Source organism: Pandoraea captiosa, from assembly GCF_902459775.1.
Lineage (GTDB): Bacteria > Pseudomonadota > Gammaproteobacteria > Burkholderiales > Burkholderiaceae > Pandoraea > Pandoraea captiosa.
This window is the reverse complement of sequence record NZ_CABPSQ010000001.1, coordinates 461,374-576,716: the sequence shown is the minus strand read 5'-3', so window position 1 is coordinate 576,716 and position 115,343 is coordinate 461,374. Positions and strand designations below refer to the sequence as shown.

Genomic DNA, 115,343 nt, shown 5'->3' with positions numbered 1-115,343 from the left:
AACGACAACCCGCTGACGCTCAGCCCCGTTGCCGCGTTGGCGGGCGGCAGGGCCGACGCCAGCAATGCACCGGGCCTGAGCCAGTTCGCCAGACAGGCACCGAGCGTCAACGAGATGAAGCCCGCCGCAAGGAACCAGCACAACGTACGCAGTCCGATGCGCCCCGCGGCGCGCACGTCGCCGATCTTCGTCACACCGATGACCAGCGTACAAAATACGAGCGGCGCGATGATCATCTTGATCAGGCGCAGAAACAACTCGGCAAGCAGAGAAAAATAGCGTCCGACACGCGCGGCATCATCCGCAGACAGCCAGACGTGACACGCATAGCCAACAACGATTCCGAGCACCATCCCGATCAGGATGCGTGCGGTCAGGGGAAGCTTCATAGACAACTCCGGGGATGTCGACGCGTCGAGACGATTTACGACGCGGTGAGGCGCGAGTACGCGAGATGGGCGACGGCGGCGTCCTGCAATGCAATGCCGACCGCCTTATAGATCACGATATCTGTGGCTGTCGCAGGCCTGCGCTCGTCCGAGGCAATGACGCAGGACAGATCGATGAGTGTCGATGGCGAGAGCCACGTCTGCGACGGGAGCAACAGGTCACCGGTCTCGCGCGGCGTCTGGCCGGTCCAGTCGACGACGATGCGCGACGCGCGCTGCAATGTCGAATCGTCCATTTCGCGTTGATCGGGACGTGTGGCGCCAATGCTCGCCACGAACGCGCCTTCACGCAGCCATTCGCCACGAATGACCGGTGCGCACGCGCGCGTGGCGAGTATCACGATGTCCGACGCTGCGGCTAGCGGCGCGTCGACGAGGATCGCCGTCAGTCCGAATTCGTGCGCCAGATCCTCAGCCAGCCGTTGCGCGCTGACGTCGTCGTGACTGTGAATTCGCACTTCGCGAAGGCTTGGGCGGTTTCCGAAGGCCATGGCATGGGCTCGGGCCTGAATGCCGCTGCCGAACAGACCCAGCGTACGGCTGTCGTCGCGGGCCAGGCATGACGCGGCAATTTGCGTCGTTGCCGCGGTCCGGAACCCGGTAATGGTGTCGCCTTCCAGCAGCGCGATCAGTTCACCGTCGTCAAGCGAGAACAGTGCGATGTAGAAGCGAAAGCGGCCATCGATCGTCGTATAGAGTTTGCTCGCCGCAATGCGGTGCGAACCGAGTATCGCGCTCATGGCGCTGAATTTGACGTCGTCGAGACCGATGCGGGCGCGTGGCTGGACCGCAGCGCTGCCGGCGGCCATCTCCAGATAGGCGCCGCGTATCGCGTCGGCGGCGGACGCCACATCGAGGACACCGCCCACTTGCGCGTTGTCAAATGTCTTCATGCCAGCGACTCCAGCAGAGTGAATTCGACGGCACCGCTGATCCAACAACCGGCACTCCTGTCGACGGGATCGCGCAGGGCGACGCGAATGCACGACGGTCTCCCCATCGCGAAGCCCTGGTACACCCGCAGGTTGGCATCGCCGCCGGTGAGCAAGCCGTAGTGGATGGCACCGTACAGCGTGGCGGCAGCGGCAATCCCCGTCGCGGCGTCTTCGGGATATCCCGAGGCGCGCGGGAATTGGCGCGCGTGCAGTTCGAGCGGTTTGGCGCGCTCGACGGCGAACGGGTAGAGCCCCGTCGAGTCGAGGGCGTCGCACAGCGGCGCGACGCCCGTGAGTCTCGGGGCAAGCGCATCGAGCACATCGACCGACCTGAGCGGGATCAGTGTCTTCGTGCGACTCGTACGGGCGTTGGCGATGCCCATTGGCGCAAGGTCGTCGTGCGAGATGCACAAGACCTCGCAGATGGAATCGATCAACGACGGATCATTGATCGGTTCCACGATACCTCGGGGTTGTCCGACGTCGATGCGTTTGGTCTCATCGTCAAAGCGCACGTCGACAATGCCGCTCAATGTCTCGACAGTGGCTTTGGGTGTGGTCCACCGGCCAGCCTGACGCAGCAACCACATTGCGCCGAGCGTGGCGTGACCACACATTTCCATTTCGTGGGCCGGTACGAAGAAGCGTAAGCGGAAGGCGTGGCGAGGGTCTGCGGCGCGGCAGACAAAGGCGCTCTCGTGCCCGTAGCGCGCGGCGATCGCTTTCATCTCGTCGGCTGACATGTGATCGGCGTCGAGCACGACAGGCGCGGGATTTCCGCCATTGGAGCCAGCGGAGAATACGTTGACGAATCGCAGATCCGGTGCGGCGTCGGTGCGGCGGGTGGGGTCAGCGATATCGGTGGTACCGGTGGGATCGTAAGGATTGGGTGGCACTTTGAGACTCTCGTGATGGCAGGTGGCGCAAGCATGACGAGGCGGAAAAAGACCGTCGCCGCTTATCGGGCCATGGAAGGCGTCTGATCGGGCCAAATGCCGGACGGCCCCGACCGTGCGCGCCGGGCAACGATAACTAGTTTCCCGGAGATCATGGTCGGCACTGGCGTCGAGCCGGCGTGTGTTGGCCAGATGGCCGGGGGACTTTGCAATGCGTTTGCTGAGGCTATACTGAGTGCTTGAATGTGATGCCGTCGGGCGACGCCCGTGCCGCATCGACAGTTTTCGTCATTGCTGCAATTCTTCGTCGCAGGCCTCAAACGGCCGAGGAAGCGTAACGTGAAGTCCTATCCGACCGCTCAGCGTCATCTATGCGGCGATCGAATCGCCGACGTGCGGCACGTGTCGGTTGGCGAGTACCGTACGCAGCCGCATATGCATGATGACGAGTACATGTTTCTGCTGCCGAGAACCGGGCAACTGGTGCTCAACGTCGAAACGAATGTCTTGCCCGTACGGGTCGCCCCCAAGTCCTTCGTCGTGGTACCGCCGCAGCGCGTGCATGACACGCGCGGCTATCGCGCAGGTCAGGCCCATGTGGCGGTCTATGTGGCGAGCGACTTTGTCGCGTTCTGCGAGCGAAAGGCCCAGCGTAGGCTTTCCTGTTCGCGTGTCACGCTCTGGTCCGCGCCGATGCTTCTTCTGGATGCCGTGCGGGTCGCCACGACGAATGCCGATGCCTCCGGCCCTGCCCTTTCTTCTGAGCTGTCGACCTTTCGCGCGGATCTCAGCGCCCGCATGCTCGCGGCGACCTGCATTGAAGCGGGGTTGACGTCGGCACCGTTGAGCGCTGATCGCATGGCGGCGAATGCGGAGATCGTTCGCGACATTCGTGCGTTTTTGGACGCGACGCTCGACCAGCCAGTCCCGCTGGATCGCATCGCTTACGAATTTGGGTTGTCGCGCCGGACGTTGACGCGAATTTTCCGCGACTTCACGGGGGAAACCGTGGTGGATTATCAATCGCGTCGCCGAGTCGAGAGGGCTGTGTCGCTGCTTAACGCGCCGGGCATGACGGTGCTTGGCGTGGCCGCCGCGGTGGGGCTCGAATCGCCATCGTATCTGGCGCGGCTTTTCAGGAAATACGGATATGCGCCACCGAAAGCGTTCAAAAGCGCTGGCTCGCAGACGGATTGAGCTTGCGTAAACGCTGATCGGCGTCGGGGGGCGTTGGTGGCGTGGGTGGCGTGGGTGGCGTGGGTGGCGGCGTCTCGCGATTGCGCGTTATGAGCGCAGCGCCGCGGTGGGTCTCGCCGACCTGGAGTTTCATGCGGCGCTGGTCCTGACGCTATCTAACCGTGAAGTTAGAGAGCGCTCTTGCCGCCTGCAATTCCGGCTTTTGCGGATTGCAGAGGAATAGCGCAATTGGTTCGGTTAGGGCCCACCCCTCCACCGACCTGAGCCATCTCCGCCGCGCTCAACTCAGCGAGCTTGCCTTTTTCAACGTCCATGTTCTCACCCTGCTTCGCGGGCTGAAGGTCCTTTTCCATTCTCACTCCTACTGGTCTATCGGCTTGCCGCGCAAAATGCACGGCGCCGCTGCCGACTTAGTGCCGAGTCAGCGCCGGCACAATGGACTTTCGGCCATTGCACGCCCGAGCATAGTGACGAAATGAAAGCTGCGCATTGGACTTTAGTCCTATATGAGCCAGGCATCTGAGGTGGCTTGCTTCCGAGAGCAGCGCCATGCGGATAAGAAGGTTTGACGATGCGAATCAAGGTCCAAGGCCAAGAACTGACTGCCGGGGTTGTTGTGGTCGAAAGGCCGAGCGACACCGGCATCACTTGCGGCGCGGTGCAGTTCATCTGTTGTTCGTGCGACGAATTGCACCATTCCGCTGAATTAATCGATGCCATTTTCGGGGCCAAGTTGGCGCCCCGATGGGGCCGACGCATCGATTTTTGGTTTGAAGAGAGGTGAATTTTTGCGCCTCGGACGAACAATCGGAGTTCACGCAAAGACCCCCGCCAAGCCTTAAAGACAGGCCGTTCTCGAGATATTGCGGGAAGAAGTAAGACCTACAGAACCGATGCCAAAACGGAAAGTTGGTGCGAGGAAGGGGACTCGAACCCCTACACCCTTTCGGGCGTCAGGACCTAAACCTGGTGCGTCTACCAATTTCGCCATCCTCGCAGCCCGTGGGCGTCGTTGTCCTTGTAGGTACGACATCCCGGCATCGGGTCGACGGCGTGCTTGCGTCCTGTCGGACATGAAAAAGGGCGACTTGTCGCCGCCCCGCTGCACGCGTCAAAGCAGGCGCGTATTCTACATGAACCACTATTGCGCGGCAATCTCCCCCAGACGCGAGTCGCCGCATCCGCCCTACCCGCCCGCCAATGCTAGAATTCGCCCCAATTCATGGCATCTGCCCCACTGCGCTTCCGCGCTGCGCCTGACGGGCATCTGACCAAAACGATACCCATTCGCATGCAACCCCACGAGACCGCCGACAGCACCCCCGGTTCCCCCGCCAACCCCGCCCAGGCCAACGAATACTGCCGCCAGAAAGCTGGCCCGCCCGGCTCCGCGCTCTATTACGCCCTGCTTCAACTACCGCCGTCCAAACGCGACGACGCCTACGCCGTTCACGCCTTCTGCCAGGAAATCGCCGATATTCATGCGGCCGTCCACGATCCCGGTGTCGCACACGCCAAGCTCGACTGGTGGCGCCAGGAACTCGCGCGACTGTTCGACGGGAACCCCGCACACCCCGTCACACGCGCACTCGCCCCCGTCGTCAAGCGTACCGGCCTGTCGCGCGACGCGTTCGAGGCCGTCATGCACGGCGCCGAGATGGATCTCTCGCAAATGCGTTACCTCGATTTCGCAGGACTCACGCACTATTGCGACGCCTCCGGCGGCGCCCCCGCCGAACTCGCCTCACACGTCTACGGCTTCGACGACCCGCAAACCCCCGCCCTCGCCCGCGCTCTGGGCCACGCCATCACGCTCGGCCGACGTGTGACCGACGCCGGCGTCGACGCGCGCGCAGGCTATGTCTACTTTCCCATCGACGAACTGCAACGCTTCGGCGTCACCGCCGCCGACATCCAGAACGGCAAATACTCGCCCGCCTTCGTCGATCTGATGAAATTTCAGCACGCCCGCGCCCAACAGGCGATTGCCGCGGCAGCCGCCGCCATCCCGAAAAAGGATCGCCGCAAACAACGTCCGCTGCTCGCCCTCGCCTCGCTACAACAGGCCCTGATGGACGAAGTCGCCGCCAGCGACTATCAAGTGCTCCACCAGCGGATCGACCTCACGCCCCTGCGAAAATTCTGGAAAGCTTGGCGCGCGCGATGACGCCCGCCTGACGTGTCAGACCCCGTGCCCGACGCGTCATGCTTCGCGGCTTACGCCTCATGCCTCACGTATTCGGCATTGGGCGTCGGGGTATCACGCCTAGCGCCTCAGGCACCAGACACCAGACATCAGGTGGCGGGTGTCTGGTGTCGGGTGTCGGGTGTCACGCATCACGCATCACGCATCACGCATCACGCATCACGCGACCGAAGCCTCACGCTGCCCAAGGTTCCCGCTCAAACGCGCAAGACATCCAACGGCTTGAACGCGCCGCCAAGCACCGGCTGTGGATTCAACCCCCACCAGCGTTGCAGCACCGTGGCGTAGACGTCGCGAAAATCGACGGCGAACGGTAAGTTGCCGTTGCCGTCGAGACGGTCCAGTCTGGGCGCTTCACCGTACAAACCGCCACGCACGCGTCCGCCGGCGATAAAGTGGGGCGCCACCGTGCCGTGGTCCGTGCCGTTACTCTGGTTCTCGCGTGGACGGCGCCCAAACTCCGCATAGGTGACGATCATCGTCGATTGCCACCGATTCAACTCGGTCAGCCCCGCACGCAACGCCATCATCCCCTGCGACAACTGACGTAGCAGATTCGCCTGCTGCCCAGGCTGATTCTGATGTGTGTCGAACCCGTTCAACGTCAGACGCAACACCGCCACGCCACGCCCCGGCTGCGGCACGCCCGTCGGCGAATCCGCCGCGGCCACCACCTGCAACGCAGTCTTGACCACATTGCCAAACGCGCCCTGCGGCATCGGCGTACGCAGGACGTATTGCCCCTGCCTCGGACGCAACCCGTCGGCCGCCTTCACGATGTCGTTCTCAACACGCAACACATGCGCCAATGCAGGGTTGCTCACCTGCGACACATTCGCCGATGCCAGATTCGCATCGCGCAAGAACTGCGCCGGATTCGTCAACGTCACCGCGCGTGCGCCACCGCTCAAGGGGCCGAGTTCGGCGCTGCCGACGATCACGCCGTCCGCATCGAAACCGGGCGGCACCGCCTGCTCGGCAAACGCCCGCGACAGCCAACCGTCGCGCAAATACTCGTCCGAACGCGACGCCGTATTCCATATCTCGATTGAACGGAAGTGCGACAGATTGGGCTGCGGATATCCGACGCCCTGCACGATCGCCAACTCCTTCGCCTGCCACATCGGCAACAGCGCACGCATCTCCGGGTGCAAGCCGCTGTGCTCATCCAGTTGCATCACCTGCTCACGCTTGACGCCGATCGTCGGGCGCAAACTCGCGTACATCGGGTCAGCAAACGGAATGACGGTGTTCAGCCCGTCGTTGCCGCCCTTGAGCTCGATGAGGATCAGCAAATTACCGTAATTCCCCCCCGAGTCCGGCAGTATCCCGGACAAATCTCTCGCTACGGCGAACGCCGGCGCCGGGGTCAGCCACGCTGCACCCAGACCACCCGCAAACGTCAAAAAATCCCGACGACACATCTTGCGCATCACACACCTCGCATCGCCGCCCCTGCACTGTCGTGCTCCCTGGGCGCGCCTCAAAACACACGCATACGTCCTGCCGCTTCCGCCCGCGACGTCAGCGAGCTTCGAAGTCCTTTCCCGTGCGAACCGTGAGGCCAGTCGTCGCCCTCTAAGGTTCTGACGTAGACCCCGGCAGACGGTCCGCCGGAAACGATATCGCGTCCCGAACCGACCGGAGCGAGACGCGCCGTCACACCGTGCTTACATCACTTCAACTGATACGCCGGGTCCATCAGCAACGCCTGCAAAAACGCGGCACCGTTCACGCCGGACGCCTGCGGTGCGGCCGGTGCAAGCGGCAAAACCGCCCGCTGCAACGCCTCACGTGCAGCGCCGTCCGGCACGTCGACCGGCCCCAACGCGTAAGACCCCAGCCAGCGAGACAGGTCGAAACGCACCCCTGCCACCGTTCGCGGCATCGGCTGCGCCACACCGAGCGCCGTGCGCTGCACGCCGCCGTACGTCTGCCTCGAAGACATCGATGACATCGAGGAAGGACCGCCCGCATTGGCGCCCTCCGTCGCGCGGAACATCCGCTCGACGAACTGTTTGCGCGCGAGCAGCGTGGTGCTGTCGATCCAGGCGTCGCCGCCGGGCCACCCTTTAACGTTCGGCGGACGAAACAGGTCTTGCCCCAACACACGCATTTGCTGCGCCAACAGCTGGGGATCGTCATAGCCGATGTCGAACTCTCGTACGGTGTCCGTGACGAACTCGGACGGCGATTTGACCAGCGTGCCGCGCACGCGCATGTCCCAGAACGTCGGCGTAAGCAGCAAGGCGCGCATCGCCACGCGTATGTCGTAACCACTGGCGCGGAACGCATTCGCAACGCGCTCGAGCTGGACCGTGTCCGGCACGGGCGACACGAACTCCCGCCACAACTTGCCGACAACGAACGTCGCCGTCTCCGGACGCGCCAGCAAGATATCGAGTACCTGATCGCCATCGAAGTCCCCGGTGCGACCCAGTACGGTTTTCTCACCCGTATCGTGGACATTGGGATGCCAGACGTAAGTCATGGTCGTGCGATCGATGCTCCAACCGGTATAGGCGCGCGCCGCCTCGCGCACATCCTGCTCGGTGTAATGCCCTTCGCCGAGCGTGAACAGTTCCATGACTTCTCGCGCGAAATTCTCGTTCGGCCGCCCCTTGCGATTCCCGTCGCCATCCAGGTAGATGAGCATTGCGGGATCTTTCGACACCTCATGGAGCATCGCGCCGAAGTTGCCCAGCGCATTCGCGCGCAACAAGACGTTCTGCCGATAAAGTACGGTCGGTTCGCGCACCTTGTCGTCGCTCGACACGAAGTGGTTGTGCCAGAACATGGTCATGCGCTCGGTGAGCGGCGAGGGGGTCGTCGCCATTTCCTGTGCCCACCAAGCGCTCAGCGATGCCGCCATGCGATTGCGGCGCTCGTTGAGCGCGCGACGCTCATCGGCCGTCATGTTTTTGACAGCAGGTCCGAAGAGCGGCGGGTCGTGAGCCCAGGCCGGCGCCGGTGTCACAGCCGTGCGCCGCGCCTGCGCCAACAGTCGGTCAACGGCTTGTGCTCGCGTGAGACCGACGAACGGCGCCAACTCGCGTGCGTCCGGTGCATAGCCGGTTCGCGTGAGGAGATAGCGAGCGTCGTCCCGGGTCAGTTCGCGCGCGGACGGATCGACAGCGGGTTGCGCGGCCCTTGCCGATGGAGTCCGCGTCGCATGGGATGCCCGATAGCCGTTCGGATGACGGGATTCCGACGCATCCACCATCGGCGTGCCCAGCGCCCCGATCAATGCCAGGCAAACGAGCCCGTGAACCATCCGGACCGGACGCACGACACGCAGCATTGGCGGAGCGGCCAAACGCAAGGCGCAAAAAAAGCCAGCGTCGGCAGAGGCTGGCGGATGTCGTTTCGGCTTCATGGCACGCTCGCGTCAAAGTAGCGTCACTGGCGTTTTCGGAAGAAGCGTCTGAGGGCATTCCCGTGGCGAAGGGAAGGCGCACGTCGTGTCAGTGACTATATAGTTCACGCACGGCGTCCTGAATGTGTTGACGCAGCAAGCGCCTATCGTCGGCAGACATATGGCCATTGGGACGGCGCCCAGGCGGTGGGTTAGGCAATTCGTCGCTACGACGATCGGCCTGGGGATCGTTCGGTGATGCTTTCTTGGTGGGATTGCGCGGCGAGGGGGCGGCGGGGGCAGCATTCTGCATTCGGGGCGCGCTGGCGTCCTGCGACTGCGTGCTGAAATGCGCCACGGGACGGGCATAGGTCACGCCCAGGTGTCCCCAGAGCATGATTCCCCCGAACAGTAGCGTAAACTCAGCAGCCCATCTCATCTTGTGCGTATGTCCTTCATGCCATGCGGCTGTTTTTGCCCTGGCAGGGGTGCAAGTGTACCCACTGCCTATGGTCAGCGCACAAGCCGTAGGGTAAATTGTGTAACCCTTTGTAACCCGCTTTGGCGGCCTCCTCAGTTCGCAACATTTCGGGCTAAGATACACGGCATGGAAAACAAAAACTCTCCCAAAATTCTGGTTGTCGACGACGATCCGCGCCTGCGCGACCTGCTGCGTCGTTACCTCGGGGAACAGGGTTTCAATGTCTTTGTGGCCGAAAACGCCACGGCCATGAACAAGCTTTGGGTGCGCGAGCGCTTCGATCTGCTCGTGCTTGACCTGATGCTCCCCGGTGAGGACGGTCTCTCGATTTGCCGCCGTCTGCGTGGCGCGAACGACCGTACGCCGATCATCATGTTAACGGCCAAAGGCGAGGATGTCGACCGTATCGTCGGACTCGAGATGGGCGCCGACGACTACTTGCCGAAACCGTTCAACCCGCGAGAGCTCGTCGCCCGCATTCACGCTGTGCTGCGTCGTCAGGCGCCCCCCGAGCTTCCCGGTGCGCCCAGCGAAACGATGGAGACGTTCGAGTTCGGCGATTTCGCCCTGAACCTCGCCACGCGCACGCTCACGAAGAACGGTCAGGAAATCGCGCTCACGACCGGCGAGTTCTCCGTGCTGAAAGTCTTCGCGCGTCACCCGCGCCAGCCGCTCTCGCGCGAAAAGCTCATGGAGCTCGCACGCGGTCGCGAATACGAAGTCTTCGACCGAAGCCTCGACGTGCAAATCTCACGTTTGCGAAAGCTCATCGAACCGGACCCGGGCAGCCCCCGTTTCATTCAGACGGTGTGGGGCCTCGGTTATGTTTTCATCCCGGATGGCGGCGCGTGACAGGCGGTCATGACGTTTTGACCGATAAAACGACGCCGGTCGCGATCCGTTCGCGCACCGGTGTTGTGTCTTGTCTCAGGCGGCACCGCATGTCGTTCACCGTGGCTCACCTGCGCCTGCACTTGTGCTCGCACCGCTGCGTGCCGCAAGCCTTCCGTCACGCACACGCCACGTATTAGACGGAGCCACCCATGCATCCGATACGGATGGTACGCGGGCTCTTTGGCGGTCTGTTCTGGCGTACCTTCTTCCTCATTGCACTGCTCATCGGCGTCAGCCTCGCGGCCTGGTACCAGAGCTTCCGTGTGATCGAACGCGAACCCCGCGCGCAACGCGTCGCGCAGCAGCTCGTGTCCATCGTCAAACTCACCCGCACTGCCCTGCTCTATTCGGAGCCGGACCTGCGGCGCGCCCTGCTCCAGGATCTGGAGAGCAACGAAGGCATTCGCGTCTACCCGCGCGAGCCGGCAGATGCGGTCGAGAAGCAACGCGGCGGCGTGGTGCAGGATCTGATCGTGCGCGATGTTCAGCGACGCCTCGGCACGGACACCGTCATCGCCGCATCGGTCAATGACATTCCGGCCATGTGGATCAGTTTCAAGATCGATGAAGACGACTACTGGGTCGCGATCGAACAAGATCGCATCGACACGGCGACCGGTCTCCAGCTGTTCAGTTGGGGCACGTTTGCCCTGGCGCTCTCGCTCATCGGCGCGGCCTTCATCACGGCCCTCGTGAACCGTCCCTTCGCACGACTGGCGCACGCAGCACGCGCGATCGGCGAGGGTCAGCGTCCCGATCCGCTGCCGGAGCGCGGCATGGGCGAGGCGGCCGAGGCCAACCGCAGCTTCAATCAGATGGTGGAGGAGCTCGACCGGCTCGAAGCCGACCGCGCCCTGATGCTCGCCGGCATCTCGCACGATCTGCGCACGCCGCTGGCGCGACTGCGGCTCGAGACGGAGATGAGCCCGTCGGACGAATCGGTCAAGCGCGACATGATCAGCGACATCGAACAGATGGACGAGATTATCGGCCGCTTCCTCGACTATGCCCGCCCGGCCTCGCGCACGACGCAATCCGTCGACCTGTCGGACATCGCACGCGATACGGCGGCCAACTTCGAGGGACGCGACGATCTGAACCTCAGCGTCGATCTGGCCGACTCGGCACCCGTGCTCGCCGAGCGAACGGACCTCAAGCGCCTGCTCACGAACCTGATCGAGAACGCACGCAAGTACGGGCGCGACGCACAATCCGATATCGCCAACGTCCACATCTCGACCCGCGTGCTGGGCGAGCGCGTCGAAATGCGCGTGCGCGACACCGGCCCCGGCATTCCCGAGGAACAACTGCACCTCGTCTTCCGTCCCTTCTACCGTGTGGACACCGCGCGCACGAAAGCAGACGGCACCGGCCTCGGCATGGCGATCGTTCAACGCATTGCATCGCGCTACAAGGGGCATGCCTCGCTGCGCAACGTTCGCCCGGGTTCCGGCCTTGAAATCATCGTGTCATTTCCGCTTGCTAAATAAGTGTTTGATGTGATCTCGCGAAAATTTGGCTATGCTCAAGGCTTGGCCACACGCCACACTGCAAAATCCTATCGACGGGATTTGTTTTAACTATCCCCCGCATAAAATAAAGCTATTGCTATCGGAACTTCGATAGCGTATACTGCTTTGGTTGACCGGGATCGCGTGAGCCCGGTCAGTTGCCAGTCACGATGTCCTTTGCGATGTCGCGACATAAACCGCACTAAATTTAGGAGTAATCGATGAAGACTGTCGGCGATAAACTCGAAGCGTTCTCGGTCCAAGCGGCCAAGCCTGGTTTCAACAACCACGAAGAAAACGGCGTGTCGGCTTTCGAAACGATCACGGAAGCTTCGTTCCCGGGCAAGTGGAAGATCATTTACTTCTACCCGAAGGACTTCACCTTCGTGTGCCCGACCGAAATCGTGGAATTCGGCAAGCTGGCCAACGACTTCGCAGATCGTGACGCAGTGCTGCTCGGCGGCTCGGGCGACAACGAATTCGTGAAGCTGGCATGGCGCCGTGAGCACAAGGATCTGAACAAGCTGAACCACTACTCGTTCGGCGACACGACCGGTGCCCTGATCGACCAGCTCGGCGTGCGTGACAAGGAAGCCGGCGTGGCCCTGCGTGCAACGTTCATCGTTGACCCGGACAACGTCATCCAGCACGTTTCGGTGAACAACCTGAACGTCGGCCGTAACCCGGAAGAAGTCCTGCGTATTCTGGACGGCCTGCAAACGGACGAACTCTGCCCGTGCAACCGCGCGGTTGGCGGTGCAACGCTGTAAGCGTCGTCTCGAAGCCCGCGAAAGCGGGCTTTTTCAGCCCAAAGCAATAGGAGAAATTTATGGAATTCCTCACCGCGATTAAGGCACAGATCCCTGACTACGCCAAGGACATCCGTCTGAACCTCGACGGCACCATTGCCCGCTCCTCGCTGGAAGGCAACGACGCCGTCGGCGTGGCCCTCGCCGCTGCGTTCGCCGCCAAGTCCCAGCCGATCGTCAAGGCGATCCGCGAGGCCGGCGTGCTTGCCCCGGAAGAACTCGAAGGCGCGTTGACCGCCGCCGCGCTCATGGGCATGAACAACACCTGGTATCCGTATCTCGAGATGGCCGATAACGCCGAGCTCAAGAACGAGAAGGCGCAACTTCGCATGAACGGTTACGCCACGCGTGGCGGTGTCGATCAGCGTCGCTTCGAAATGTACGCGCTGGCCGCGTCCATCGTGGGCAAGTGCCACTTCTGCGTGAAGTCGCACGCTGCGCTGCTCGCAGAAGAGCACAAGATGAGCACCGCGCAATTGCGTGACGTCGGCCGTATCGCCGCTGTCATCAACGCTGCGGCTCAGGTGCTCGCTGCCGAGGCGTAATTCGGACTCAGCGGGGCCACGTGCCCGACGGCCGCGACAACGCGCGCCGTCACAACGAAAAAAACGGCGCCACCGGAATCGTCCGGTGGCGCCGTTTTTTCGTACTTGCATGGATCGTATCGATGCGTGAACGGGAGCGGCTTGCGCCCCCTCGCCCGTCAGCGGCCGATCAGCAACGCGGCCGCTTGCGCTTCGATACCTTCCTGACGGCCAAGATAGCCGAGCTTCTCGTTCGTTTTCGCCTTCACGTTGACCTGCCCGACCGTGACCCCCAGTGCATCGGCAATCGACTGTGTCATGGCGGCAATGTGCGGCGCCAGCTTCGGTGCCTGCGCGATCACCGTGCAGTCGACGTTCACGATCTCATACCCCTGCTCGCGCACGCGGCGCATGGCTTCCTTGAGCAAAACGACGCTGTTCGCGCCCTTGAACGTCGGATCCGTGTCCGGAAAGTGACGGCCGATGTCGCCGAGCGCCGCAGCGCCAAGTACCGCATCGGTAATAGCGTGAAGCAACACGTCGGCGTCCGAGTGGCCGAGCAGCCCGCGCTCGAACGGAATCGTCACGCCGCCCATCACGAGCGGGCGACCCGGCACGAGCGCGTGGACATCGTAGCCCTGCCCGATGCGAAGCTTGGCCAACGAAGCCAGAGATACTGGCGAGACAGCTTGTTCAGTCATTTATGTAGAGTCGTGAAATGCGGAATTACGATGCGTCGGTCCCGTCGGGCGCAAGCGCCTGACGCGAGACGCTCAGGCGGGCTTTGCCGTGCCGAGGAACGCCTCGGCCAGCGCGAAATCTTCGGGGTACGTCACCTTGAAATTGCGCAGGCTACCGCGCACGAGCTTCGGTGCGTGCCCCATGCGCTCGATGGCGCTGGCTTCGTCCGTGACTTCGGCGCCTGCCGCCAGGGCATCTTCCAGTGCGCGACGCAGCATGCCGAGGCGGAACATCTGGGGCGTTTGCGCCTGCCAGAGTCCGTCACGCGACTCGGTGGCGCCAACGCTTGCCAATCCGTCCTTCTCGGCCGGGGGTGTCTCGCGCTTGAGCGTGTCGGCCACGGGCAACGCCAGAATACCGCCGACGGGATCGTTGCGCAGTGCACCGACGAGCGTGCGAATGAGTTCGGGGGTAATGCCGGGGCGCGCGGCGTCATGCACGAGCACCCAGTCGCTGTCCTGCGCGCCGAACTCGGCGAGCGCCTGAAGACCGCCCAGCACCGAAGCGTGGCGCGAGGCGCCGCCGCAGCGACGTACGGCAAAGCGCAGGGTGCCGAAGCGGCGTCCGTCGAAGTGATTGTCGTCCGGCGCGAGGACCAGCAAGGTCTGCGCAAATTCGGAGCAAGCATCGAACGCGGCGAGCGCATGGGCAAGCATGGGAAGGCCGCCAACGCTTCGATATTGCTTGGGCACTGCGGCCCCGGCGCGTACACCGGCCCCGGCGCACGGGATCACGGCAAAAAGTCGGTCGCTCACGATAAAACGCAGGTAAGGAGAAAGCAGGGATTTTATAATAGACACTGACTGTCACGGGGCCCCATGCGAATGGAGCCCCGTGCTTTGCCATTTCTGCAACGCTTTTCCTATGCCCTCCGCCAACGCCTTATCCCGTAGTACCGTGCCTGTGCCGCTCGTGAAAGCGGGACAGCGTTACGCTTTTGCCGGCTCGCACGCATCAAGCGACGCCCTGCTCATCGCCCGCTACTTCGAGGAAAATCGCGAGCGCGTGCCGCTGCTCGCCGTCGTGTGCGCGCAGGCCACCGACGCGCTGCGTCTGCAGCAGGAACTCAAGTGGTGCGCGCCCGAATTGCGTGTGCGTTTGCTCCCCGACTGGGAAACGCTCCCTTACGACACCTTCTCGCCGCACCAGGATCTGGTCTCCGAGCGTCTCGCCACGCTGCACGATCTCGGCGAGAAACGATGCGACATCGTGCTGGTGCCCGCTACCACCGCGCTCTATCGCATGGCGCCGGCGAGCTTCATGGCGGCCTATACGTTTTTCTTCACGCAAGGAGAACGGCTCGACGAAGCGCGTCTGAAGTCGCAATTGACGCTCGCCGGCTACGAGCATGTCAGTCAGGTGATGCGCCCGGGCGAGTATTGCGTGCGCGGCGGGCTGATCGACCTCTACCCGATGGGCTCGGCCCTGCCCTATCGCCTGGATCTGTTCGATGACACGATCGACAGCATTCGCGCGTTCGACCCCGATACCCAGCGCAGTCTGTATCCGGTCAAGGAAGTGCGTCTGCTGCCGGGCCGCGAATTCCCGTTCGACGAACCTGCCCGCACGGCCTTCCGCGGTCGCTGGCGCGAAGTCTTCGAAGGCGATCCGAGCCGGAGTCCGATCTATAAGGACATTGGCAGCGGCGTGCCCTCGGCGGGCATCGAGTATTACCTGCCCCTGTTCTTCGAAGAGACCGCCACGCTCTTCCACTACTTGCCCGCAGACGCGCAACTCGTGTTCGTCGGCGATCTCGACGCGGCTATCGGGCGCTTCTGGAACGACACGCGCCAGCGATACAACTTCCTCTCGCACGATCGGGAGCGCCCGGTGTTGCCGCCGGAGCAACTGTTCCTGCTCGATCAGGATTTCTTCACGCTCGCCAAACCGTTCGCGCGTCTGACGCTGCCCACGCCGGGGGACGGCAGTTGGGCGATTGCCCTGCCGCCGCTCGCGATCAACCGTCGTGCCGACGATCCGCTCGCCGCGCTGCGCGCGTATCTGGCCCGCACGCCCGCCCGAGTCCTGCTGTGTGCCGACTCGGCGGGCCGTCGCGAGACGCTGCTGCAACTGCTGCACGACAATGATCTGCGGCCCGCGAGCGTCGAATCGCTGGAAGATTTCCTGACGTCCGACAAGCGCTTTTGCATCGGCGTCGCCCCGCTGGCGGCAGGGTTCCTGCTGCCGACGGAAGACCTCGCGTTCGTTACCGAGAACGAGCTGTACGAAGGCCTGGCGCGTCGCGCGGGCAAGCGTCGCCAGGAACAGGCGACCTCCGTCGACTCGATGGTGCGCGATCTCGCCGAACTGAAGATCGGCGACCCGGTCGTGCACAGCCAGCATGGGATCGGCCGTTATCACGGGCTCGTCAGCATGGATCTGGGCGAAGGCGAAACCGAATTCCTGCACCTCGAATATTCGGGCGACAGCAAGCTGTATGTGCCGGTCTCGCAATTGCATCTGATCTCGCGCTACAGCGGCTCGGACCCCGACTCCGCACCGCTGCACTCGCTGGGCTCCGGCCAGTGGGAGAAGGCCAAACGCAAGGCCGCACAGCAGATTCGCGACACGGCCGCCGAGTTGCTCAATCTTTATGCGCGCCGCGCTGCACGATCGGGCTACGCGTTCGAGCTCTCGCCGCGCGACTACGAGAAGTTCGCAGACAGCTTCGGTTTCGAGGAAACGCCGGACCAGGCCGCTGCCATCGCCGCGGTCATGAGCGATATGACGAGCGGCCGCCCCATGGACCGTCTGGTCTGTGGCGACGTCGGTTTCGGCAAGACGGAAGTGGCGTTGCGCGCCGCCTTCATCGCCGTGCTCGACGGCAAGCAGGTCGCCATTCTCGCGCCGACGACCCTGCTCGCCGAGCAGCACGCACAGACCTTCTCCGACCGTTTTGCCGACTGGCCCGTGCGCATTGCCGAACTCTCGCGCTTCAAGACCGCCAAGGAAGTGAACGCGAGCGTCAAGGCCATCAACGAAGGTCAGGTCGACATTGTGATCGGCACGCACAAGCTGCTCTCGAACGACATCCAGTTCCAGCGGCTCGGCCTCGTGATCATCGATGAAGAACATCGCTTCGGTGTGCGTCAGAAAGAGGCGCTCAAGGCGCTGCGCGCCGAAGTCGACATGCTCACGCTCACCGCCACGCCGATTCCGCGCACGCTGGGCATGGCGCTCGAAGGCCTGCGCGACTTCTCCGTCATTGCCACCGCACCGCAGAAGCGTCTGGCCATCAAGACGTTCGTACGCCGCGAGGAAGACGGCGTGATCCGCGAAGCGATGCTGCGCGAGCTCAAGCGCGGCGGGCAGGTGTACTTCCTGCACAACGAAGTCGAGACGATCGAGAACCGCAAGGCGCAGCTCGAAGCGCTCGTGCCGGAAGCGCGCATCGTGGTCGCGCACGGTCAGATGCACGAACGCGACCTAGAGCGCGTAATGCGCGACTTCGTCACCCAGCGCGCGAACGTGCTGCTGTGTACGACCATCATCGAGACGGGGATCGACGTGCCGACGGCCAACACGATCCTGATGCATCGCGCGGACAAGTTCGGTCTTGCCCAGTTGCACCAGTTGCGCGGACGCGTAGGCCGCTCGCACCACCAGGCCTATGCCTATCTGCTGGTGCACGATCCGAAATCGCTCACCAAGCAGGCGCAGCGACGCCTCGAAGCCATTCAGCAAATGGAAGAACTGGGCGCCGGCTTCTACCTGGCGATGCACGATCTGGAAATTCGCGGTGCCGGTGAAGTGCTGGGCGACAAGCAATCGGGCGAGATCCACGAAATCGGCTTCCAGCTCTACACGGACATGCTGGCCGATGCCGTGAGCGCGCTCAAAGCCGGTCGGGAACCCGACCTCACCGCGCCGCTGGCCGCGACGACGGAAATCAATCTGCACGTCCCTGCGATCCTGCCGAGCGATTACTGCGGTGACGTGCAGGAGCGTCTCTCGCTATATAAACGTCTGGCCAACGGCACACACACGGACGCCATCGACACGATTCAGGAAGAACTCGTGGACCGCTTCGGCAAATTGCCGCAGCAAGCTCAAGCGCTCATCGAGACGCACCGCCTGCGGCTGCTGGCCAAACCGCTGGGTATCATCAAGATCGACGCCAGCGAAGACGCCGTGGCGTTGCAGTTCGAGCCGACACCCGCCGTCGACCCGATGCGCATCATCGAACTCGTGCAGAAGCATCGCCATATCAAGCTCGCCGGGCAGGACAAACTGCGCATCGAAGCCAAGCACGCGCAACTGACCGATCGCGTGCGCGCCATCAAGGAGACGTTGCGCGCCCTGGGGTCGCCCGGCGCGAAGGCTGCCTGAACGGTCCACGAAAACGAAACCGGCATAAAGTCGTGTGCAGCGCAGCAATTGACGCCCATTCCCTTTCGCGCACGTCCGGGCAAACCCGCGCCCGGCGTGCCTTTTCCCGTGAGGCAAGAATGGTTGTTCACACAACCTTTTACCTCTAAATTATTTTTGAGTAACATTTCCCAGTAGCAATACGTAATAGACGTATGACTGGAAGATTCCCGGAGATTCGAATGACAAGCGCTTCCCAAGCTATCGCCCCGCAGGCCAACCACGAGGCCGAGCCGGCATCGCTCGACTGGATCAAGAAGCTGGTCAGCATCGACACCACGAGCCGTGAATCGAATCTCGGCCTGATCGAGACCGTACGCGACAGCCTCAAAGCGGCAGGTGTGGCGCCATGGCTGTCGTATGACGCCACCCAGCGCAAGGCCAATCTGTTCGTGACCCTGCCTGCGGCCGACGGCAACACGCAAGGTGGCATCGTCCTCTCGGGTCACACCGATGTCGTGCCCGTCGACGGCCAGCCGTGGGACACCGATCCGTTCAAGCCGGTCGTTCGCGACGGCAACCTGTATGGCCGCGGCACCTGCGACATGAAGGGCTTCATCGGCTCGGTCATGACGATGCTGCCGGCAATGCGCGACGCCAAGCTCAAGACGCCGTTCCATTTCGCGTTTTCGTATGACGAAGAAATCGGCTGCGTTGGCGCGCCCGTCATGCTCGCCGAACTGCGTGAGCGCGGCATCCGTCCGGACGGCTGCATCGTGGGCGAGCCGACGAGCATGCGCGTGATCGTGGCTCACAAGGGCATCAACGCCTACCAGTGCTGCGTGCGCGGCCATGCGGCGCACTCCTCGCTCACGCCCAAGGGCTCGAACGCGATCGAATACGCCGCACGCCTGATCTGCTATATCCGCGATCTGGCCGATCACTTCAAGCAAAACGGCCCGTTCGACGAGTTGTTCGACGTGCCGTTCACCACCGCGCAGACGGGCACGATCTCGGGCGGCATCGCCCTGAACACCATTCCGGCGCTGTGCGAATTCGTCTTCGAATATCGCAACCTGCCGGGCGTGGATGCCGAAGGCATCTTCCAGCGCATTCAGGAATATGCCGTGAACGAGCTGGTGCCGAAGATGCAGAAGGAGCACCCGAACGCCGGTATCGAGTTCAAGAAGATCGCCGCCGCCCCGGCGCTGGATGCCTCCGAGCAGGACGCCATCACCCAGCTCGTGCGCGCGTTGACCAAGGACACCGACAAGCGCAAGGTCGCCTACGGCACCGAAGCCGGTCAGTTCCAACTGGCTGGCGTGCCGTCGATCGTGTGCGGTCCGGGCAATATCGAACAGGCCCACAAACCCAACGAGTTCGTGTCGCTCGAACAGATCGCGCAGTGCGAGTCGTTCCTGCACAAACTGATTCGCAGCAACACCGTCGGCGCCTGATCGTGTCGTGCGGCCGGGAGCGTTCTGGGACGCCTCGGGTCGCGCGAACATTCACGTCTCACCGGGCCGTATTCCGCTTGCCGGATGCGGCCCGTTGCCTTGGCAGGTTCGAGCACGACGCAGTACCAGACGCCCACGACAAGGGCGCACAGGACATTCATCCGCAAGATAACAAGCACGTACGCCAGACAGGTTTTGGAGATCTCGCCCATGAGCGCAAGCGCAGCCCCCAACGCGACGGCCCCGGCCGCCCGCACTTCCCCGCACGCCTGGCGTGTGATCGTATCGGCCTCGATCGGTAACGCACTCGAGTGGTTCGATCTGGTCGTCTACGGCTTTTTCGCCGTGACCATCGCCAAACTGTTTTTCCCGACCGGCAACGATACGGTCTCGCTGCTGCTGACCCTCGGCACCTTCGGGGTGTCGTTCTTCATGCGCCCGCTGGGCGCCATCGTGATCGGCGCCTACGCCGACCGTGCAGGCCGCAAGGCTGCCCTCACCCTTTCGATTCTGCTGATGATGGTCGGCACGCTGCTCATCGCGGTCATGCCGACGTACTCGGCGATCGGCGTGCTCGCCCCGGTGGGCATCGTGATCGCCCGCATGGTGCAAGGTTTCTCGGCCGGTGGTGAATTCGGCAGTGCTACGGCATTCCTCGCCGAACATGCACCGCAACGTCGCGGCTTCTTCTCCAGCTGGCAGGTGGCTTCACAGGGTCTGACGACGCTGCTTGCCGCAGGATTCGGCGCGTTGCTCACGGGCAATCTCTCGCCCGAAGCCATGGCCTCCTGGGGCTGGCGTGTGCCGTTCTTTTTCGGCCTGCTGATCGGTCCGGTGGCGTACTACATTCGCCGTCGTCTGGATGAGACACCCGAATTCCTGGACATCGAGCCGACGCAGAGCCCGCTGCGCGATACGTTCGCCAGCCAGAAGGAGCGTCTGCTGCTCGCCATCGGCGTGGTCGTCATGGCAACCGTGGCCACGTATCTCGTGCTCTACATGCCGACGTATGCCGTCAAGCAACTCGGCCTGCCGTCCTCCGCCGCATTCTCCGCCGTGCTGCTCACGGGCGTGGTGCAACTGATCGTCGCCCCCATCGTCGGCCACTGGTCGGACACGCACGGTCGCATTAAGCCGATGCTCGCGGCTGCCGTGGCGCTGCTGGTGCTCGTCTACCCGATGTTCCGCTTCCTCGACGCGAACCCGACGTTCAGCTCGCTGATGGTGTTCCAGATCGTGCTGGGCCTGCTGATGACGACGTACTTCGGCGCCCTGCCCGCGCTGCTGACCGAACTGTTCCCGGTGCAGGTGCGCACCACGGGCCTCTCGCTCGGCTACAACATTGCGGCGACCGTGTTCGGCGGCTTCGCACCGTTTATCATCACGTGGCTGATCGGCGCGACGGGCAACAAGCTCGCCCCGAGCTTCTACCTGATCTTCGCGGCGATCATCAGCATCACCGCCCTGCTGCGCAGCCGCAAGCTGGGCATGCGCTAAGTCTGGCGACAAGGGGGGTGGCGCGCCATGCGCCCGCTGCGCCCCCTCGCGCATCATTACGCGCCTCATTATTTTCGGAGACATAGTCCAAGTGACGCCATCGACCCCCGACCTGCACGCCGAGACCATTGACGGCCAACCCGTTCCGACGAAGGAAGCCATTGCCGCGTTGCATGAGACGCTCAAGCCGTACGCGCGCAAGACGCCGGTGTTCACGCGCAACGACTTCCCGACGCTCGGCAACACCGAAGTAACCTTCAAGTATGAGTTGTTGCAGGCATCGGGCACGTTCAAGGCACGCGGCGCCTTCTCAAATTTGCTGTCGCTGAACGACGCGCAACGCAAAGCCGGCGTGACGTGCGTGTCGGCCGGCAATCACGCCGTCGCCGTCGCCTACGCGGCCCAGGCGATGGGTGTCGGCGCGAAGACCGTCATGCTCAAGACCGCCAGCCCGGCGCGCTCGTCGCTGTGTCGCGAGTACGGCGCGGACCTGATTCTGGCGGAAAACGTGCATGAAGCGTTCGATATCGTCAAACGCGTGGAACAGGAGGAAGGTCGCTACTTCGTGCATCCGTTCAATGGGTATCGCACGATTCTGGGCACGGCCACGCTCGGCTACGAATGGATCACGCAGGCGCCTGATCTGGACGCCGTGATCGTGCCGATCGGCGGCGGCGGTCTGATCGCCGGTGTCGCCACGGCCATCAAGCTGTTTGCGCCGCAAGTCAGGGTGTATGGCGTCGAGCCCGCCGGCGCCGACGCCATGGCGCAAAGCTTCGCGCAAGGGGGACCGGTCAAGATGGGCCCGATGACGGGCATCGCCGACAGTCTGATGGCGCCGCACACCGAGTTGTACGGCTACACGCTGTGCCGACGTCATATCGACGAGTTGGTCACCGTCACCGACGATCAGATGCGCGCGGGCATGCTCACCCTCTTCCGTCAGTTGAAGCTTGCGGTCGAGCCGGCCTGCGCGGCCGCCACGGCAGCGCTCATGGGCCCGCTGCGCGAGAAGCTCATGGGCAAGCGAGTGGGCGTATTGCTGTGCGGGACGAACACCGACACGGCCACGTTCAATCGTCACATCGAGGCCGCGCTCGCTGCCGAGGCGAACGGCTGACGCCTGCCGCCCGCGGCGCACATGGCGCATAGCGACAACACTTGCTGACGCGACCCGACGGTCGCGTCTTCGTTTGGCGACGCGCTACAGACGCACACACACGCGAGCGCCTTCGCACGACACGCTCACAAGGATCCCGTATGTCCGCACCCTCGTCTTCCGTTCTCCTGCTCGACGCGGCCCAGATCGCGGCCCTGATGCCCGTGGCCGACGCGATACCGGTCGTGTCCGACATGTTCGGCGCGCTTGCCCGCGAGCAGATTCACCTTCCGCTGCGTCAGATCGTTCGTCCGCCGGAAGCGCTCGGTGCAAAGGGACTGCTGGGCATGATGCCGGCTTTTCTCGCCAACGCGATGGACGGCAAGCCGGTCTATGGCGCGAAGGTCGGCACGTTCTTCCCCGGCAACAGTGCGCTAGGCAAAGACCCGCATCAGGGATGCGTGCTGCTGATGAGCGGGGAGACCGGCGAACTGCTTGCCGTCATGAACGCCGCGGAGATTACCGGCATTCGTACCGCCGCCGTCACCGGGTTGGCAACGCGCCTGCTCGCGCGGGACGACGCCTCGCGCCTGGCGCTCGTCGGCGCGGGCCATCAGGCCCATTGGCACCTCGCCGCGCTGGCCGCGGCGCGTGAGTTGCAGCATGTGCGCATTGCCAGCCGGTCCCTCGCCACGGCACAGGCGTTTGTCGACAAGGAACAGCCGCATTACCCCTTCCCACTGGAAGCGGTCGCAAGCGTCGAGGCTGCCGTGCGCGATGCCGACATCGTGACGACGGTCACGAACACGACGGACCCGATCCTCAAGGCGGAGTGGATCGCACCGGGCACGCATGTGAATCTGATCGGCAGCAGCACGCCGCGCCACCGTGAGGCGGACACGATGCTCATGGCGCGCGCGCAATTGTTCGTGGACCGCCGGGAATCGACGGTCAACGAATCGGGCGACTACCTTGCTGCTGCGGCAGAAGGCCGTATCGGCCCGGAAGATCTGCTGGCGGAACTCGGCGAACTGGTCATTCAGTCGCACCCGGGGCGCACCGGTACGGAAGCCGTCACGCTGTTCAAATCGCTCGGCATGGGCGCGCAGGACGTCGCGCTCGCTGCCGCGCTGTATCAGCGCGCCAACGCGACCGGTGCAGGGGCGCGCGCGAGTATCTGAGCCGTTGCGGCACGTCGCCATCGAAAGATGTCCGAATCGGTCCGATTCTGGTCGTCCGGTGTGCTGTCGGACGCAAGCTCCGGTACGTAAGATGACACCATCGTCACTGACTTCACGGAGCCGCTCTCATGTCACAGAACTCGTCGCAAGCCCAAACCTCCCGCACCGCCCTGCTCGTCATCGATGCTCAGGAGTCGTTCCGCCAACGTCCGTATTGGCGCGAGGACGATCTGGCCGTGTACTTTGACCGTCAGCAGGCGCTCATCGACGGGGCCGTAGCGCGCGGCGTGCCCGTGGTGCAAGTCTTTCACATCGACGCCGGTGTCTTTTCGCGCGACTCCGGCTTCGTTCGTCCTTTCGAAGAACTGCACATCTCGGCGGACTTCGTCGTGGACAAGACCAAGCACAGTGCGCTGGCCGGCTCGACCCTCGGCGCATGGCTCGTCGAACACGGGATCACGCGTCTGATCGTCTCCGGCGTTCGCACCGAGCAGTGCTGCGAGACGACGACGCGCGCCGCCTCCGATGCCGGTTACCAGGTCGATTTCGTGACGGAAGCGACGCTCACGTTTCCCATGCGCCATCCGCGCACCGGACGCGAGTTCTCGAGCGCCGAGTTGAAGGAGCGCACGGAGACGGTGCTCGTCGACCGCTTCGCCCGAATCGTGACGGTTGAGGAGGCGCTCGCCTCGGTGTAACGTGTCGTCAGCCGCGACGATCCGTCTTCGCCCAAGCGCGTGACGAATATGTCCGGATATGTCCGGATCTGCCGACCCACACCATAGCGACACTTGCGATGCCACGTCTTCAACCGGTCTATCTGCTGGTCATGCCGAATACGCTGCTACTCGATGTGGCTGCGCCGGCCGAAGCCCTGCGCATCGCAAACCATCAGCAGGACGGCGTGCGGTTCGTGCTGCGCTATGTCGGCACGCAGCCCTCGGTCGCCACCTCGATCGGCCTGCGCCTCTCGCCACTCGACGTACTGCCCGACACGGTGCCGGACGACGCCTGGCTGGTTGTGTCCGGCACCGTGTCGCAACCATTGCCGATGCAGCCATCGGCCGCGACCGAGCCGTCGACCGATGCGCAGGGCGATGACCGGGAGGCCATCGCAGACGCCGACGAACGCGCCATCGCGTGGCTGCGTCGCGTCGTGCGCCCGACGCAACAACTGGCATGCATCTGCACCGGTGCCCTACTCGCCGCACGTGCGGGGTTGCTCGACACGCTGGCGTGCACCACCCATCACGGCAGTTGCGACGAGCTTCGTGCGCTCGCGCCCGGTGCGCGCGTGGCGGACAACCGGCTCTACGTGCGCGACGGCAACGTCTGGACGAGTGCCGGCGTGACCACCGGACTCGACCTGATGCTCACGCTCATCGCCAACGCCACCAGCGCGCTGTGCGCGGCAGCGGTCGCCCGACAGATGGTGGTCTACGCCCGCCGCGCCGGCGCGGACCCGCAGTTATCCCCCTGGGTCGAAGGCCGCAATCATCTGCACCCCGCCCTGCACCGGGTGCAGGATGCCATCGCCTCGGACCCGGCCCATGACTGGACGCTCGCCGCGATGGCGGAGATCGCCTGCACCAGCGAGCGTCACGTGACACGACTGTTTCGCGAACACGCCGGCGTCGCGCCAGTCGACTACCTGCATCGGCTGCGCATTGCGCTCGCACGCGAAATGCTCGGCAACAGTCAGCTCGATCTCGAACACATTGCGCAACGCGCCGGATTCGGGTCGAGCCGCCATCTGCGGCGTGTCTGGCACAAGTTCGACGCGTTGCCGCCGAGCCGATCGAGGCGCGCATCCGTGTAACTTCCCTAACTTCCCTATCGCGCCAGCCCTCGCCGCAGGCGCGCTCGGGTCCCGACGTCGCGCCGCTTATTCACGGTTCGGATGCCAGCCCGGTTGCGGTATGTCATGCCAGTCCGGCACGACGAGCACATACGCCTTCGGGTGATCGCCATAGGCAAGCACGCCGGGGGAGCGTTGGCACCGCATTCCCGCTTCGACCAACGTCGCGCAATCGTCGAAATCCCAGTACTTGATGCAGCGGTTGCCGCCGTGCCGCGTGTACGCCGCCCGCCAATCGGACTCGCCCGCCACATAACCGAGCGACGATACGCCATGCCCATGTCCCAGCACGCGCGATGCAAACATGTCGACGACGACCGGATGCCGTTCGGGCGAGACCGTGTTCACGTCGTCGACATGCCGTATCACCAGATTGCCGGGCGCCGCGCCGGCGAACATGCCGGTCAGTGCAAACGACAGGCGAGGTTTGCGTTGCCATGGCGCGTCCCACGCCGCGATCAGCCGATACCGGATACCGGTGACGTTGTGCGTCTGCAAGATCGTGAGCATTTCGGACGTCACCTCTTCGCCGATGAACGCCGTGTCCTGCGGGTCCGCCTCGAAATTCCCCTGGATCGCCCGATTGACACGCGCATTGTCTTTCAACGACTGAAGCAGCGCCGTGTTCGCGAACGCAGGCGTCTGTTGCGAAGGTGCGGGCTTTCCGGACAATAGGCCTGGCGTGTTTTCGTCGACCCAGACGCGCACCAACGTCTTGTCGCGCAGCCGGAAGCCGTTGTCGAAGATCAGACGTGAATCGTCGTCGCGCGCCAGTTCGACGCGCAAGTACTGCATGTTCCAGGGGTCGTCCAGCGTCGAATTGAGCGAAAGCCAACCTGCCGCCACGCCATTGCCGAGCGTCGTCAGTTCGCCATAGATTCGGGGTGACACCGAGCTGCGCTGTGCGCTCATCACCAGGACCTGATAGCCCGGTGGAATCGTTGCGATGGAGAAGCGGTTGACGATCTCCACGAGCGACACCCCCATCTGTATCGGGCCGAAACGTCCCCCCTTGTAACCGATGCGCTGACGCACCATCGACTGCATGACGCCGAAGTCGCCGAAATCCTGATAGGCGCCGAATCGTCGCAGCGCGCCGCCGAACGCCGGGATCGTCAAGCCGGACCTGACGAGGCTGGCAATGTCGCCATGCGTCACGTGCGACATGAATCGAAATCTGGCGTAGCTGCACCAGCGTTCGGCAATGGATCTGGCCTGCTCGGGGGGCGATTGCCCGACCGTGAATTCGAAGTTGTCGCGCGCATATTCCTGCAACGTCGCGCCCAGATAATGCGCGAACATGAGCGACGGCCTGTCCCCGTTACCACCCGCATCTTGTCGAATATTTGCGGTCACCGCCGCCACTGCCTGGCTGCCGCCGGCACCCAGCACGTCGCGCAGGTCCCGCATCATTTCCAGCTCGGTCTCGCCGCGTAACGCGCGGGCGGCGCGCCCGAGGAGATACATCAGGTCATCCGCTTCACGATCCGGTCGCTCGCACCGAAGCACGCCCGCTTTGCGGCGTGAACCGGTCAGGCACGTCACCTCGTCTGCGATCCAGTCGCGCAGGTCGTTCTCGAGCGCGACTCGCCAGTCGCCCCTGAATCGGCGAGACTTGAAGAGTTGAATCGACGGATCGACCGGCAGCACCTTACCCGTGAGCAGAGCGCCGAGATCATTGGCATCCCCCTGATGCAAGTGGCCGAGAAGGAAACGACGCATCGCTTTGAGCTCGGGGGCTTTGGGTGTCTTGGGCCAATGCAGGACTTGTCCGGTGCGCAGCGACACGACGACCGTGTTCAGATCGTCCGTGAGCGCGACGACACCGGCGAGCGTGACGCCATAGGTTTCGACCGCGCGCGGATCGATCTTTCCCGCCAGCCGGGACGCCAGCAGCATGCCCGATGCGTCGTCGAGCCGGCGCATATGCCAAAGCCACAGACCGGTCTCGAGCGTTGCAATCGTGTCGTGAAGCGCCGTGCGGAACGCCGGTCTGTCCCAGAGGGTCTCGATCACTCTGCCGGGCTGGCGAATGCCCGAGGTGGTGGGCGTAGAAGTGGCGAACGTCCGGGTGGCGAGCGTTGAGGTGATGTCCGTCGTCGACCCGACGGACGCCGGCGTGGTTGTCGTGGACTCAGGTGCTGGGGCGGATGTCCGCATGAGGGTCGGCGTTTGCGTGGCAGCATCCGTGCCGTTGGCTTTTGACAGCGCGGGCGCGCCGCCGAGCAGCGCAGCCGCCATCGGGCCGCCTGACGGCGGGTCATCAAGTGCCGACGGAGAATCGCCCCATCGCAACCATCGCCACCGTAAAGTCACCGCCTGCCAGTCGCGTTCGGCCTGCGTGCGGGCGTCGTACCACGTGTTCGCCTGTGCCTCGTTGGGCAACGCGTCGACACGCACGTCCGATACGCCTGCGCCAGCACCGTCGGGCACGCTCCCCAATCCCCGCAACTGGGGAAGCAACAGCGTTTCGGGAAGCGCCGGGATCAGTTCTCGCACCGATGCCTCGACGAATATCTCGAACTCCACGTCTTCGCACACGACGATCCCGTCCTGCCTGAACTCGAACAGGTTCGCGTGGTCCCCCACGAAATCGAGCAGTTCATACCCTTCGGTACCGAGCAATACGATCTCCGGTTCGATACTTCGGCCAACGACGGCACCACGCCCGCAGGTCACACCTGCAAAGAACATCCCGGACTTGACGGTGCGCCCGCGCGCGCCGGATCCCGCACGTACGCGATGGACAAAGGCAATGACGTAGCCGGGGGGAAGATGCGTCAGTTCATCCAGCGTCTGCACGCCCACCTTCGCCTGCCCGAGGAATGCCTTCACATCGCGCTTCACATCCCGCTCCACAACGCCCTCCACATCGTTTTTCGCGTCGTCGCGCCCCCCTTGCCGCGTGGGTGTGCCCGCAGCGATGTCCTCCTGTCTCAATCGCGCGATCGTGCGCCACGGCGCCTCCTTCGTCGCGTTGGCCGACGATAACGCCGTGAGGCCTCGCGCTTTTTCGGAGAACACGAGCCGAACGAGCATATGGGTCGGCGTCGCGCCGATCAAAGGGCGAACGTTCTTGAGCAACTGGCCTGCCGCAACGACGCCTCCACTCAAGAGCGCCCGCAGTATTTTCTTCAACGGCTCTCCACCTCCCCCGACCTGATTCACCAGCATGACGGCCGCCATCTGCTTGATGCCGTCGTGCATGCGCCGCAGTTCGCGCAACGTGGCAGTCGTCTCGCTTCGCGACAGCGCGGAGATCTGCCCGATCGCCAGCGCGGTCGCACCGACCCTGAAGAACGCGCCCGTATCCAGTATCGACAGCGGGAAAGCGCCTGCGAGTATCGGGAACATCACCATCGCCCCCTGTAGCATGGACACGGTCAGTTGATGCCAGTCGCGGGTACCGCGCACATCGGCGGTCACGATCTGCACGTCCAGGTTGTTTCGCATTGTCTTGAGCTCGGCGTCCCACAACGCGGGACAGATACGATCGTCGGAACGAAACGCCAGCTCGGGACGATAGGGTTTGCCAAGACTGCCGGCGTTCGCATACGACATCAGCGATTTGGCAGGACGCATACCGTGGACGCCGCCCGTCGACTTGCCATCGTCAGCCCTGTGCGTCGGCGCGAAGCGAAACTGCACGCTGTTCCACCGAAACAGTCCCTTGACCCTAAGCACGCTTCGAATCGGCAGGTGATCCAGCACGAATTCCCGGAACGCCGGCGTGACCTCCTCGTGCCGGTTCCATTGCCGCCAGGTGCCTCGCTTGATCGAAATCACCAACGCCCTGTCGAGCGCCGGATCGCGCAACGCGACCAGTCCGGCGACGACCTCGCCCCTGTAGGTCACCAGTTCCAGGCGAAGTCCCTGAATGCGCTCGAGCGTGTTGCGCGTCGGGTTCGACGCGCCGGAAGCGTCTCCCGCCGACAGTGTCACGCCCGCGGCCAGGGCGTCCAGGACGGCTTTCGACACACTGGTTCTGACGTAGGTGGAAAACGCAATGCCCGCCTGGCGGTTTCGTCCCAATGCGTCGATGCTCTGCACATCGTGCGCAAGCAACGCCTGACGAAACCTGTCGTCGTTCACGACCTGCAAGAATGGTTGGACCGCTTCGTCTGCGGTGCGAACACTCGCGACGGCCGTCGACCCGCCGAGCCTCAGCGATTCATGAAGATAGTGGTGACCCAGGGCGACCTGCCACAACGGAAATGTCGCCTTCAACTGAATGCCCGTGCCGAATCCATGCGCCTGATACAGATGCCCGACCTCCCGGTACGTCACGTTGACCGGCGCATTCCATGACACCACACTTGTCGGGCCGCCGTGCGCGAGCACGTAATCGTGAAACACGCGCATGACCGTGTCGATGCTGTAGTCTTTCGCACGCGTGCTGAGCTCGGCAAAACTGCCCTCGTCGATTTGCCATCCCATCCAGGCATGCAACGTCAGTAACTGTTCGAGGCTCAATTTGTCGCGCAAGTCGACAGGGCCGACCGGTGCGCCCCCCGCCGGGCCGGCGAGTCGATGGCTGGCATTGACGGGCGCCTGCGTGGATGTAAGCGACGAGGCGAGCCGCATCGCTTCAACTGAATCGACTGGATTGACTGAAGTGACCGAATGCGCTGCAACGCCGGATGGCCCGGCTCCCGTTTCGCGGCGCCAGTAGGCCAGTCCCATCGAGGTCAATGTCACCAGTCCTGCTGACGGGATGACGTTGCGGCGCCGCCCCCGCAGATAGGCGCCCAACGACCATGCGGCCGTCTGCAGTCCGGCATCGCACAATACGTCTTTCAACGCAACGCTCGATGGCGACGGTGCAGGTGCAGGCGCTACTCCGCTCGTTGGCCGCGCACCAGGCACACCGCCCGGGGCGTTGGCGTGACGCAGGCCACGTTTGACGTCAGCCGATGCCGTACCCGCGTCATGCCGCGATTGCGTCAGCCGGCGCGGTGAGTGCATCGGCATCTGCGCATGCCACGCGCGTGCGTATCGAATGTATCGAATCGCATGGGCTTCGCGCACTTCGCCTGCCCCACCCCACGGCGCCAGCATGCCGTACTGGTCGGCCAGCGTGAGCAGCGGCTCCAGAATTTGCGCGATCCGATGTTGCGCCAACGGCCGCCGCGCGCGCGCGATGTCCTCGGCGACCCGCTCGACATCGGTTACGCCCCATTGGGCGATCACCCGCTCATGGGCCGACTGCGGGCGGGCATGGTTTGGCGCATAAGGCCGTGCATGAGGTCGTGCATAAGGTCGTACATAAGGTCGTACAAAAGGTCGTGCATATGGCGGTGCATAAGTCGATGCATACGACAATGCGTCCCTCAAGGCGTAACGCAGCGACCCGACGACGTGGAAAATGTTGAGCCGACACTCTGCCCCATCGAGTCGCGCCATCACCTGTCGAATCTGCGACGGGCACAGCTCCGGCAGCATTAGCGTCAGCGCCTGAGCGTATCGTGCTCGCGCTTCGCCGTCCGGCGCGCAACGTCTGAGCGACGCCACGCCGAAGGACAACGCGGCGGCCTCGAACACCGCGCCTGCGACCGCGCCCATCAACGGCGATATGGCCGCACCTGCGTATGCCAACCCGCCGCCCGTTGCGAGCAGCGCGCAAGTTCGCGAGAGCGCACCCTCCCAGGCGGGCGCGCTGCACAGCCCGGGCGCCCCGCCGTTCGTTTGCTCGTGCATTTGCTTGCGCATTTGGTCGCGAATTTGGTCACGAATTTGGTCGCCCATCGAGTCGTGCCCCGATCGCTGCTGCTGACCGTCGGCCGTGACCCGTGCCCATGCGCGCTGCGCCGCCTCGGGACATCGAAGTACCAATGCGGGCAACAGCGCCTGCATATGCTCGACTTCCCGGTCGGTAATGCACGCGGGGTCGCAGTGCTTCAACGCGGCGAACATGGCGTGATAAAACCCGCCGAATGGCGCCTCGTCCGAGGCCCAGCACGGGCTGCCCCCGATTTGGACGCCGAAACGTGCCTGCGCGCAGCACAGCGACAACGCGCTGTCGTGCGACTTGCCGGGCAGCGGGTAGCCAGCCCGCGACAGCAGACGCGCGACGAGTTCACCTGTTGGCGTGTCGAGCACGTCGAACGTGTCAGTGCCGTCGGCGCTATCGGCGCTCCCGGACTGCACGCCCACCTCCAGCATGTCCAGCACCACGCTCGCCGCCGTCGGTCCCCAGCGTATCGGGAGATTGAGCAGACAATAGACCGCTTGCGCCGCGTGCGGCAGACCCGAAGCGGCCGACATCGTGGCAGCCTGCGCGGTCCAGTCGTCATACGCGCAGGCGGCCAAATCGGCCGGGTTCAGCGCCGGTTGCGATTCGTTGGTCAAAGGCGTAGTGCGCATACCCTGCACTTCGATTGGCATGTCGGCTCCGGCAAATCTACGAGTTGCGAGTTGCGAAGATGTCGGTCATCCGCCCGGTTCAGCTAATTCGGCAGACGTGGCGGACGCGGCTCCCGTGTCGGCTCCCGTGTCGGCTCCCGCGTCGGCAGCGTGTCGACAGTCCTGTTCGCTACCGCGCGGATCGCCACGTCGGCGCGCACAGCAGCACGCCGTTTGGCCTGAAATCGCCCGCCAGCCCTCCGGGGACGACAATGAAGTCCTCGGCGGCAAGCAGCGCGTCATCGGCAGTACTGAAGTCGAAGTACTTCACACACCGGCCGTTGGCATGGCGTCGATAGACCTGCTGCCAATCGTGTTCGCTGGCGATACAGACGTCTTGCGCCAACGTCGCAGCATCTCCCAGCACCTGCCGCGCAAACAGGTCGGTCACTGCCCGGCCGACGTTGCCTGACGTGATCCATGCCACAGGCGCCTCGCCCACCAGGGCGAATGACACAGACGGCCGGAACTGATCCGGTGCGGACCACGCCACGATGACGCGGTAGTTCACCTCGGTCACACCGTGGTTCCCGAGCTTCTCGGCGACAGTCGCGAGCAGACTTCGCAGCGCACCGTCCAGCCGCCATGGCGCTGCACCGGTTCGCTGAAGCCGCAACGCCGTGACGTTCGGATGCGCCAGCAATTGGTCGGCGAAAGCGTTGGCATCGAGGGCGCCATTCCGTAGCACCGGAGCCAGAGGTTCAGCAAAGAGGCCGGGGGCGTCGCTTTGCACCCAAAGCCGCACGATCGCCCCGTCGCGTTGCCAGACCGTGTCGTTCACGGGTCCGACAATGCCCGCGCCGCCCTGCGTCAAGTCGGCTACGGTCAGGGCAAAGCGAGGCTCCGCCAGTGTGCCGACGTTGCTCGCCACGGCAAATCGCCCGTTCCCCAGACTCAGCATGTCGTCGCAGTCGTTCGATTCCGGCGATCCCTGCGATCCCGGCGCACTCTCCAAGTCGGTGCCGACGAAGACGCGGTAGCCCCGCGGGACGTTCCGGAGGCCATCGACGCCGCGAAGCGCGAGCAATTGCGGCGCGCCGCGCTGACGCGGATTGAACCAGCGGTCCCCCGGTAACTGACGCCAGACCGCGGAGATCGCCGCGCCGAATTTCCCGTCTTGCAAACCCACGCCCGCACCGAGCATCGCGCCGGCGAAGTCTGCATTGCCCATCCCGGATTCCACGAGGTTCGCAATGTCGTCATGCACACGCGCAATCACGCGGCACCGGTTCACCTGTTCGACGAAACCGGCAACGAAGGCGACGATGTCTTGTTTCTCGGTGGCGTCGGTGGCGTCGGCGTCCGGGTCAGCGGACATGGTCGTGAAGATATCCCCGGAGAATTCGCGAATTGCGGTGCCGATGTTACGGGCGAGCGCAAGGCTCGGGGCGTTCTGTGCGCCACCTGCCGGGTCGTTAAGGTAGACGACATCCTGCGATAACGGTGTGCCGGTGGTCGGTGCACCGGAGATCGCCGCGATCAGCGCGCTGGCATTCGCCGCCGACATTGCCGTGGCTGCACGGCGTGCCAGTGTGGCGACACCGGCGTCAAGGGAGCTGCCATCCTGTATCGAACGGATCACGAGGTCCCGCAGGTCGTCGATCATGCGCACGACGGGGTCGCCAGGCGACGCCTCTTCGAGCGTCACGGCGGCTGCGTTCCTGCCGCGAAGGTCAATGTCCCGCGCATGACGAGCGACGAACGCAAGGACTCGCGCATGGGTGTCGCCCTCATTGGGCGTCCCGTTGCGCCCCTCGTTGGCCGCTTCATTGCCCCCCTCAGCGGCACATTCATAGGCACACTCTACGGCCCCCATCGACAGAGAGACAGCCTGACCGTTCGTCAATGAAAGCAGCACCCCGCCCATGGCGTTACACACTCCCAGAGCGCCCGGCAGCCGCGTGCCATTCACCAGAACCGAACGCAGAGCGTCATGTCCCTTCAATGCGCCCAGCATCAGGTCCCGATGCGGCGGCAACATGTGTGCAAGGTGCCAGAGCAACAGGCCGCGTCGCACGCTCACGATATCTTCCGTGAGCGCCGCCCGGAAGTCGGGGGTGCGCCAGAGCGCGGCGACCGTCGCGGCGGATGTCGCTGCATGGCCGATGCCGCCACGAGCCATTGGTGAGTTCGATGCCACGGTCGGCCGTGCAGCGCCGGGATATGCGAAGGACGTCGCATTGGGCGACAGCCCCGCCATATCGACATCCATGGTGACCCGGCCCTCGCGCGCATTCCACATGTCCACGAACGTCTCCCATGCATCGTGTGCGCGTTTGCCTCTTGCAATCGGTATCGGGTGGCGGCCGCGCGGCGACACCATCGGCACCGCCGATGTCGGAATCACGACCTCCGGCTTCCCTCGCTTCATCGACGGCGGCGCATGCGGGGCCGGAGGAACATAAGGACCATGCGAAACATGCCGAGTATGCGTAACGTACGAGTCACGCTCCGTCGTCGGTCCGTAAGCACCCAATGGCGTTGGCAGCGGGTTCGGCGCGTGAGGCGGGGGTGGCAGATGCGGCGCGCGGGTCGAGGGTGGCGTGGGGAGAACGTTGGTTGACGGTGGCAGGTAAGGCGCGTGCGGTGGCGGCGCCTTGAAGTGTCCGTTGGCGCCCGACGGCGTCGGGGGTTCGTGGCGCTCTGCACCGTCATGCTTTGCGTGAGGTGCAGGAGGAACGTACATTCTTCGCGGCGCGGGCGTCATGCGCTTCGTCGTCGTTGTCACCGCGCCCCTGCGCGTCGACGACGTCCCCGCCGCGGAGGCAGGCGTTGTGAAGGGCTTAGGGAGCACAGTAGGGGGCACAGTAGGGGGCACAGATGCATGTGGCGTGGTGGACTCCGCCGTCACGCTGCTTGACGCCTCGGGCATGGGTGTCGGCGTAGGTTCGGCACGATCGCTGGCGGTGTGCGACACGAGGTGTCGGGCCTCCGGCATCCGGTCGGAGAGCGCTTCGACATACATCAAGCCGGTGATGGGTCCCCATTGGAAGCCGCCGTCGGAAAACGTCATGCCACGCGAGTCGATCTGCTCGATGCCGTCCGTCGGAAAAAATGTTCTGTCGTGCGCCGTAGCAAGCGTGTCGTTCACGCCCATGCCCAGCAACTTGCCGTGCCCGCCCGTGACGCCCGCAAAGAACATCGTGCCATCCGACCCGGTCAACGCGAATCCATAGCCCTCGGGCAAGCGCTTGACCTGCCGGGCGGAGGTGACCTGCAGGCGCGTCGCGCCCAGGTATCGGTCGACGTGGCGCTCGCCATCGTCGAGCGGTACCGTGGTTTCGCCATCGGTCATGAGATTCCACGAGCGCTTGATGACACTGATCGACCGCCAACTATGTGGCAACGGTCCGGTAGCGGCGTCGTGCATGGGGTCCGCAGGCGAGATCATCGGCTTGCGCTGCCGCCCTTTCGCTGCGCCGGTTCTCGTCACGTCTTTCGTCGTCCCACCCTGCTGCGGCTCGCCCTGCGCCATCAGGCGGACCTGATTGGCAAAATCCCGCCGGCGCTGCGCAATCGAGGGCCACGCTGCCATGAAGGCGTCCCAGATCTGCATGACGCTCGCCGTTTGCGCCGAGTGCTTGATGAGCCAGTCGGCCAGCGCGTCGAGTGTGCGGACATTAGGGATGCGAAGCAGTGCCGCCAGCGAGCGCGAGAGCGAGATGTCGTGCTGGATGCGCTCAAGTTCCTCGACATCGGCACGTGTGGTTGGGGCGTTCGCCGCCGGTGCCGCGGCGTATGAAACGCGGGAACCGAGCTCGAAGGCGATCGACATGGCGATGCCTGCTCGCCCCAGCCCCCGGAATGCAGCGGTCGTCGCGGGACTGACGAGCGTCAGACGATGATGCACCATGTGACGCAGGTCGGTTGCGCGGTGTTGCGCGCGCCACTCGCTCGTGACGATCAGCAAATCGCGCTCCTGCGCGGCGCGGCGAAGCTTCGCGAACCATAGCTCGCGCTTGGGCGAAGGACAGTTGACGAACCGGAACGACGGCGCAAACGACAACCCGTCATACAGGACGCCAGCGGCCCCGGCGCGTGTCGACGCCCCGCCGTCCGACGCTACGCGCTCTTTGCCCTCACCCTGCTCACCCTGCTCGCCCCGTTTGCCCGATTCACCATCAGCGACACACGGGCGGTTGCTGACCACGGGGGGCGCTTCGATCCGGAACCTGAAGGCGTCGTGTCGCAACGGACTCGACGCCTTGAGTTTCTGCTTCGTGGACAAATGCGCGTGCAGAAATGCGCGCAGCGCGTCGCTCATCTCCATGCCGGGCCGCCAGCCAAACGTGGTGCCATGGCGGATCGACATCAGCAGCACGGACTTGCCGTCCGGGGAGGACGCCGCCAGCAGCCCCGGCAATATTTCCTCGTCGAACGACATGACCCACACGGCGTCGTAACCGACCCGGAATCGTTGATGCGTCCCCCCGAGCTGATGCCACGGACGCCCGCCATGCCCGACCTTGCTCACCCGGCTGCCCGGTGGCAACTGACGCTCCCACGCCGACGTCGTCGCATTCATCAGCAGGCCGACGAACATGTCCTGCACATAGGATTCGAAGGCGGTCCGGAGTTCTACCGAAGTCTCCATGGCCGCCAGTTGTTCGCGATCGTGCTCGATCAAGGCATGGCGAAAGGCGTCGTTGTTCACCGCTGCCAGGAGCTTTTTTGCCGCATCGTCGACGACCTGGACCGAGGTCACCTCCCGCCTGGCGAAGTTAAAGCCGGACTCCGGCAAATAGTGATGTCCCAGCGCGACATCGAGTATCGAGAAAGTTCGTGTCGTGCTCACGCCGGCGGAGAAGCTGAACCGGTCGGCGTCGGCTGACCGGCCATATTCCTTGTACGTGACCTCAACCGTCGCGTTCCACGGCAGCACGGCTCCGTGCCCGAATCCCTCCCTCGGATACCGTTTGCGCAACACAACGCTCATGTCCTTGCTGATCGACGCCCGCACTTCGTTGCGGTAGTTTTCCATCGCCGCGGCGGGCGATTCGCCCCACTGCGTCGACTCGATCACCGCCAGCATCTGATCGAGCGACAGCGATCGATTGCCTGACATCGGCGCGAACGCGTGCGTCCCGCCGCCCGCAGATGGAGGGGACCTCGGCAAGTCGACCCGGTTCGGCGCAGGTCTGCGATGGTTGGGCTGGTATCGCAACGCCGAGACGGTCCACGGGTGCGCTTCCGATGCCATCGCCCCCCCCATACGCCATTGTGTCGGCACGATTGCCGTGGGTTCGTGCTGCATGCGGCGCAAGACAAGTTCGTCGGGCCAGCGCTTCACGACGTTGCGATGCAGGTCCCGGATCGGCAACGCAGCGCTGCGGACCAGGCGTGCCGGCAAACGACGCGGCGCGCCAGTTGCGCCAATCGCGCGGACCACGCGGCTTCCCAGTGCACGGACATCCATCACCTGCGTCAGCGCTGCGACGGCCTCGACCGCCCTGACCCAGCCGGGTATCTCGGCGCGAAGGTGCGGACGTCGGCGCGCGCGCGACTTGCGCAGAAAGTCCGGCCAGTCGACCAGTGAGAAGATGTCGGACGGCGTTCTTGCGTCCATCGTCCCAAGTCGACGTTTGAGCAAGTCGACCACCTCGAACACGTCCATTTCCGCGAAGGCGGGGCCGAGCGCCGTTACCAGCCGCCGCAACTCCGTGGCGGTGAGCGCAGGCAGCAACAATGCATAGGCCGACAGGCACTGCGCGCGTTGCAACGCCAGGGCGTCGCGCTCGGACGGCCCGGCGGCACACAAACGCGCCAGCGCAGCCGCTTCGCAAGTCCCGGCCGTGAGCGCACCGACCATCGGACCGTAGGTGCTCCACAGCCGGCGGACCTGGCTGACTTTCGCCAGCTTCGTGGACGACGACGATGTCTCGGCGTGCACCGACTTCGTCGACGCATGCAACGCGCCGGCCGCGAAGTGATACGTCAATCCCGCTGCCAGCCCGGCCGCCCCAGCCATGACCGGCAGACACTTCCACGCCACGTCGCGCAATCCAACGGGGGCGGGCGGGGTAAACGTCGGACGGTTCCCCGCTAGCTGGCGTTGCCACGCGGCGACCGCGAATGTCGGATCGTCCACCGCGAGTTCCGCCCACAAGCCGGGAAGCGCCGAGAGCATCGGGAGTTCGAGGTCCGCCACATCCGGCGCCAGCACCGATTCGAGCACCGCGCACAACAGACCGTCGTAAAGCGATGCGACACCCGTCCACCTTGCCGACATGCCGGTGTCCGCCCCGAAACGGCCGTCCCGGTACACGATTGCGGGCAGCGTGCCCTCACGCACGACGAATCCGGTCCGCGCCATCGCGACTGCCAGGCTGCGAAGCCCGGCTTGCTCACCTGCGTCCGTGCATGCGTCGCGTCGATCGAGCAATTGAAAAGCGAGCGCAGACGAGACCGGCCCCCAGTGATCGGGGGGCAGACACATCAATCCGTACACGACGCGTGCGCGCCAATCCTTGTCTGCCAGTTTCCGCGGCACCGAAGTCGCCATGGTTGCCGGGGTCGCTGGGGTTGCTGAGGTTGCCTGTGACGATTCGCGCGCCGGTGGCGGCAGGTCGACGGCTGCCGTCGCAGTGGGCGTCAGCCAGGAAACCCGGGGCGAAACGGAAATCTGCATGTGAACTCCTGCGGGCGACGTTCGGTCGCTGCTGCCTGCGGCCTGATATTCCTGCCGGGGTCAACACCGTCGAGTTCACTTTTCGCTCAAATCGGTCCGGTTGGGAAAACTGCCGGACCGAACGCAACGCTGTAAAATGCGGTTCCATTCGCACGCAGCGTGCCGCTCCCAGGGCGATGCCCGCGCGGTTTCTGAGTGGTTTCAGAGCGGTATTAAGCGGTATTAAGACGGTACTAAGCGGTATTTGCGCAGTCGCTAATTTTCATTTCCAGATGCCTCACGACCTCGTCATATTGGGACCTCACGCGCCCACCGGCCCCGACTCGGGCGCAGCATTGCAATCCGCCATCGGCGACACAAACGCCCCGGTGCCCCGGGCCGCGATCGAGGCATTGGCGCCCAACGCAGCCATCGAACTTGCACAAGGGGTAACGCGCGTGCGCGATGTCGTCGATTCCCCGGCGCTGCGCTCGGCCATGACCGCCCTCGCGCAACAGCATGGCGTAGACGCCGTGCTGGTCGACAGCGCACGCCGCCTGACCGATTTCAAGCTCGTCGCCATGGACATGGACTCGACGCTGATCACCATCGAGTGCATCGACGAAATCGCGGATTATTGTGGTTTGAAGGCGGAAGTCTCCGCCATCACCGAAGCCGCCATGCGCGGCGAGATCAAGGACTTCAACGAAAGCCTGACGCGTCGGGTCGCCCTGCTCAAGGGACTCGACGCCAGCGCGCTGGAAAAGGTCTACGACGAGCGTTTGCAACTCTCCCCCGGCGCGCAAACCATGCTGCGCGGCGTCCAGGCGCTCGGTATTCGAACGCTGCTCGTCTCCGGTGGCTTCACGTTCTTCACTGATCGGCTCAAGCCACGTCTGAACCTGGACGTGACGCGCGCCAATACGCTGGAAATCGTCGACGGAAAACTGACCGGCCGCGTGCTGGGCGAGATCGTCAATGCCGAGGTGAAGGCTCGCACCGTTTCCGAAGTCGCCGCGCAGTTCGGCGCAACGCCCGCGCAAACCATCGTCATGGGCGACGGCTCGAACGATCTGCAGATGATGGCCATCGCGGGCCTGTCGGTGGCGTTCCGCGCGAAACCCGTGGTGCGCGAGAAGGCATCGGTGGCGTTCAACTACGCGGGACTCGACGGATTGCTGTCGCTGTTCCGGCGCGACTGAGGAGCGGCGCGCCACATCGTCGTTAGCGGATCGCTGGCGCATCGTTAATGCATAGCCAGTGCATCGCTAGTGCATGGTCAGCGTGGCGTGATGGCCGAATGGCCTGATGACCACTCGCCCCGCGCGGGCACGTCATCCTGCGATTGGCACGCCGCGGTCTCCAGACGCCGACGAATGGGGGCCTGTAAAAGCGCCCATTCGGTTTGCCACGCGGGACCAGTCTCGGTGGCTTCGTCGCTCGTTGCGTCCACAGACAAACATGACGACGCAAAACTGAGCGGAAACAACGTGCCGGTGTCGGGCGCGTAGTGCATGTGGTCTGCCGTCAGCCCTGGATGCAACATGCCACGCGTCATCAGGTTGTCGAACATCGCTAGCGACGCAGTCGCGTATCCCTCCGGCAAATGGGCCAACGTGCCGACCGGCATGCCCGGCACGCGCCGCATATGCAGCAGGAACTGGCCCTGACAGGTGCGAAGCAGCGTCGCGGTGCCGACGCCGTAATAGCGCTCGAACATGCGCTTCTCGTTGACCGCACGTGCGAGCTTACGGGGCCCAGTGGCGACGCCCGCCACGAATTCGGAGACCCGAAAGGAAAACAGCCACTTGTAGACGCGCGACGCGTCTTGCGGATCGGGCGCCACGACACCACAGCGCTCGCCCATCTCGCAGGCAGCGTCGTAGCCGATCAGATCCGCGAGCGTCGCCTTCGTCTCGATAACGTCGGGGGCATGACTGTCGATGATCGCGCCCAGACGTCTGCGCATCGCATCGAAACTCGACGCGTCGGCCGCAACAGGCCCTGGCGTGCGCGCCTCGGGCGCCATCGCACTCGCATCGAAGGTGGCGGCCATGCCCATGTCCACCGCCCAGAAAGTTGTCGTCGCGGCGTCGAAATAGAGGTTTTCGGAATGCAGGTCGCGGTGTGCAACGCCCGCATCGATCATGTTTCCCTGAAGGTCGTCGAGCGCGAGCAAGACGTCGAGTTTGCACGGGCCGTACTCGGATGGCCAGACCTGGTACATCGGTTTGCCCGGCACCTTACGCATGCGTATGCACAGGTAGTTGTCCTTCGTCACAAAACACTCGGCGCCGCAAGGACCATATAACCGGTTGAAGTTTCGGACCTCCTGCAGCGTCCGTTCGAACGCCCCGTTCATATCGGCCGGGTGCAGCACGTCCCGACTCACTTTAACGACATAGTCCGGATCGTCGCGATCGACATATACGGCGCCCGAATCGCCACCGCCTACGAAGTGACGCCCGGCCTTTGCGCCGACGATGTCGTCGAGCGACCGGGGATCGAGCGGCACGCTGGGTGCGATTGCAGCAATTGGCGAGGGCGCGCAAGGCGCATCGGATACCGACCGCGGTGCGCTCACGAGACAGGACGCGAATGAGGAGGCGGGCAGCAACATGTTGTCGGCGGCGGCGCGTCCGGAGCGCCGCCCCGGACCTCGCGCACAATGCTCACGAAGGTCGAAAAGCGTCAGCGTGACGTGTGACGCCGACGGTCCGCTTCCGAAATGTGCTGCTATTCGCAGGCGAAGGTAGGTGCCCCCGCCTCCGATGGCATCAAACCGTCAGATGCGCCTTCAGACTCGCTTCGATGTCGGCTTGCAGATCGCGAACGTCTTCCAGCCCCACATAAAAGCGCACGAGCGCGCCCTTGTGCGGCCAGGGTGTGGCCGTGCGCATGGTCGGGACCCGGTAGGGGACGACGAGGCTATGCGCCCCACCCCAGCTGAAACCGATCTTGAACAGGCGAAGCGCTTCGATGAACGCGTCGACTTGCGCCTGCGTGTAACGCTCGTCGAACACGACGGAGAACAGTCCTCCCGCGCCCGTGAAGTCGCGCCGGAAGTGCTGATGCCCCGGACAATCGTCGAACGCCGGATGCAGCACGGCGGCGATCTCGTGACGCGTACCCAGCCACGTCGCCAGCGTCATCGCCGCGCGATCATGCGCTTCGAAGCGCAACTGCATGTTCGGCAGGCTACGCAACACCAGACTGCAATCGTCCGCCGACACCCCAACGCCCATGCGCATGCGCGCCTGCTTCAGACGATGGTGGATCTCGTCGTCGATGGTCACGACGCCGCCCATCAGAACGTCGCTGCCGCCCGACTGATATTTGGTCAGCGCCTGCACCGAGATGTCCACGCCGTGATCGAAGGGACGGAATGCAAGCCCGGCGGAATAGGTATTGTCGATGGCGGTGAGCACACCACGCTCGCGCGCGACGCGGGCAATGGCAGGAATGTCGGGGACTTCCATCGTCACCGAGCCCGGCGCTTCCAGCCAGATCAGCCTGGTGTTCGGCTGGATCAGCGCGCCAATGCCGTCACCGATCATCGGATCGTAGTAACGCACCGTGATGCCCCACGACTGCGCGAGCCAATCGCCGTGTTCGCGGTTCGGGCCATAAGCGTTGTCGGGAATCAGCACGTCGTCGCCACTCCGGACGAGACCGAAATACACGTTGGAAATGGCGGCAAGTCCCGACGGGAACAGCAGGCAGTGCTTGCCGCCTTCCAGCGCGGCGAGCCGACGCATCAACTCCATGGACGTGGGCGTCGCGTGCAAACCGTAGCGCCACTGGCTGTCGTTCTTCCAGTCGAGCGTGCGCATGGCGGCCAGGTCGGGGAAGATCACCGTCGAGGCGCGCGCCACCGGCACCGGCATGGCGGCGAAGCCCGCGGGCAGTTGCGTATCGGTGTGCAGAATATTGGTTTGCCAGTGCCAGCCGTTGGCTTCCGGCTTGTCGAGGGGCTTGCGGTTGTCTTGCGTCATCACGGCTCCGGAAAAACTCGGGCCGGCAACACCGCCGGCCCCCGGGGAGTAACTTACACGCGCTCGAACACGGCGGCAATGCCCTGACCGCCGCCAATACACATCGTGACCAGCGCATACCGGCCGCCGATACGCTGCAACTCGTGCAGTGCCTTGACCGTGATGAGTGCGCCCGTTGCACCGATCGGGTGACCCAGCGAAATGCCCGAGCCGTTCGGATTCACCTTGGCCGGATCGAAGCCGAGATCGCGCGTCACGGCGCAGGCCTGCGCAGCAAACGCTTCATTGGCTTCCACGACATCGATGTCGTCGACCTTCAGCCCCGCACGCTCCAGGGCCTTGCGCGATGCCGGCACCGGGCCAATGCCCATGTAGTTCGGATCCACGCCGGCGTGCGCATAGCTCACCAGACGGGCAAGCGGCCTCGCCCCGCGGCGCTCGGCTTCTGCGCGCTCCATCAGAATGAGGGCTGCTGCGGCGTCGTTCAGACCGGAGGCATTGCCCGCGGTTACGGTACCGTCCTTCTCGAACACCGGCCGCAGCTTCGCCATGTCCTCAAGACTGACCTCGGCGCGCACGTGCTCGTCGGTCGTGAACGAGACGTCGCCCTTCTTCGACTTCAGGGTGATCGGCACGATCTGATCGTTGAAGTAACCGGCCGCCATCGCACGGGCCGCACGCTGGTGCGACTCCACGGCAAGCCGGTCCTGATCGTCGCGTGTAATGCCCCACTTCTTCGCAATGTTCTCCGCCGTCACGCCCATGTGGATGTTGGCGAACGGGTCATGCAGTGCGCCGAGCATCATGTCGACCAGACGCGACTCGCCCATGCGGGTGCCCCAGCGGGCGCCGGGCATGACGTAAGGCGCGCGGCTCATGCTCTCCGCGCCGCCCGCCATCGCCACGTCGGTATCACCCAGCAGGATCGATTGCGCAGCGGACACCACGGCCTGCAGACCGGACCCGCACAGGCGGTTCACGGTCATGGCAGGCGCGTGCTGGCTCACGCCGGCCTCGATGGAGGCCACGCGCGCCAGATACATGTCTTTGGGTTCGGTATGGATGACATTGCCGAACACCACGTGTCCGACGTCTTCACCGCCGACCTGGGCGCGGGCCATGGCCTCGCGGGCGACGATGGCGCCGAGCTGCGTCGGCGCGAAGTCCTTCAGGCTGCCACCAAAATCACCAATCGCGGTACGTACTCCACTGACGATCACGACCTCTCGTTGCATGTCTCTTCTCCGGGTGGGTATAGGTTTGCAACGAGTATAGCGTCATAGGGGGTTACCGCGATGGCAGGCTCATTGGAAGGAAGCCTCCATCGGTGCGTCCGTGCGTCAGCTCGCCAACGCTCGGATCACCTGCTCCGCGCGCGGCACAGGGGCAACCGCGCCATAGCCGGTGGTCGACAAGGCCGCGCACACGTTGGCATAGCGGGCCGCCGTGAACGGATCGTCGCCCAGCGCCAGACGCGCCACGAACGCGCCGCCGAAGCAATCGCCGGCGCCCGTGGCGTCGACAGCCTGCACCGGGTAAGGGGGGACGATGCGGCGCTCCTCGGGCGTTGCGACGTAGCAACCTTCGCGTCCGAGCTTGAGCGCCACGACCTTAACACCGTGGGAGAGCAACGCATCGAGAATCGCATCGCGATCTTCAAGGCCGGTCACGGCCGTGACGTCGTCCCAACTCGGCAGGCAGACGTCGGTCAGGCTGAACGCTTCGCGCATGGTGGCGCGCGCACGGGCGAGCGGCCACAGCTTGAGGCGCAGATTGGTGTCGAACGACACTTTGCCGCCCGCCGCGCGAATCTTCGACATGGCGTCAAACGCGGCGTCACAGGCGCTTACGCTGATTGCCAGACTGATGCCGGACAAATGCAGGAACTGTGCACCGGCGAGTGCCTCGCGCGGCAGGTCCTGCGCGCGATAGCGGCTCGCGGCCGATCCCGCGCGCAGATAGTCGAAATGGTGTCCGTCGTCGTCGTGCGACACGAAATAGACGCCGGTCGGCGCCTGCGAATCCACATGAACGAACCGGGTATCGACATGCTCGTCGCGCCACAGATCGAGCAACATACGGCCGAACAGGTCGTCGCCGACCGCGCTCACGTAACCCGTTCGCACGCCCTGACGGCTCGCGGCAATCGCGAAGTTGGACGTGTCGCCCCCGAAGCCTTGCAGATATCGCCGGGGGTCTTCGGGCGACTGGTTGAATTCGACCATCGCCTCGCCCATCGCAAGGACTTGCGGCATTTGCATGATTTTCGAATCCGCTTGCGTCATCAGACCACCTCGCCCCACAGATCGTGACCGTCGGCGCCCGTCACCTCGACGTTCACGAACTCACCGACCTTCAGGCGCTTGGCGGCCTTGGGTGTCGGTTCGATGTACACGAGACCGTCGATTTCGGGCGCGTCGGCAGCCGAGCGGGCAATTCCACCGTCCTGATTGATTTCGTCGACGATCACCTGAATCGTCTTGCCCACCTTGCGCTGCTGGCGCTCGGCAGAAATCTCTTCGGCCACTTCCATGAAGCGTGCGCGGCGCGCTTCACGCACTTCGTCCGGCAGCGCGCCGGGCAGTTCGTTGGCGCGTGCGCCTTCGACCGGCGAGTAGGCGAAGCAGCCCACGCGGTCGAGTTCGGCTTCGCGCAGGAAATCCAGCAGGTATTCGAATTCGGCTTCGGTCTCGCCCGGGAATCCGGCGATGAACGTGCTGCGGATCGTCAGATCCGGACACATCCTGCGCCAGGCCTGGATGCGCTCGAGGTTCTTCTCGCCCGAAGCCGGACGCTTCATGCGCTTGAGCACGTCGGGATGGGCATGCTGCAACGGCACGTCGAGATACGGGAGGATGTGGCCTTCGGCCATCAGCGGAATGATCTCGTCGACGTGCGGATACGGATAGACGTAATGCAGACGCACCCACGCACCGTACTGCCGCGCCAGTTCACCCAGTGCCGTGACCAGCTCGGTCATACGGGTCTTGAGCGGACGACCGGCCCAGAAACCGGTGCGGTACTTCACATCGACGCCATACGCACTGGTGTCCTGCGAGATCACCAGCAGTTCCTTCACGCCGGCCTTGAACAGGTTCTCGGCTTCGAGCATCACTTCCGCCACGGGGCGCGAGTCGAGATCGCCCCGCATCGACGGGATGATGCAGAACGTGCAACGGTGATTGCACCCTTCGGAAATCTTCAGATAGGCATAGTGGCGCGGCGTGAGCTTGATGCCGGCCGGCGGTACGAGATCGGTGAAGGGATCGTGCGGCTTGGGCAGGTGCGTGTGCACGGCGCTCATCACCTCACCAACGGCGTGGGGACCGGTGACGGCCAGCACCTTCGGGTGCACGGCGCTCACGATGTCCTGACCGGCAGCGTCTTTCTTGGCGCCCAGACAACCGGTGACGATCACCTTGCCGTTCTCGGCGAGCGCCTCGCCGATGGCGTCGAGACTTTCCTGAACGGCGTCGTCGATGAAGCCGCAGGTGTTGACGACAACGAGGTCGGCACCGTCATAGGTGCCGGCAATGTCGTAACCTTCGGCGCGCAATTGGGTCAGGATCTGCTCGGAGTCGACCAAAGCCTTGGGGCAGCCGAGCGAGACGAAGCCGACCTTGGGGGTGCCGGCGGGCGATGGGCGGGACATGGGGCGAAATCCTGATCTAGTAAATACGTGTGACGATCGGCCGCCTGAGCATCACGACGGGGTCAATCCCGTGCGTTGCATCGCCACGCGGCCGAACAGCAGGTAACCGCGCATTTTACCCTGATCGCCCAGGGTTCGTTCCAACAATTGTGCCGAACCGGGCGCCCCCCCGCTGACGCGTGCCGGCGCAGAGCGCCATCGGGCGGTCCGTTGCGGTGTGCGCCCCACGTCACACCGCAGCACCGAACGATACGGCCCGACTATCGAGCGACTATCGAGCGACTGTCGACCGACGTTCGTCCGGTTACCGCTCGCTCAGGGCTTCTTGTTCGGATCGCGGCCCGGCGCGCCGGGAGCACCCGGACCTCCCGGGAACGGGAAGGTGCTGAACATGTTCTTCGCCTGGCTTTGCATCTGCTCCTGCATCTGCACGAACAGGTTCTTCGACTGCTCGATGTAGTTGGTCATCATGCCCTGCATCATCGGCGCCTGCATGTTCATGAATTGCGCCCAGACGTCAGGATTGAAGGCCGCGCCTTCGTAGATGCCTTTCGACTGATCGGCCAGCTTGTTCTGAATTTCGATGAAAGTCTGGATGTTTTTCTCGAGATACGTGCCCATCATGCCCTGCAGCGCGTGGCCGTAGAAGCGGATGATCTGGGCGAGCATCGCGCTCGAGAACATCGGCACACCGCCGGTCTCTTCTTCCAGAATGATCTGCAGCAGGATGCTGCGGGTCAGGTCCTCGCCCGTCTTGGCGTCGACGACCTTGAACTCCTCGGTCTCGAGCACCAGTTGCTTCACATCGGCAAGGGTGATGTACGTACTGGTTTGGGTATCGTACAGACGCCGGTTCGGATACTTTTTGATCAGGCGTTCGTCAGTCTTCTTGCTCGCGGTCATGCGGTGGGTTTCCTGCGTTTTTTGAAGGACTACCCCGACCGGCGGTCGGGGTTCATCACATATTATCGATTCTAGGGCGTTTGCTGCTATGCGGCAAAGCCCTAACCCGCAACGGAGCGCAGTGCATCGCTTCGGCCCGCACCGGCACCCGCCCCGTCACCGCTTAGCCCATGTGCAGGCCGCCGTTGAGCGAGAAGTCCGCGCCCGTCGAAAAGCCCGAGTCGTCCGATGCCAGCCAAGCCACGATCGAGCCGATTTCGCCAGGCTCGCCGAGACGCTTGACCGGAATCGTCGCCACGATCTTGTCGAGCACGTCCTGACGGATCGAGCGCACCATGTCCGTTCCGATGTAACCCGGCGACACCGTATTGACCGTCACGCCCTTGGTCGCCACTTCCTGCGCCAGCGACATCGTGAAGCCGTGAATACCGGCCTTCGCCGTCGCGTAGTTCGTCTGACCGAACTGGCCCTTCTGCCCGTTGACCGACGAGATATTGATGATGCGACCGAAACCACGCTCGCACATGCCTTCGATCACTTGCTTCGTGACGTTGAACAGGCTCGTGAGGTTGGTGTCGATCACGGCATCCCAATCCTCGCGGGTCATCTTGCGAAAGACGACGTCGCGCGTGATACCGGCGTTGTTCACCAGCACGTCGATCTCGCCCACTTCCGCCTTGACCTTGTCGAAGGCCGCCTTCGTCGAATCCCAGTCGCCGACGTTGCCCTCGGACGCGATGAATTCGAACCCCAGCGCCTTCTGGTCTTCCAGCCACTTCACGCGGCGCGGCGAATTCGGGCCGCACCCCGCCACCACCTTGAAGCCGTCTTTGTACAGCCGCTGGCAAATGGACGTACCGATACCGCCCATCCCGCCTGTCACATATGCAATGCGTTGAGTCATGGAACGCTTCCCCCAAAATAACGGCAAACCTGCCGCCTGTTGCGACTGCCAATTGACCGACGCGCAGGTCGCGCGTTCCCGCGCGAGCCTTCCGTCTCCTGACTACTTCAGTGCGAGCCCGTGCACATTGCACGCACGGGCGACACCGATTCTTGTGCGGTTCTGATGACTCACGCCAAGCCCTCGGAGGACTCAGATGACGCAGAGGACCCAGAGGACTCGGGGGCGTCAGACGCGCTCGACCGCCAGCGCCACGCCCATCCCGCCGCCGATGCACAGCGAGGCCAGACCACGACGGGCATCGCGACGGGCCATTTCATGCAGCAGCGTGACCAGAATGCGGCAGCCGGACGCACCGATCGGGTGACCGATGGCGATAGCGCCGCCGTTCACGTTGATCTTCGAGGTATCCCAGCCCATCTGCTTGTTCACGGCCAGCGCCTGCGCCGCAAACGCTTCGTTGATTTCCATCAGATCCAGGTCGCTTGCCTTCCAGCCCGCACGGGAGAGACAACGCTGCGAGGCCGGCACCGGGCCGATCCCCATGACCGACGGATCGACGCCGGCGTTGGCGTACGCCACGATGCGCGCGAGCGGGGTCAGACCGAGCTGCTCGGCGCGCTTGGCCGACATCACGACCACCGCGGCCGCGCCGTCGTTGATGCCCGATGCGTTGGCCGCCGTCACGGTGCCGTCCTTCGAGAACGCGGGCTTCAAGCCCGCAAGCGATTCGGCGGTCACGCCGTGGCGCACGAATTCGTCGGTCTTGAATACGACCGGGTCGCCCTTGCGCTGCGGAATCGAGACCGGCACGATTTCGTCGTCGAAACGTCCCGCCTTTTGCGCGGCTTCCGCCTTGTTCTGCGAAGCGGCGGCGAAGGCGTCCTGCATTTCGCGCGTAATGCCGTATTCCTTGGCGACGTTCTCGGCCGTGATACCCATGTGGTACTGGTTGTACACGTCCCACAGACCGTCGACGATCATGGAGTCGATGAGCTTGGCGTCGCCCATGCGGAAACCATCTCGCGAACCCGGCAACACGTGCGGCGCCGCGCTCATGTTTTCCTGACCGCCCGCCACGACGATATCTGCCTCGCCGGCGGTGATTGCGTTCGCGGCGAGCATCACGGCCTTCAGGCCCGAGCCGCACACCTTGTTGATCGTCATGGCCGGCACCATCGTCGGCAGACCCGCCTTGATCGATGCCTGACGCGCCACGTTCTGTCCCGAGCCGGCCGTCAACACCTGACCCATGATGACTTCACTGATGTCTTCGCCTTTGAGCTTGGCGCGCTTGAGGACTTCGTCGATGACGATCGCCCCCAGGTCCGGCGCCGCCACCTTGGCCAGCGAGCCGCCAAATTTACCGACTGCCGTACGGGCAGCCGACACAATCACGATATCCGTCATGTCTCATTCCTCTTTTTCAATGGGTTCGAACCAGGGGGGGGATGCCCGCCGCACGGCTGATCGTCCAACCGCGCGTACGCCGCCACGCCACACTCAGGCTTTCGCCTTCACATAGCGGCCAGGCGCCGGTTCGATGGGTGCATAAGCAACATTACCATACGCATTTTGCGCCTTTACGCGTTTTCCGGCGTAACCTGCGAGCCATTCGCTCCAATCGGTCCACCAGCTGCCCGGATGCTCGGTGGCACCGGCCAGCCAATCGTTCGCGTCGACGCCGATATCGTCGTTACGCCAATAGCTGCGCTTTTTCTTGATCGGTGGATTGACCACCCCGGCAATGTGACCGGATGCCCCGAGCACGAAGCGACGCTCACCGCTGAGCAACGGCAGCGAGCGGAACGCCGACGTCCAGGGCACGATGTGATCCTCACGCGAGCCGAACACGTAGGCCGGGGCGTCGATTGCGCCCAGATCCACGGGTACGCCACAGGTCCGGATCGCACCCGGTTGCTTCAGTTCGTTCTGCAAATAGAGATGGCGCAGATACCAGCAGAACATCGGGCCAGGCAGATTGGTGCCGTCGCCGTTCCAATACAGCAAGTCGAACGGCTGCGGCGCATTGCCCTTGAGGTAGCTGTCGACCACGTAGTTCCACACCAGATCGTTGGGACGCAGGAACGAGAACGTATTGGCCAGCTCCACGCCGCGCATCAGGCCCGGCGGCTGACCGAGGCCGCCGCCGATCGTCTGTTCGCGAAACTGCACGTGCGGCTCGTCGACGAAGACATCGAGCACACCGGTGTCGGTAAAGTCGAGCAACGTCGTGAGCAATGTCACGCTCGCGACCGGCGACTTCCGCGCCTTCTGGCCCTTGGCGGCAAGCACGGCCAGCGCGGCGGCAAGCAACGTACCGCCCACACAGAATCCCAGCGCGTTGATCTGCGACTGCCCGCTGATGTCACGCACGACGTCGATGGCCGCGATCGGCCCTTCGCCCACGTAGTCGTCCCACGTCTTGTGGGCGAGCGACATGTCAGGGTTGCGCCAGGACACCACAAACACGGTGTGCCCCTGCTCCACGGCATAGCGGATCAACGAGTTCTCGGGCTGAAGGTCGAGGATGTAGTACTTGTTGATGCAAGGCGGCACGACCAGCAGCGGGCGCTGGTGCACCGTCGGCGTGAGTGCCTTGTACTGGATCAGTTGAATCAGGTCGTTCTCGAAGACCACGGCGCCCTCGGTCGTGGCAACGTTGCGTCCGACTTCGAAGGCCGCCTCGTCAGTCTGCGAGACCTTGCCTTTGCCCATGTCCACGAGCAGATGCTGCATGCCGGCGAGCAGGCTGTCGCCGTGGGTCTGCACGAGACGCTGCTGCGCGTTGGGATTGGTCGCGATGAAGTTCGCGGGCGAGCTCGCGGCCACCCACTGCTCGACCGCAAAACGGATGCGCTCACGCGTCTTCGCATCCGCATCGACCAGTTCGGCCATGCGCATCAGAAAACGACCATTGAGCAGATAGAGCGCAGCAGGCAGGGCATAGAACGGATTGCGCCAGCCCTCGCCCGAGAAGCGACGGTCGCCCAAGGCGGGTGCCGCATCGAGACCGGGCTGATTGAAGCTGGCAACAAGTTCGGAAAATTCTCGGGCGTAATCGGACTGAAGCGCGTTCAGTTTTGCCGGATCGACGTGCAACGACGTCGGTTGCGGTAGCGCGCCCGTCTTGCCGAAGAGATCGAATAGCCCCGCGAACGGGTTCGCGGCAGCCGCCGCACCATTGGCAGCGAAGGGTGACGGGCCAGCTCCCGGCAAAGCGCCGAACATCTGTTGGGCGGCCTTGAACCACTGCGACATGTCCTGAGCGGAGAGCGAAGCGGAGGGAAACTGCTGAGCAAACGAGGCGGCAAACGAGGCCGGATCGAAGTTGGCACTGGCGCGATTCATGGTAGCCTGAGTGTCACGTCCGTTGCGTTAAGGGCCAGTGCCCGGAACGCGGCGGCGTGCTTCGCTTCATGAGCGATGCGCCCCGCCTGTGAAGCATTCTTGCGTGCGCGCGATGGCGTGTCAATCTTTGCGCAGGACGGCGCGAACGCACGACCTCCGCATTGTCCCGTTCCCCCCCTAATTTTTGAATGCGCGTTTGTCCCGATGCTCATCGTTCTTCTCGGCTGGCTCTACGTCATTGGCATGGTCGCCATCACCGCGCCCTCCGCGTGGCTGGGCATCGCGATCTTCCTTTTCGGCGGCATCGGTCCTGCGCTGCTGATCCTGTACATCGCGGGAAGCCGCGCGCGGCGTACCCGCACGCTGCGACGCGATGACGCAGACTGAGGGCTCAGGATTCCCCGCGGGCAACGGGCCGGACTCGCTCCCATTCACCCCCCTTCACCCCCCTTCGCCCCAATTCGCGCCAATTCGCGCCAATTCGCGCCAAACTGATCGACTTCGGTCAGCCCCTGGTCACGCCACGCGCCAGACCAGCGCCGCCATACGCCCGGTCGTCCGGTCGCGACGATAGGAATAAAAGCGAGCCGGGTCGCTGACCGTGCACCACTGGCCGCCCGAGACCTGCGTAACTCCCTCGCGTGCGAGCCGCAGACGCGCCAGCGCGCAAAGGTCGGCGAGCGATTTGCCGAGCGCCGGGTCGCCATGAGCGACGAACGCTGCCTGCGTTGCTTCGCGCTCATCCGGTGTCGCGGCGCTCAGAAACGCCTCACGCACTTCGGGACCGACTTCGAACGCCGTTGGGCCGATACATGGGCCAAGCCATGCGATGACGGTCGCTGCGCTGCCGGGCTCCGGCAGGCGTGCTCGCAATGCCTGCACGGTCTGCTCGATGACACCGGCGCAAAGCCCTCGCCAGCCGGCATGTGCCGCTGCGACGGCGTGCCCCTGAGCGTCGCACAGTAGCACCGGGAGACAGTCCGCCACCATGATCGTGCTGGCCAGCCCTACCGCGTTCGTGGCGCTCGCGTCCGCTTGCAAGGGATCCCCCGCGTTGACGGCATCCAATGCCTCCTGGGCATCGACCACACGCGGGCCATGGACCTGCGCCACCCAGGCGGACGGCACGCCCGTTCGTGCGGCCAGCAGTGACCGGTTGATGCGCACGGCTTCAGGATCGTCGTCTGCCTTGTAACCGAGGTTGAAAGTCGCCTGCGGCCCCTGACTGACACCGCCTGCGCGTGTCGTGAAAACGGCGCGCACGTTCGCCGGCGCAGGCCAGTCGGGGACGATCCAGTACGCGGCGATGGCGTTTTGCACGGCGTTGAGGTCGTTTGACTCAGGCAAGGAAGAAGTCATCGAGCGAATCGGGGAGCGTTGTAAAGTCGAATTCGAGGCCGAGCGCGGCCATGAGTTCGCGCATGTCGTCCGGCAACGGCGCCTGCCAGTGCATCGCGCTGTCGTCTTCCGGATGAATCAGACCGAGGCGCCACGCATGTAGCGCCTGACGGGCAAAACCGCCCGGCAATGGCGGGCGCTTATGACGTGGTTTGTAGAGCGGATCGCCAAGCAGCGAATGGCCGAGATGGGACAGATGGACGCGAATCTGGTGCGTGCGCCCGGTATCGAGCGAGCATAGCACCAGCGAAACCGGAGAGCCTTCCCATTCGGCACTGGCGACCGTCACCACGCGCGTGCGCGCCGGTTTGCCGCCCTGCCCCTGCACCACCGCCATGCGCGTGCGCTCGCGCGGATCACGCCCGATCGGCGCGTCGACGACCGTGCGAAGCGCCGGGCGCCCCCATACCAACGCCGCGTAATGCCGCTTGACCGAGCGCGCCTGCAACTGGCGCACCAGATCGGTCTGCGCGATCAGCGTACGTGCCACGACCATCAACCCCGACGTCTCCTTGTCGAGCCGATGCACGATGCCTGCGCGAGGCAGGTCGGCCGCCGACTGGCCGTAGCGATGCAGCAGTCCATTGAGCAGCGTGCCGGACCAGTTCCCGGCCGCCGGATGGACGACGAGCCCCGCCGGCTTGTTGAAGACGGCAAGCGTCGCGTCTTCATACACGACATCCAGCGGCACGGGCTCAGGCGCAAAGGCGAGCTGTTCCGGCAATGCCGCCGGCGTGATGACGACAGCTTCGCCGCCGGCGACCTTTTGCCGGACTTTGGCGGTCTCGCCATTGAGCGTGACGCGACCGTCTTCGACCCAGGCTTGCAATCGGCTACGGGAATATTCGGGAAAACAGGACGCCAGCGCCTTGTCCAGCCGTTCGCCGGCCAGCGCGTCCGGCAAGGTCGTGACAAGCGGTGTATTGACGGGAACGACGCAAGCGCCCCCTGCGAGGGCCTGATCGGAAGCACTTGGGAAAGCCGCCGGAAGCGAGTCGAGGTCGTCGTCAGACGAATCCTCCGCATTTTCCGTGGCGAATGAGGCGGTTACGCTATAATCCGGCACTATTGAACGGGTCATCGAGAAGTGAAGCCAACGAGCATGCAAGCCCTGAAACTTGTCAAACATCTGACGCTGGCCGCCATCGTGGTCGGCAGCATGGCCGCCTGTGGCATTCTGCCGGAGAAGGTCGACGAAACGGCCAGCTGGTCGACGAACAAATTATACTCGGAAGCCAAGGACAGCTTTGATAGCGGCGACTATACGAAGGCCGCCAAGTACTACGAGTTGCTCGAAGGTCGCGATCCGTTCGGCCCGCACGCCCAGCAGGCACAGATCAACACGGCCTACTCCTATTACAAGGACAATGAGCCGGCGCAGGCGCTCACTGCCGTCGACCGTTTCATCCGTCTGCATCCGGACAGCCCGTCGATCGATTACGCCTATTACCTCAAGGGCCTGATCAACTTCAACGACGACCTCGGTCTGTTCGGCCGCTTCTCGGGCCAGGACCTGAGCGAGCGCGATCCGAAGGCGCTACGCGCCGCATATGACAGCTTCAAGTACCTGGTCGAGCATTATCCGAACAGCAAGTACGCGAACGATGCCGCTCTGCGCATGCGCTACGCCGTCAACGCGATGGCAGCGCACGAAGTGCATGCGGCTGAGTACTACTACCGTCGCGGCGCCTACCTTGCCGCCGTGAACCGTGCGCAAACCGCCCTGAAGGACTACGATCAGGCGCCCGCGCTGGAAGACGCGCTGGGCATCATGATCAAGTCGTACGACAAACTCGGCATGACCGAACTGCGTGACGACGCTCGCCGCGTGATGGAAAAGACCTACCCGAACAGCGGCTACCTTACCGTGGGCCGACGTATCGACACCGCCGGCGACAAGAAGTCCTGGTGGCAAATCTGGCGCTGAGCCGCATAAGCTGCCTCGGCTGCCTCGGCCGCCGATCGTCGTTCTAAAAGAAGCCCTCGCAGTTGCGGGGGCTTTTTCGTTCCGGTCGTGACGCGACAGCACCATGACATCTCCCGACAAGGAGTCGGTTTCGTGAGCCCTTCCCTCGCCCCCGGCAAGACGCTGCTTGCCCTGCGCCACGTTCACTTCGAAGACCTGGGTACGCTGGCGCCTCACTTCGCGCAACGCGGCTATGCCATCGAGTATGTCGATGCGCCGCTCGCCGAGCTTCGCGCCCTCGATGCGCTCGCGCCCGACTTGTTGGTGGTACTCGGCGGCCCGATCGGTGCGTACGATGACGCGGCACACCCCTTCATCGCCGATGAACTCGCGCTCGTCAAACGACGACTCGACGCAGGCAGACCGATTCTCGGCATATGCCTGGGCGCGCAACTGATGGCGCGGGCATTGGGTGCGAAGGTCTATCCGCTGGGCGTGAAGGAGATCGGCTACGCGCCACTCATGCTGACCGAGGCGGGACAGGCGTCGCCGCTCGCCATGCTGGGGGACGCGCCGGTGCTCCACTGGCATGGCGACCAGTTCGACATTCCGCCGGGGGCGACACACCTCGCGCGCACCGCCGTCGGCGAGCATCAGGCGTTTGCACTCGGCGCCCACGCACTTGGCCTGCAATTCCATCTGGAAGCCAATGCCGCTTGCATCGAGTCCTGGCTCGTGGGTCATGCGTGTGAGCTGAGCGCGGCGAAGATCGATCCGGTGACATTGCGCGACGATGCGCGCCGCCATCACGCGCGACTCTCGGAACTCGCACCTGCCGTCATTGGACGTTGGCTCGACGCCATGCCGCCCAGTGCGCACTGAACGACCTGAGTGACCCGAGTGACGTGAGCAGTGCCCGTCGAAATAAAAAAGCCAGACGCAAACGTCTGGCTTTTTCCCATTTACCGCATGGAAACGCGATTCAACTTCCAGCCTCTGCCGCGATCTCGTCGAAGAAACCGCGCACGATAGGCAATTCGCGGGTGCGCTTGAAGGGCGGCAAGCTCTGCCAGATGCGACGACCGTAAGGTTTGTCCACAAGACGCGGGTCGCAGATCATCAACACGCCTCGATCTGCTTCAGAACGAATCAGACGCCCCGCCCCCTGTTTGAGGGTAATCACGGCCTGCGGCAACTGGTGCACCGCGAACGGACTCAGCCCCTTCTTCGTCAGCGCGTCGAGGCGCGCTGCCAGCACCGGGTCGTCGGGCGGTGCAAACGGCAACTTGTCGATGATGACGAGCGAGAGCGCCTCGCCACGCACATCCACCCCTTCCCAGAAACTCTGGCTGCCGATCAGCACCGCATTGCCCAGGGCGCGAAAGCGGTCGAGCAATTCCGTACGGCTCGCCTCGCCTTGCACGAGCAACGGATAAGGCCACCCGCGGCGCTCGAACTCCTCGCGCAGACGCTCTGCCGCCCGGTTCACCGCACGCAATGTCGTACAGAGCACGAACGCCCGCCCGCCGCTCACCTCCAGCACCGGCAATGCGGCATCGAGCACCGCATCCGTAAAGTTGGGCGCAGACGGCTGCGGCAATCCGCGCGGCACATACAGCAGGCTCTGGTTCGGATAGTCGAACGGACTGGCCAGCGTGAGCGACTTCTGCGCGTCGAGGCCCAACTGCGCAGCGTAGTGCATGAAGTTGCCCTTCACGGACAACGTGGCCGACGTGAAAATCCACGCACGCGGCGCACCTGCGCGCTGCTTTGCGAAGATCGGCGCGATCGACAGGGGTGTCTGGTGCAATTGCACCGCCTGTGAAAAGACTTCGATCCAGCGGACCGTCTCGGGCGGCGTGTATGTTTTCTCCGAAGTGTTCTCCGACGGCCCGTCGCCTTGCGCGTCGGTCGCGGCGCCATCCGTCGGAGCGGCAAGCCGCGCAGCTTCCGCTTCGCGTGCCTTTGCGGCCTTTGCGGCCTTCGCCGCCTTCTCCCGCTTGCCATCCGTGACACGCGGCGCATCCGGGTCGAGCAACGGCAGCGGTTGTTCGCCTGGCGTCGGCGGCGTCACCCCCATCTGCCAGCGCTCCAGTTGCTCATGCAATTCCAACGCCCGACGCAGACAGGCGCCCAGCGCCTCGGCGCGTTCAGCCTGATGCTGGAGCGTTTCGATCAGGTCTTGCAGCGAGAGATCGACACTCTCGAGCGCGCCGAACAATTCGTGGTCGTCCGGCAATTGCGTGACGGACATGCGCGTGTTGTCCTGCCCGAACGTCAGACGCACGTCGCGTGCCGAGCGCTCGAGGTTCGCCCCGAGCTTGACCCAGTCGGCGGCGTCACGCGCATGAATCAACCCTTCGGCCACGCAATCGCGCGCCAATTCAAGCAGTTGGGTCGTCGACACCGTCTCGCCGAAGAACAGCGTCGCCGTCTCGGGCAACTGATGCGCCTCGTCGAAAATCACCGTGTTCGCACTCGGCAGCAATTCCGCCATGCCCGTGTCGCGCAGCATGACATCGGCAAAAAACAGGTGGTGATTGACCACCACGAGGTCGGCCTGTTGCGCCTCCTTGCGCGCGAGCATCACAAAGCAGTCTTTGTAGCGCGGGCATTCCTGTCCCAGACAGTTGTCGCGGGTGGAGGTCACCTGCGCCCAGATCGGCGCATTCTCCGGCACCGACGCGAGTTCGGCCTTGTCGCCGCTGTGCGTGATCTGCGAGAACGTTGTGATCTCACGCAGTTGCGCCGCCTCGTGACGCGAAGCGAAGCGCCCCTCCTGCTGGGCGCGTTCGAGATAGTAGTGACACAGATAGTTCGAGCGGCCCTTGAGCATGGCGACCGTTACCGGCACGGCGAGCGCCTTGCGCACGGTGGGAATATCCCGCGCGAAGATCTGGTCCTGCAAATGCTTGGTGCCGGTCGAGATGATCGTCTTGCCGCCCCACAGCATGGCGGGCACGAGATACGCATAGGTCTTTCCGGTGCCGGTGCCCGCTTCGGCGATCAGCGTGTCGTGCGTGTCCATGGCGGCAGCCACGGCGCGCGCCATCTCGGTCTGCGGCTCGCGCGAGCGATAGCCGTCGATGGCACGCGCGAGCATGCCGCCGTCACCGAAGATTTCCTGCAACTCGCGCTCACGCTTGGGCGCGAGCGGCTTGAGTCCGTGAAATGTGGGGGTATCGGCGCTGGGGGAGAGGTCGGTGGAATCGCTAGCGGCGGCGGAATCGGTCAAAACGGCTCTGAAAACTCGAAGGCGCCGCGAATCGCTCCATGAGCATTCGTGGCGCCGCAATGAAAAATAACCGCGCTGGCGCCAGACACACAGGCGTGCGGCATCGCGCGAATCTCCGGCTCACCCCGCTCAGGCGGGCTGGTCCGGCGTTTGCTGCACTTGCAGCAAGGTGATCGTGTCCTTGATCTTCAGACGGCGCTTTTTGAGACGGGTGACCTGAAGTTCGTCGTACGCCGGCTCCGTCAGGAGCTTGTCGATCAGGTAATCCAGATCGCGGTGTTCGATCTGCAACTCGATGATGCGGCGTCCAACGGAGTGAAGATCGTGCTGCATCGTGGCAACTCTCCTGCGACTCTCAAATATTTCCGGTTCCGGCGCCAACGATCGTTCAGCGTCGCTTACTGCCCGTACTGACTCTATTCACCTTACTGGCCCTGGATGGCCTTCTGCGCCGGCGAGCCGCCCGATTGGGACTCGTTACGGCGCGCGTCCGACTTTTGCTGACGCTCGATGGCTTCCTGCTGCTTCTGGTTGTACTTGCGCACGTTCTCTTCGCGCTCTGCCGCCTTCTGTGCGGCGGTGGCCTTCGCTTCGTCGAGCTTCTGCTGCTGCGCGGCCTGCTTCGCATTGTACGACTCACTGTTGGCCGCGCGCTGCGGGGCCTGCCCCGTACGCTCCGTCACCCGCTGCTGATATTCGGCCTGCTTGGCTTCGTAATCGGCCACGTTCTGAGCTCGCTCGGCAGCGCGCTGAGGCGCCTCGGCAGCGGTTTGCGCACGCTTTGCGGCAAGACGCTCGTCGCGCTCGGCCGCACGCGCCTTGCGCTCCTGATCTTCCAGCACGAGACGCTGGCTGCGCACCGCCTTGAGCGCCTCACGCTGCTCGTCGCGTGCCTTGTCGATGCAATAGTTCACGAAGAACTTCGACGCGCACTCGTACTTCGCTTCCTCGAAACGGTAATCGATCCACGCCCGCTGACGATCGAGCACCGCGCGGCGGCCGGCAAAATCGTCCTGCGCCGGTTGCATGTCGAGCTGGTCATCGTAGTGAACGGGCTTGTCGTCCTCGGCCGCCGCCGCTGCGGCGCTGGCCTTGCTGGCGGACGACGGCGATGCGATGCGGTCTGCGGTCGCGTCGAACGGCACCACGGGCACGCGCAGTTGCTCAGTCGTGCGACCGGCCGCTTCTACGGCGCTCAGCCCCTGCGCAAACGAGATTCCCGGCGTGGCGGCCGCAGCCACCATTGCCACCGTCAGAGCGAGCGCGGAGACCGATGAGCGCGCACGGGACGTGGCATCCTCATACGAAACCTGATGCTGATTCAGTCGCGAAAACAATTTATCGAGGGAAATCATGAGGTTGAGCGGAGTCATGCCAAATTTTAGCATTGCCTGCCCGGACGCGCCCGCGGTTTATGGCAAAATGCCCCGCTCCTGGCACTTGGGTAACTCGCAACACTCATGACGCAAAACGTAGCCCTTCAGATCGTTCAACGCATCGCCGACGAACTCGGCGTACAGCCGCGTCAGGTCGCCGCTGCCGTGCAACTGCTGGACGAAGGCGCCACCGTGCCCTTCATCGCCCGCTATCGCAAGGAAGTCACCGATAACCTCGACGACACGCAACTGCGTAATCTCGAAGAGCGCCTGCTGTATCTGCGCGAACTGGAAGATCGCCGTGCAGCGATCCTCACGAGCATCGAGGAACAAGGCAAGCTGACCGACGAACTGCGCACCGCCATCGTGGCGGCCGAAACGAAGCAGACGCTCGAAGATCTCTATCTCCCGTACAAGCAAAAGCGTCGCACGCGCGCACAGATCGCCCGTGAAGCCGGCCTTGAGCCGCTCGCGCAGGCCCTGCTCGCCGACCCGACGCTCGACCCGCAAGTCGAAGCCGCCAAATTCGTCGACGCCGACAAAGGCGTGGCGGACATCAAGGCAGCGCTCGACGGCGCGCGCGACATCCTCTCGGAGCAGTTCGGCGAGACCGCCGAGTTGCTCGGCAAGCTGCGCGACTACCTGTGGACACAGGGCGTGGTCTCGTCGAAGGTCGTGGAAGGCAAGGAAAGCGAAGAAGGCGAAAAATTCCGCGACTACTACGACTACGCCGAGCCGATTGCCGCCGTGCCGTCGCATCGCGCGCTCGCGTTGTTCCGTGGCCGCAACCTCGGCATTCTGATGGTCAAGCTGGGCCTGGGCGAAGAACTCGACGCGCAGATCCCGCACCCGTGCGAGAGCGTGATTGCCGGGCACTTCGGCATTCGTCAACAGAACCGCGCCGCCGACAAATGGCTCGGCGACGTGTGCCGTTGGTCGTGGCGCGTGAAGGTGCAGCCGCACCTCGAATCGGAACTGCTCACGCAAATTCGCGAGAGCGCGGAGAGCGAAGCCATCCGCGTGTTCGCGCGCAACCTCAAGGCGTTGCTGCTCGCCGCACCGGCCGGCCCGAAGGGCGTGATCGGTCTGGACCCGGGACTGCGTACCGGCGTGAAGGTCGCGGTGGTCGATGCAACGGGCAAGCTGCTCGGCACCGACACCATCTATCCGCACGAGCCGCGCCGCGATTGGGACGGCTCGCTGGAGCGCCTTGCGAAAATCGCCGCCGCCACCGGCGCACAGCTCGTGAGCATCGGCAACGGCACGGCGTCGCGCGAGACGGACAAGCTCGCGCAGGAACTGATCAAACGCCATCCGGAACTCAAGCTTCAGAAGATCGTGGTGTCGGAAGCCGGCGCGTCGGTGTACTCGGCCTCCGAGTTTGCCGCCAAGGAATTCCCGGAACTCGACGTCTCGCTGCGCGGCGCCGTATCGATTGCGCGCCGCTTGCAGGATCCGCTTGCCGAACTCGTCAAGATCGAGCCGAAGGCCATTGGCGTGGGCCAGTATCAACACGACGTGAACCAGCGCGAGCTGGCCCGCATGCTCGACGCCGTCGTCGAGGATTGCGTGAACGCCGTGGGTGTGGACGTCAACACGGCGTCGGCCCCGCTGCTCGCGCGCGTGTCCGGTCTGAACAGCACGCTCGCGAAGAACATCGTGGACTTCCGCGACAGCAACGGCCCGTTCACCAACCGCGAAGCGCTCAAGAAAGTGCCGCGCCTGGGCGACAAGACGTTCGAACAAGCCGCCGGCTTCCTGCGCGTGAATGGTGGCGACAATCCGCTGGACCGCTCGTCGGTTCACCCGGAGGCGTATCCGGTCGTCGAGCGTATTCTCGCGAAGATCAAGAAGTCGATCGGCGACGTGATGGGCAATGGCGCCGTGGTGCGCAGCGTGTCGCCGACGGAATTCGTCGACGAACGCTTCGGGCTGCCGACCGTCAAGGACATTCTGACCGAGTTGGAAAAGCCCGGCCGCGATCCGCGCCCCGAGTTCAAGACGGCGACCTTCCAGGAAGGTGTCGAGAAGCTGACGGACCTGAAGCCGGGCATGCTACTCGAAGGTGTGGTGACGAACGTGGCCGCTTTCGGTGCGTTCATCGACATCGGCGTCCATCAGGACGGTCTGGTTCACGTCTCGGCCATGTCGACGAAGTTCATCAAGGACCCGCACGAAGTCGTGAAGGCCGGCGATATCGTCAAGGTGAAGGTGCTCGAAGTCGACCCGCGCCGTCAGCGCATTTCGCTCACGATGCGCCTGAGCGACGACCTGCCGGTCGCCGGTGCCAGCGACCGCCCGAGTAGTGGTGGCGGCAATGGTGCACGTAGCGGAGGCGGCGGCCATCGTAGCGGCAACGGCGGTGCCCGCCAGCGCGAACCGGAAACGGTCAACGCCATGGCGGCAGCCTTCGCCAAGCTCAAGCGCTGACTGTTCTGAATGGCCTGAATGCCCCGCGATGCAGCGACACACGCTGCATCCGGCGCCCAGACGGCAAAAAGCCCACTCGAATGAGTGGGCTTTTTTTCATCTCGCCGCCGAGCGTCGCCCTCGGGATTGGCACGCCGGGCGTGCCATTTCCTCCGACTAGTCAAACGCGCTCAATCGCGCCTCAAATCTCGATTTTCGTGCCCAGTTCGACCACGCGATTCGCCGGAATGCTGAAGAAGTCGGTCGGCTTCGCGGCGTTCTGGTGCATCCATGCGAACAGCCGCTCACGCCAGATCGACATCCCCGGCAGCTTGGTCGGCACGACGGTCTCGCGCGCGAGGAAGAACGACGTGTCCATCAGTTCGAAGTGCATGTCCGTCTTCTCTTCGAGCAGATGCAGCACCTCCTTCACGTCCGGCGTCTCGTTGAAACCGAAGGTCGCGACCACGCTGAACAGGCCGCCGGTGTGGTCCTTGACCTCGATGCGGCTGCCATCTTCGGCGTATGGCACATCCAGCGTGCGGAAGGTCAGGAAAATCGTGCGCTCGTGCAAAATGCGGTTGTGCTTGAGGTTATGCAGCAAGCTCACCGGCACCAGCGTGTTGCCGCCCGTCAGATAGATCGCGGTGCCCGCCACGCGATGCGGCGGATGCGCCAGCAAGCCTTGAAGGAACGGTCCGAGCGGAATCCCGTCGGCCGCCGTGCGCTCGCGCAGCAACTGCCGTCCTTTGTGCCACGTCATCAGCATGAAGAACAGGAACGCGCCCAACGCCAGCGGCAGCCAGCCGCCCTCTTCGACCTTGATCAGGTTGGCACCGAAGAACGCGAAGTCCACCACGAGGAAGCCCGTGATGATGAGCGCAACGAGGAACTTGTTCCAGTTCCAGACCTTCACCATGACCACGCACGCGAGAATCGTCGTAATGACCATCGTCGTAGTCACGGCAATGCCGTACGCCGCCGCCAGATTGCTCGACGACTTGAACGCCAGCACGATCCAGATGATGACCAGCAGCAGCGACCAGTTGATCACCGGCATGTAGATCTGACCGATCTCGCGATCCGACGTGTGCAGGATCTTCATGCGCGGCACGTAGCCGAGCTGAATCGCCTGGCTCGTCAGCGAAAACGCCCCGGAAATCACGGCCTGCGACGCAATCACGGTCGCCGCCGTCGCCACGATCACCAGCGGCAGCAACGCCCAGTCCGGCGCAAGCAGGAAGAACGGATTCTCGATGGCCTTGGGATTCGACAGCAACAAGGCGCCCTGACCGAAGTAGTTGAGCGCGAGGGCCGGAAAAACGAGGAACGACCACGCGAACCGAATCGGACGGATCCCGAAGTGCCCCATGTCGGCGTACAGCGCTTCCGCGCCGGTAAGCACGAGGAAAACGGAGCCGAGCACGATATACGCCTGCAGTGCGTGCGTACGAATGAAATGGATACCGTAGTAAGGGTTGATCGCCTTGATGATCTCCGGTGCGAGCACCATGTTGTACACGCCAAGCACGCCGAGAATCACGAACCACAGCACCATGACGGGGCCGAACAGGCGTCCAACCTTTGCCGTACCCGACTTCTGCATCGAGAACAGAATGATCAGGATGACGATGGTGATCGGCAACACGAACTTGGTCAGCGAGGGTGCGGCGATCTCAAGCCCCTCCACCGCCGACATCACGGAGATGGCGGGTGTGATGACCGCGTCGCCATAGAACATGCATGCGCCGAACATGCCCAGCATCATGAGGACCGAAGCCCATCGGCTGCCTGCGCGCACACTGCGCAGGCTAAGCGCCATAAGGGCCAGCACCCCGCCTTCGCCGCGGTTGTCCGCGCGCATCACGAACAAAACGTACTTGAGGGAAACGACGATCACCAGAGCCCAGAACAGCAGCGAGATGATGCCGAACACGGCCTGCTGATTAAACGGAATGCCGTGCTGCGGATCGAAACATTCCTTGAGCGCATAGAGCGGGCTGGTGCCGATATCGCCGAAGACCACGCCGATGGCCGCCACCATGAGCGCGGGCATGGCCTGAGGGCGCTGCCCGTGTCGTATGTTTTGCGTCATAAGGTTTGGGTAATCGCTTTATTGCGCTGCACAAAATGGGCGCTATTCTAACTGGGCGCCGGTTCCCTCGCCAGCCCGGGCAGTTCCTGAGCACCGGGCTTGTTACATGACATGCCTCGCTAGGATATGACGAGGCGGGTCCCGTGACCAGTCCCGTGCGGCAAGGGTTTTACCCATCTCAAGCCGGTCCGCGTGCGCGTACGCGTCACCGCGTTTCAAGTTGCAAATGCGCGACATATGCCGGACAGGCGCGATTCGTCAGTCGACAGTCACGTCAATTGCGTGTAGCACGGGTCGGGCGTCGGCCGCCTCGTTCGGACGTTTGCTGCACACCTCCATGAAAAAAGCCGCCCGAAGGCGGCTTTCTCACATGCTGAAACATCGAACCGGCGCATCATCAGCGACGACGCGTCGCCTTCTTCGTCGAGCCGGAGCTCTTGACCGAGCGCACGAGTTCGGAATCGACCGTGTTCTGCTGCGCTTCCAGCGAACGAATCTGGCCCTGCACGTCGCTCAGGCGGATGCGCGCAGCGCTGCGTTCCGTTTCCAGTGCTGCGGCCTGTTCGCGCACGGCTTGCTGATTCTGGGCCAGTGCCTGCTCCTGCTGACGCTGAATATTCAGATCGTTCTGCACGGCGTTCAGGCGCGTTTCGCTCTCGGCGAGCTGCCGCTCGATCATCGCTTTCTGCGCTTCGAGCTTGATGCGATTGATTTCGACGTCGGCAAGCACCTGCGTCTGGTGGACGAAGTCGGCATACAGCGATTCCGCCTTCTTCTCATTGCCAAGCTTGACCACGCGCCAGAACTGACCTTCGTGGAACAGCGCCACGTAATAGCCTAGCGTCTGCGGGTAGAACAACAGGCTCGCCCCGTAACGGCCGTTGTAAGTCGTGCGAAGTTCGGTCACTTCCTTGTTCTGGATGCGATCGCGCAGTTCCTGGATCGTGCCCGATGCCGCCGCGGGTGCCGTCGCCGTTTGTGCGGGCACTGCCGGCGCAGCGATCTGCGCGGACGTCGCGCCGGTCACATCACGGACCGCGTCGGCTGCCATGGCCGACGTTCCCCAGGCTGCCAGGCATGCCACCCCCACGCCCAACCACAACCGCCCCCGGCAATCACTGATTTTCATCTGATCTGTTTTCCTGTTATCGACCGGATCGTTTTACGACCCTTATTCGTCGCATTCACTCGCCACCCCGGACTCCGTCCCGAGGATCTGATACCTGCGTATTTGTGGAATGATAACCGCATGCCCGCAATAGCCGACAATTCTATCCATTGAGACGCGCACTTCCAAGCGGGGAATGCGTTATTGTCGCTGCGCGATTTCATCTGTTGATACGGCGCAACTCGGCGGCCCTGCGACTTCCGGCTGACGGAATATGCTTGTCAGAAAAATCCCGTCAAGGAAGGCCATATTGAGGCGTTGCCCACGCAGCGCGCGTTAAGCACCGCTGCCCGGCACAAACGTGCCGGTCGCGACCGCCGGACCGGTCACAGCCGGATTCGACCCTGGCCGGGTTCACCCTTCATATTCGCTGGCCAGTTCGGAGTCGTTGCCGAGAATCTGGTACTTGCGCATTTTTTCCCAGAGCACCTTGCGACTGATCCCCAACGCGTTCGCGGTGTCCTGACGCCGCCAGCCGTTGGCGTCCAGCGCGGCGACAATGCGCGCGCGCTCGGTCGCATCCCACCGGGCGCGTTCGCGCTCGCCCACGGGGCTGCCCCGCGCCCCCTCCTCCGGACGCGCGACCGTTCCCATCGACAGCGCGTCGAAGATCGGCCGGATGCGCCGCTCGTCCCAGCCCCCCAATTGCCGGTAAATGATGCCCACGCGCTCCGCGATGTTGCGCATCTCGCGCACGTTGCCGGGAAACAGTCCATTTTCGACCAGCTCGCGCAACCATGGCGGCACCTGCGCCCCAATCTCGCTGTCGCCCACCACCTTGCCGAGATAAGCGGAGAAGACGGCGAGTTTGTCGACCGGTCCGCGCTCTTCCAGACTCGGGATATGAAGCTCGATCACGGCGAGGCGATAAAACAGGTCGGCACGGAACAATTCGTCGCGCACCATCGACTTGAGATTCTTGTTGGTGGCCGCAACCAGCCGGAAGTCGAGCTTCACGGGCTGCGCCGAGCCCAGACGCGTCACCGCGCTGTCCTCCAGCACCCGCAGCAGCTTGACCTGCTGATACAACGGCAGGTCGCCGATTTCGTCGAGAAATAGCGTGCCGTCGTTGGCCTGCTCGAAATACCCCTTGTGCGAGTACAGCGCCCCGGTGAATGCGCCCTTGGCATGGCCGAAGAAGTGGGATTCGAACAGGCCGTCCGGAATCGCGCCGCAGTTCACGGCAACGAACGGCCCCTTTCCGTAATGACTCTGCTTGTCGTGCAGCAGCCGGGCGATACGTTCCTTGCCGACGCCCGTCTCGCCGTGGATCAGCACATTCGAGTCGCAATCGGCGAACGCGTCGACTTCGGCCAGCAGATCGAGCATGGCGCTCGATTGCGCGACGAGCGGATCGGCCGGCGTCGGCGCGCTGTCGGCTTCGGCAATGGCGCCGGAGAGCTTGAAGATGAGGGTGCGCAGTTCAGCGCCGGTGAAGTCGAGCGTGAGGATGTTGCTGTACTCGGGCGGAAACACGCGTGCGTCGTTTTCGCGCGCGGTCGTGGCCACCCAGATCACGGGCATGCCATGGCCGAGTTGCCATTCGTTGGCGTTGGTCGACGCGCCCTCGATCACCGATACGCTCACCACCGCGATGGACGGACGCGTCTTCGTCCGCTCACGCGACAGATCGATGCCGTCGGCACGAATGACTTCCATGTCGAAGCTCGCGAGGCAGTGGGCGACACGGTCGGCGATATCCGACTTGCCCTCCCAGACATACACATCGAGATCTTCGCGTACAGGCTTGCTTTTCATGCTTATCCGCTCGTTGACGAACGCCCCCTGGCGCTCGTCATGGTGAAGTTCAGTGCCCCGCCTCCCGGTCCACTTCGGGCATCACTGACCGCTTTGTTCGTCATACGCTGCGCCCTTCGTCTTCTGACGCCTGCCCTCTCTGCCCTCTCTGCCCTCTCCTGCCCCCTCCTGCCCTCTATGCGCACGTCTCGCCGTGCCGCGCTGTGCGTCGCGTCCTCGCGCTCGACGCTAATACACCAGTTGCACCAGCCCGTTCTGACAGTTGATGCTATCGACCGTCACCGTCGTCATGCCCAGCGTGATGCCCAGCGAGGACAGCAACGTGTTGATGACGTTGCTCAGCGGCGTGAGCAGCGGATTGAGCAAGGTGTAAAGCACGCTGCCGAGGACTGGGGAAACGTTCGATGTGCTGATGGAATTTGCGACGGTGTCGATACGGCATTGATTCGCGTTACCGGACAAATTGCACAGCAGGTCGGAAATTCCGCCGAGTAACCCGCTGACAATCCCCCCAAGCGTGTTGACCAAGCCCCCGACCAGCCCGCCTACGCCACCCAGCACCTGAGGCAAGTTAAGTGTCAAAACGCCGCCGAGCGTAGAACCCAGTGCGTTGGTCGTCTGTTGCAGTCCGTTGGCCGCCGAGCTAAGAAATGCATTGACCGTCGTAATAGACGACCCCGCCAACGCCGACGGAACGTTGTTGACCAGCCCCGTGCCGATGGTGCCGGGCGTGGACGAGCCACTGGCACTCACGTCGAGTGAAAGCCCCGTGAGCAATGCGGTCACGATCTGACTCAGATTCACGCTCGATCCAATCGGTCCAACCTTCTGCGGAAACGGTCCAGCGAACGTGATTGGTGCCGGGGCATTGGTCACAAGGGAAAGGTTGACGTTCGCACCGACGTTGATGAGGCCGAGCAACGTCGCAATGTTGGTCCGCTGCGTCATGAGTGTGGTGCAACTCGCCGGGTTCGTCTGCACGTTGACACCCGCAGCCGTACCGCCGACGCAAACATTCACCAGCCCGGAATTCACTTGCAATGTCGTCGACGGCGCTGCGCCGCACTGCAATGCGGTCACCGTCGCCGTTGACCGGGCGACCTCCAGCACCAGCGGGAGATTCAGGGTCGTACCCACTGCGCTGAGCAGTCCGCCTAGCGGCCCGGCCCCCGATGCTGCCGAGTTGACCGTCAGGAAAAGCCGTACTTGCGCAGTCGTCGCCGTAGCGCCAATTCCCCCAACGCCGATCTGCGGCGGTGAAATGACGCGTGCGACGACAGACACCGTGCCGCCGAGAATCGACAACGAAGGCACTGCCACGGCGTTGCTGCCGTTTGCCGCAACGACGGCGGTGGTTATCAGATCGGCAATCCCAACATTCGCGCTGAGCGCGTTCGCGGCGCTCACGCCGGCGGCATCGATATTGGCAATGATGCCCGGTGTCGTCGCCGTGCCTAGCAGATTGACCGGCACATTCAGGACCGGGCTGTTGGCGAACACGTTGACGAGGTTGTTCATCGCCGTGACGGACGCCGAGAGCGCGCCATTTTGCGTGGCAAGCGCGGTATTCGTCGCGCTCAGCAACGTGCCCACCGTGAGGTTTTTCACGGCGGCCACCCCCGAGAGCGACGCGACGCTGACATCCCCCGTCACTGGCACCCCGAGCGCCTGCAACAGCCCCTTCGGCGTAATGTTCACCCCAACGAGCTGTTGTGCCGCGCCGACATACACCGAGGGCGTAATACCGATCGACGTCAGCAACGGCGCAAGCACGGAGTTGCTTGCATTGAGCGCCAGCAGACCCGAGTCGACCGTGAAGGTCACAACCGCAGGCGCCTTGCGCGCGACCGCCGTCGCGCCGATCGTGCGCGTGCCAGCCAGTTGGAAGAACGACGGCACGCCCAACGTCAACGTTACCGAAACGGCATTTCCGCTTGCCGCATTGGCTGCCGTGGCCGCCACGAACGTGCCCGGCGTGGTCGACGACGGCGGCGGCGAGGTCCAGATACCGCAGGACGTCGAGATCGTGAGTCCGGTCACGTTGCTGCCGAGGTTCGACGTGATATTCGCGCGCGCGACCGTGTCGAACGACGTGGCGTTGGCGCAACCGGGAAGCGTCTGCGCCCCCGCGAGCGCCGCCATGTCGGCCGCACGTTGCAGATCGCGCCGCTTCATGAACGCATAGCCCGCGTCGATGGCGAACGCCATAATCAGCACGACGAATACGAAAATGTAGGCAAGAATCGGCACCGAGCCGCGTTGACGCCCCAGGAACGTCCTCGGACGTCTCTCACGATTCGCCGCCCTCGCCCGCCGCTCACGCGCAGTCATGGCGCATCACTGGCTGACGCCAGTCCCCATCGCGGCAGGCGCGGCCCCGCCGCCTCCACCACCGCCTCCGCCCCCCGAGCCGTTGGTGCTCTGAACCATCGTCTCGAAGAACGCCGGAATCGGATAGTTGAAGCTGTCGAGATACCGCTTGTAAGCGCGAGACGCGGTCGCGCCGAGCATGGGCAGGCCGCGTCCGGCAGCGAGGTTATTGCCCTGAACGGCCAGCAGCGCCTCGGTTTCGTCGCCCAGCATGCCGTCACGCGCCGGCTCGCCCACGCGCGGCGGCGTGGTGCGGCGAACCACGTTGGTCGGCGTGCGGGCCGCCTCCTGAACCGGGGCGACCTGCGCAGCAGGGGCGGGTTGAACGACACTGCTGGCGACCGGCGTTTGCGATTCTGTCTGCGTTGTCTGCGTCGTTTGTCCGGTGGACGGAGCCGCCGAAGTTACCGTAGAAGGCGCCGCCACCGTCCGGGCATCGACACCGCCCATGGCGCCCGATACCGGCGCGTTGGTTTGCGCCGTTGCCCCACTCGCCCACAGCGTCGCGCCCAACGCGGCACAGAGCGTGAGCACGGCGAGTCCGTGTTGCGTCGTCTGCATCGGCCATGCACCCCGCGTTCCCTGAGTTTTCTGGACTGCCATCATCACGTCTCCCTGATGTTGCGTGATCCGCAACGCCTGCCTCTTGCCGTTGGACTTCGTCGCCGCTTGCCTGGCGGTGGCGCTTAGCCGTGGCCCACCATGCCGCGTCGCGCCTCGCCCCGCCACACGGCACCGCGCACCCGCGACGAATTACTGCGAATGCGCGAAGCGATCGAGCATCGACGTCGGCATGTCGCTGCGCGCGGCATCGCCCGCGCGGGCGAGTTTGGCGCTTGTGCTCGCCGGGGCCTGCGCTGTCACCGCCTTTGTTGCGTTCGTTTGCGTGTCGTTGCTCGCCGCCGACGCCGTATCGCTCGGCGCCATACCGCCCGGCGTCAGACGCACGACGACCGGTGTCCCCACTTGGCTAACCTGGGTAACTTGCCCCGCTTGGCTCGCTGTGCTCGTCCCGCTTGCACCCGTGAGCGCCGTCGGTGCAATCGACGCCGCCGCCTGCGCCGCTGCGCGCGCTGCTGCGGCATCTGCCGCCTGCTTGCGCGCTTTGGTATGCGCACGGATATCGGCCGCGAGCTTGTTGATGGCCTCGCGCGTGGCCGGCGACATCTTGGCGTTCGTCATCATGTCGTCGGCGCGCGCACGCTCGCCCGTCACCACGAGATAGACCGCCAGATTGCTGAGCACCTTGCGGCTGTCCGGACGCAGCTCCGCGGCCTGCGCCAGTGGCACGCGCGCGCCGGCGGCATCGCCGTTACTCAACAGCGCAAAACCGAGATCGCTCAGGTAGAACGCTTCGGTCGGCGCGCGATTCACCGCTTCGCGAAGGGCATGTGCCGCCGCGGCGTAATCCTTGCGTTGCGCCGCCACCAGTCCGATACCGTGCCATGCGGCGGCCGCTTCGCTGCTGCCGAGCAACGCGCGATAGGCCTGCTCGGCGAGCTCCGGCTGCCCGGTCTCGCGCAGCGCGTCGGCGCGCAGAATATCGACGTCCGGCGCAGCGCCGTACTGAATCCGGAATTGCTCGATATGGGCGAGCGACGCGAAATAGGAGCCCTGCTCCTGCGACTGCCGGATCATCGACAGATACAGCTCGCGCGTATCCGGCCTGGCCAGCTTGGCCTTCTCCTCGTCGTTCTGCTGCGCCTGCATCAGCGCGGCGGCCGACGGCGCGCCATAGCCGCCGAGCGTCGGGCCGCTGCTGCACCCGGCAAGGAACGCCGCGCAGACGGCACACGAAAGCGCCGCCGACACTCGGACGGCGAACTCACGGGTGCCATGCAGCGCTTGTCCGCGCACGCGCAGGGGTGTCGCGGTCTGTGTCGGTGCGGGTGTCGGTGTGGGGGTCGAAGCGGGCGACATCACATGGCCTCCATGGATTTGGCGAGCGACAGGATCGCGGGGCCTGCGACCACGAGCATCAGCGCGGGCAACAGCGTGAGCATCATGGCAAGCGTCATCTTGACGGTGAGCTTGCCGATGCGCTCCTTCATCGTCTGACGTCGTTGCTCGCGCAAACGGTCGCTAAATTGCTGCAACGGCTCCTGTACGGCGCCGCCGTGCTGCTCGACCTGTACGAGCAGTCTCACGAGCGCGCGCAGATCGTCGTTGTCGTAGACCTCGCGCAATCGCCCCATCGACGCCTCGCGCCCGCGCCCCGATGCGTACTGACGATTGGCCGCCTCGAATTCCTTGGAGAGAATCGGCAGCACTTCGCGAAAATCGGAAACCACGACATAAAGACTCTGATCCATGGACAACCCCACGCCTTGCAACAAACGCAGCAAGTCGATGAGCAGCGGCAATTCGTCGATCAGTGCACGACGGCGCTCCGCCGCCTTGCGCTGCACGTAAAACTTGGGTGCCATCAGTCCTGCGCCGGCAGCCGCCATGAGGCGCAAAATCGTGCCCAGCCCGCCGCTGCCCGGAAACCAGAGCCAGACGAGCAAGGGAAGCACGACCGCCAGCGCTACGCGGGCGAAGAGGAACAACGACTTGGCGCGCGTGCTGTCGTAGCCGCATTGTGCGAGCAACAGCCGGTCTTCCGCCGCGATGAGGCTTTGCCCGAGACGCGTTTCCGACCACCGCTTGCCGAGCGCCGCCGCGCGATCGAGCAACGCACGCCAGCCGCGCTGTCCGCTCGGCACGCTATCCCCGTTGTCGCGCGACAGGTCGTCCGGCATCGAACGCGAACCCGCCGTTGCCGTGGCCGCACGAAGCGCCGCGAGCGCCTGCTGCTGACGGCTTGCGAGCACCTGATCGATCATGCGCCCGCTGCGTCCCTGGCGCATCGCACGCAGTACGATGGCCGACGCGGCCAGCAGCAGACCTGCCGCGACCATCAGCAGGCCGAGCATCATCCACGTTTGCGAGTCTGCCGTCAGGGACGAAAAATTCATGGCGTCATCTCAAAGCGACTTGGCCAGCCGGTACAACACGAACCCGCCGAAGACTTCCAACCCCATGCCGATTGCCAACAGTTTCTGGCCTGCGGCTTCCTTGAACATCGGCTCGAAGAACGCCGGATTGAGCAGCATCAGCATGGCACTCACGACGATAGGCAGCGCTGCGAGCACCCACGCCGACAGGCGCGTCTCCGACGACAAGGCGAACAGCTCCGCCTGCGCCTGCTCGCGATCTCGCATAAAGCCCGACATACGCGCCAGAATCTGATCGGCACGTCCGCCAAAGCGTGTCGAGAGATCGACCACCGACGCGAACAGGTAGATCTCCTCGACCTGATACACGCGCGCAATCTGCTTGAGCGCCACATCCAGATCCACCCCCGCCTGCACCTGACGTACGGCACGTTCGAGCAATTCGCGCAACGGCATATCGGTATTGCCTGCGGCCGACTGGAACGCCGCCGGCAAGCTGTTGCCGACGGTGAGCATGCGCACCATGCCGTCGAGAAACACCGGCAACTGACGCACGATATCGCGGTGACGACGCGCCGCCTTGAGCCAGTAACGCAGCACCACCCCCACGACATACAGCACCAGAATCACGATGGCCGACAGCGGGCCGTTCCAGACCCAGAACCCGAGCATGAGCAACACGCCGGGGGCGATCAACGTGAGGTAGAACGTCGAGTCGGTGTGCACGCCCGCGCGCTCGAAGAAAAACTCCCACGGCAGCGATTTTCGGCGCGCTGCGCGCACCTCGCCCGTCTCGTTTCCGGCAAATCGCGGCGCGCTTTGCGCCAGTTGGCGCTCGAGAAACGCGCTGGTGGCCTGCTCGCGCGCACGCTGATGCGAGCGACGCCACAGCTCCAGCCCCGCCGCTACCAGCAGCAGCGCGATGCAGGCGACCCACAGCACGATGGGATTCATCGACGGCGTCCGAAAAAGCCGCCCCCGCCCCCGTTCTCCGGCGGCACGTTGCCCTGCTGGGATTGCAGGGCGGCGGCGGCATTGCGCGATTGTTCCTTGTAGCGTTGGAGCTTCGGCGAATGCGGCTGAAGCCCGAGCGACACCCACTTGTCCTTCTCTTCGCCGTCCGGCCCGATGACGGATTCGTGGCGGAACAACTCCTGCGTCGAGATCACCGTATCGGACACGCCCGTCACCTCGGTAATCGAGAGAATGCGACGCCGCCCGTTCGACAACCGCCCGATCTGCACGATGAAGTCGAGCGCGCTCGTGATCTGACGACGCAAGCTGCTCTCGCTGCCCTGAAAGCCCGCGAAGCCCGCCAGCATCTCCAGACGATAGAGACATTCGCGCGGCGAATTGGCGTGAATCGTCGCCATCGAGCCTTCGTGCCCCGTGTTCATCGCCTGCATCATTTCCAGCACTTCCGAGCCACGCACTTCGCCCACGATGATGCGGTCGGGGCGCATGCGCAGACTGTTGCGAATCAGATCGCGAATCGTCACCTCGCCGGAGCCGTCGAAGCCGCCCTGACGCGACTCCAGTCGCACCACGTGCGGGTGATTGAGCGAGAGTTCGGCCGTGTCCTCGACCGTGACTACCCGCTCGGTCGCCGGAATGAAACTCGCCAGTGCGTTGAGCAGCGAGGTCTTGCCCGAACTGGTGCCCCCGGACACGAGAATATTGCAGCGCGAACGCACCGCCGCTTCGAGCAGGTTGTAGATTTCTTCGTTGAAGCTGCCCAACGCGAGCAGGTCCGACGGCTTGAGCGGGTCCTTGCGGAACTTGCGAATGGAGACCACCGGCCCGTCGACGGCAAGAGGTTCGATCACAACGTTCAGACGTCCACCGTCGGGCAGGCGCGCATCGACCATCGGATTCGATTCGTCCAGACGGCGGCCGATGGGCGCGAGAATGCGGCGCACGATACGCAGCAGGTGCTGATTGTCAGAGAAGCGCAACGCTTCGCGCGCGAGCACTCCGCGACGCGAGACGTACACGTCGTTGTAGCCGTTGATCAGAATGTCTTCCACTGCGGCGTCGGCAAGCAGGTCCTCGATGGGACCGAAGCCCGCCAGCTCCTTCGTCAACGCGTCGGAAATCTGGCGCAGTTCCGCCTCGTTGATCGGAATGCGACGCAAACGCACGAAGCCGTCCATCTCCAGATCGACGAACTGCTGAATGGCGCTGCGGCTCCAACGCCCGAATTCGGCGCCAAGCTCCTCGATGCGCGCGAGCAGATGTTCATGCGCAGCGGTCTTGATGTCCTGGAACTGCTGTGAATTGGCAAACGCGCGCTTGTCGTCGGCGAATTCGATGGAGTCGGTCATATCAGTGCTTTCCCATGAATCGGCCTAGCCAGCTCGACGACTGGCGGTGTGAGGCGGCACCCGCGTGCTGGGCGGAGAGCAGACGTTCCACTAAGGGTTGCAACGCGCGCACATAAGGGTCGCCGCGCGCGGTATCGATGATCAGCTTGCCCTGGTTGGTCGCCGAGAGCATGGCGAGCGGACGATCGGGCAGCGTGGCGAGCAGCGGCACGTCGAAGCGCTTGGCGATCTGATCCGCGGCCATGCCATAGCGCGGGTCGTAACGATTGAGCACGAGGTGCAGATGACTGCGCTCCACGCTCTTCTCTTCGAGATCGCGCAGCAGCGACGCGAGCGAGACGATGGCGCCGACGCTCTGATCCACCACGAGCCAGACTTCGTCGGCCGCGCGCACGAGGCTCGCGACGAACGCCGGATTCGAGAAGCCGCCCAGGTCGGCCACGATCAGATCGAAGAACGCGCGCAACCGGTCGGTCAGCGCGAGCGCGTCGGCGGCGGCAACGCTGCGCATGTCGCCCAGATCGAGCGGCAACGGCAACACGGCCAGCCCGCTCGGCGCATGCGAGACCGCCGTGTGCACCAGCGTTTCGTCAAAGCGCCGCAGATTCTGAACGGCTTCGGCGAAGCTGAACTGGCTTTGCGTGTTCAGGTACAGCAGGCCGTCGCCCGAGGGCAACCCCAGATCGAGCAGCGCAACGTGGCCGAGCAACGACGTGTCGAATTTGTCGTCCTTGTTGCCATTGCCGGACTTCGCCACCTTGGCCGCACGCTCTGCGCGCTCCGGGTTCGCGCCCACGGACAACTCCTGTCCGAGCTGCGACAGATGCGCAGCAAGCGTGCTGCATCCGACACCGATGCGTGCGCCGAGCAGTACCACGAAGCGACCGTGCCGTTGCGGCGCAGCCGCGCTCGTCGTGCCAGGTGTGTGGTCGATGACGCGGCGAACGACTTCGAGCGCTTCTTCATGCGTCGAATGCATGTCGATGAAGTCATGAACTCCGGCGCGTATGGCCGCCTTCATGCCGTCGGCCCGCACCATCGAGCCGACTGCCACGAGCGGAAGCTTGGGCGCCACACGCTTGAGCATTTGCGCGAGTTCGGTCGCCTGCGCAATGCCGCCATCGGCGGGCTCTTCGGCATGCCCGGTCGGCTCGCCCGAGAAGTCGAGCAACACGACTTGCGGGTCGAGATCGCCGATGCGCTGCTGCAATTGGGCCGGACGGCCGGCCTCCTGCAGCACTACGCCCTCTTCGCGCAAAGCCGCCGACAGCCACTGTCCGTGGCCGGCATGGGCGCTGCAAAAAAGAAAGCGATGCAACTCAGTCATGGTGTCCAGTATTCGCGTCGGTGCGTTCATTTATGCACTCCTCACTACCCCATCCCGGCTCTCGTCAATGTCCCGGCCGATCGCGTCGGCCCCGGCGTGCGCATCATTTCGAGAAGCCCGGCAGTTCGCTGTCGCTTGCCACGCCCATCAGATAGGCGCCCCACACCTGGCCTGGCCGCTTCTCGCGAGTGTCCCCCGGCAACGGCAGCGCCACGTCCCGGGAAACCGGCTTGACCAGACGCGGCGTGACGATGATGACCAGTTCCTTTTCCGTACTGTTGTACTTCAGATTGCGAAAAAATGCGCCGATCAGCGGCAGATCGCCGAGCAGCGGCACCTTGTCGACGGCCGCGGTGGTCGTGCGCGAAATCAGCCCGCCGATGATGAAGCTCTCACCGTCGCCGAGTTCGACCGTCGTGTCCGCACGGCGTGTGGAGATCGCGGGAATCTGCGTCGAGGCGATCACCACGGCATTCGTGTAGTCGAGGTCGGACGCCTCGGGCGCGACCTTCAGTGCAATGCGATTCGGCGACAGGATCGTGGGCGTGACCGTCAGGCCGACACCGAACGACTTGTAGACGATGGTCGTCGTTCCCAGCCCGCCTGACTGCGGCACCGGCAGTTCGCCACCGGCCAGAAAGCTCGCGCTCTGCCCGGAGAGCGCCACCAGCGTGGGCGCGGCGAGCACGCGTCCAAGACCGTTCGACTGCAACAGATCGATCTCCGCCGACAGGTTGAACGCCCCTCGCGTAATCGTGCCGAAGAACGAGCCGAAGTTCGGCACTGCGCCGCTGCCGGAGAACGCCGAGTTCAGCTTCGATCCAATGCCGAAACTCCCGGAACTCGAAGTCCGCGATGCGCTGAAGCTCGCGCCCAACTGGTTCAGGATGTTGCGATTGACTTCGACGATCTTCACATCCACCTGCACGACGCCGGTCTCGCCCACGGTGGAGCGGTCGACGACCACACCGCCCTTGCCCGTGGCATCCACCGCCGCCGCCTGCAGACCGCTATGCTCCATGACGGACCCGGCGTGACCTTTGATGACGGCAGCGTTGCCGCGCGCGTCCACACTGGCAGTGCCGCTGTCGCCGAGCGCACCTTGCAGGCTGCCCTGCACGTGGACTTCCCAGTGCCTCGCTTCGCTGCCCGCCGACCACGTCGATACCTGCGTCGTTCCTGCCTTCTTGCCGACGATCAGGACCGAGCCGCGCCGTCCGCCCGAGCCCTTGAGTACGACGACGTCTGCGACCTTCGGGTCGGCGACGGCAACGCGCTCCAGTTTGCCGGTGACGGGCAGTTCACGTTGTTCGTCCACGCCCAGCGTGAGCGAACGCGCCCCGGGGGACACCGCACTATCCGCCGCGTCGGCCATGCGCACCGCAACCGTTGCCCCGCAGGCCAGCATCGCGCCCAGGCAAAGCAACATCCCCGTGACACGTCTGGTTTCTCGTCTGGCAGTGCGAACCTGGCTTCTCATCATGGCGTGGCTGTATCGGTCACTGTGTCGGTTGAGTGGCGCAGGCAGGTAGCGTTATCGGCTTACGCGGGTCCTGCGTCACTGGATCTACGTGTCGGTGCTATTCCGTTCAATTCGCTTCGATGCTGGTCAAATTCGGTCGATGGGTTTCGGCGATCCCTAATTCGCTAATTCGCTAGTAGGCCGCACTGGAGCGCTCGGCACCGCGCACGACCTCGATCGTGCCGCTATTGCCGCCACCGCCTCCCGGCGCACGCGGTGCCGCCACCGCCGCCCGCCGTGGTGCTTCCCCCGCGAGTCCTGTCGTCGCAATCCCTGCATAGGCGCGGTTCTCCGGCGCATCAAGTGCGGCTTTGGTGTCGCCCGCCAGACCGGCCTTGCTCACGAGAACCGGCGGCGTGGGCGGAAAGAGCGACGTATCGGGCTTCGCGTCGTCAGTCGGATTGCGCAGCGCGAGCGTGATCTTGCCTTGCTGTGCGCCTAGCACGAGACGGTTGACGTCTTCGATCGGCACCGCCACCACCGCCGAGGTCGCAGGCATGGGCGGTTGCGCGTTGACGGACGGTTGCTGTGCAGGCGGCTGCGTCGATGCGGCGGCGGCAACCGTCGATGCCACGCTGGGCGCCGCCGGCGGGGGCGTTACATCGTCGAGCGACGCATTGCCGTAGGTCAGCACGCGCACGCGTGACGCGAGCAGCCGGGCCTGCGTATCGTCGGCCAGACCGCCACCCGGGCCACCTGCGGGCGGGTTCGTCTTCATCGTGAAGAAGACGTCGACGTAATCCCCGGGGCGAATGCGATTGCTCACGCCGACGGTTTCGCTCACTGGCAGCGAGACGGCGCGCTCGCCTGGCGCGAGTTGCATGGCCAGCCCGCGCGCCAGCAAGTTTTGCGTAATCGGCACGCCGGCGGCCAGCGCGACGAGCGGCACGCGCCCCACGACGTCTGCCGGCACATTGAAGGCGCCCGGCGCCGGGCTGTCGAATTGCGCCACCTTGACATCGTCGGTAGTCATCGGCTTGCCCGGCACCAGTGCCTTGGCCGCCACCACGGCCGGGAAACGCTGCGTGAGCGTCTGCGTCACTGCCGACGGCGTCGCTGTCGGCGCAGGCGCGTTCGCCGTGCCCAGACGCAAGGCAAAGAGCGCAAGCAGCACGCCGGCGACAACCAGCACAGCAGCGAGAATCTTGGTGGCTTTGTTCATGGCTTGGGGCCTGTCGGCCGTTCAGTCGAAACTTGCGGGACGCCGGCGTGCCGGCGGCATGTCATTCTGTCCTTGCGCCTATTGCTGTCGTTACGTCTGCTGCACGACTTCCCATGTGCGTTTCCCTCCATGCCCAACGCACTGCCCGCCGGCAAATCGTGCGCGCTCATCAACTGCCTCCGAGCGTCGAGGTATCGAGCGTGACCGCCGCGGTGCCCACGACCGTCGACGGCACCAGTGCGCCGAGCCCCGGCCAGTTCACCGTCATCGGTTGGTTCAGCGTGAGCGTCACGTGAACGATGCACTGCGACGCCGCACCGACACCCGAGGCCGGGCACGGATACGTTGGATCGACGGGAAACGTGGCCGTCACCGCCGACGCAGACGGCCACGCCAGCGTCGTGTTGATCGCGGTCGTGGCATAGCCCTGACGCTGTGTCATCGTGCCGGCGCGCAGCATTGCCCGGCCGGCCTCGGAGGCGGCCTGCGTGAGCATCTGGCGGGCAAGAATGTTGATGGAGAATGCAACGGCGACGTAGAAGGCAGGCAGCAGGATCAGGAGGATCAGCATGAATTCCAGTGCAGCGACGCCGCGCATCCGACCCGCGCGTACGTCCTGCCACCTCACCCTTGCCTGTGCCCCAGACCGTTTCATGACGATACCCCCCGTCGCGCACGGCGCTTTTCGGCCGTGTCTGGCGACGCGTGAACCTGCCAATTTGCGCGGCGTCGCCCGCGCCTCCCATTATTACGGCACTGCCTGCGGCAGCACTCGTCACAGCATCCGCGCCAAGGCTTGCGACTTCGGGACCCGGCATTCCCCGCCCCGAATGGCGCTCACCTCACAACGAGCGCTGCGGCCGCCAGATAGGCCCCGTAGGGCAATCCGACGCGTCCCGCGCGCCACTGCAAAATTCGTTGCCACGCATGCGATTGCGCCAGAGGCTCGCGCCACCGCGTCAACCCCTTCAGCCGGCCGGTCAGCAAGACGAGCGCATGCACACCCGCTGCGACACTGGCCAGACACCACACCGGCAACAGCACCGGATACCCGGCGACCAATCCGATGACGGCGAAAAGCTTGACGTCTCCGGCAGCCATCACACCCCGCCACCAGAAAGGCAGCAGTACGAGCAAACCGATCACCGCGCCCAACCCGTGAACCCACAGCACCTGCGGTCCCGTTTGCCACGCCTGCCAGCCAATCCACACGACACTCGGCGCAGCGACACATAACAGCCACACGTTCGGGATGCGCCGCGCGATCAGATCGGTCATCACGATCGGCACACACAACAGCCACAGCAATATCAGCACAGCGCGTCTCGCTTCAAAAAGCGTTGCGGTGGAGGCGCGTTACCCCGCCGACGCCGTAACGCGGGTTCAGTGCGAAATCGCAGAACTGACTGCCGACGTCATCGAAGCGAATGCGCTCGTCAATGCGTCGCTCAGATTGGTATAAACCGTGCCGCCGATGACGACCGCCACGATGGCCGCCAGAATGCCGTACTCAAGGGCAGTTACGCCCTTTTGCCGGGACACACGGCGCGGGCGCCCACCATGGCGTGCTCGATTTGCTTGCATGATTCGCTTCCTGGCGAATACCGCCTCTCATGACCTCGAACGGCACCAGCGACGCTATCGGCATGAGCTGCATGTGCCACATTTCCCGCAGGCCTGATAGCGAGTGCCTTTCCCCTTTGTCCAACGCACCCCTCCTCACCGCTGCACCTGCACTACTGGCACGAGCGAGGAGCGCCGGTCGGCTTATCGTTTTGAAGCGAATGCGCGAGCTTGTCGAGACGCCTTGCGCAGCAGACCGGGCACCGGTAGGCGTCAGGCGCCCGACGCGGTGATCACCGATTGGATCTTCGCGAATACGGAACCGAACGCCGTGCCCAATCCGGTCGACACAGTGCCGCCGATGATGACCGCCACGATGGCAGCGAGGATGCCGTACTCCAGCGCCGTGACACCGCGCTCATCCCGAGCAAACAGACGAAAACGATTTGCGAGCTTCATTTCACCCTCCCTCAATAAAGGCACCGGAGCGCCCGTTGGCAAATAACGAGACATCACACACCTGCCCACCGGACTGATGACGCAGTCTCGCCATATCGCTTATCAACTCTTGACTTCGGCCCTGGGCTCGTTGCGCCATAAGGCTTGCGAACCTCTTTTACGTTGTATGCCAATATTTCTCTTGCTGTTGGCACGCCGTTTGCAGCTGCCTGCTATTTTTTTCTGATGCTAATTTAAACTAAATCCCAAAAACTAGAGCCTTGCTTCCAATCACCCTGGCGATTGTAAAAAAACGTTACACCAGTTGATCGAACAATACTCCAAAACTAAGCAATGGAACGCCCGCGAGGGAAAACCATGATTGGTGCGACGCCACACGCGCTCACAAAACACGCTGCGCCGATTTCAGCGCGCATTTAAATAACTATTCATCCGATTCGGCACGGCCCCGAATCCTCGAATTCCCCATCCTCAATTCGGCGCAATCCCGCTCGCACCGAAGACCCAGCTTCATTTCGTTATCCGGTCGATCGCACCGGCGCCACGGCGTAAGCCTTTCCCGACAAATTACGGCTTCCTGAGCATCGACGACGGTCGGGAATTACCCGGACTTGCGGGGCTGATGCTAATAAAACGACAGGCAACGACATTGTCTTGCACCGCATGTCGCTTTGCTTCTTATTTGCTTCTTCGTTGCTTCTCCATTTCGCTCCATTACACCGGGGCCGTTACGTTACGTTACCCGTAACGACCCACGTAACGGGAACGCCATTTCCCCCGTTATTCGCCATTTCCCGATGGCGTTAACCCTGAGTCACCTCCCTCTTCGCCCGACGGCGATCTCTCGATTCAAAAGATTCTTGTTTTCCGAAACGCAAATAAATACAGGCTTTCGAGCCCATTGCCGGAAAAACTAGAGCGCTTATTCAACTTCTGAATCGACGCTTGGCATACCTCTTGCGCATACCCCTGCATCGCAACGCTGAAGATCACGAGGGACACCATGATCGTTGGCAATACCAAACAAACGATGCACGGCGCAACGGCCATTACGGCGGAGCGTCAACGCATTGCGGCGAGGCAGCAAAGCGCTGCGGCCGACGCGGATCGTAGAGGCGCAAGCCCAGGGAGGGGCGGTGAAGAAGGCGGTGGCGTACGCGCCACCGCCACACCGACCGAAGCGGCAAATGCCCGTAGCAGCAATACGAATTCGGCCCATGCGATGACGGGCCCCGATAGCGCAGTCGTCAACGCGCTCCTGTTCGCACTCATCGCACAACGCATGAACACCCGACTGGCAGCACAAGCCGTGCTCGCCTGACGACAACAAAGACCAGAGGACCTCATCATGAACAACATCCAACGCAACCTTCTCGCTTCCGCCGTTCTCCTCGCCGTCGTCACGATGACGGGCTGCGCCAGCTCCGGCTCGGGCGGCACCAGCGGCTCGCTCGGTGACGGCGGCGGCAGCGGCACCACGGCCGGCACCGGCAGCGGCGGCGGTTCGGGCGCAGGCACCGTGCCTGACGGTTCGGGCGGCGGCGCCGGTGGCGGCAGCGGCAGCGGCACTGGTGGCAATGGCAACGGTGGAAACGGAAACGGCGACAATGGAAATGGCGGCAATGGCAACGGCGGTACGGGCACCGGCGCGCAGACCAATCCGATCGGCACCGTCGCAGCCACGGCCAGCACGGGCGTCGTCACGCAAGTCGGCAAGACGGTCAGCGATCTGGGCACCACGCTCAACAACACGAACGTGCCGCTGGTCAGCACGCAAACGAAGAGCGGTCTGGCGGGCGCTACGGTCAAGACGGGCGACGCCGTGCAATCCATCGGCAACGGCCTGACGAACGGTCTGGGCAAGCTCGGTTCGAGCAACGACGTGCTCAACCCGACCCTCACCGGCGTCACGAGCGCTGTGACCAACCTCGGTCAGGCGGGCCAGCAACTCGGCAGCGCCGTGACCGGCCTCGGGCAAACCACCGGTCTCAACAAGATCGCTCCCGTGAACAGCGTGACCACGCTGCTCGGCGGTGTGGTGAGCGCGGTGGGCGGCGCAGGCGCCGCACTCGGCACGGGTCTCACGGACACCGTGAACGCCGCGCCCGTTCAGCAACTGACCGCCGGGCTGACGAAGACCATCACGCCGATCACGACGGTCGTGACCAATACCACGCAAACGCTGGGCAACGCGACGGGTCTCGGCACGCCGGTGAACAACCTGCTCGTGACGGTGGGCAGCAGCCTGGCCGGCGTGGGCACCAAGCTCGGTGGCCAGATCAATAACCCGGTGGCAGCCGACCTCGGCGGCGTCGTCGCCGGCGTGGGTCACACGGTGGCAAGCCTCGGTGGCGTGGTTCACGGCACGCCGAGCAGCACCAACCCGCTCGCTCCCCTCACGTCTGCCCTTGGCGGCCTGACGGGCGGCATCGGCGGCGGCACGGGCACCACGGGCCCGCTCGCCCCCGTCACGAACCTCGTCTCCGGCCTGACCGGAGCACTCGGCGGTGCGACCGGCGGCGGATCGGCGAACAACCCGCTCGCCCCCGTCACGAATCTCGTCAACGGTCTGACGGGCGCCCTCAGCGGTGCCGCAGGTGGCGGCTCCACGGGTAACCCGCTGGCCCCGGTGACGACCGTCGTGTCGGGTCTCACAGGCGCCGTCGGCGGCGCAACGGGCGGTGGCTCGGGCGCCAACCCGCTCGCTCCGGTCACGAATCTCGTCTCGGGTCTGACGGGTGCGCTTGGCGGCACGGTCAGCGTGAGCGTAGGCGGCGCGGCAGGCACGGGTAGCGCCTCGGCCGGTGCAGGCGGTTCGGCTTCCGGTAGCTCGGCTTCGGGCGGCGTGCTCGCCCCGGTGACCTCACTGCTCGGCGCGGTCACGGGTTCGGTGGGCGGCGCAACGTCGGGCAGCGGCACCAGCAACGGCGGCCCGCTCGCCCCGGTGACAGGCTTGCTCGGCGGCCTGCTCGGCGGCAAGAAGTAAGCGACGCCTGGTCACGCCAAACGACGTGATCGAGCGCCATCGACGCGATCCATCAACCGGCAACCCGATCATGACCCGTGCGATACCGCCGCCCGCCTGCGACCGCCGCGATCCGGCCCTCGCCCCGATGCCGACGCATCGCACCGGGGCGCCCCGGATCCGGCTCATCCGACACGCCGCGCGCACGCAACGGCACCACAGCGAGCGGCCCCGGTTTCTCAAATGGAAATAGCAGCACCTCACGGCAAGCAATGAAACCCAACGGCGTCATCGAGCGGTCCCCCGCCAGCCGACACTCAGAACGATCAAGGGAGATAACCATCATGAGCAACGCACTTCAACGCACCCTTCTGGCTTCGGCCGCCATGGCAGCCATCGTACTTACCGGCTGCTCCAGCGGCGGTGGCGGCAGCGGCGCCACCTCCACCGGCACGACGGGCACGCCGAACGCCGTCGGCACCACGGCATCGGGCGCCGGCGGCGTCGTCAGCTCGGCCGGTAACGTGGTGAGCGCGCTGGGCGATCAGGTTGCGAGCACCCAGCTTCCGCTGGTGTCTTCGCAAACGTCGCAAGGCATGGGCGGCGCGCTCAAGAGCACGGGTAACGCCGTCACCGATCTGGGCAAGGGTGTGAGCGCCGGGCTTGGTCAAAGCGGCACGTCGGCGGATACGGTGGGCACCACGCTCAAAGTCGGTGTCGCGCCCGCCATTACCGATCTGGGTCACGCCGGCGAGCAACTGGGTAGCGGCATCTCGGGCATCACGAAAGGCAACCCGCTCCAGAACACGCCTGTCGACACACTCGTCGGCGCCGTTGGCAACATCGTAGGCACCGTGGGCCAGGCCGGCATCGCCGGCGGCGCCATCGCAAGCCAGGCCTTCTCCGGCGGCCCGGTAGCGCAGGTGACACAAACCTTGTCCTCGGCCGTGAACCCGATCACCGACGTCGTATCCGACACCACCCGGACCGTGGGCAACACGACCGGACTCGGTGGGCCGTTGAACGGCTTGCTCGGTACGGTCGGCAGCACGGTCGCCGGATTAGGCGTGCAGATCGGCGGCACGTCGTCGAACGGTGTCGTGAAATCGCTCGGCAACACGGTCACCGCGACCGGCAACACGGTCTCCACGCTGGGCGGCTTCGTCAACGGCTCCACGTCGACCGGCTCCGCCAACCCCTTCGGCTCGCTCCTTGGCGGTCTCGGCAACACCGCCGCCGGCGGCAGTGGCGGCACCGGCTCCCTCGGCTCGCTCAGCGGCTTGCTCGGTGGCGGCAGCGGCCCGCTCGCACCGGTCACGGGCCTGCTCGGTGGCCTCGGTGGCGCCGGTGGCAGCAGCAGCCCACTGGCGCCCGTCACGGGTCTGCTCGGTGGTCTGGGCGGTGCGACCTCAGGCAGCAGCGGCAGCAGCCCGCTTGCTCCCGTCACCAGCCTGCTCTCCGGCGTGACGAGCAGCGCCGGCGGCAGCACGGGCGCAACGAGCGGTCTGGCCGTCATTCTCGTGCCGGTCACGAACCTGCTGGGCAGCGTCGCCAGCGTCGGCAAGTAATCGATGCGACTGTGGCCCGGGGCACACGCACCGGGCCATGCAGCCCCCCCGACAGGAATCGATAAGGAGATGCCATGGCCCGCTTCATATCCGACACCGGCGTTCTGATGCGCGGTCATGGCGAATCCGCCCCGCAAACCTCCGAACCGCTGGCAATGCGTGAATCCGGTAACGGTTACGTCCCCCGTCAAAGCCATAACACGTACGGCGCCGACACCGGCGTCGCCTCCGGAGCGACTTCGACGTCTGCTCCGTCCCATGGAACGAACGGCACTATGAGCGACCGTCACACGAACCGCAACGATCTCGTCGCCGGCATCGTCCGCTCGCTCGGACGCCGACTCGCCGTGTACACCGCCCTCTATCACGCGGCCCTCGCCGAGCAGCTTGGCCTGAACGTCACCGACCTGAATGCGCTCGACCTGATTCTCGAACTCGAATCGATCACCGCAGGCCAGCTCGCCGAATTGATGGGCGTGAGTTCGGGCGGCATCACGACCGTCATCGACCGGTTGGAGCGCGCGGGCTTCGTCGAGCGCGAGAAGAACCCGCACGACCGTCGCATGGTGATGATTCACCCGATCGAAGAACGCTGTGCGCAAATCGAACAGTTTCTGTCGTCGGTATCGCGTGAGCTCACTGCGGTGAGTGCGGCCTACGACCACAGCGAACTCGCCGCGATACACGATTTTCTGGTGCAGAGCATTCGCACGCTCAAGAGCGAAACGTTTCGTCTGCGCTTCGAAGCGGATCAGGACATCGCGGGTCTGGTGTCGAACACGCGCGGCACGTCGTCCAAGCCCTGAGCGAGCATTCCCGGACATAGCGCACGAGGCAACGAAAGCCAGCAATGAAAGCAAGGCAGCGAAAGCCGCTCGCGCCCCATCGAGGAGAAATGTCATGTCGAAGATTTTGCGTCCCACCTTGCTCGTTGCGCTCGCTGCACTCGTTACCGGCGTGATCGGCGTTACCGGGTGCTCCAGCTCTGGCGGCGGTAGCGGCGCCACCGGCGACACGCCCACCAACCCCAACAATCCGAACAATCCAAACACGCCGACCAATCCCAACGATCCGACCAACCCGAGTTCGAGCAGCAACGGCGTGGTGAGCTCGGTGGGGTCGGTGGTCAGCGCCGTCGGTAATCAGGTGTCCAACACAACGATTCCCGGTGTGTCGCCACAGGTCACGCAGGGGTTGGGCGGCGCCGTCTCGCAGACCGGCAAGGCAGTGACGGACCTGGGCACGGGCGTCGGCGACGGTCTCGGGCAGCTCGGCAAGAACGGCGCCAACCCGATCGGCACCACACTTGCGAGCACCGGTGGCGTCGTCGCCGATCTCGGCAACGCGGCCAAGTCGCTTGGCAGCGGTGTGGCCGGCATAGGCAACAGCGGCCCGCTCGCCAACACGCCCGTGGCCACGCTCACCGGCGTATTGGGCAATGTCGTCACGACCGTCGGTCAGGGCGGCGTAACGGGGGGCCAGGCGCTCACGCAAGTCCTCACGAGTCCGCAGGTCGTTCAGGCGACGGCGGCACTTTCGTCGGCCATTACGCCCATTACGAACACAGTCGTCACCACGACGCAGACACTCGGCAACACTACCGGGCTCGGCACGCCCGTTGCCGGGCTGCTCGGCACTCTCGGCGGGGCGCTCAACACGACCGGCGCACAGGTCAAGGCCGGCGCACCGAACGGCGTGGTCGCGAGCCTTGGCAACCCGCTCATGGCGCTTGGCAATACCGTGACGAGCGCGGGCGGTCTGCTCTCGGGAACGACCGGAACGACGAGTCCGAACGCGTTGGGCAATGTGCTGGCGAACGTCGGCAACACCACGGTGACGCCCACGGCGGCCGGTGGCAACAATCCGCTCGGCGCGCTCACCGGTCTGCTCGGCGGTCTGGGTGGCGGTCTGGGTGGTGCATCGGGATCATCCGGCAACCCGCTCGGCAGCGTCACAGGTCTGCTCGGTGGACTGACGACCGGCACGGGATCGTCCGGCAGCAACCCGCTGGGCACGGTGACCGGCCTTCTGGGCGGGGTGACCAGTGCGGGCGGTGGGTCGGGCGGATCGGGTAGCGGTGGCACGACAAGCCCGCTCTCCCCCGTTACGACATTGCTGAGCACCGTCACCACGCCGCTCACCTCGCTGGCGAGTACCGGCACCGGGAGTTCGAGCGGCGCGGGCGGACTGCTTGCGCCGGTGACAGGTTTGCTTGGCGGATTAGGGAAGTAATCCGAAGGGAACGGATCGCGAGGGGGGAACGTTCGCGGGGAGCAGGCCCCGACGAACGGTGCAGGACGGCAACGCCCGGACAGTGAAGCGACACTGCCCGGGCGTTGTCGTTATGGAGGCGTTGTCGTTATATGGCCTCTTCACGCTACAGTCACGCTCCAGTCACGTGCGAGTGGCGTGCAGATGGCGTACTGACGACACGCGCGAGCCATGCGAGTCGTCCCCGGCGCACACGCGTTAGCGAACCAGCGGAAATGAGCCATTCTTGATTTCCGGGGGCACTGGGGTCGCGCAGAATCGCTCGCCCTTGCCCTGCGCTGCCGCATCCCTGGGTCACGAGCCGAGGCGGTGCCACGCGGGGGATTTTTACCATCGCAAACGATGACTTCCATGCACATCCTCACTGGGGCGTTCAGCCCCGCGCTGTCTCCCTCGACCTTCACGACCCCGGCCGCCAACGAACCGGTTCACGACCCGGTCGACAGTGCACCGATCGACACCACGCCCCCTGAAACGCACGCACCTGCGATGCCGGAGCCATGGCCGGCGCATGTCAACGAGCGTCGCATGGCGGCCGAGCAATGGCGGCGCACGCTGCAACGCATCGACCCGCAACCGCAAACCGGCATCGCGAGCGGCGCGAACCGCCCGCACGCGCTGAACGATCTGCTGCTGGCACTGACGCGAGCGTGGCGCGACGCTGCGCGAAGTGCGCCATCATCGACACCCCTCGGCGACGATCGCTTCAATACCGGTACCGAGACCTTCAACGGTGCCGATGCCAATGCAGATGCCGCATCACGCGCCGATGGGCTTCGGCAAGCGAAGGCGTATCGCGAAGTGCTCTTTCAGATGACGCCGCTGGTGGGCCCGGACGCCGCACACGATGTGGCGGAGGAAACGTCAAAGCTGGTGCCGATCGCGCAGCGCGTAGACGAAATCGACACGTGGATCGAATCGAGAGGACGGCATCGCGCCCCCGCCGCCCTGCTGGAGCAACGCAACGCCATGGCCGCCGCGCTGATGAACTACGACGTCTACTTCGATCACGTCGTTCCACAGATCCTGCCCTCGCGCGTGCGAAGACTGGAGAACCACGACGACAACGGTCCCGGACAGTCGGGCCACTTCGCGGCCGTCTATGCCGATGCCGTGAGCAACAAGATCATCGTGGCCAATCGGGGGACGGAGATCGGCATTGCGGGTCGCGCGTCGGTCGACTGGATGCAGAACATCCGGCAGGCGCTCGGACTGACTTCGACCCAATACGACAAGGCCGTCAGACTCGCCAGGTCACTGGCATGGACGTACGGCGCAAAGACGCTGGTCTTCACCGGTCACTCCCTTGGCGGCGGACTGGCGACAGCGCAAACCTCCGTGGTGCCCGGCTCACGCGGCCTGACGTTCGACAGTGCGGGCCTGCACAATCGCACGGTGGCCCGGCATTCGGCGTCGCCCGCGTCCTCGCGCATCACGGCGTATTACGTTCACGGCGAAGCGCTCTCGCTGTTGCAGGAAACGGTGAAGCACGCCGAGCGGCTGGCCACGCATCTCCCGCTCGTCGGCAAGGCAATGGGCTGGGCCTCGCGATTCATGATTCCGCGGCCCATCGGGCGACGCATCGGTGTACCGGCAGCGCTGCCGCCCGGCACGCACGAAGTGCGCACGGATGCGGGTGAGTCGAGCGCAGCCAGCCATGCGCGTGACGTGGGGAATGCCAGCGATTTCGACGACCTGAAGCCTGACCTGCGGCCCGCGAGAGGCGTGCTTGGCGCCATCGAGAAACACACCATGCCGCAAATGATCCACGCACTGTTCGACCGGCTGCCGAAGCGCCTGGGCTCGCGCGAGGACATCGGCGTCATGCAAGGCGCAACGTCATAAGCAGTTCGCCAAAGACAAAACCCGGACGATGTCTCGTCCGGGCCGTCTGCTGTCGTTGCGCGCTACCGGTGCCGCGGGCACCCCATGTCAGCAGGCATCATGTGCGCATTGGCGCACATCAATGCACATCATTGCTCGCGAATCCAGGTCTGCGTGCGGCCGATCAGCGAGATACCGATGAAGCCACGGACGTCGAGCTTCTTGCCGCCGTCGATCACCGTCAGCTTGCATCTGTAGTCCTTGCCGTTCTCGGGATCTAGAATGTAGCCGCCACTGTACTCGTCGCCGTCCTTCTTGATGCCGCGAATGATCTGCATGCCGAGCATCTTCTGCCCCTTGCGCGCGTCGGTGCACTTCTCGCAGACACGTTCGGGGTCGTCGTTCGGCCCGAGGCCCTTCGTGATTACACCCACGTACTCGCCGTCTTTCTCGGAGATCGTGACGAGCGCCTTCGGCTTGCCGGTGGCGTCGTCGATGGTCTTCCACACACCCACCGGCGAGTTCTCGTCGGCAGCCATCGCCGTCTTTGCCATGCCGCCGAGCAGCGCCACCGCCACGAGTGCCTGCGCACCCAGACGTCGCCAGGACGTCGCGTTCGAAATCTGCATCATGATTGTCATCCTCCCGGATACGGAATTGATTGTCGTAGGACTCACCGTAACCGCGAAGGACACATCGGAAAAACGCCTACCGGTGCAGGTCTTCCACGCGTGAGTCGCTTTGAAGATTACGCCAAAGGCGTGACGTCGTGCTGAGGAAGTCCTCTAGCCTTCGCGAGCCCACACCGATGCGATGTCTCGCGACAACGTCGATCCATTCGCCGGGAAGATGAGGTTACGGCTCGCGAATCCAGGTCTGCGTGCGGCCCAGCAAGGAGATGCCGAAATAGCCTCGAACTTCGAGCTTCTTGCCACCTGCGACGACCCGCATCTTGCAGCCATATTCGCTGCCGCTATCCGGATCGAGAATTTTCCCACCGACATATTCGTCGCTGTCGGGATCCTTGTGCAGCCCACGAATGATTTGCAGGCCCTGAAGCTTCTTGTCCTTGCGCCAGTCCGTGCATTCGGTGCACCGACGCTCCAGGCCATCCGGTCTGCCCAGACTTTTGGTCAATGCCCCCACGATCTCACCGTCGTGCTCGGTGATCGTGATGAGCGCTTTCGGGTCGCCCGTCTCGTCAACGATGCGCCACACGCCCACGGGCGACGACACATCCGCAGCCGCTGCGGCGACGAGCGCGTTGCCCGTGAGCATCGCGGCCAGACACAGGCGTCGCCAGGACACCGTTTTCAGAATCGCATCCAAGATGGCAACCCATACGAGAAATTACAACGGCGGCAACGCAATCGCCGTCAGACGCCACTGCACGACGTTTCGCCGTGTCAGCGTAAAGGTCACGACGCGCTCCGGACGATCGCTGCGTGACACATGAACGAGAAAATGATTGAAGTCCTGGAACTCGGTTTTGGTCGTCGTGCGCGGCGGCTTGTTCTCCTGCGCTCCCGCGCCGGCTGCAGCCGACGAATTCGCGTCGCCGTTCGTCGGTGGCGTGGCGGGTGCTGCAGGCGCGGCCGGTGCCGCCGATGCTGACGACTGCGGTGGCGCGACGTCACGCGGCGCAGGCGCTCCGGGCGCCGGAGGCAACCCAGTGCTGTCGCCGCGCAACATGGCCGCAACGGCCTCCGGTGTGAGCAGCGCCTCGACAACGCGATCCGACACCCAGCCGCCCAGCGCCAGTGCCAGCGCCCCAAACGCGTTCCCGCGTTGCTTGTCCATCTGGCGCGACAGTTCGTCGTGCAGACTCGTTTTCAGACTTTCACGCACCGCCGGATAGTCGACATACGACGAGAGCGCGTCGGCGTCGCGGGCATTGGCGGCATCGCGCGCGCGCCACAGGGTGTAATACGGCGTACCGAACAGCAGGCCCAGCACGACCGCCAGTGCAATCAGGACGACGGAAAGCTTACGCATCACAGGACTCCGACAAACAATACAGCGTCAAAAGAGCGCATGGTAGGTGACGTATGGCGACAATCGCCTGCCGACTTACATTGCTTTACAAATCTTTACAGCACGCAGGTCGCTGTCCTTTTAATCTCGAAGCGTAGCCGCAATGGACGTCACGCGCAGAGCACGCTACCTGGCCGGCAGCGCGAAGCCGCCTGTTGCCGCGTGGGGAGCCCGCTCATGCGCCAAGTCCACGGCGCAATTCAGGGCAGTTCAACCGACAAGGAGGTGGCACCATGCGCACGACGCGTTATGCCCGACTTGTCCGGATGCTGTGTTTCGTCATGCTGGCCGGTGCGTCGCTGGGCGCGGCGGCCCAATCGTCGTCGGGCAACCGGTTTTTCCAGGGCTGGTTTGCACAAGGCGCCGAACGTCCCAACGGACGCGGCGACAATCAGGGCGGCGCACGGTCTGGACCGTCTCGGCCGCAGCCGCAAGAGGTGCGCCCGCAGGGCGACCTTCGCGGCGACATCTACAATCACATCCGGGAGCAGCGGCAGCCACCGCCTCCCCCGCCCTCGGACTCGCGCCAGCGAGGTCGCGGCGACCGGGGCCGATAGGCAGGATCAGGTCAGCGACGTATCGACCACGCGACGCGGTGCTTCGAGATATTCGAGCGACTGCATCTCCACGAGACGCGACACCGTCCGGGTAAATTCGTTGGCCAGCGTGCCCTCCGTGTACAGTTCCTCGGCAGGCACTTGCGCCGACATCAGCAGCTTGACCTTGTGGTCGTAGAAAACGTCCACCAGCCACGTGAAGCGGCGCGCTTCCGACGCCATGCGAGGCGTCATCTTCGGCACATCCGAGAGCACCACGGTGTGAAAGCGATTGGCCAGTTCCAGATAGTCGTTCTGCGAACGCGGTCCACCGCACAGCGTATGGAAGTCGAACCACACCACGCCTCCGGCACGCCGCAACGCCTTCAGCTCGCGTTGCTCGATATGCAGCAGCGGGCTTTCGTCCGGCACGCCGGCGATCTCGCTGAATGCGGCGCGCAGCGCGCGGTTCGCGTCGTTGCCAAGCGGATAGTGGTAGACCTGCACCTGCGCGAGCGTGCGGCGACGATAGTCGATGCCCGCGTCGACGTTGAGCACGTCCAGTTTCTCTTCGAGCAAGCGGATCGCCGGCAGGACCCGGTCGCGGTGCAGTCCGTCCGGGTACAGCGTGTCGGGACGGTAGTTCGACGTCATGACGAACTGCACGCCGTTCTTGAACAGCTCGGCCAGCAAGCGGTGCAGGATCATGGCGTCCGCCACGTCCGACACGTGGAATTCGTCGAAGCAGATCAGGCGATAACGCTTGGCAATGCGCTTGGCGAGTTCGTCGAGCGGATCCGGCAGTCCCTTGAGCGCCTGCAATTGATGGTGGACTTCGCGCATGAACTCGTGGAAGTGCAGGCGCGTCTTGCGCTGCAACGGCACCACCGAGTAGAAGCTGTCCATCAGGAAACTCTTGCCGCGCCCCACGCCGCCCCAGAGATATACACCCTTGGGCAGATCCGGGTGGACGAGCCACTTCTTGAGCGTATTCGAGCGCTTGGATTTATAAGCGGCCCATTCGTCGTAGCATTTCTGCAAACGCTCGACAGCGCGCTCCTGCGCTTCATCGGGCTTGTAGCCGCGCGCGGCCAATTCTTGTTGGTAGTATTCGCGAACGTTCATGCAGTGCGGCGACGAGCCCGCGCCGGTGGGCAAAGGAAATCGGGAAAAAACAAAGGCGAGTTGCCTCGCCTTTGTTCACACAGGTAAGCGAATACCGCTTACTTGTTCAGTGCACGCTTCTCGACATCGAGGGCGGCTTCACGCATCACTTCCGACAGCGACGGGTGCGGATGGCAGATACGACCGATGTCTTCCGACGCGGCCTTGAACTCCATCGCGACCACGGCTTCGGCAATCAGGTCCGAAGCGTTCAGGCCGATGACATGCACGCCGAGGATTTCGTCGGTCTTGGCGTCGGCCAAAACCTTCACGAAACCGTCCGACGAGCCCATGCCCAGCGCACGACCGTTGGCCGCGAACGGGAACTGACCCGGCTTGAACTCACGGCCTTCAGCCTTGAGTTGCTGCTCGGTCTTGCCGACCCACGCAATTTCCGGCGAGGTGTAGATCACCCACGGAATGCAGTTGTAGTCGATGTGCGGCTTCTGACCGGCGATGACTTCGGCCACCAGCACGCCTTCGTCTTCGGCCTTGTGCGCGAGCATCGGGCCACGCACCACGTCGCCGATTGCATACACGTTCGGCAGCTTGGTGCGGCAGTGATCGTCCACAGGGATGAAGCCGCGCTCGTCGGTCGCCAGACCGATGTTGCCCAGGCCCAGATCGTCCGTGTTCGGCACGCGACCGACCGACACGATCAGGCGATCGACTTCGAGCGAGTGCTCCTTGCCGTCCTTGTCCGTGTAGTTGACCGTAACGTTGTCCTTGCCGGTCTTGACTTCGCCGACCTTCACGCCGACGTTGATGTCCAGACCTTGCTTCTTGAACTGCTTGGCTGCTTCCTTGGCCACGCCGACGTCGGCGGCGGCGAGGAACTCCGGCATGGCTTCGAGCACGGTGACTTCGGCACCCAGACGGCGCCACACCGAACCCAGCTCCAGACCGATCACGCCGGCGCCGATCACGCCCAGCTTCTTCGGCACCGTGTCGAACGACAGCGCACCCTCGTTATCCGAGATGAGCTTGTTGTCGACCGGCATGCCCGGCAGATGGCGAGCCTTCGAACCCGTCGCGATGATCACGTTCTTGGCGGTGACCGATTCGGTCTCGGCGCCCTTCACGTCGATCTGGTAGCCGCCGTCGTTCTTGGCGACGAGCGTGCCGTGACCCTTGAGCCACGTGATCTTGTTCTTCTTGAACAGGAACTCGATACCACCGGTCATCTTGTCCACGATGCCCTGCTTGCGCGAGAGCATCTTGGCGATGTCGATCTTGACATCCGACGTGGTGATCCCGTGATCGGCCAGGTGATGACCGATCTTTTCGAATTCTTCCGACGACGCCAGCAGTGCCTTCGACGGAATGCAACCGACGTTCAGGCACGTGCCGCCCAGCACCATCTTGCCGGCCGGGTTGGTCCACTTCTCGACGCACGCGACGGAGAAGCCAAGTTGCGCAGCGCGAATCGCGGCAATATAACCACCGGGGCCGGCGCCGATAACGACTACATCAAATGCTTTGTTTGCCATTTTGAGACTCAGTGAAGGTTGACGGCAGGGGGAGGCGCGGCGCGCCGGCCACGCCATGCATGGCCGGACGGCACCGCGCGGTGCGCGCTAACGCTTACAGGTCGAGCAGCAGGCGAGCCGGATCTTCCAGCGCTTCCTTCATGGCGACGAGGCTCAGCACGGCTTCGCGACCGTCGATGATCCGGTGGTCGTAGCTCATGGCGAGATAGTTCATCGGACGGATGACGATCTCGCCGTTTTCCACGACGGCACGATCCTTCGTGGCGTGCACGCCGAGAATGGCCGACTGCGGGGGGTTGATGATCGGGGTCGACAGCATCGAGCCGAACACACCGCCGTTCGAGATCGAGAACGTACCGCCGGTCATTTCTTCGATCGACAGCTTGCCGTCGGCAGCCTTCTTGCCGTACTCGGCGATCTTCTTCTCGATGTCGGCGAGGCTCATCTGGTCGGCGTTGCGCAGGATCGGCACCACCAGACCACGCGGCGAGCCGACAGCGATACCGATGTCGAAGTAGCCGTGGTAGACGATATCGTTACCGTCGATCGAGGCGTTCACGGCCGGGTACTTCTTGAGCGCGTGCACAGCGGCCTTGACGAAGAACGACATGAAACCCAGCTTCACGCCGTGTTCCTTCTCGAACTTGTCCTTGTACTTGTTGCGCAGATCCATCACCGGCTTCATGTTGACCTCGTTGAACGTGGTCAGAATGGCGTTGGTCTGTTGCGACTGGAGCAGACGCTCGGCGATACGGGCGCGCAGACGCGACATCGGCACGCGCTGTTCCGGACGGCCTTCGAGCGATTGGTCGCGACCCGTGGGGGCAGCCACCGACGGCAGTGCGGCACGTTGTGCCGGCGCCGGGATCGACGACGCAGCAGCGGCAGCGGGCTTGGCGCCGGCAGCCAGGGCGTCGCCCTTGGTCACGCGGCCGTCACGGCCCGAACCGGCGACGTCACCGGCCGACAGGTTCTTCTCGGCCAGCACCTTGGCAGCGGCCGGGCTGGCGATGTTGCCCGAAGCACCACCGGCGGCGGGGGCAGCGGCCGGGGCGGCAGCCGGCGCAGCGGCTTCGGCCGGCTTGGCGGCGACCGGCGCAGCAGCGCCTGCCTTGGCTTCGGTGTCGATCTTGGCGATGATTTGTTCGGACGTCACGGTGTCGCCAGCGGCGGCCGAGACTTCGACGAGCACGCCAGCCGCCGGGGCCGGCACTTCGAGCACGACCTTGTCGGTCTCGACTTCAATGATGGTTTCGTCCTGCGCAAACGCTTCGCCGACTTTCTTCTTCCAGTCGAGCAGCGTGCCTTCGGAAACCGACTCGGAAAACTGGGGGACTTTGACTTCAACAATGGCCATTTCTGGATCCTGGATTCGATAAACGTTCAATTCGGAAATACGGCAGCGGCCGTCCCTGGGGGAGGACGACCGCTGTAAGACCTAACCGGTTACTGCACCACCGTCGCGCCCTTCAGGCTGCGACCGAAAGCAACGTCGAGCAGCGACTTGAGCTGTTCGTAGTGCTTGGCGTAGTAACCCACCGCAGGCGAGGCCGAGGCCGGGCGACCGGCATATGCCAGCTTCTGGCCGGCGCTCATGGCTTCGAGCAGGTGGTGCTCGATGTAGAACCACGGACCCTGGTTCTGCGGTTCGTCCTGAGCCCACACCACTTCGGCGAGGTTTTCGTACTTCTTCAGCTCGTTCTCGAACGCCTTGTGCGGGAACGGATAGAGCTGTTCCACACGGACGATCGCCACGTCGGTCGACTTCTCTTCACGACGGCGTGCGATCAGGTCGTAGTACAGGCGGCCCGAGCAAGCGATGACACGCTTGACCTTGTTGGCGTCGATCGTGGCATCGGTTTCGCCGATGACGGTCTGGAAACCGCCCTTGACGAGTTCCGACAGCTCGCTGACCGCTTCCTTGTGGCGCAGCAGCGACTTCGGCGTGAACACGATCAGCGGCTTGCGCTGCTGACGGATCATCTGACGACGCAGCACGTGGAAAATCTGTGCCGGCGTGGTCGGCTGAACCACTTCCATGTTCGTATCGGCGCACAGTTGCAGATAGCGTTCCATGCGTGCCGACGAGTGCTCCGGACCCTGGCCTTCGTAGCCATGCGGCAGCAGCATCGTCAGGCCCGAGACGCGGCCCCACTTCACTTCGCCGCTGGAGATGAACTGGTCGATCACGACCTGGGCACCGTTGGCGAAATCGCCGAACTGGCCTTCCCACAGCACCATCGTGTTCGGCTCGGCGGTCGAGTAACCGTATTCGAAGCCCAACACTGCCTCTTCGGACAGCACCGAGTCGATGACCGTGAAGTTGGCCTGGCCGTCAGCCACGTGTTGCAGCGGGATGTACGTACCGTCGTTCCAGCGCTCGCGGTTCTGATCGTGCAGCACGGCGTGGCGGTGCGTGAACGTGCCACGGCCGGCGTCCTGGCCGGTCAGGCGAACGGCGAAGCCCGACGCCACCAGCGAGGCGTAAGCCAGGTGCTCGCCCATACCCCAGTCCAGCGGCTGCTCGCCGGCGCCCATCTTGCGACGGTCGGCGATGACCTTCTCGACGAGCGGGTGAACCTTGAAGTTCTCCGGAATCGTCGTGATGCGCTCGGCCAGTCGCTTGATTTCGGCCAGCGGCACGGCCGTATCGGCCTTGTCGATGTACTTCTTGTTCAGGAACGGCACCCAGTCGACGGCGTACTTGCTCTTGTAGTTCGAGAGCACCGGGTCGATGGTGTGGTGGCCGTCGTCCATGGCCGAGCGGTAGGCCTTGACGAAACCGTCGCCTTCCTCGGCCGTGATCACGCCCTGCTGCACCAGCTTCTCGACATACAGAGCACGCGTGCCCGGGTGTTGGGCAATCTTCTTGTACATCAGCGGCTGCGTGACCGCCGGCGTGTCCTGCTCGTTGTGGCCCAGCTTGCGGAAGCAAACGATGTCCACGACGGCGTCTTTCTTGAACTCCTGACGGAATTCGAGCGCCAGTTGCATGGCCAGCACAACCGCTTCCGGATCGTCGCCGTTCACGTGCAGCACCGGCGCTTCGATCATCTTGACCACGTCCGAGCAGTACGTCGTCGAGCGCGCGTCGCGCGGGTCCGACGTGGTAAAGCCGATCTGGTTGTTGATGACGATGTGCACCGTGCCGTGCGTGCCGTAACCACGCGTTTGCGCAAGGTTCAGCGTTTCCATCACGACGCCCTGGCCTGCGAAGGCCGCGTCACCGTGGACCTGCACCGCCAGCACGCTGGCCGCGTCGGCTTCGCCGCGACGGTCCATACGGGCCTTGGCCGACCCTTCGACCACCGGGTTCACGATTTCCAGGTGCGACGGGTTGAACGCCAGCGACAGGTGGACCGGGCCACCCGTGGTCGAGACGTCGCTCGAGAAGCCCTTGTGGTACTTCACGTCGCCTGCCGGCAGATCGTCGACGTGCTTGCCTTCGAATTCGGCGAACAGGTCCGACGGCATCTTGCCGAGGGTGTTGACCAGCACGTTCAGACGACCGCGGTGGGCCATGCCGATCACGATTTCCTGCACACCCTTGCTACCGGCGTGGTGGACGAGCTCGTCCATCGCCACGATGAAGGATTCGCCGCCTTCGAGCGAGAAGCGCTTCTGGCCGACGAACTTGGTATGCAGATAACGCTCGAGGCCTTCAGCGGCCGTCAGGCGTTCGAGAATGTGCTTCTTCTTTTCAGCGGTGAAGTTGGGCGTTGCGCGCACCTTCTCCAGACGCTCCTGCCACCAGCGCTTTTGCACCGGATCGCTGATGTACATGTACTCGGCGCCGATCGAGCCGCAGTACGTGTCGCGCAGCGCCTTGAGCAGATCGCGCAGGCTTGCTTGTTCGAAACCGAAGTACGTGTTCTCTGCCGAGTACACGCTGTCCATGTCGGCTTCGGTCAGGTCGTAGAAAGCGGGTTCCAGTTCCGGGATGGCCGGACGTTCCTGACGCTTGAGTGGGTCCAGATTGGCCCAGCGTGCGCCGAGGAAGCGGTAAGCGGCGACCAGCGACTGCACGTGCACCTGCTTGCGGGCCACGGCCAGGTCGGAAGCGCCGGCATGCGACACGAAGGCGTTGGCCTTGGCGCGCTGGGCGAACGACTCCACGATCGGGGCGTGAGCCACGTCGTTGGCGTTGGAACCATCAACAGCGGGAACGTTTTGCAGCGCGTCGAAATACTGGCGCCAGTTGTCCGGCACGGAAGCCGGATTATCAAGATACGATTCGTACAGTTCTTCGACGTAGGGGGCATTGCCGCCGAAGAGGTACGAGTTCGCTTGGAATTGTTCCATCAAACTCATTTTGCGCTCACCTTTTCTACGAGTGTCTCGAGAAATAGCGGGTTACGAAACCTTCCGCGACACGGCCTGACCGATTAGCGGATTGCGAGAATCAAGTGGTGCTTGGAAGGACCTGATCAATCACGGCGTGGAGCATAGCACGTTTTCCCAAGCCTCACCGCCCCGGAAAGCCGTCACACGGGGATTTGCGGGGTGTCCGTTGCATGGGTTGCCGTACCCGGTCCGCGCCCTGCCGAACACCCGTTTGCGTCGAATTGGCCGTGCGCGCATCCGACCCCGATTTCACCCCGGCTGAGCGCGATTCGACCGCGAACGTGCCGTCATCGTGCGCACTTGTCGCGTATTCCTGTTACGCAACAGATGACAGACTTTTCCCCGGCTCCCTACCGCAATATTGGAAAAAGATATATAAAAAATCGTTTTTATGATTTTAATTTCTAAGACCGCAAACCCGGCCAACCCGGGCCGTACGGCGCCTTTTGCCCCCCGGGACGACGGGCATGTGACACCCCGCCGCTTAGCGCGCCCGTACGGGATTCGATCCCGAAAAAAACAAAGCCCCGGCGCTTTCACGCCGGGGCTTCTTGGTTTCTTATTTCGGACGCACCGATCAGTCGTTGCTGCCCGCGTAAGGCACCATGCAGCGCTTGACGGTGTTCTCGAAATCACGCGGCAGGTTGCTGCCGGGCGTCTCGAAGTACTGAATACGGGCACCGAAGCCGCCTTGCATGACGTCGACGTACGGGTTGTAGATCGCGTTGTTGTCCTTGTCATGACCGCGATAGACACGCACACGGTCGGCCCCCTGACGCGCGTAGCTCGTCGAATCGACGTTGGTCGAAAGCTCGCTCCAGCCGTGGTAGATGCAATTGAGCACCATGAAACGATCGGCACTGGTGCCTTGATCGAGCAGTCGACCCGTTGCCGGATCGGGCCGGCTCATCTGGTTGATCGGACCACAGCCTGCCGTCAGACCCGCCAGTACTGCCACCGTCGCCATCAGCGCCACTCGCTTCATACCTCGACACCCTCAACTGAGCAAAAAGATGCGCAATGTTACCCGGTTAGGCGGGCCGCCGCCATGGACATGCCCGCTCCGGTGGCTCATCAGGTGACTCAGGTGGCGTGGTGACTCATGCGGCCAGCGACAGCGTGGTACCGCCGACCGAGTGCAATGCGGCACGTCGCCCGCTGCCCGGCGTAACGCCCTGCGCCGCGCCTTCGTCCCCCAGCCGGAACCGCGCCATTTCCTCACGCAACGCGTTGGTCTGGTCCTCCAGCGACGCCGCCGCCGCTGCCGCCTGCTCCACCAGCGCCGCATTCTGCTGCGTCACGGTGTCCATTTGCGTGACGGCCTGATTGACCTGTTCGATACCGCCGCTCTGCTCGTCCGACGCGGCCGAAATTTCGCCCATGATGTCGGTCACGCGCTGCACGGCCTGCATGATCTCGTCCATCGTGCGTCCCGCTTCGGTCACCAGCGTCGAGCCGTCGGATACCTTCTGCGCCGACGCCTCGATGAGCGCCTTGATTTCGCGTGCGGCCGTGGCACTGCGCTGGGCCAGCGTGCGCACCTCGCCGGCCACTACCGCGAAACCGCGCCCCTGCTCGCCGGCTCGCGCCGCTTCGACCGCCGCGTTGAGCGCAAGGATATTGGTCTGGAACGCAATGCCGTCGATGACCGCGATGATATCGACGACCTGCGACGAACTCGCCGAGATGCCCTGCATCGTGTCGACCACGCGCGCCACGACCTGCGCGCCGCGTGTCGCAATGTCCGACGCATTGACGGCCAACTGGCTCGCCTGCCGCGCGTTGTCGGCATTCTGTTTGACGGTCGCCGTCAGTTGCTCCATCGACGAGGCTGTCTCTTCGAGCGATGCCGCCTGCTGTTCCGTGCGCGCCGACAAATCGGTGTTGCCCGCCGAGATCTCCGCTGTGGCCGTGGCCATGGCGTCGCAACTGTGGCGCACACCGCGGATCGTGCCGGCCAGTCTGGACTGCATGGTCTCGAGCCCGCGCATGAGCATCGACATTTCGTCCCTGCCACGCACCTGCACCGGGTTGTCGAGTTGCCCCGCGGAGATGTTCTCGAAGTGCGACAGTGCCTCGTTCAGCGGACGCATGATTGCGCCTCGCAGCGAGAAGTAGCACGCGATGGCCATCAGCACCCCCAGCGCCGTCGCGCCGATGCTCAACCAGCGAAACGCGGTGAGTTCGGCCATCGACGCCTCATAGGTCTGCTCTCCGAGCTTGAGTTTGTAGGCGGCGAGTGCGTCGCTCGCAGTGGTCAGCGACGCGTAGTGCTTCGGCAGCACGTTCATCGTGATCTCGTCCATGGCGGTACGGTCACGTGCGTCGATGGCTGCGAGCATCGGATCCATGCCTTGCGCGAAGAACGTGGCGCGGCGGGCGGCGACATCGTCCGCCAGACGCTGCTCTTCGGCGCCGTGCGGCAGCGCCTGATACGCCGCCCATGCCGCGTCGGCGTCCTTGATCATGTTGCGCGCACGAGCGGCCACCTTGTCGGCGTCGGGCGATTCGGGATGCAGCACGATGCGATCGAGAATCGCGCGCGTTCGTGCCAGCGTAGCGTTGTCCTTTCCGAGCGCGACCGTCGCCGCGAGATGATTGGCATACGTTTCGCGAAGGGCATCGCCGGTGCGCGTCATACCCGCCATGCCCAATGCGCCCAACACAATCAATAAAACCGCCAACAGCGCCATGGTCATGCCCAGGCGCGCCTTGATCGAAAAGCTTCGCAACATGCTGTCGTCTCCGTCTTGCTGAATGGGTATCCCACCCCTGTCCGGCCTCTGTTGGGCCGGTACTACTTGTCACATCGGCGCATCGCACGCCAGACTTGAGCATCCTGCGGGTTTACGTGCCTGTAGGCCAAGATGCCGACGAGTGCCCGGGTTGATCGATATCAACCGTCGGGCATCCGACGCGTCGAGTCAGGTCGAGATCGTTATGCGAGCTCACCGGAAAGACAAAGACACCGAGGTACGACAACGTGCTGCGAGTGATCGGGGGGTGCCCGAAATCTTATTACGTTTTTTATATATACATTCAATATATTCGGATCATGATCGAAGGACTTGAGAAACTATTGGCCGCCGGCAAGGACAACGCCCTGTTGCGCTTTGGGCTGGGAAAGGCCTATCTGGACTTGCAGAATTTCGACGTCGCCGCCGATCACCTCGCGCATTGCGTCGCGTTCGACGCGACCTACACCGCTGCGTGGAAATTGCTGGGCAAGGCGCGTCAGGGTGCGGGCGACATCGAGGGTGCGCGCGACGCGTGGACGCGTGGCATCGCCGCGGCGCAGGCGCACGGCGACCGGCAGGCGGAGAAGGAAATGACGGTCTTTCTCAAACGGCTGGGCTGAATTCGCACGATGTGACCGCTCGGTTTTTCCGAACCGGCGCACACGCCGCGCGCGTGGTATCTTGCAGCCTGCTCCTTTCACGAGACTCGAACGCATCGAGCGTTCGGGACGCCACCACAATGCCTGAGATCTCCACCTGGCTGGCCTTCGCTCTGGTCACCATCGGCATGGCCCTGACGCCCGGGCCAAACATGATGTATCTGATTTCCCGCTCGTTATGCCAGGGGCCTGCCGCCGGTCTCGTGTCGCTGGGTGGCGTGGCATTGGGCTTCGTCTTCTACATGCTTTGTGCGGCTTTCGGTATCACTGCCCTGCTCTTCGCGGTGCCGTTCGCCTACGATGCGTTGCGCTTCGGCGGCGCCATCTACCTGCTCTGGCTCGCCTGGCAAGCGCTCAGGCCCGGCGGCCGATCGCCGTTCGAGGTGCGCACGCTGCCCAAGGACAGCAATCGCCGTCTTTTCACGATGGGCCTGCTGACTTCGGTGCTGAATCCGAAAATCGCCATGCTTTATCTCGCACTGCTGCCGCAGTTCGTGCACCCCGAGCACGGCAGCGTATTGACGCAGTCGCTGTTCCTCGGCTTGACACAGATCGTTTGCAGCGTGGCGGTGAACGCCTCCGTCGCGCTATCGGCCGGCGCCATTTCGCGCTTTCTCGGCCAGCGACCGGCATGGCTGCGTATTCAGCGCTATCTGATGGGCGGTGTGCTCGGCGCACTGGCCCTGCGTATGGCAACCGAAGCGCGTCGCTAACGATTCGCCCGATTCACCCGATTCACCCGATTCAACCCGGGCGCGACCGGGCGACGGCGTATGCCAGATGCCCGTGTCGCGCCGACCCCGCAGTTTGCCTGCCATTGGCGGCTCTTGCCCCCCTACTTTTTTCGGGAGGGATTCGCCGGGCGTGGCATACTGCACCGATTTCGCCGCGCGGCGGGGATCCACGCAGCGCTAGGCCGGCCGGCCTGTTCCCATCCTGCATTTTTCGTTGGGTATGTCCTTGAAGCATTGTTTGCCGCCTCGTGCGCCGTCGCAACGCGCGCACCGCTCGTCCCCCGTCGTCACCCCTCAGGCGCAGTCATCGCACGCCGCGTCGCCCCCCTTTCATGGCGCCGCCTTCGGTCGCCAGCGCGGTTTCGGCACGATTGCCGTGATCCTTGCCACCTTGGCAGGACTGGCCGTCGTCGCGGCCCTGATCGTCGGGTATGCGCTGATCGTCATGCGCCCGAACCTGCCGCCGCTGGATGTCATCACCGATTACCGCCCCAAGGTGCCGTTGCGCGTTTATACGTCCGATAACGTACTGATCGGCGAATTCGGCGAAGAGCGACGCAGTCTGGTGACCATCGACCAGATCCCGGACGTCATGAAAAAGGCGGTGCTCGCCATCGAGGACTACCGCTTCTACGACCACGGCGGCGTCGACTTCATTGGGATTCTGCGGGCAGGCGTATCGGACGTAATGCACGGCGGCGCAGCGCAAGGCGCCAGTACCATCACCATGCAGGTCGCCCGCAATTTCTTCCTCTCGCGCGAGAAGACGGCCACCCGCAAGATTTACGAAATGCTGCTCGCGTACAAGATCGAGTCCGCGCTGTCCAAGGACAAGATCCTCGAGCTGTACATGAACCAGATCTATCTGGGCCAACGCGCGTACGGCTTCGCCAGTGCGGCACGGATTTACTTCGGCAAGGATCTGAAAGACATCACGCTGGGCGAAGCCGCGATGCTCGCCGGGCTGCCCAAAGCGCCGTCGGCCTACAACCCCATCGTCAACCCCAAGCGCGCGAAGATCCGTCAGGAATACATCCTCAAGCGCATGCTCGATCTGGGTTACATCTCGCGCAATCAATATGAAGATGCGCTGCACGAGCCGATCCGCACGCGCACGTCCGGCAACGAGTACAACGTGCATGCCGAGTACGTCGCGGAGATGGTGCGTCAGGCGGTGTACGACGAGTACAAGGACGACACCTACACGCGGGGCCTGACGGTCATCACCACGCTCGATTCCAAAAAGCAGCAGGCGGCGTATGAAGCGGTGCGCGCGGGCGTGCTCGATTACGAGCGCCGCCATGCCTATCGCGGCCCCGAAGGTTTTGTAGAACTGCCGGCGGCCATGCCGGACCGTCAGCAACTGATCGAAGACACACTGCTCGAGCATCCCGATAACGGCGACCTCGTGGCGGCAGTCGTCGTGGCGGCGAGTGCGTCGCAAGTGACGGCGGTACCGCTCTCGGGCGACGCCGCCGTGATCAATGGGGACGGTATCGGCTTCGCCGCGTCTGCCCTCTCGCCCAAGGCGAACGAGAAGATTCGCATTCGCGTGGGCTCGATCATCCGCGTCATGAAGGACGCCAAGGGCAAATGGCGCATTTCGCAGTTGCCCGAAGTACAGGGATCGCTGGTGTCGCTCTCGCCGGACGACGGTGCGATCCGTGCGCTCATCGGCGGCTTCGACTTCAACCAGAGCAAGTTCAACCGTGCGACCCAGGCATGGCGTCAGCCGGGATCGACGTTCAAGCCGGTGGTCTATTCGGCGGCCATCGAAAAAGGCGTCAGCCCTGCCACAATGGTGATGGACGGCCCGCTGAACCTGCCCCCTGCGCAAACGGGCGGCCAGGCGTGGGATCCGCATGACGACGACGCCTTCAGCGGCCCGATGACCGTGCGCGAAGGTCTGCAACGCTCGAAGAACCTCGTGGCGATCCGTCTGCTGCAATTCGCCGGCACGCAGTACACGCAGGATTACGCCACGCGCTTCGGCTTCGACGCCGACAAAGTGCCGCCGTACCTGCCGATGGCGCTTGGCGCGGGACAGACCACGCCGCTGCAACTCGCAGGGGCGTATGCCGTGTTCGCCAACGGCGGTTATCGCGTCGCACCGTATCTCATCAGCGAAATCCGCGATGCGCGCGGCAACGTGCTGAACAAGGCGACGCCGGTTGTCGCGGGCGTCAACGCGGCGCGCGCTATTTCCGCGCCGAATGCGTTCATCATGAATAGTCTGCTGCAAACGGTGGCGCAGCGCGGCACGGGCTCGGGAACGAACGCGCTCAAGCGCACAGACATCGCCGGCAAGACCGGCACGACCAACGACGCCGTCGACGGCTGGTTCGCCGGTTATCAACGCTCGCTCGTCGCGGTCGCATGGCTCGGCTTCGACCAGCCGAAGACGCTCGGCAGCCGGGAATTCGGCGCACAACTGGCACTGCCTGTCTGGCTCAAGTACATGGGGGTCGCGCTCAACGGGGTGCCGCAGCAGCAAATGCCGATGCCCGAGGGCGTGAGCGTCGTGAATGGCGAGTTGTACGAATCCGACAAGCTGCCGGGCAATGGCTTTGTTGCGAGTATCGGCATCGAAGACAACAGCGGAGGCTTCTCGCTGCCGTTCTTCGGCAACCGTTCGCCGTCGCCCGTCGCCCCGCCGCCCGCCGCTGGTCAGCCGCCGTCGCCCGGCGGCACCGATGCCAGCGAGAAGGCCCGCATTCTCGATATGTTCAAGCACCCGTGATTTCGCCCTGAGTCCGGTGAGTCCCGGACTCGCGCCGGTGTGAGCGGCGTCGATCCGATCCTCCCGCAAGCCCGGAAACGGCCGCCCGTGAACCGACACGGCGGCCGTTTTTGCATTGGCTTGCGCCATCCTGCGGAACGCAAGAACGTACAAGCGTGCGCGGGGCCGAAACCGCTATGCTGAGGGCTCCGTTCATTGCTCAGTTCATTGCTCGGTTCATCCTTTATCCACCTTCAGGAACGTTTCACCATGCCGGTTCTGTCCCGCACGGCAAGCTTTGCCGCAGGTGCTCGCGATACGTTGCCGATGATCGTCGGCGCTGCGCCATTCGGCCTGATTTTCGGCGCGCTGGTCGCCTCCACGCCTCTGGCGCTATGGCACGGTCAACTGATGTCGCTCACCGTTTTCGCCGGATCCAGTCAGTTCATCGCCGCCGGGCTGTTCGCCACGGGCGTGGGTTACGCCGTCCTGTGGGCAACGACGCTGATCGTCAATCTGCGACACATGCTGTACGCCGCGAATCTGCTGCCGCACGTGAAGCATCTGAACCTGCGCTGGCGTTCCGTGCTGGGTTTTCTGCTTACCGACGAAACGTTTGCTGTCACCAGCAGCTACTTCCATCGCCACCCGGACGACCCGATGGGCCACTGGTACTTCCTCGGCTCCGCGTTGTCGATGTATCTGAACTGGCAACTGTGGACCCTGGCCGGCCTGCTGTTCGGTGCTGCCTTTCCTCGTCTGCAAACGCTGGGGCTCGACTTCGCGATGGTGGCGACTTTCATCGCGATCATCGTGCCGCAAATGGCGCGCGTGCCCTGGGCCATCGCGACAGTCGTTGCCGGCGCCTCGGCATTCCTGTGTCGGGGGCTGCCCTACAAGCTCGGGCTACTCGTGGCCGTTGCGCTCGGCATTGTCGCCGGCATGCTGGCCCTGCACGCAAAGCGTCGGGGCGGCGCGCGACCGGACTCGGGCAGCGGCGGGGATAACGATCGCCGAAACACGGCGCACGAGGCCTCCGGCATGCGCTCGCAGGAAGCCTCCACGGGAGGTGCACAATGAACTACGTCGTCGCAATTCTCGGCATGGCGGGCGTAACGTTTGCGGTCAAGGCCGGCATCTTCGTGCTCGGCGACCGGGTGCATTTTCCCGAGTGGCTGCGCGAAGCCTTGTCTTTCGTTCCCGTCACGGTGCTCACGGCGATCATTGTGCCCATGACGCTCGCCCCGCACGGCGACGGCCTTGAACTGACGTGGCGCAATCCGCAACTCGTGGCCGCGCTGGTCACGATCGCGGTGTGTGCGGCAACGCGTCATCAGCTACTCACTATCGGCGCGGGACTGGCTGTCTTTTTCGCCTGGCAGCTCGGCGTACTCGCGTAAAGAAAAAAGCGCCGCAAGGCGCTTTTTTCATGGAACTGCGTTGATCCTCGACTTGGGATCAGACGCTCACCGTCCCCAGCGTTCCGGCGCGGTACGCCGCAACGAAGGCATCGAAGTCGCCGACCTGCGTGCGTTCGAGTTCGGCTTGCGTGTCGAGCGACTTGCGCGCCAGCGTCTCGAAGTGATCGATGACGGCAGCATCGAGGGGCATTTCACGCAGCGTCTGCGCGTGACGCTTGCTCTGTTCCAGCGCAAACGCCTGAAACGCGCCGCCTGCCGTGCCGCGAAGCGGTTCGAGCGCGGCCATGACACGGGCGGACGGCGTGAGCGATACGTCACGCACCTTGGCACGCTGCAAGGCCATCGAATGCGCATAGTGAGCGCCGCCACGTTGCGCGTCGAACGCGGCTGCGGTGCGGTCGATGCGATCGAGCAGTTCGTCGGCCCAGTCGGACAACGTGATGGCTTCGCCGCCACGATGGAGGACCAGGCCCGGCTTGCGGCCCTCTTTGACCACATGCGCGAAGTTATCGCGATTTTCCACGTTCTCGGCGGTCGAGCACGACGGGCTGTTCTCCAGTGCGCAGAACAACAGGAAGGCGTCGATGAATCGCGCCGTGTCGACATCGATGCCGACCGGCTCGAATGGATCGATGTCGATACAACGCACTTCGACGTACTGCACGCCCCGGCGCGCGAGCGCCTGCACCGGACGCTCGCCGCTGTACGTCACGCGCTTCGGACGGATCGTCGCGTAGAACTCGTTTTCGATTTGCAGCAGATTCGTCGAGAGTTGAATCCATTGCCCGTCGCGCTTCGTGCCGAGCGCTTCGTAGGCCGGATGCGGCTGGCTCACCGCCTGCGTGAGTGCATCGATATAGCTCGGCAGGCAGTCATAGCAGGGTGAGACTTCCGACTGCGCGCTGTTCTGATAGCCCAGATCGCTCATGCGCAGACTCGTGGCGTATGGCAGCCCGAGCGTGCCGTCGTCGAACGTATCCAGACCGTGGTTGCGCCCGCGCAGGAACTCGGCGTGCAGCACGGGCGACGCACCGAACAGATACATCAGCAACCAGCTGTAGCGGCGGAAGTTGCGGATCAGCGCGACGTAACGCGCCGACTGATAGTCACGCGGGGAGTCCGTCGATCCTTCGGCTTCGCGCAGCAGTTCCCACACGGGCTCCGCGAGCGAGAAGTTGTAATGGATGCCCGCAATGCACTGCATCGGCTTGCCGTAACGCAGCGCGAGGCCGCGACGATACACATGCTTGAGCATGCCGATGTGAGACGTGCCGTAATCGGCAATCGGAATCACCTCCTCCGGCGGCAACGCCGGCGGCATCGAATCGCTCCACAGCAGTTCGGCGCCGAGCTTGCGATAGGCGAACTGATGAATTTCGTCGAGACGGGCAATGACATCGGCGGCGTCACGTTGCGGCGGCGTGATGAATTCGAGCAGCGCTTCGGAGTAATCGGTAGTGATCTCTTCGTTGGTCAGCGCGGAGCCCAATGCGCGCGGATGCGGCGTGAGCGCAAGTGCGCCGCTGGCTTCGACACGCAGCGTTTCACGTTCGATGCCCGACAGGCCCTCGCCGAGCAGAGCCCGGTGCGCAGGCTGCATGATGAGCGCCAGACGCTGGTCGAGCAGCGCGTGGGCGTCAGACTGACCGACGTGGGCGGTAGGTTCGTTTTGACGATTCTGGTTTTCCAACTTCCATCCCTCTGGACAAGCGCGGTGCTATGGCATGACGGTCGCCGACGACGTCCGGCATGACGAGGCGTCACGATCGGTGCGGGTATCGGCGGCGAACGGCATACGGAGGTCTACGGGGTGCCGACGGCAGCGGCACGACCGCCGGAATCGGGATTCCGGGGGAACGCGCCCGATGCGCGGCACGGCGCGAATTTGGCCTGAGCATAACTGAAAACGCCAAACCGCGTCGGGCGCCACTTCGACGGGGCATTTCGCGACATCGCGGCCGAAATGCGCATCAACGTCGGCCTCAACGGCGCTCAACGGGAGGTAACAGCGCGCGCCCCGCTGGTCGTCCGATACCCGATACCTGGTGCCTGATACCCGGCACACAGCCTCAGCGCCCGCCTGAGTCCGCCTGCGTGAATGCCGCATTGGCGGCGTGCCGCCGCGCATCGATACTGAGCGCATGATGCCTGCACACACACTTGCCGACCTTCTCCCCCTGCTGTCGCTGGGCCTTGTCACCTTTTTGCTCGCCGGATTCGTCAAAGGCGTGATCGGGCTGGGCTTGCCGACGGTGGCCGTCGGGCTGCTTGGCCTGGCCATGCCAACGGCCGAAGCGGCGGCACTGCTGATCGTGCCGTCGCTCGTCACCAATATCTGGCAATTGCTGGCCGGTCCACGCTTCGCAGCGCTGGCCAAACGCCTGTGGCCGATGCTCGCCGGCATCTGCGTCGGAACGTGGGCAGGCAGCGGATGGCTTGCGAACGGCGGCAATCTGCCCGGCATGGCATTGGGAGTCGCGCTGCTCGTCTACGCCGCGCTCGGGCTGGCGGCGGTGCGCCCGAAGGTGCCGAAGACTTGGCGCAGCTCCCATGTCAGCGCACTGGGCGGCGGTATCGGAGTGATTACCGGGCTGGTGACGGCAGCCACCGGCGTTTTCGTGATCCCCGCCGTACCGTTTCTGCAGGCGCTCGATCTGGACAAGGACGACCTCGTGCAGGCACTGGGTCTGTCGTTCACCGTCTCGACGATGGCGCTCGCCGCCGGGCTGGCACGCGACGGCGTCTTTCATGGTCACGCCATCGGCGTATCGCTGCTGGCGCTCGCGCCCGCGCTGGGTGGCATGTTCTTCGGGCAATGGGTGCGGGGTCGTGTGAGCGCACCGGTCTTTCGTCGATGCTTCTTTGTCGGCCTCGCGATGTTGGGCGCGGAGCTGGTGATTCAGCATATGCACTGAGGTGCGACATCGTCGACATCGTCGACATCGGTGACATCGGCGACGTCGGCGGCCACGTCTCACTTCAGATCGGCGAAATCGACATCCCAGAACTCCCTCTCGCGACGCAGTTCGAGGCTGCGCCCTTCCTCGGTGCGGCGTAGTTCGACGCGGCGAATCTTGCCGGAGATCGTCTTTGGCAAATCGCAGAACTCGATGCGGCGAATGCGTTTGTAAGGCGCGAGCTGATCGCGACAGAACTGGAGAATGTCGAGCGCAAGTTTGTCGTCGGCCTGAAACCCGGCGCGCAACGCGATAAACGCTTTGGGCACCGCCAGTCTGACCGGGTCGGGACTTGGCACGACACCGGCCTCGGCCACCGCCGGATGCTTGATGATTTCGCTCTCCAGTTCGAACGGACTGATGCGATAGTCGGATGCCTTGAAGACATCGTCAGCCCGGCCGACGTAGGTGAAATAGCCCCGCTCGTCGCGCATGGCGACATCGCCGGTGTGATAGTAGCCGTCTCGCATGGCGTCGGCGGTCTTCCCGGCGTCGTCCTCATAGCCTTGCATCAACCCGGTCGGTCGCGGCGACAACACCAGCGCGACTTCGCCCTCGTCGGCTTCCTTGCCATCGGGGTCGAGCAACACGACACGATATCCCGGCATCGGGCGCCCCATCGCCCCCGCCTTGACGACCTGTCCCGGCGAATTCCCGATCTGACAACAGGTCTCCGTTTGCCCGTACCCATCGCGGATCGTAATGTTCCAGGCACGCCTGACCTGATCGATCACTTCGGGATTGAGCGGCTCGCCCGCGCCGATCAATTCGCGGAATTTCACCGCGTATCGGGTGAGGTCCTCCTGAATCATCATGCGCCAGACGGTCGGCGGTGCACACAATGTGGTCACGCCGCAGCGAGCGGCAGTCTCGAGGGCAGCGCGCGCATCGAAACGCGAGAAGTTGTAGATGAAGATCGTGGCGCCGGCGTTCCATGGCGCGAAGAAGCAGCTCCAGGCGTGCTTCGCCCATCCCGGTGAACTGATGTTCCAGTGGACGTCACCGGGTTGCAGGCCGATCCAGTACATCGTCGCGAGATGGCCTACGGGATAGCTCTGATGCGTATGCAGCACGAGCTTGGGACGCGATGTCGTGCCCGAGGTGAAGTACAGCAACAGCGGGTCGGTGGCGAGCGTGGTGCCGTCGGGCGCAAATTCGGGCGGACTGTCGTAGGCGGGAGCGAGCGGTAGCCAGCCCTCCGGGGTGTCATCGCCGACGGCGATGCGCCGATAGTCACCGGCAAGGTTAGCGAACTTGTGGGCGTCTCGCGCGGTGGTGACAACGTGGCGCACCCGGCCGCGTTCGAGCCGGTCCACGAGATCGCCTGCGGCGAGCAGCGTAGTGGCCGGAATCATGACAGCGCCGAGCTTCATGCAGGCGAGCATGAGGTCCCACAGTTCGACCTGATTGGGCAGCATGAGCAATACCCGCTCGCCCCGTGCGACACCGTGTTCACGCAGGTAGTTGGCAACGCGGTTCGAGCGTGCGGACATTTCGGCGAACGACAGACGTGTTTCGCTGCCGTCTTCCTCGACCACCCAGAGCGCGGGTGTGTCGTTGCCTTGCGCTTGCGGATCGAAGAAATCCAGCGCCCAGTTGAATTGCGAGAGGACCGGCCAGCGAAAATCGCGGTACGCCACGTCGTAGTGAGCGCGCTGCGCGAGCAGAAGATCGCGCGCGTCGCCAAATCCCTGGGTGTGCGGCATCGCTTGTCTCCGCGCCTCGTGGGCAATGGATTTAGGCAGAATTCCATTATCGTGAGGCCTTCCGAATTCGACATTCGGGATAACCATCATGGGTGTCGAACGCCGTGGCGAGGTCTGTGTGCGATGGAGCGGGACGTTGTGTGCGCGAAGGGGACGCGCAAAAAAAGGAAGCGATTCAATGAGTTGATGCGTCGCGTGGCTGGCGAAGGAAAAAAAGATGCGTCGGAGTGGCATGTCCCCTTTCTTTCCCGCAAAAAGCTCTGCTATAATCGCGTTCTTTCGAGCGATGCATCTTCACCGACGCATCTCTCACGGGGCGTAGCGCAGCCTGGTAGCGTACCTGCATGGGGTGCAGGTGGTCGGAGGTTCAAATCCTCTCGCCCCGACCAGAACAGAAAAACCCGCACAGTCTTTCGGCTGTGCGGGTTTTTTCTTGCGCCGCGCATTCTGACGCGGGACACCGACTTCACGCGGTCGACGCCGTCGATATAGCCCGAGAATCTGCGCACTCGTCAGGAGAGCTACGCAGATCTCGGCACTGTTACGGGAACCGCGTTACCAGTTGTAGCGAAGGCCTAACGTGCCGGCGGTCGCAGTACGACGATTGCGGTCGCTGTCGAGCGACCAGCGGTAGCTGGCCTGAGCGTAAAAGCTCAACTTCCGATTCACCTGTGCAGTGACGCCGCCGCCGAGCTCCATCGCCGTGTCGCCGAAGCGCGTTTCGACGGTAGGGGACGATTGCCCGAAAAGCGTGTTGTCCGCACCGGAGAAGACGTGCCAGAGATTGATTCGCGCGTAGGGCTGCCAGAGCGTGCCGTGCCCGTCGCGCGTCGTGTATTGCAGCCGTGCCCCCAGACGCCCGGTCCAGGCACCGCCCGCGCTCCAGTCCACACTCGAATACTGGTCTCGCGACTGGCCTACCGATACCCCCTGATAGACGATCTGTGCTTGCGGCTCGACCAGCCAGCCACCGCCGTCGCCGAAACGGAACGGATAACCCGCCTCGACCGAGCCCGCGTAAGCCGTGGCGTTGGTCGATATCCCGGCGCCATAGTTGGACGTTGCTTTTGCGTCGTACCAGCTGCCCTGCATCACCGCATCGAGGTACCAGCCGCTCGGACCGAAATGTGTCCAGTACCCGCCGACTGACGGACCATTCATGACCAGACGCCCCACCGTCAGATTCTGCGTGCCGAGCGCGAATCCCTGTACGGACGGCGAGTTGTAGTCGGCGTACGCCACGTACACCCCGGCATGGTCCCGGTGCCCACTGTCCGTGGTCCGACGGTACACGTCGAGGCCTGTCTGGAATCCGATCAGGTTCCCCGTCGCGCTCGCATCCACCGTCCCGCTCCATCGGTTACTCACGCGTGCGCCGAACACCCGTCCCCAGGCGCCGTTCGCATAGGCCCGCGGTTCGGGCAAGTCACGCAAGTTCTCCTCCTCGCCGACGCGCTCGTGCAGCGTCCCCAACGTGGAGAGGCCCATCTGTCGCGCGATCGCCGGGACTGGCGAGTAGAGCGCCACTTCCGGTCGGTAGAGCGGAATTTCCGTGCTGCCCGACGTGGCAGGACCTGTCGAAGTATCGACGAGATGCGAACGAAGGAACCAGTCGTTCGGATCAGTGCTGCCGCCGCGAAAGAGTTGGTACTCGTATGCGCCAGCCGCCACACGCTGGCCCAGCGTGAAGGCGCCCGCGGTGGTCGTGCCTCCGCCATCGACCCGCACCAGCCGAATACCGTCCGCCACGGTTTGCGCACCCGCGCCGCCCGTGTTGTTGACGATCACGGACGTCGTGCCGCTGGCCCGGCCGCCATCGATCACCAGCAGATTGGTCGGCGAGTTGTCGGCGCCAAGATAGGTGTTGAAACCGATGCGACTCGCTGCGCTGCCGGTATAGCTGCCCACTGTCAGCGTACTGTAGGCGCCCGGCCGCGGGACGAACTGGATTAACCCGGCATTGGTCACGGTACCGGTCGCGTTCGAATCGCCTGTGACGTTCCAGACGCTGGAGGCGTCGATCGAGACATCGGTCGCATTGCGTGCCAACCCCGTCCAGACACTGCCCTGAGCCAGCGTCACGTCAGCGCTATTGCCGGCATCGGCCAGCAAATCGCCCGTCCATTGCGACGCGCTCAGATTGGCGCTGGCCGTATTGCCCGCACCGATCAGTGTCAGATTGCCGGTCCATTGGCTGTCGGCAAGGTTGTAAGTCAAGGTCGACGGGTCAACGACGATGTCGCCAGTCAGCGATGGAATTCCCGTAATGTTCAGCGTCAGATGGCTCGACGTGCCCGTCGTATCCTCGGTCACGCGAGCGAGCAGGCGTCGGCCGTTGATCACAGCAGGCGTTATCGCCGTACCGCCGTTGATCGACACCGTACCCGTCCCGCCTTCGGCCAGCACGATTGCACCGTTGGTGGCGCCGAGGCTGCCACCGGTGAACGTCACCGTGCCCGGCCCGCTGCCCGCGAGATAGATCGGCGCGGCACCGGGTCCATTCACTGTGACGGTCGTCCCTGAGGCGGCAACCGCACCGCCGTTGACGACGGCGATCCCGTGTGCGGCGTTTCCCGCTGTGGTGATGGAGCCACCGGTGATCATCGCTGTCGCGCCCTGGCTGACCCGAACGCCGATGGCGCCATCGCCGTGCGTCGTGATGTTGCTCCGCTCGACCTGTGCTTGACTTCCCGCCCCCACCACATCGACGCCATACGCCTGCAAGCCGATCTGCGCACCGGGAAACTGCAGCGCAGGCGGGTTGCTTCCGGTCACCCTGAACCCGGTGGTGATTTCGGTGCCCGTCACGACGACCGTACCGGCGTCGGTGACCCGCACGCCAGTTGCGGCAGGACCCGACGTACGGACGATCGTGCCCGTCAGCGCGACGGTGCTGCCTGCGCCGCTCGCCACGGCGCCGGCGGAATCGGGTTGGTAGGTGAAGACACCGTAGCCCGAAAAGTCGATGCGGCCACCCGCATCGGCCCACAGGCCGGGACTGTTGGCGCCATACGTCGCCGACGTCGCGCCATTGCTCATCGAAATGCTGCTGCCTGTGCCTCGGGCAAGCACGCCCGGAGCGTTCGCAATGACGATACCTCCGTAATAATCGCCGGTCGCGATGGCGCCGCCATTGACGGTGATTTTTCCTCCACCGGTGGCAGACAGCCCGGCACTGTCATTGCCGTAGATGTTCACGTAGGTGTTATTCAGGGAGAGGCTGCTGTTCGCGCCTGAGGCGACGGCGCCCGGAGCGTTATCGCCAAAGCTGTACGTGTTCAGGTTGGTGAGGGTCACCGTTCCCGCAGCGTCTGCAAAGACGGCAGAGGCGCCCGTCCCATACGTCGTAACATCGGTGTGGGTCAAGGTAACCGAACCACCGCCGGCAGCGTAGGCGCCGTGGGCGTTGTCCGCGCCGGTGCTCACCGCGCTATCGGTGAGCGACACACTGCTGCCCGCGCCGACGGCCGCCACGCCATAAGCGCCGACGTCACTGGTGTCGACGGACGTATGGCTTCCGGTGATTTGCCCCCCGCTATCGGCATAAAGGCCATGTCCCGACGCGCCAGACGTGCTGACCGAAGCGATAGCCGAGGACGTGCCGATCAAAGAAATCGTGCCACCCGCCGTGGCGTGTGCCCCGTAGTTGGTGCCGGTGGCCGTCAGGACGACCGAGTTGCCGGTGTAGGTTCCCGCGCCGGATACCTCGACTACCGGTGCAGGTCCGGCACTGTCTCGCGCCGTGAGCGCATCGTCGACGCAACTCCCGGACGTGACGCTAAGCGCGGCAGGCGCGGCTGCACATTGCGCAAACGCCTGCGCCGACGGCAGTAGCGCCGTCACCGCCGTGGTCAGGACAGCACGATGACAAACCCTCGAACCCAACAACCCCGTCTTCCGCAAATTGCCGTCCCATACACTGGAGGTGGAAACGGCAAGTGATGTTTTTATCCGGTCTTCTCGCAATCGACGAACTCCTCTTTCGGGATTTAT

Annotated in this window: 85 protein-coding genes and 2 tRNA genes (1 of these 87 running past the window's edge); 33 read left to right on the top strand and 54 right to left on the bottom strand. The window is 64.1% G+C overall.

Annotated elements, in window-relative coordinates; all coding sequences use genetic code 11:
* The 3 genes in view from PCA31118_RS02510 to PCA31118_RS02500 are tightly spaced (at most 35 nt apart) and all read right to left on the bottom strand, a layout consistent with a single transcriptional unit that may run on beyond the window.
* Positions 1-389 carry the start of a dicarboxylate/amino acid:cation symporter gene (locus PCA31118_RS02510; RefSeq protein WP_150622640.1) on the bottom strand. The gene continues 937 nt to the left of window position 1, outside the view, so only the first 389 of its 1,326 coding nucleotides appear in the window; it begins with the start codon at positions 387-389; its stop codon lies off the left edge, out of view.
* Between the two features lie 35 nt (positions 390-424).
* The gene (locus tag PCA31118_RS02505) at positions 425-1,342 is read right to left on the bottom strand and encodes an ornithine cyclodeaminase family protein (protein WP_150622638.1); all 918 of its coding nucleotides are present in this window, start codon (positions 1,340-1,342) and stop codon (positions 425-427) included.
* The gene (locus PCA31118_RS02500; RefSeq protein WP_343043246.1) at positions 1,339-2,280 is read right to left on the bottom strand and encodes a PhzF family phenazine biosynthesis protein; all 942 of its coding nucleotides are present in this window, start codon (positions 2,278-2,280) and stop codon (positions 1,339-1,341) included. Before PCA31118_RS02500 ends, PCA31118_RS02505 begins: the two co-directional genes overlap by 4 nt.
* A gap of 291 nt (positions 2,281-2,571) precedes the next feature.
* Between PCA31118_RS02500 and PCA31118_RS02495 the strand changes: the two genes are divergently transcribed.
* Entirely contained in the window at positions 2,572-3,477 is a 906-nt protein-coding gene (locus tag PCA31118_RS02495; RefSeq protein WP_246190019.1) for a helix-turn-helix domain-containing protein, read from the top strand.
* Here the strand turns inward: PCA31118_RS02495 and PCA31118_RS26930 are convergent.
* Both PCA31118_RS26930 and PCA31118_RS02490 read right to left on the bottom strand, forming a co-directional pair.
* Positions 3,449-3,610 carry a hypothetical protein gene (locus PCA31118_RS26930; protein ID WP_174990305.1) on the bottom strand — a complete coding sequence of 54 codons (162 nt, stop codon included), beginning with the start codon at positions 3,608-3,610 and terminating at the stop codon, positions 3,449-3,451. The two genes, PCA31118_RS02495 and PCA31118_RS26930, sit on opposite strands and share 29 nt — an antisense overlap.
* Before the next feature lie 34 nt (positions 3,611-3,644).
* Positions 3,645-3,830, bottom strand: a complete 186-nt coding sequence (locus PCA31118_RS02490) for a hypothetical protein (protein ID WP_150622633.1) — start codon at positions 3,828-3,830, stop codon at positions 3,645-3,647.
* 218 nt (positions 3,831-4,048) lie between these two features.
* On the opposite strand from PCA31118_RS02490, the gene PCA31118_RS02485 reads away from it, so the two are divergent.
* On the top strand, positions 4,049-4,261 hold the full coding sequence (locus PCA31118_RS02485; protein WP_150622631.1) for a hypothetical protein: 213 nt from the start codon (positions 4,049-4,051) through the stop codon (positions 4,259-4,261).
* Between the two features lie 126 nt (positions 4,262-4,387).
* Here PCA31118_RS02485 and PCA31118_RS02480 read toward each other — a convergent pair.
* Positions 4,388-4,474: transfer RNA gene (locus PCA31118_RS02480), tRNA-Leu, on the bottom strand.
* A 294-nt stretch (positions 4,475-4,768) separates the two neighbouring features.
* On the opposite strand from PCA31118_RS02480, the gene hpnD reads away from it, so the two are divergent.
* Positions 4,769-5,644, top strand: a complete 876-nt coding sequence (hpnD, locus tag PCA31118_RS02475; RefSeq protein ID WP_174990304.1) for a presqualene diphosphate synthase HpnD — start codon at positions 4,769-4,771, stop codon at positions 5,642-5,644.
* 236 nt (positions 5,645-5,880) lie between these two features.
* Here hpnD and PCA31118_RS02470 read toward each other — a convergent pair whose 3' ends face one another.
* Entirely contained in the window at positions 5,881-7,107 is a 1,227-nt protein-coding gene (locus PCA31118_RS02470; protein WP_150623674.1) for a DUF1501 domain-containing protein, read from the bottom strand.
* Positions 7,108-7,358: 251 nt separating this feature from the next.
* Entirely contained in the window at positions 7,359-8,906 is a 1,548-nt protein-coding gene (locus PCA31118_RS02465) for a DUF1800 domain-containing protein (protein WP_246190074.1), read from the bottom strand.
* A 739-nt stretch (positions 8,907-9,645) separates the two neighbouring features.
* Between PCA31118_RS02465 and ompR the strand changes: the two genes are divergently transcribed.
* The 4 genes from ompR to PCA31118_RS02440 all read left to right on the top strand — a co-directional run bounded on the left by ompR (position 9,646) and on the right by PCA31118_RS02440 (position 13,278).
* Positions 9,646-10,371: an osmolarity response regulator transcription factor OmpR gene (ompR, locus tag PCA31118_RS02455; protein ID WP_010808867.1), complete on the top strand. Its 726-nt coding sequence runs from the start codon at positions 9,646-9,648 to the stop codon at positions 10,369-10,371.
* A gap of 191 nt (positions 10,372-10,562) precedes the next feature.
* Positions 10,563-11,903, top strand: a complete 1,341-nt coding sequence (locus tag PCA31118_RS02450; RefSeq protein ID WP_150622624.1) for an ATP-binding protein — start codon at positions 10,563-10,565, stop codon at positions 11,901-11,903.
* 242 nt (positions 11,904-12,145) lie between these two features.
* Positions 12,146-12,694, top strand: a complete 549-nt coding sequence (locus PCA31118_RS02445; protein WP_044456056.1) for a peroxiredoxin — start codon at positions 12,146-12,148, stop codon at positions 12,692-12,694.
* 59 nt (positions 12,695-12,753) lie between these two features.
* On the top strand, positions 12,754-13,278 hold the full coding sequence (locus PCA31118_RS02440) for a carboxymuconolactone decarboxylase family protein (RefSeq protein WP_150622621.1): 525 nt from the start codon (positions 12,754-12,756) through the stop codon (positions 13,276-13,278).
* A gap of 158 nt (positions 13,279-13,436) precedes the next feature.
* On the opposite strand, the gene ispF is transcribed toward PCA31118_RS02440, so the two are convergent.
* Positions 13,437-13,958, bottom strand: coding sequence for a 2-C-methyl-D-erythritol 2,4-cyclodiphosphate synthase (gene ispF / locus PCA31118_RS02435; RefSeq protein WP_150622619.1), 522 nt, complete (start codon positions 13,956-13,958; stop codon positions 13,437-13,439).
* Positions 13,959-14,030: 72 nt separating this feature from the next.
* Positions 14,031-14,753 (bottom strand): 2-C-methyl-D-erythritol 4-phosphate cytidylyltransferase, encoded by a 723-nt coding sequence (ispD, locus tag PCA31118_RS02430; protein WP_150622617.1) that lies wholly within the window; start codon positions 14,751-14,753, stop codon positions 14,031-14,033.
* Between the two features lie 109 nt (positions 14,754-14,862).
* Here ispD and mfd point away from each other — a divergent pair, with 109 nt between their 5' ends.
* The 7 genes from mfd to PCA31118_RS02395 all read left to right on the top strand — a co-directional run bounded on the left by mfd (position 14,863) and on the right by PCA31118_RS02395 (position 25,359).
* On the top strand, positions 14,863-18,327 hold the full coding sequence (mfd, locus tag PCA31118_RS02425) for a transcription-repair coupling factor (protein ID WP_150622615.1): 3,465 nt from the start codon (positions 14,863-14,865) through the stop codon (positions 18,325-18,327).
* A gap of 221 nt (positions 18,328-18,548) precedes the next feature.
* Complete coding sequence (gene argE, locus PCA31118_RS02420; protein ID WP_150622613.1) at positions 18,549-19,763, top strand: acetylornithine deacetylase; 1,215 nt, start codon at positions 18,549-18,551, stop codon at positions 19,761-19,763.
* Between the two features lie 210 nt (positions 19,764-19,973).
* Positions 19,974-21,260 (top strand): MFS transporter, encoded by a 1,287-nt coding sequence (locus PCA31118_RS02415; RefSeq protein WP_044456064.1) that lies wholly within the window; start codon positions 19,974-19,976, stop codon positions 21,258-21,260.
* Positions 21,261-21,351: 91 nt separating this feature from the next.
* Entirely contained in the window at positions 21,352-22,380 is a 1,029-nt protein-coding gene (locus PCA31118_RS02410; RefSeq protein WP_150622611.1) for a threonine/serine dehydratase family protein, read from the top strand.
* A gap of 140 nt (positions 22,381-22,520) precedes the next feature.
* On the top strand, positions 22,521-23,540 hold the full coding sequence (locus tag PCA31118_RS02405) for an ornithine cyclodeaminase family protein (RefSeq protein ID WP_150622609.1): 1,020 nt from the start codon (positions 22,521-22,523) through the stop codon (positions 23,538-23,540).
* 128 nt (positions 23,541-23,668) lie between these two features.
* Entirely contained in the window at positions 23,669-24,238 is a 570-nt protein-coding gene (locus PCA31118_RS02400; RefSeq protein WP_150622607.1) for a cysteine hydrolase family protein, read from the top strand.
* A gap of 98 nt (positions 24,239-24,336) precedes the next feature.
* Positions 24,337-25,359, top strand: coding sequence for a GlxA family transcriptional regulator (locus PCA31118_RS02395; protein WP_150622605.1), 1,023 nt, complete (start codon positions 24,337-24,339; stop codon positions 25,357-25,359).
* Between the two features lie 66 nt (positions 25,360-25,425).
* On the opposite strand, the gene PCA31118_RS02390 is transcribed toward PCA31118_RS02395, so the two are convergent.
* Both PCA31118_RS02390 and PCA31118_RS02385 read right to left on the bottom strand, forming a co-directional pair.
* On the bottom strand, positions 25,426-31,782 hold the full coding sequence (locus tag PCA31118_RS02390; protein WP_150622603.1) for a hypothetical protein: 6,357 nt from the start codon (positions 31,780-31,782) through the stop codon (positions 25,426-25,428).
* Between the two features lie 148 nt (positions 31,783-31,930).
* Positions 31,931-38,428, bottom strand: a complete 6,498-nt coding sequence (locus tag PCA31118_RS02385; RefSeq protein ID WP_150622601.1) for a hypothetical protein — start codon at positions 38,426-38,428, stop codon at positions 31,931-31,933.
* Between the two features lie 272 nt (positions 38,429-38,700).
* On the opposite strand from PCA31118_RS02385, the gene serB reads away from it, so the two are divergent.
* Positions 38,701-39,609: a phosphoserine phosphatase SerB gene (gene serB / locus PCA31118_RS02380; protein ID WP_246190018.1), complete on the top strand. Its 909-nt coding sequence runs from the start codon at positions 38,701-38,703 to the stop codon at positions 39,607-39,609.
* 77 nt (positions 39,610-39,686) lie between these two features.
* Here the strand turns inward: serB and PCA31118_RS02375 are convergent, their stop codons facing one another.
* The 9 genes from PCA31118_RS02375 to phaC form a co-directional block, all read right to left on the bottom strand.
* A complete protein-coding gene (locus tag PCA31118_RS02375) occupies positions 39,687-40,922 on the bottom strand; it encodes an OspG family effector kinase (protein WP_150622599.1) in 1,236 nt (411 codons plus the stop codon).
* A gap of 262 nt (positions 40,923-41,184) precedes the next feature.
* Positions 41,185-42,402, bottom strand: a complete 1,218-nt coding sequence (locus PCA31118_RS02370; protein ID WP_150622597.1) for a cystathionine beta-lyase — start codon at positions 42,400-42,402, stop codon at positions 41,185-41,187.
* A gap of 53 nt (positions 42,403-42,455) precedes the next feature.
* Positions 42,456-43,637 carry a beta-ketothiolase BktB gene (gene bktB / locus PCA31118_RS02365; protein WP_150622595.1) on the bottom strand — a complete coding sequence of 394 codons (1,182 nt, stop codon included), beginning with the start codon at positions 43,635-43,637 and terminating at the stop codon, positions 42,456-42,458.
* A gap of 105 nt (positions 43,638-43,742) precedes the next feature.
* The gene (locus PCA31118_RS02360) at positions 43,743-44,663 is read right to left on the bottom strand and encodes a sugar kinase (protein WP_150622593.1); all 921 of its coding nucleotides are present in this window, start codon (positions 44,661-44,663) and stop codon (positions 43,743-43,745) included.
* A 23-nt stretch (positions 44,664-44,686) separates the two neighbouring features.
* Complete coding sequence (gene rimO, locus PCA31118_RS02355; protein WP_150622591.1) at positions 44,687-46,054, bottom strand: 30S ribosomal protein S12 methylthiotransferase RimO; 1,368 nt, start codon at positions 46,052-46,054, stop codon at positions 44,687-44,689.
* Positions 46,055-46,369: 315 nt separating this feature from the next.
* Positions 46,370-46,957, bottom strand: a complete 588-nt coding sequence (phaR, locus tag PCA31118_RS02350) for a polyhydroxyalkanoate synthesis repressor PhaR (protein WP_044456077.1) — start codon at positions 46,955-46,957, stop codon at positions 46,370-46,372.
* 163 nt (positions 46,958-47,120) lie between these two features.
* The gene (locus PCA31118_RS02345; RefSeq protein WP_044456078.1) at positions 47,121-47,861 is read right to left on the bottom strand and encodes a 3-ketoacyl-ACP reductase; all 741 of its coding nucleotides are present in this window, start codon (positions 47,859-47,861) and stop codon (positions 47,121-47,123) included.
* A gap of 228 nt (positions 47,862-48,089) precedes the next feature.
* Positions 48,090-49,271: an acetyl-CoA C-acetyltransferase gene (locus tag PCA31118_RS02340; RefSeq protein WP_150622589.1), complete on the bottom strand. Its 1,182-nt coding sequence runs from the start codon at positions 49,269-49,271 to the stop codon at positions 48,090-48,092.
* A 93-nt stretch (positions 49,272-49,364) separates the two neighbouring features.
* Positions 49,365-51,212, bottom strand: a complete 1,848-nt coding sequence (phaC, locus tag PCA31118_RS02335) for a class I poly(R)-hydroxyalkanoic acid synthase (protein ID WP_425495310.1) — start codon at positions 51,210-51,212, stop codon at positions 49,365-49,367.
* A 204-nt stretch (positions 51,213-51,416) separates the two neighbouring features.
* Here phaC and PCA31118_RS02330 point away from each other — a divergent pair, with 204 nt between their 5' ends.
* On the top strand, positions 51,417-51,599 hold the full coding sequence (locus tag PCA31118_RS02330) for a hypothetical protein (protein WP_150622587.1): 183 nt from the start codon (positions 51,417-51,419) through the stop codon (positions 51,597-51,599).
* Positions 51,600-51,728: 129 nt separating this feature from the next.
* Here the strand turns inward: PCA31118_RS02330 and pgeF are convergent, their stop codons facing one another.
* Both pgeF and PCA31118_RS02320 read right to left on the bottom strand, forming a co-directional pair.
* A complete protein-coding gene (gene pgeF / locus PCA31118_RS02325) occupies positions 51,729-52,571 on the bottom strand; it encodes a peptidoglycan editing factor PgeF (protein ID WP_150622584.1) in 843 nt (280 codons plus the stop codon).
* Positions 52,552-53,691, bottom strand: coding sequence for an RluA family pseudouridine synthase (locus tag PCA31118_RS02320; RefSeq protein WP_174990303.1), 1,140 nt, complete (start codon positions 53,689-53,691; stop codon positions 52,552-52,554). Before PCA31118_RS02320 ends, pgeF begins: the two co-directional genes overlap by 20 nt.
* A gap of 21 nt (positions 53,692-53,712) precedes the next feature.
* Between PCA31118_RS02320 and PCA31118_RS02315 the strand changes: the two genes are divergently transcribed.
* Together PCA31118_RS02315 and PCA31118_RS02310 are read left to right on the top strand one after the other, a co-directional pair.
* The gene (locus PCA31118_RS02315; RefSeq protein WP_150622582.1) at positions 53,713-54,537 is read left to right on the top strand and encodes an outer membrane protein assembly factor BamD; all 825 of its coding nucleotides are present in this window, start codon (positions 53,713-53,715) and stop codon (positions 54,535-54,537) included.
* A 132-nt stretch (positions 54,538-54,669) separates the two neighbouring features.
* Positions 54,670-55,398: a glutamine amidotransferase gene (locus PCA31118_RS02310; RefSeq protein WP_150622579.1), complete on the top strand. Its 729-nt coding sequence runs from the start codon at positions 54,670-54,672 to the stop codon at positions 55,396-55,398.
* A gap of 100 nt (positions 55,399-55,498) precedes the next feature.
* On the opposite strand, the gene PCA31118_RS02305 is transcribed toward PCA31118_RS02310, so the two are convergent.
* From PCA31118_RS02305 to PCA31118_RS02295, 3 genes are all read right to left on the bottom strand, one after another.
* Positions 55,499-57,751 (bottom strand): ATP-dependent DNA helicase, encoded by a 2,253-nt coding sequence (locus PCA31118_RS02305; RefSeq protein WP_150622577.1) that lies wholly within the window; start codon positions 57,749-57,751, stop codon positions 55,499-55,501.
* 129 nt (positions 57,752-57,880) lie between these two features.
* Positions 57,881-58,084: a YdcH family protein gene (locus PCA31118_RS02300; RefSeq protein ID WP_044456085.1), complete on the bottom strand. Its 204-nt coding sequence runs from the start codon at positions 58,082-58,084 to the stop codon at positions 57,881-57,883.
* Between the two features lie 92 nt (positions 58,085-58,176).
* On the bottom strand, positions 58,177-59,124 hold the full coding sequence (locus PCA31118_RS02295) for a hypothetical protein (RefSeq protein WP_150622575.1): 948 nt from the start codon (positions 59,122-59,124) through the stop codon (positions 58,177-58,179).
* A gap of 87 nt (positions 59,125-59,211) precedes the next feature.
* On the opposite strand from PCA31118_RS02295, the gene PCA31118_RS02290 reads away from it, so the two are divergent.
* Complete coding sequence (locus tag PCA31118_RS02290; RefSeq protein WP_150622573.1) at positions 59,212-61,557, top strand: Tex family protein; 2,346 nt, start codon at positions 59,212-59,214, stop codon at positions 61,555-61,557.
* A gap of 181 nt (positions 61,558-61,738) precedes the next feature.
* Here the strand turns inward: PCA31118_RS02290 and PCA31118_RS02285 are convergent, their stop codons facing one another.
* From PCA31118_RS02285 to PCA31118_RS02210, 16 genes are all read right to left on the bottom strand, one after another.
* Positions 61,739-63,631 carry a potassium transporter Kup gene (locus tag PCA31118_RS02285; RefSeq protein ID WP_150622571.1) on the bottom strand — a complete coding sequence of 631 codons (1,893 nt, stop codon included), beginning with the start codon at positions 63,629-63,631 and terminating at the stop codon, positions 61,739-61,741.
* Positions 63,632-64,028: 397 nt separating this feature from the next.
* The gene (locus PCA31118_RS02280) at positions 64,029-64,760 is read right to left on the bottom strand and encodes a DUF2968 domain-containing protein (RefSeq protein ID WP_150622569.1); all 732 of its coding nucleotides are present in this window, start codon (positions 64,758-64,760) and stop codon (positions 64,029-64,031) included.
* A 393-nt stretch (positions 64,761-65,153) separates the two neighbouring features.
* Positions 65,154-66,557: a sigma 54-interacting transcriptional regulator gene (locus tag PCA31118_RS02275; RefSeq protein WP_150622567.1), complete on the bottom strand. Its 1,404-nt coding sequence runs from the start codon at positions 66,555-66,557 to the stop codon at positions 65,154-65,156.
* A 228-nt stretch (positions 66,558-66,785) separates the two neighbouring features.
* On the bottom strand, positions 66,786-68,807 hold the full coding sequence (locus tag PCA31118_RS02270) for a pilus assembly protein TadG-related protein (RefSeq protein ID WP_174990302.1): 2,022 nt from the start codon (positions 68,805-68,807) through the stop codon (positions 66,786-66,788).
* An 87-nt stretch (positions 68,808-68,894) separates the two neighbouring features.
* Positions 68,895-69,488, bottom strand: a complete 594-nt coding sequence (locus PCA31118_RS02265) for a DUF3613 domain-containing protein (RefSeq protein ID WP_174990301.1) — start codon at positions 69,486-69,488, stop codon at positions 68,895-68,897.
* A gap of 192 nt (positions 69,489-69,680) precedes the next feature.
* A complete protein-coding gene (locus PCA31118_RS02260; RefSeq protein WP_150622560.1) occupies positions 69,681-70,847 on the bottom strand; it encodes a tetratricopeptide repeat protein in 1,167 nt (388 codons plus the stop codon).
* Positions 70,847-71,884, bottom strand: a complete 1,038-nt coding sequence (locus tag PCA31118_RS02255) for a type II secretion system F family protein (protein WP_150622558.1) — start codon at positions 71,882-71,884, stop codon at positions 70,847-70,849. Before PCA31118_RS02255 ends, PCA31118_RS02260 begins: the two co-directional genes overlap by 1 nt.
* Positions 71,885-71,893: 9 nt before the next feature.
* Positions 71,894-72,817 (bottom strand): type II secretion system F family protein, encoded by a 924-nt coding sequence (locus tag PCA31118_RS02250; protein WP_150622556.1) that lies wholly within the window; start codon positions 72,815-72,817, stop codon positions 71,894-71,896.
* A complete protein-coding gene (locus tag PCA31118_RS02245) occupies positions 72,814-74,187 on the bottom strand; it encodes a TadA family conjugal transfer-associated ATPase (protein WP_150622554.1) in 1,374 nt (457 codons plus the stop codon). The genes PCA31118_RS02250 and PCA31118_RS02245 overlap by 4 nt, the downstream gene beginning before the upstream one ends.
* Before the next feature lies 1 nt (position 74,188).
* Positions 74,189-75,544 carry a CpaE/TadZ family protein gene (locus tag PCA31118_RS02240; RefSeq protein WP_150622552.1) on the bottom strand — a complete coding sequence of 452 codons (1,356 nt, stop codon included), beginning with the start codon at positions 75,542-75,544 and terminating at the stop codon, positions 74,189-74,191.
* A gap of 73 nt (positions 75,545-75,617) precedes the next feature.
* A complete protein-coding gene (locus PCA31118_RS02235) occupies positions 75,618-76,943 on the bottom strand; it encodes a type II and III secretion system protein family protein (protein WP_246190017.1) in 1,326 nt (441 codons plus the stop codon).
* A gap of 226 nt (positions 76,944-77,169) precedes the next feature.
* A complete protein-coding gene (cpaB, locus tag PCA31118_RS02230) occupies positions 77,170-78,198 on the bottom strand; it encodes a Flp pilus assembly protein CpaB (RefSeq protein ID WP_150622550.1) in 1,029 nt (342 codons plus the stop codon).
* 169 nt (positions 78,199-78,367) lie between these two features.
* The gene (locus PCA31118_RS02225) at positions 78,368-78,796 is read right to left on the bottom strand and encodes a TadE/TadG family type IV pilus assembly protein (protein WP_174990300.1); all 429 of its coding nucleotides are present in this window, start codon (positions 78,794-78,796) and stop codon (positions 78,368-78,370) included.
* 239 nt (positions 78,797-79,035) lie between these two features.
* Positions 79,036-79,515: an A24 family peptidase gene (locus PCA31118_RS02220; protein WP_217431229.1), complete on the bottom strand. Its 480-nt coding sequence runs from the start codon at positions 79,513-79,515 to the stop codon at positions 79,036-79,038.
* 66 nt (positions 79,516-79,581) lie between these two features.
* On the bottom strand, positions 79,582-79,782 hold the full coding sequence (locus tag PCA31118_RS02215) for a Flp family type IVb pilin (RefSeq protein WP_150622546.1): 201 nt from the start codon (positions 79,780-79,782) through the stop codon (positions 79,582-79,584).
* Between the two features lie 252 nt (positions 79,783-80,034).
* Entirely contained in the window at positions 80,035-80,220 is a 186-nt protein-coding gene (locus PCA31118_RS02210) for a Flp family type IVb pilin (protein ID WP_150622544.1), read from the bottom strand.
* 1,003 nt (positions 80,221-81,223) lie between these two features.
* On the opposite strand from PCA31118_RS02210, the gene PCA31118_RS02205 reads away from it, so the two are divergent.
* From PCA31118_RS02205 to PCA31118_RS02180, 6 genes are all read left to right on the top strand, one after another.
* Positions 81,224-81,541: a hypothetical protein gene (locus tag PCA31118_RS02205; protein ID WP_150622542.1), complete on the top strand. Its 318-nt coding sequence runs from the start codon at positions 81,224-81,226 to the stop codon at positions 81,539-81,541.
* 27 nt (positions 81,542-81,568) lie between these two features.
* Positions 81,569-83,206, top strand: coding sequence for a collagen-like triple helix repeat-containing protein (locus PCA31118_RS02200; protein ID WP_150622540.1), 1,638 nt, complete (start codon positions 81,569-81,571; stop codon positions 83,204-83,206).
* Positions 83,207-83,529: 323 nt separating this feature from the next.
* A complete protein-coding gene (locus tag PCA31118_RS02195) occupies positions 83,530-84,753 on the top strand; it encodes a collagen-like triple helix repeat-containing protein (protein WP_150622538.1) in 1,224 nt (407 codons plus the stop codon).
* A gap of 74 nt (positions 84,754-84,827) precedes the next feature.
* Entirely contained in the window at positions 84,828-85,559 is a 732-nt protein-coding gene (locus tag PCA31118_RS02190; protein WP_150622537.1) for a MarR family winged helix-turn-helix transcriptional regulator, read from the top strand.
* 94 nt (positions 85,560-85,653) lie between these two features.
* Entirely contained in the window at positions 85,654-86,985 is a 1,332-nt protein-coding gene (locus PCA31118_RS02185) for a collagen-like triple helix repeat-containing protein (RefSeq protein ID WP_150622535.1), read from the top strand.
* A 390-nt stretch (positions 86,986-87,375) separates the two neighbouring features.
* Positions 87,376-88,869: a Tle-like phospholipase domain-containing protein gene (locus tag PCA31118_RS02180; RefSeq protein ID WP_174990299.1), complete on the top strand. Its 1,494-nt coding sequence runs from the start codon at positions 87,376-87,378 to the stop codon at positions 88,867-88,869.
* 128 nt (positions 88,870-88,997) lie between these two features.
* On the opposite strand, the gene PCA31118_RS02175 is transcribed toward PCA31118_RS02180, so the two are convergent.
* From PCA31118_RS02175 to PCA31118_RS02165, 3 genes are all read right to left on the bottom strand, one after another.
* Positions 88,998-89,480: a DUF2147 domain-containing protein gene (locus PCA31118_RS02175; protein WP_150622531.1), complete on the bottom strand. Its 483-nt coding sequence runs from the start codon at positions 89,478-89,480 to the stop codon at positions 88,998-89,000.
* A gap of 223 nt (positions 89,481-89,703) precedes the next feature.
* On the bottom strand, positions 89,704-90,177 hold the full coding sequence (locus PCA31118_RS02170) for a DUF2147 domain-containing protein (protein WP_246190016.1): 474 nt from the start codon (positions 90,175-90,177) through the stop codon (positions 89,704-89,706).
* Between the two features lie 21 nt (positions 90,178-90,198).
* A complete protein-coding gene (locus PCA31118_RS02165; protein WP_150622529.1) occupies positions 90,199-90,843 on the bottom strand; it encodes a DUF2939 domain-containing protein in 645 nt (214 codons plus the stop codon).
* A 272-nt stretch (positions 90,844-91,115) separates the two neighbouring features.
* Between PCA31118_RS02165 and PCA31118_RS02160 the strand changes: the two genes are divergently transcribed.
* Positions 91,116-91,439, top strand: a complete 324-nt coding sequence (locus PCA31118_RS02160; protein ID WP_150622527.1) for a hypothetical protein — start codon at positions 91,116-91,118, stop codon at positions 91,437-91,439.
* Between the two features lie 6 nt (positions 91,440-91,445).
* On the opposite strand, the gene zapE is transcribed toward PCA31118_RS02160, so the two are convergent.
* From zapE to PCA31118_RS27475, 6 genes are all read right to left on the bottom strand, one after another.
* Positions 91,446-92,543, bottom strand: a complete 1,098-nt coding sequence (zapE, locus tag PCA31118_RS02155) for a cell division protein ZapE (protein WP_150622525.1) — start codon at positions 92,541-92,543, stop codon at positions 91,446-91,448.
* Positions 92,544-92,641: 98 nt separating this feature from the next.
* Positions 92,642-94,072 (bottom strand): dihydrolipoyl dehydrogenase, encoded by a 1,431-nt coding sequence (lpdA, locus tag PCA31118_RS02150; protein ID WP_150622523.1) that lies wholly within the window; start codon positions 94,070-94,072, stop codon positions 92,642-92,644.
* Positions 94,073-94,166: 94 nt separating this feature from the next.
* Positions 94,167-95,429, bottom strand: coding sequence for a 2-oxoglutarate dehydrogenase complex dihydrolipoyllysine-residue succinyltransferase (gene odhB / locus PCA31118_RS02145; RefSeq protein ID WP_150622521.1), 1,263 nt, complete (start codon positions 95,427-95,429; stop codon positions 94,167-94,169).
* Between the two features lie 89 nt (positions 95,430-95,518).
* On the bottom strand, positions 95,519-98,374 hold the full coding sequence (locus PCA31118_RS02140) for a 2-oxoglutarate dehydrogenase E1 component (RefSeq protein WP_425495309.1): 2,856 nt from the start codon (positions 98,372-98,374) through the stop codon (positions 95,519-95,521).
* Positions 98,375-98,993: 619 nt separating this feature from the next.
* Positions 98,994-99,401: a hypothetical protein gene (locus tag PCA31118_RS02135; RefSeq protein WP_044456107.1), complete on the bottom strand. Its 408-nt coding sequence runs from the start codon at positions 99,399-99,401 to the stop codon at positions 98,994-98,996.
* Between the two features lie 115 nt (positions 99,402-99,516).
* Entirely contained in the window at positions 99,517-101,151 is a 1,635-nt protein-coding gene (locus tag PCA31118_RS27475) for a methyl-accepting chemotaxis protein (RefSeq protein WP_150622517.1), read from the bottom strand.
* A 320-nt stretch (positions 101,152-101,471) separates the two neighbouring features.
* Between PCA31118_RS27475 and PCA31118_RS02125 the strand changes: the two genes are divergently transcribed.
* From PCA31118_RS02125 to PCA31118_RS02105, 5 genes are all read left to right on the top strand, one after another.
* Positions 101,472-101,774, top strand: coding sequence for a tetratricopeptide repeat protein (locus PCA31118_RS02125; protein WP_150622515.1), 303 nt, complete (start codon positions 101,472-101,474; stop codon positions 101,772-101,774).
* Between the two features lie 119 nt (positions 101,775-101,893).
* Positions 101,894-102,526, top strand: a complete 633-nt coding sequence (locus PCA31118_RS02120; RefSeq protein WP_150622513.1) for a LysE family translocator — start codon at positions 101,894-101,896, stop codon at positions 102,524-102,526.
* 241 nt (positions 102,527-102,767) lie between these two features.
* A complete protein-coding gene (locus PCA31118_RS02115) occupies positions 102,768-105,287 on the top strand; it encodes a penicillin-binding protein 1A (protein WP_246190015.1) in 2,520 nt (839 codons plus the stop codon).
* 249 nt (positions 105,288-105,536) lie between these two features.
* Positions 105,537-106,346: an AzlC family ABC transporter permease gene (locus PCA31118_RS02110; protein WP_246190014.1), complete on the top strand. Its 810-nt coding sequence runs from the start codon at positions 105,537-105,539 to the stop codon at positions 106,344-106,346.
* A complete protein-coding gene (locus tag PCA31118_RS02105; RefSeq protein ID WP_150622511.1) occupies positions 106,343-106,666 on the top strand; it encodes an AzlD domain-containing protein in 324 nt (107 codons plus the stop codon). Before PCA31118_RS02110 ends, PCA31118_RS02105 begins: the two co-directional genes overlap by 4 nt.
* 58 nt (positions 106,667-106,724) lie before the next feature.
* On the opposite strand, the gene gshA is transcribed toward PCA31118_RS02105, so the two are convergent.
* The gene (gshA, locus tag PCA31118_RS02100) at positions 106,725-108,314 is read right to left on the bottom strand and encodes a glutamate--cysteine ligase (RefSeq protein ID WP_281356202.1); all 1,590 of its coding nucleotides are present in this window, start codon (positions 108,312-108,314) and stop codon (positions 106,725-106,727) included.
* Between the two features lie 514 nt (positions 108,315-108,828).
* Between gshA and PCA31118_RS02095 the strand changes: the two genes are divergently transcribed.
* Positions 108,829-109,602 (top strand): sulfite exporter TauE/SafE family protein, encoded by a 774-nt coding sequence (locus PCA31118_RS02095; protein WP_150622507.1) that lies wholly within the window; start codon positions 108,829-108,831, stop codon positions 109,600-109,602.
* 59 nt (positions 109,603-109,661) lie between these two features.
* On the opposite strand, the gene PCA31118_RS02090 is transcribed toward PCA31118_RS02095, so the two are convergent.
* Positions 109,662-111,350: an AMP-binding protein gene (locus PCA31118_RS02090; RefSeq protein WP_150622505.1), complete on the bottom strand. Its 1,689-nt coding sequence runs from the start codon at positions 111,348-111,350 to the stop codon at positions 109,662-109,664.
* Positions 111,351-111,662: 312 nt separating this feature from the next.
* Here PCA31118_RS02090 and PCA31118_RS02085 point away from each other — a divergent pair.
* Positions 111,663-111,739 (top strand) — tRNA-Pro (locus tag PCA31118_RS02085).
* 166 nt (positions 111,740-111,905) lie between these two features.
* On the opposite strand, the gene PCA31118_RS02080 is transcribed toward PCA31118_RS02085, so the two are convergent.
* Positions 111,906-115,193, bottom strand: coding sequence for an autotransporter family protein (locus PCA31118_RS02080; protein WP_150622503.1), 3,288 nt, complete (start codon positions 115,191-115,193; stop codon positions 111,906-111,908).
* Between the last annotated feature and the right edge of the window lie 150 nt (positions 115,194-115,343).

Coding starts and splice junctions, on each gene's coding strand:
- PCA31118_RS02505 (WP_150622638.1), bottom strand. CDS start 1,342: ATGAAGACATTTGACAACGCGCAAGTGGGCGGTGTCCTCGATGTGGCG.
- PCA31118_RS26930 (WP_174990305.1), bottom strand. CDS start 3,610: ATGAAACTCCAGGTCGGCGAGACCCACCGCGGCGCTGCGCTCATAACG.
- PCA31118_RS02490 (WP_150622633.1), bottom strand. CDS start 3,830: ATGGAAAAGGACCTTCAGCCCGCGAAGCAGGGTGAGAACATGGACGTT.
- PCA31118_RS02485 (WP_150622631.1), top strand. CDS start 4,049: ATGCGAATCAAGGTCCAAGGCCAAGAACTGACTGCCGGGGTTGTTGTG.
- hpnD (WP_174990304.1), top strand. CDS start 4,769: ATGCAACCCCACGAGACCGCCGACAGCACCCCCGGTTCCCCCGCCAAC.
- PCA31118_RS02470 (WP_150623674.1), bottom strand. CDS start 7,107: ATGTGTCGTCGGGATTTTTTGACGTTTGCGGGTGGTCTGGGTGCAGCG.
- PCA31118_RS02465 (WP_246190074.1), bottom strand. CDS start 8,906: ATGGTGGATGCGTCGGAATCCCGTCATCCGAACGGCTATCGGGCATCC.
- ompR (WP_010808867.1), top strand. CDS start 9,646: ATGGAAAACAAAAACTCTCCCAAAATTCTGGTTGTCGACGACGATCCG.
- PCA31118_RS02450 (WP_150622624.1), top strand. CDS start 10,563: ATGCATCCGATACGGATGGTACGCGGGCTCTTTGGCGGTCTGTTCTGG.
- PCA31118_RS02445 (WP_044456056.1), top strand. CDS start 12,146: ATGAAGACTGTCGGCGATAAACTCGAAGCGTTCTCGGTCCAAGCGGCC.
- PCA31118_RS02440 (WP_150622621.1), top strand. CDS start 12,754: ATGGAATTCCTCACCGCGATTAAGGCACAGATCCCTGACTACGCCAAG.
- ispF (WP_150622619.1), bottom strand. CDS start 13,958: ATGACTGAACAAGCTGTCTCGCCAGTATCTCTGGCTTCGTTGGCCAAG.
- mfd (WP_150622615.1), top strand. CDS start 14,863: ATGCCCTCCGCCAACGCCTTATCCCGTAGTACCGTGCCTGTGCCGCTC.
- argE (WP_150622613.1), top strand. CDS start 18,549: ATGACAAGCGCTTCCCAAGCTATCGCCCCGCAGGCCAACCACGAGGCC.
- PCA31118_RS02415 (WP_044456064.1), top strand. CDS start 19,974: ATGAGCGCAAGCGCAGCCCCCAACGCGACGGCCCCGGCCGCCCGCACT.
- PCA31118_RS02405 (WP_150622609.1), top strand. CDS start 22,521: ATGTCCGCACCCTCGTCTTCCGTTCTCCTGCTCGACGCGGCCCAGATC.
- PCA31118_RS02400 (WP_150622607.1), top strand. CDS start 23,669: ATGTCACAGAACTCGTCGCAAGCCCAAACCTCCCGCACCGCCCTGCTC.
- PCA31118_RS02395 (WP_150622605.1), top strand. CDS start 24,337: ATGCCACGTCTTCAACCGGTCTATCTGCTGGTCATGCCGAATACGCTG.
- PCA31118_RS02390 (WP_150622603.1), bottom strand. CDS start 31,782: ATGCCAATCGAAGTGCAGGGTATGCGCACTACGCCTTTGACCAACGAA.
- PCA31118_RS02385 (WP_150622601.1), bottom strand. CDS start 38,428: ATGCAGATTTCCGTTTCGCCCCGGGTTTCCTGGCTGACGCCCACTGCG.
- serB (WP_246190018.1), top strand. CDS start 38,701: ATGCCTCACGACCTCGTCATATTGGGACCTCACGCGCCCACCGGCCCC.
- PCA31118_RS02370 (WP_150622597.1), bottom strand. CDS start 42,402: ATGACGCAAGACAACCGCAAGCCCCTCGACAAGCCGGAAGCCAACGGC.
- bktB (WP_150622595.1), bottom strand. CDS start 43,637: ATGCAACGAGAGGTCGTGATCGTCAGTGGAGTACGTACCGCGATTGGT.
- PCA31118_RS02360 (WP_150622593.1), bottom strand. CDS start 44,663: ATGCAAATGCCGCAAGTCCTTGCGATGGGCGAGGCGATGGTCGAATTC.
- rimO (WP_150622591.1), bottom strand. CDS start 46,054: ATGTCCCGCCCATCGCCCGCCGGCACCCCCAAGGTCGGCTTCGTCTCG.
- phaR (WP_044456077.1), bottom strand. CDS start 46,957: ATGACCGCGAGCAAGAAGACTGACGAACGCCTGATCAAAAAGTATCCG.
- PCA31118_RS02345 (WP_044456078.1), bottom strand. CDS start 47,861: ATGACTCAACGCATTGCATATGTGACAGGCGGGATGGGCGGTATCGGT.
- PCA31118_RS02340 (WP_150622589.1), bottom strand. CDS start 49,271: ATGACGGATATCGTGATTGTGTCGGCTGCCCGTACGGCAGTCGGTAAA.
- phaC (WP_425495310.1), bottom strand. CDS start 51,212: ATGAATCGCGCCAGTGCCAACTTCGATCCGGCCTCGTTTGCCGCCTCG.
- PCA31118_RS02330 (WP_150622587.1), top strand. CDS start 51,417: ATGCTCATCGTTCTTCTCGGCTGGCTCTACGTCATTGGCATGGTCGCC.
- pgeF (WP_150622584.1), bottom strand. CDS start 52,571: ATGACTTCTTCCTTGCCTGAGTCAAACGACCTCAACGCCGTGCAAAAC.
- PCA31118_RS02320 (WP_174990303.1), bottom strand. CDS start 53,691: ATGACCCGTTCAATAGTGCCGGATTATAGCGTAACCGCCTCATTCGCC.
- PCA31118_RS02315 (WP_150622582.1), top strand. CDS start 53,713: ATGCAAGCCCTGAAACTTGTCAAACATCTGACGCTGGCCGCCATCGTG.
- PCA31118_RS02300 (WP_044456085.1), bottom strand. CDS start 58,084: ATGCAGCACGATCTTCACTCCGTTGGACGCCGCATCATCGAGTTGCAG.
- PCA31118_RS02295 (WP_150622575.1), bottom strand. CDS start 59,124: ATGACTCCGCTCAACCTCATGATTTCCCTCGATAAATTGTTTTCGCGA.
- PCA31118_RS02290 (WP_150622573.1), top strand. CDS start 59,212: ATGACGCAAAACGTAGCCCTTCAGATCGTTCAACGCATCGCCGACGAA.
- PCA31118_RS02285 (WP_150622571.1), bottom strand. CDS start 63,631: ATGACGCAAAACATACGACACGGGCAGCGCCCTCAGGCCATGCCCGCG.
- PCA31118_RS02280 (WP_150622569.1), bottom strand. CDS start 64,760: ATGAAAATCAGTGATTGCCGGGGGCGGTTGTGGTTGGGCGTGGGGGTG.
- PCA31118_RS02275 (WP_150622567.1), bottom strand. CDS start 66,557: ATGAAAAGCAAGCCTGTACGCGAAGATCTCGATGTGTATGTCTGGGAG.
- PCA31118_RS02265 (WP_174990301.1), bottom strand. CDS start 69,488: ATGCAGACGACGCAACACGGACTCGCCGTGCTCACGCTCTGTGCCGCG.
- PCA31118_RS02260 (WP_150622560.1), bottom strand. CDS start 70,847: ATGTCGCCCGCTTCGACCCCCACACCGACACCCGCACCGACACAGACC.
- PCA31118_RS02255 (WP_150622558.1), bottom strand. CDS start 71,884: ATGAATTTTTCGTCCCTGACGGCAGACTCGCAAACGTGGATGATGCTC.
- PCA31118_RS02250 (WP_150622556.1), bottom strand. CDS start 72,817: ATGAATCCCATCGTGCTGTGGGTCGCCTGCATCGCGCTGCTGCTGGTA.
- PCA31118_RS02245 (WP_150622554.1), bottom strand. CDS start 74,187: ATGACCGACTCCATCGAATTCGCCGACGACAAGCGCGCGTTTGCCAAT.
- PCA31118_RS02240 (WP_150622552.1), bottom strand. CDS start 75,544: ATGAACGCACCGACGCGAATACTGGACACCATGACTGAGTTGCATCGC.
- PCA31118_RS02235 (WP_246190017.1), bottom strand. CDS start 76,943: ATGTTGCTTTGCCTGGGCGCGATGCTGGCCTGCGGGGCAACGGTTGCG.
- cpaB (WP_150622550.1), bottom strand. CDS start 78,198: ATGAACAAAGCCACCAAGATTCTCGCTGCTGTGCTGGTTGTCGCCGGC.
- PCA31118_RS02225 (WP_174990300.1), bottom strand. CDS start 78,796: ATGCGCGGCGTCGCTGCACTGGAATTCATGCTGATCCTCCTGATCCTG.
- PCA31118_RS02215 (WP_150622546.1), bottom strand. CDS start 79,782: ATGCAAGCAAATCGAGCACGCCATGGTGGGCGCCCGCGCCGTGTGTCC.
- PCA31118_RS02210 (WP_150622544.1), bottom strand. CDS start 80,220: ATGAAGCTCGCAAATCGTTTTCGTCTGTTTGCTCGGGATGAGCGCGGT.
- PCA31118_RS02205 (WP_150622542.1), top strand. CDS start 81,224: ATGATCGTTGGCAATACCAAACAAACGATGCACGGCGCAACGGCCATT.
- PCA31118_RS02200 (WP_150622540.1), top strand. CDS start 81,569: ATGAACAACATCCAACGCAACCTTCTCGCTTCCGCCGTTCTCCTCGCC.
- PCA31118_RS02195 (WP_150622538.1), top strand. CDS start 83,530: ATGAGCAACGCACTTCAACGCACCCTTCTGGCTTCGGCCGCCATGGCA.
- PCA31118_RS02190 (WP_150622537.1), top strand. CDS start 84,828: ATGGCCCGCTTCATATCCGACACCGGCGTTCTGATGCGCGGTCATGGC.
- PCA31118_RS02185 (WP_150622535.1), top strand. CDS start 85,654: ATGTCGAAGATTTTGCGTCCCACCTTGCTCGTTGCGCTCGCTGCACTC.
- PCA31118_RS02180 (WP_174990299.1), top strand. CDS start 87,376: ATGCACATCCTCACTGGGGCGTTCAGCCCCGCGCTGTCTCCCTCGACC.
- PCA31118_RS02175 (WP_150622531.1), bottom strand. CDS start 89,480: ATGATGCAGATTTCGAACGCGACGTCCTGGCGACGTCTGGGTGCGCAG.
- PCA31118_RS02165 (WP_150622529.1), bottom strand. CDS start 90,843: ATGCGTAAGCTTTCCGTCGTCCTGATTGCACTGGCGGTCGTGCTGGGC.
- PCA31118_RS02160 (WP_150622527.1), top strand. CDS start 91,116: ATGCGCACGACGCGTTATGCCCGACTTGTCCGGATGCTGTGTTTCGTC.
- zapE (WP_150622525.1), bottom strand. CDS start 92,543: ATGAACGTTCGCGAATACTACCAACAAGAATTGGCCGCGCGCGGCTAC.
- lpdA (WP_150622523.1), bottom strand. CDS start 94,072: ATGGCAAACAAAGCATTTGATGTAGTCGTTATCGGCGCCGGCCCCGGT.
- odhB (WP_150622521.1), bottom strand. CDS start 95,429: ATGGCCATTGTTGAAGTCAAAGTCCCCCAGTTTTCCGAGTCGGTTTCC.
- PCA31118_RS02140 (WP_425495309.1), bottom strand. CDS start 98,374: ATGGAACAATTCCAAGCGAACTCGTACCTCTTCGGCGGCAATGCCCCC.
- PCA31118_RS02135 (WP_044456107.1), bottom strand. CDS start 99,401: ATGAAGCGAGTGGCGCTGATGGCGACGGTGGCAGTACTGGCGGGTCTG.
- PCA31118_RS27475 (WP_150622517.1), bottom strand. CDS start 101,151: ATGTTGCGAAGCTTTTCGATCAAGGCGCGCCTGGGCATGACCATGGCG.
- PCA31118_RS02125 (WP_150622515.1), top strand. CDS start 101,472: ATGATCGAAGGACTTGAGAAACTATTGGCCGCCGGCAAGGACAACGCC.
- PCA31118_RS02120 (WP_150622513.1), top strand. CDS start 101,894: ATGCCTGAGATCTCCACCTGGCTGGCCTTCGCTCTGGTCACCATCGGC.
- PCA31118_RS02115 (WP_246190015.1), top strand. CDS start 102,768: ATGTCCTTGAAGCATTGTTTGCCGCCTCGTGCGCCGTCGCAACGCGCG.
- PCA31118_RS02110 (WP_246190014.1), top strand. CDS start 105,537: ATGCCGGTTCTGTCCCGCACGGCAAGCTTTGCCGCAGGTGCTCGCGAT.
- PCA31118_RS02105 (WP_150622511.1), top strand. CDS start 106,343: ATGAACTACGTCGTCGCAATTCTCGGCATGGCGGGCGTAACGTTTGCG.
- PCA31118_RS02095 (WP_150622507.1), top strand. CDS start 108,829: ATGATGCCTGCACACACACTTGCCGACCTTCTCCCCCTGCTGTCGCTG.
- PCA31118_RS02090 (WP_150622505.1), bottom strand. CDS start 111,350: ATGCCGCACACCCAGGGATTTGGCGACGCGCGCGATCTTCTGCTCGCG.